The sequence below is a fragment of the Kitasatospora sp. NPDC051984 genome (assembly GCF_044593455.1).
In the GTDB taxonomy this organism is placed as follows: domain Bacteria; phylum Actinomycetota; class Actinomycetes; order Streptomycetales; family Streptomycetaceae; genus Kitasatospora.
The window spans coordinates 223,485-338,307 of the sequence record NZ_JBIUCB010000003.1 but is presented as its reverse complement, the minus strand read 5'-3'; the positions used below and the strand labels follow the sequence as shown (position 1 = coordinate 338,307).

Genomic DNA, 114,823 nt, shown 5'->3' with positions numbered 1-114,823 from the left:
CGCCCGGCGTTTCCTGGACCAGCAGAAGATGATGGGCCAGCGGGTGCACAACGTGTTCGCCGGCCACCTGCGGTCCATCGTCGGTGGGCTGACGGTCGAGGACATGATCCGCGACCGCGAGCGGCTCACCGGTGAGACCCGCTCCGCCTCGGGCATCGAGATGGAGAAGCTCGGTCTGATCATCGACTCGCTGCAGATCCAGGAGATCCTGGACCCGACCGGGTACATCACCAACCTGGCCGCGCCGCACGCCGCGGCCGTCCAGCGCGACGCCCGGATCGCCGCCGCCGAGGCGGACCGACGGGCCACCGAGGCCGAGCAGGAGGCGTTCGCCCGCAAGGCCGAGGCAACCCGCAACTCCGGCATCCAGCAGGCCGGTTACCAGGCCGAGATGGACACCGCCGCGGCTCGTGCGCTGCAGGCCGGCCCGCTCGCGCAGGCCGCCGCCCGGCAGGAGGTCGTGGTCCAGGAGACCAAGGTCGCCGAGCTGGAGGCGCACCGCAAGGAGCAGCAGCTGCAGGCGGACGTCCGCAAGCCGGCCGACGCCCGCGCGTACGAGACCCGCACCAAGGCCGAGGCCGACCGTGACGCCCGGATCTCCGCCGCCGAGGCACTGTCCCGGGAGACCGAGCTGAAGACCGCCGCCGAGGCGAACCGGGTCAAGGTCGCCGCCGCGGCCGAGGCCGAGGCCACCAAGGCCCGCGGTCTGGCCGCGGCCGAGGCCACCCGGGCCACCGGTGAGGCGCAGGCCGCCGCCGAGGCCGCCAAGGGTCTGGCCGAGGCGGAGGCGGCCCGGGCGAAGGGTCTCGCCGAGGCGGAGGCCACCCGGGCGCAGGGCCTGGCCGAGGCCGAGGGCATCAAGGCCCGCGCCGCGGCGCTGGCCGAGAACCAGGAGGCGGTGGTCGCCCAGCAGCTCGCCGAGAACTGGCCGGCCATCGTCCGGGCCGGCGCGGACGCGTTCGGCAACGTCGAGCACATGGTGCTGCTGAACGGCGCCGAGGGCATGTCCGAGATGTTCGCCAAGGCGCTCACCATGGGCGGGACCGGCCTCGGCCTGGCCCGCCAGCTGCTCACGGCGATGTCCCCGGCGGCTGAGAACGCGGAGGCTGCCAAGGCCGCTGCCCCGGCCGCCGCCGCTCCGGCGCAGGTCATCCCGATCGAGGCCGACAGCAAGTAACTCACCTCAGCGACAGCTGAGTTCCGCCCGGGCGAGGGAACAACCTCCCCGGGCGGCCCCATGCCCGCCCTCCACACATCTCAGCCCCGGGTGAGTACCCGTACTCACGCCCGCGCGCCGGGCCCGCGCCAGCATCGAGCCATGGACCTCCTGCCTCGTATCGGCATCACCGCGACCGGCTCGTACCTGCCCCAACAGGCCGTCACCTCACGGCAGTTGCAGGACGAGGTGGCCGCCGGCGCCGGGCTGCCGCTGCCCGACGGCATGTTCGAGAAGGCGACCGGCATCCGCACCCGGCACTTCGCGCGCGACGACGAGTACGCCTCCACGCTCGGGCTGGGCGCGGCCCGCCGGGCGCTCGCGGCGCGCGGGATCGGGCCCGGGGACATCGACCTGCTGCTGTTCGCGTCCGCCTCGCGGGACGTCTGCGAGCCCGCCACCGCGCACCTGGTGCAGGCCGAACTCGGCTCCCGCGCCCACGCGTTGGACGTCTCCAACGCCTGCAACAGCTTCCTGAACGGCATCGACACCGCCCGCGCGATGATCCTGGCCGGCCGGGCCAGCCGGGCGCTGGTGGTGACGGGGGAGACGCCGAGCCGGGCGATGCGCCGCGACCCGTCCGGTCTGGCGGAGTTCCGCGACGGCTTCGCGGGCTACACCTTCGGCGACGGCGGGGCGGCCGTGGTGGTGGAGCGGGTGGAGCGCGGCGGCATCCTCGACATCGAGACCGAGACGGCGTCCGAGCACTGGGAGGTCGGCGGCATCCCGGGCGGCGGCTCGCGGCACCCGCGCGGCGACGAGTGGAGCTACTTCCGGGGCGGCGGCAAGGAGTTGCGCGGGGTTTTCGAGCGGATCGGGGCGGACATCCTGACCCGGGTGGCGACCCGCACCGGCTTCGGCTGGGACGCCTACGCCCGGGTGCTGGTGCACCAGGTCACGCTGCCGTACCTGGAGCGGTTCGTGGAGCTGACGGGGGTGCCCGCCGACAAGCTGGTGGTCACCGTGCCCGAGCTCGGCAACCTGGCCTCGGCCACCATCGGCGTCCAACTCGACCGGACAATTGGCGAGTTGGAGCCTGGTGAGCGGGTCCTGATGGTCGGCCTGGGCGGCGGGGTCAGCCTGATGACGATGGTCTGGGAGAAGTCGTGACGGCACTCTGGGTGCTCGTCCCCGCCTACCAGGAGGCGGCCAGGATCGGCGGCACCCTGCGCGCCCTGGCCGGCCAGCGCGACCTGGACTTCACCCTGCTGGTGGTCGACAACGGCTCCACCGACGACACCTGCGCGCAGGTACGGGCGTTCGCCGATCAAGCCCCGTTCCCGGTAAGGCTGTTGGTCGAACCGGCCAAGGGCGTGGGCTGCGCCGTCGACACCGGCTTCCGGTACGCCATCGACCACGGCGCCACCCTGCTGGCCCGCACCGACGCCGACTGCCTGCCCGAACCGGGCTGGACGGCGGCCGCCCGGGCCGGGATGCTCGGCTGCGGCGGCCTGGTCTGCGGCAAGGTCACCGCCCGCCGCGACGAGCACGGCCCGGTGGGGCGCACCGTGTTCCGCGTCCTGGTCGCGCTCGGCGCGTTCTTCGGCCGGATCCGCCCCGCGCACCGCCGCCGACACGGGTACCTGACGCCGTACCGGATGCACGCCGGCAACAACATGGCCATCACCGCCGGGCTCTACCTCGAGTCCGGCGGCATGCCCCGGCGCCCGTCCCCCACCGACCGCGCCTTCATCAACCAGGTCCGCCGGGTCAGTACCGCGATCGTGCACCGCCCCGACATGGTGGTGCAGAACTCCACCCGCCGGATCCGCGCCTACGGCCTGCGCGGCACCGCCCGCTGGTACCTCGAACGCGGCGCCGGACACCGCTCGGTCGACGTCCGCTGACCCCCACCGCCGAAGGAGTTCCGATGCTCGACCAGCTCGACCGCACCCTGCGCGACGCCGGCTCCCGCCCGGTCCTGCTCGGCACGACCCGCGGCGGCGCCCCGCGCGTCCTCGCCCGCGGCGCCGAACTGGCCAACGCGACAGATCAGTTGGCCGCCGCCCTGCACCACCGGCACGGTCTGCGGCCGGGCGACACCCTCGGAGTCGCCGTCCGCCCGGGGCCGCGCGGGCTGGCCGTGCTGCTCGCCGCGCACCGCCTCGGACTGCGGGTCGCCGTCCTCGACCCGGGCGCCGGGCCGGACGTACTGCGCTCCCGGCTCGCGCTCGCCCCGCCCGCGCTGATCCTGGCCGACGCCGCCGCGCAGGCCGTCGCCGGCTGGGCCCGGCCGCTGGCCCGCCGCGCCCGGCTGGAACTGCCTCCGCTGCACGCCCTCGCCCCGGTGGCCACCGTCGGCCCCCGCCACCCGGGCTGCGCCCGCGCCCTCGGCGAACACCCAGGTCCGCCCCCGGCCCCGTACGACGGGGACGGCGACGCGGTGATCGTGTTCACCTCCGGCACCACCTCCGCCCCGCGCGCCGTCGTCCACACCCGAGCCTCGCTCGACGCCGGAATGCGCGCCGTGGACGCCCTGGTCCGACCCCGCCCCGGCCGCACCGTGCTCGGCGGCACCACCTTCGTCCTGATCCCCGCCCTCGCCGCGGGCGCCACCGTCGCCCTCCCCGCTCGCCGAAGTCGCGTTCTGCAACGCCAGATCGACCGCCTCGCCCCCGAAGAGACCTACCTGACGCCCCCGCAACTGCGACCCCTCACCCACCTCACCGGCCGCGTCTGGACCGGCTCCGCCCCCGCCGACGCCGCCCTGCTGCGCCGCGCCAAGAACGCGGGCGCCACCGAGGCCTGGGGCGTGTACGCGCTCACCGAACTCTTCCCCGCGGCAGCCGTCGAGGAGAGCGACAAGCGCGCCCACCAGGGCCCCGGCGACCTCCTCGGCCACCCCCTCCCGGGCGTCCGCACCCGGCTCGCCGACGACGGCGAACTGCTGCTCGCCGCCCCCGCCGCCCGCGACCGCTACCTCGGCGAGGACCCCGACCCGTGGGTGCGCACCGGCGACCGCGCGACGCTCGATCCGCGCGGCCGGATCGTGCTGGCCGGACGGCTCAAGGACATGGTGCTGCGCCGCGCCGAGAACATCTACCCCGGCCTGTACGAGCCCTCGCTGCACCTCCCGGACGTCGAACTCGCCGTGCTCGTCGGCATCCCCGACCCCGACGGCGACGAACGCCTGATCGCCCTCGTCCAGCCCCGCCCCGGCGCCGACCCGCACCGCCTGCGCACCGCCCTGCGCGACCCCCTGGCCCGGATGGGCTCCGCCCGCCCCGACGCCCTGCTGCTCGGCCCCGTCCCCCTCACCGGCCGCTCCCGCAAGCCCGACCGGGCGGCGGCCGCCCGCTACTGCGCCTCGCGGCTGGCCAACGGGCGGGCGGGGCGGGCACGTTGAGGCGACCACACCGACTGACCGCCCGCGCCGCCGACCGCACGGTCTACCTGCGCAGCCACCCCGTGCTGTTCGCGCTGCTCGCGGCCACCCGGCGCCGCCCCGTGCTGCGGCTGGGCCGGACGGTGCTGGTCCACCACCCGGAGGCCTACCGGGAGATCCTCACCCGGGTGCCGCTGGACCGCACCGCCGAACACACCACCGGCGGCACCGCGGCCCGGCTCACCGGCGGTGGCCTGCTGTTCGACCAGAGCGGCCCCGAACACCGGGGCTCCCGGCGCGAGTTGGCCAACCTGCTGGGCTCCGACGGGATCGCCGCGCTGCGCCCGCACTGGCAGCCCGTACTGGCCGGGCTCGAGGCCGAGCTGGCCGCCGGACCGGTCGACCTGGTCCCGGTGGTCCGCCGGCTGGCCGGCGCCACCGCCGTCGCCCTCACCGGCAGCACCGCCGACCCGCTCGCGCTGGCCGCCGCCGCCGAACGGGCCGCCGCCACCACCGCCCGCGCCCACCTGCCCACGCTGCTGCCCCGCCCGGGCGCCGAACGCCGGGCCCGCCGGGCCGCCGGGCAGCTGACCGCACTGCTGCCCGACCCCCGGGACGCGATGCTCGCGGTCGCCGCCGTCAACACCACACTGGCCGCACTGCCCCGCGCCGCCGCCTGGTGCGCCCGCGTCGACCGGTGGGAGCAGGCCGCCGCCGACGCCCCGGCGCTGGCCGCCGAACTGCTCCGGCTGACCGCCGCCTCCCCCGTCCTGCCCCGGGCGGCCGCCGCCAACGCCACCGTCCTCGGCCACCCCGTCCGCCGGGGCGACCGCCTGCTGCTGGTCGCCCGGCACGCCGCCGAAGCCCACCGCGACACCCCCACCGGCGACCCCGCGCTCGCCGCCCAGGCCCCGTTCGGCCTGGGCCGCCACGCCTGCCCGGGCGCTGCCTTGGCCCGCGCCCAACTCGCCGACCTGCTCGCGGCGTTGGCCCCGCACCGCCCCCGTGTCCTGCGCACCACCGCGAACCCCCGCAGCGCCCTGCCGTCCTACCGCAGCTGCCTGCTGGGAACGACCCCAGCCCGCCGACCCGGCTGACCCCGCCCGGAGCCGCCCCGTGCCCCCGATGACCCTCGCCCTGACCGGCGCCACCGGCTTCTGCGGCGCCCACCTGGCCGCCCTCGCCACCGCCCGCGGCCACCGGGTGCTGACCCTCGGCCGCCGTCCGGCCCGGCACGGCACCCACCTGCCCTGGGACGCCACCGCCGCCGACGTTCCCGACCTGTCCGGCGCCGACGCGGTGATCCACTGCGCGGCCGCCGTCGGCGACCACCCGCCGGGCTCCCCGCAGGAGCGGCTCCAGCGCACCGTCAACGTCGAGGCGACGGCCCGCCTGCTGGCGGCGGCCGGCGGCCGCCCGTTCGTGTTCGTCAGCAGCGCCAGCGTCTACGACCCGCGCCCGGACCGGACGTCGGTGACCGAGCAGCACCCGACCACCGGCGGCCACCTGAACGCGTACGGCCGGACGAAGGCCGAGGCGGACCAACTCGCCCTCGCCGCAGGCGCGGTGGTGCTGCGCCCGCGCGCGGTGTACGGGCCCGGGGACCCGCACCTGGTGCCCCGGCTGCTGGCGTCGGTGCGCGGCGGCGTGCTCGCGCTGCCCGGCAAGGACGTGCCGCTCAGCCTGACGGCGGTGGAGAACCTGGCCGCGGCCTGCCTGGCGGCGTCCGGCTGGCCGCCCGGCGCGTACAACATCACCGACGCCGCCCCGTACCGGCGGGACGAGGCGCTGCGCCGGGTGCTGGCGGCCCACGGCAGGAACGCCCGGCTGCTCCATGTCCCGTACCGCATCGCCCAGTTGGCGATCGGCCGGCGCGAAGGCGTGACCGGTTACGCACTGGACCAGCTGGCCCGGCCGGTGGTGCTGGACACCACGAAGTCCCGGCTCCAGGGGTTCACCCCGGACCGGGACCTCGGTCACCATCTCGCCCAACTACTGGGCGGACAGTGCTAGGCCGGACAGGCCCTAGTTCCTTGCGGCCTTCTTGATCAGGATCACCACTGCCGCGGCGATGCCGACCAGCACCAGGACGTTGACCGCGAAGCCGATGATTCCCAGCACGGTGCCCACGATGGTCCAGAAGACCTTCCAGGCGATCACCAGCAGGATGATCGGGACGACGACGTTGCGCACCCACGAGGGCAGCGACTTCCAGAACTCGGCCATGTCCGTACCTTCTCCCCTCGGGGTCGGTGCCGGTAGTTCCGGCTGCGTTCCCGCTCCCTCGATCTCGACACTTCGATCGTAGGCCGCCCGGAAGGCCGAAACGAGGCTTCCGGGCCCGGAGAGAACCCGGAGATCGACCCCTGACGCGGGCCCCGGGAGAACCCTCAGGGCCCGGAGACCGAGTGGGTCACACCGGCCAGGTCTCGCCCTGCCAGGCGGCGTCCCAGAACATCCACTCGTACCGCGAGGTGGTGGTGAAATGCTCGACCACGCGCCGCCGTTCGGCCGCGGAGAGGTCCTCGCCGATCCGGTCGGTGAGGTCCAGGACGCGGCGCACCACGGCCTGGAACTCCTCCCCGCCGTAGGCGGCGATCCACTTGGCGTACAGCGGTTCGGGGGAGGAGCGGCGCAGCAGTTCCTCGCCGACCCGGGCGTAGATCCAGTAGCAGGGCAGCACCGCGCCGAGCGCCTCCGCGAAGGAGCCGCCGTAGACGGTGGCGAGCAGGTAGCTGGTGTAGGCGCGGGTGGTGGGGAGCACGGGTTCGGCGGCAGCGGCGGCGCCGTCCTCGCCGAAGGCGTGCAGGAAGTCGGCGTGCATCTCCTGTTCGGCGGCGATGGCGCCGACCGCGTCGTTGGCGAAGGCCAGCACCTCGTCCTCGCCGGGGGCCTTGGCGGCGCACACCGCGAGTGCCCGGGCGTAGTCGCGCAGGTAGTGCGAGTCCTGGACGACGAAGTGGCGGAACGCGGCGCGCGGCAGGGTCCCGTCGGTCAGGCCGGCCAGGAACGGGTGGTCGAGGATGCGGCCGTAGATCGGCTCGATGGCCGTCCACAGTTCGTCGGTGAGTTTCACAGGCTGCTCCTCATGATGTGCGGGTGGCCACGGTCAGTCCTCCGGCGGGGAGAACACCACGAGCACCCGCAGTTCCTCGGTGATGTGGTGGAAGCGGTGTTCCGTCCCGGCGGGGACGAACACCACGCTGCCGCGGGCGACGGTGGCGGTCTCCCGGCCGACGGTCAACTCGGCCCGGCCGCTGACCACCAGGTAGATCTCGTCCTGGGCGTGCGGGGTCTGCGGGTCGGTGTCGCCGGGGGAGAGCGCGTACAGCCCGGCGGACATCGTGGGCTGCTTCAGGAAGCGCAGGTACGCGCCGTCATTGGCGGCGCGTTCGGCGTCGAGTTCGTCCAGCCGGAACAGTTTCATCGGGCCACGGCCCCCTCTCGGTCCGGGCCCATTCAACAACACTCCACATCACGGTTGTTCGGGAGAGCTTCCGCCCGGCCGGGCGGGCTGTCACCATCCGCAGCATGAAGAATTTCGTGATCAAAACGCTCATCAACGCGGTGGCGATCTGGATTGCCGCCTGGATCGTCAACGGGATCACGCTCGCGGGGGGCGACTGGCAGCACAAGACGGTCACCGTGCTCGCGGTGGCGCTGATCTTCGGTGTGGTGAACTTCGCGATCAAGCCGCTGGTGAAGCTGTTCTCGCTGCCGCTGTTCATCCTCACGCTGGGCCTGGTCACCTTCGTGATCAACGCCCTGATGCTCTGGCTGACGTCCTGGGCGTCGGACCAGCTGCACCTGGACTTCCACGTGAAGGGCTTCTGGGCGGCGCTGCTCGGCTCGCTGATCATCAGCCTGGTCTCCTGGGGCCTGCACCTGGCCTTCGGCGACGACGACTGAGCTCGCCGCGGAAGAGCGGCTGACCGGCCACCGGACAGCGCCCCGTTGCTGTCCGACGGCCGGTCATCTCAAAGCATGATCACAAACCGCGCTGCGGGCTCAACTCCCTTACTGCGCCGCGGTATCAGCTCCGCTGCGAGCACCGCGCCGCGGTCTCAGCTCCGCTGCGAGCACTCAGCCCGCGTTCTCGTGCCCGGTGGCGGACAGGATGCTGGTGAGCTCCTGGTCGAGGTCGCCGCCGGCCGTCTCCTGGCCGATCGGCACCACCAGGTCGGTGCGGGCGAGGAAGGCCAGCAGGGGCGCGGCATCGGCGCGCATCCGGGCGTCGCCTTCGGGGGAGCGCAGCACCACGGCGGCCTCGGCGAGGTCCTCGCCGACGGGGTGGATGTGGACGTCACCCTCGCCGCTGGCCCGGCTGAGCCCGTCGACCAGCAGTTCGCGCGCGAAGACCCAGGTAACCGGCTCGTCGCCGGGCAGGTGGAAGGTGCAGCGGACGGCGAACGGGTCGCCGCCGTCGTACTCCAGGTCGGCCAGGATCCGGAAGGAGAGCTCGCTCGACACCACGAGGCGCATCGCCATGTGGGCTTGGACCGTGCTGTGCATGCGCCAGTACCTCTCGTTCTGCCCGCCCGGTACGCCGAGGGTCGAGCGGTGGGGTCGGGCTTCTGTCGGTTCGCTGTCGGTTCTCTGTCCCCAATTCCCCGTTCGGACCTCATCGTCCAGGTTTGGCGGCGATGTGGACAAGGCGTGCTTTTTCAAATGGTGAACAACGCGGCGGCCCGTCAGCGTACGAACGCCGGGAACATCGCCCCCACCAGGCCGCGCGGCCGGGCGGCAGCCGGGGGGCGGCGGCCGGGCCGAGCGCGGCGGGCCGGTGCCGGGCGAGGTGGTCGAGCCGGGTGGAACGAAATCCACCGATTCGATCCCGTCTGCGAGTTTCGCGGCCACCGGTGTGCGGGAGACTCCCGCACAACGCTCGTGCCCCGGAGGTAACAGCCATGTCGGGCCCGGTCCGTCCTGTCGTCAAGCGCACCGCCCGCGCGATCCTGCTGGAGTTCGATCCGGCCGCCCCGCACGCGCCCGCCTCGCTGGTGCTGATCCGCCGGGTCCGCCCCGGCTCCCCGCACCCGTACTGGATCACCCCCGGCGGCGGCGTCGAGCCCGGCGACCCGACGGTGGTCGCCGCCCTGCACCGCGAGGTGGACGAGGAACTCGGCGGGAAGATCACCGACGTGGTGCCCGCCTTCGTCGACACCGTCGCGCACTCCCACCACGACGACGGCACCCCCGCCCACCCGCACGGCGTCAAGGTGCAGCACTTCTTCGTCTGCCGGCTCACCGACTCCGACCCGGCCCGCCGGCACGGCCCCGAGGTGGAGCAGCCCAACGGCGAGTACGAGATCGTCCGGGTGCCGTTCACCCGCGAGGGCGTCACCTCGGTCAACGTGGTCCCTCCCAGCCTGCGCGCCTACCTCGCCGCCAACATCGAGGGCGTCCGCGCCCTGCTCGCCGACGACCTCGGCTGACGCTCAGGCCGGCTCCCCCACCGGGTCGTGCCGGACGGCCCCGGCCGGCAGCCCGCAGCGCCGCAGTGCCGCCGCCCCGCCGCGCACCATCGCCGCCGGGCCGCTCAGGTACGCCGCGTAGCCGGGCCACGGGGCGTGCTGGGCCACCACCTCCGGCAGGGTCGGTCCGTCTCCCTCCGACAGCACCGGGCGGACCGTCAACCAACTGTGCTGCGAAGCGAGTTGACGCAGCTCGGCGAGCCGGTACAGCCCGGACTCCCGGCGCGCCCCGTAGAACACCTCCACCCGACGGCCCGCCGCCCCGTGCGCGGCGACCTCCTCCACCAGCGCGCCGATCGGCCCGATCCCGGTGCCGCCACCCACGCAGAGCAGGTTCTCCCCCGCCGCGTGGTCCACCGTCATGCCGCCCTCCGCCGGGCCCAGCCGCAGCACGTCGCCCGGCCGCGCCCGGTGCACCAGCGCGTTGCTCACCCAGCCCGCCGGCACCGCCCGCACGTGCAGCGTCAGCAGCCCGTCCGCCCGCGGCGCCGAACCGAACGAGTACGGCCGCCACACCCGCGGCCACCACGGCGTCTCCACCGGCGCGTACTGCCCGGCCCGGAACGGGTACGGCTGGTCCGGCCGGAGCGTCAGCACCGCGACGTCCTCCGCCGCCTGCCGCTGCCCCACCACCTCGGCCTGCCACCACGGCGGGGCGGACCGCGCCTGCTCCTCCAGCCCCTCGACCAGCAGCCGCGATACCAGCGCCAGCAGCCGCCGCCAGGCCGCCTCGGCCCGCTCGTCCCAGGCATCGCCGCCGTACCGGGCCAGCGCCTGCACCAGGCACTCCTCGGCCGCGGCGTAATGCCCGGGCAGCGCGCCGTACGTGCGGTGCCGGCGCCCCAGCGGGACGAGGTACCCGCGCAGCGCCGCCGGGTCGTCGGCGTCCCGGGCGCACTGCTGCAGCGCCCGGAACAGCAGGTCGCGCTGCTCGTCCATGGCGGCCGGGAACATCGCCCGCAGCTCCGGGTGGCGCAGGAACACCAGCGCGTGGAAGTGCGCCATCGCCCGGTCCGCGACCGGCTGCACCGCCGCCAGCACCGCCCGGACCAGGGCCAGCTCCGCCGGGTCCGGCGGACGGACCGCCCCGGCCGTCCGCTCCACCGCCACCACCGGCTGCGGCCGGGCCGCCGGCACGCCCCACGCCCGGGCCCAACGGTCGCCCGGGCCCACCCAGTTGAGCGGCGCGGCCGGCGCGAACAGCGACTCGACGGGCGCGGGCCGGGCCGGCGCCGGTGGCGCGGGCACGGCCGGCGCGGGCACCGTCGGCGGCCAGGTGGGCTTCGCCGGGACGGCCGGCACCGGGGTGAGCGGCCTACTGCCGAGTTCGAGCTGACGAGTAGCCAAGGGAATCGTTCCGCTTCCGGTCGACGGTCTGCTGACGCCGCCAGCACAGTGTCACCGTCCGCGCACCAGATCCGTCGAATCCGGCAAATTCCGGACATCCGACGGGTCCACCCGCTACCCTTCCCCCGGCCGGAGCGCCCCAGGTGCGGCCGGTACGAACCAGCCGCACCCAGGGCGGGCTCACAGGCCCCGCAGCAGCATCCCCGGGCGCTCCACACAGTCCGCGACGAACCGCAGGAACCCGCCCGCGGTGCCCCCGTCGCAGACCCGGTGGTCGAAGGTGAACGACAGCTGGGTGACCTGACGGACCGCCAACTGGCCTTCGTGCACCCAGGGTTTGGGCGTGATCCGGCCCACCCCGAGCATCGCCGCCTCCGGGTGGTTGAGGATCGGCGTGGAGCCGTCCACCCCGAACACGCCGTAGTTGTTCAGCGTGAACGTCCCGCCGGTCAGCTCGGCCGGGCCCAGCGACCCGTCCCGGGCCGCCTCGGTGAGCCGGGCGAGTTCGACCGACAGCCGTTCGGTGCCCAGCAGTTGGGCGTCCCGCACCACCGGCACCACCAGCCCGCGCTGCCCCTGCGCGGCGAAGCCCAGGTGGACGGCGCGGTGCCGGCGGACGGCCTCGCCCTCGACGCTGGAGTTGAGCTCCGGGAAGCGTTCCAGACCGGCCAGGCAGATCCGCGCCAGCAGCGCCAGCACGCTCACCTTCGGGCCCGGCACCTGGTTCAACTGGCTTCGCAGTGCCATCAGTTCGGTCGCGTCGGCGTCCACCCAGCAGGTCGCCGCCGGGATCTCCCGGTGGCTGCGGGTCAGCTTCTCGGCGACGGTGCGGCGCAGCCCGCGCAGCGGGACCAGCTCGTCCTCGTCCGTTCCCCGTGGAACCGCCACCGTCTCGGCAACCGGCGCCGTCCCGTCGATCGCCCGCTCGACGTCCCGCCGGGTGATCAGCCCGTCCGGTCCGCTGCCGGGCACCTTCGTCAGGTCGAGCCCGTGCTCGCGGGCGATCCGGCGCACCAGCGGCGAGATCACCGCCAGCACGGCGGGAGCCGCCGCCACGGCGGGGGCCTTCGCCTCGGGGGGCGCAGCCACGGCAACCGGCGCGACCGGCAGCGCGGGCGCCTCGACGGCGCCGCCGCCCGGCGCGACCCGGCGGCGGCCGGCCCGGCGGGTCTCGGCCACCCCGTAGCCCACCAGCGGGCGCTCCGCCTCGGGCGCGGGCTCCTCGTCCTCGGGCACGTGCCCGGGGGCGACGGCCACCGTGACCAGCGGCGCGCCTACCGGCACCTCCTGCCCGACCTCTCCGAACCGGGCGGTGACCACCCCGCCGTACGGGCAGGGCACCTCGACCACCGCCTTGGCGGTCTCCACCTCCACCACCGGCTGGTCGACGGCGATCACCTCGCCGACCTCGACCATCCAGCGCACCACCTCGGCCCCGGTGAGTCCCTCACCGAGGTCGGGCAGCGTGAACTCGCGGACCACCGGCATCGCCATCACTCCTCCCATTGGAGCCGGGCGACGGCGTCCAGGATCCGGTCCACCCCGGGCAGGTGGTGGTGCTCCAGCATCGGCGGAGGGTACGGGATGTCGAACCCAGTGACCCGCAGCACCGGCGCCGCCAGGTGGTGGAAGCACTTCTCGGTCAGCCGGGCGGCGATCTCCGCCCCGGCCCCGCCGAAGCCGCTCGCCTCGTGCACCACCACGGCCCGGCCGAGCGAACGCACCACCTCGCAGGCGGTGGCCTCGTCGAACGGCACCAGCGAGCGCAGGTCCAGCACCGCGAGGTCCCAGCCCTCGGCCTTCGCCGCCTCGGCGGCCTCCAGGCAGACCGGCAGCGACGGACCGTAGGTGACCAGCACAGCAGAGGTCCCGGGCCGGCGCAGCACGGCCTTGCCGATCGGCTCCACGCCGGCCGCCGGGTCCCACTCGGCCTTGCCCCAGTACAGCCGCTTGGGCTCCAGGAACACCACGGGGTCGTCGGAGGCGATCGCCTCCCGCAGCAGCCCGTACGCGTCGGCGACGGTGGCGGGAGTGACCACGTGCAGGCCGGGGGTGTGCGCGTAGTACGCCTCGGAGGCGTCGCTGTGGTGCTCGACGCCGCCGATTCCGCCGCCGTACGGGATGCGGACGGTGATCGGCAGCGGCAGCTTTCCGGCGGTGCGGTTGCGCATCTTGGCGACGTGCGAGACCAGTTGCTCCATCGCGGGGTACGCGAAGGCGTCGAACTGCATCTCCACCACGGGGCGCAGCCCGTACATGGCCATGCCGACGGCGGTACCGAGGATGCCGGCCTCGGCCAGCGGGGTGTCCAGGCAGCGGTCGGCGCCGAATTCGGCGGTCAGGCCGTCGGTGATCCGGAAGACGCCGCCGAGGGCGCCGACGTCCTCGCCGAGCACGTGCACCGACGCGTCGGCGCGCATCGCGTCGCGCAGTGCGGTGTTCAGGGCCTGCGCCATGGTGCCGGTGCGCAGTCCGGACTGTTCGCGGGTGGCAGTGGTCATCGGGTGTGCACCTCGGCCTCCGCGGCCAGCTCGGCGGCCAGTTGCGCGGCCTGTTCGCGCAGCTGCTGGGTGGGTTCGGCGTAGACGTGCGCGAACAGGGACATCGGGTCGAGGTCGGGGTCGGTATGGAACTCGGCGCGCATCCGGGCGGCCATCGCCTCGGACTCCTCGCCGGCCTCGGTGACCAGTTCCTCGTCCAGCAGGCCGCGCTCGCGCAGGGCGTCCTCCAGCATCCGGATCGGGTCGTGCGCCTGCCAGGCGGTGACCTCCTCGGACTGCCGGTAGCGGGTGGCGTCGTCGGCGTTGGTGTGCGCCTCGACGCGGTAGGTGAGCGCCTCGACCAGGGTCGGGCCGCCGCCGCTGCGGGCCCGGTCGACGGCCTCGGTGAGCACCTGGTGGACGGCGGCGGCGTCGTTGCCGTCCACCAGCCGGCCGGGCATGCCGTAGCCGACGGCCTTGTGGGCGAGGGTCGGCGCGGCGGACTGCCTGGTCAGCGGGACGGAGATGGCGTAGCCGTTGTTCTGCACCAGGAACACCACGGGGGCGTGCAGCACGGCGGCGAAGTTCAGGCCCTCGTGGAAGTCGCCCTCGCTGGTGCCGCCGTCGCCGAGCATGGCCAGCGCCACGGTGTCGTCGCCGGCCAGCCGGGCGGCGTGCGCGAGGCCGACCGCGTGCGGGACCTGGGTGGCCAGCGGGGTGCACAGCGGGGCGGTGCGGGTGGCGCGCGGGTCGTAGCCGGTGTGCGCGCTGCCGCGCAGCAGGGTGAGCGCCTGCAGCGGGTCGACGCCGCGGGCGACCACGGCGAGGGTGTCGCGGTAGGAGGGGAACAGCCAGTCGTCCTCGCGCAGGGCGAGCGCGGCGGCTATCTGGCAGGCCTCCTGGCCGGTGGACGCCGGGTAGACGGCGAGCCGGCCCTGCTTGGTGAGGGTGGTGGCCTGCTGGTTGTAGCGGCGGCCGGCGACCAGCCGGCGGTACAGCTCGCGCAGCAGGGCCGGGTCGGCCTTGTCGGCGGCGGGGGTGCCGAGAACGCGCAGCGGTTCGTCGTCGGGCAGCAGCGGGGCGGGGTCGGTGCGGGGCGCGGTGGCGCCGGGCAGCCAGCCGGGCACGACGCCCGGGTCGGCCTGATCCCTGTGGTCCAGAACGGTCATGTGGGGCACCTCCGGGGTGGTGGGGGCTCCCTACCGATTGTTCGGTCGTCTGTTCATCTTGACCATATCCCCGTCAAGACGGTGGACAGTCGGCCGAAAGGGCGGTCTGCTGGGGCCAGCACGTCCAATCGCGAGGGGTGGGGGGCCATGTCGGCTGAACAGGTGTCCAGACTCGACCGTGTCGACCGGTCGATCCTGCGGCTGCTGCGGCAGGACGGTCGCGCCTCGATCCGCTCGGTCGCCGAGCGGGTGCACGTGTCCCGGGCGAACGCCTATGCCCGGATCTCCAGGATGGTCGAGGACGGCGTGATTCGCGGCTTCACCGCCCGGGTCGACCACGAGCGGGCCGGGCAGACCGCGTCCGCGTACGTCACCCTGCGGATCGTCCAGAACTCCTGGCGCACCGTGCGCGAGCAGCTGCTGCAGCTGCCCGGGGTCGCGCACATCGCGCTGGTCGGCGGTGACTACGACGTGCTGATGCTGGTGCACACCGCCGACAACCGGGAGCTGCGCGAGCTCGTGTTGGGCAGCATCCAGTCGATCCCGCAGGTGCTCAGCACCCGCACCATGCTGATCTTCGAGGAGGCCGACCACATCCCCACCGACGGGCCCTGAGGCGGCTCAGCGGGCCCGCAGCCCGTCGAAGGCGAGCTGGACGACGGCGTCCGGCAGTCCCTCCGAGTCGCGCTGGCCGGGGCGGTACCACTCCACCACCGAGTTGATCATGCCGAACAGCAGCCGGGTCGCCAGCCGGGGCTCCACATCGGCCCGCAGCTCGCCCGCCTCGACGGCCTGCTGGACCAGCTCGGCCACCCGGTGGTCGAAGTCGCGCCGCCGCTCCAGCGCCCACTGCTCGGTCACGGTGTTCCCCCGGACCCTCAACAGCAGCGTCACGTACGGCAGTTCGGCCAGCAGCACCTCGGCGGTGCGGCGCACCACGTGCTCCAGCCGGCCGGCCGGCCGCCCCTCGACCGCCCGCGGCTCCTCCAGGATGCCGAACAGCGCGTCCAGCGCCCGCCCGACGGCCAGCCGCAGCAGCTCCTCCTTGCCGCGCACGTGGTGGTAGATCGAGGACTTGGAGATCCCCGCGGCCCGGGACAGGTCCTCCATCGAGGTGCCGTCGTAACCGCGCTCGTTGAAGACCCGCACCGTGACGGCGAGCAGCGACTCGACCGTGTAGGAGGCGCGCGTGAGGTTTTCGGCCATGGCAACGAGTATCGCGCCGCGCACACCGCCCCGTCAGCCGGGGTGCGGTTCCCGGCCGTCCGATATCGGCCCAAAAGATCAGGAATAGCGGGTCAAGTCGGTCGGATTTGCCAATACGTGCCGGGTTTCCCGCGGGAATTCTCCGCATTGATTCGCAGCCGTCGCCCACGCCGCGGATCGGCGCTGGTACGGCCCCCACCAGGGGTGGTTCGACCGCGGCCCGGGCGCCGCCGATCCGGGGGCGACGCACCCGTCCGCGAGGCCCTGTGGCCAGGTCTGACGCAGCCTTACACTATCCGCACCGCCGCCCCCGGCGGCCCGAAATGGCACAGGATGGAGGCGGCCCGTGGGTGTCGTCCGGCAAGGGATGGCGGGTCGTCCACCGACCTCCGCCGAGAGCGGGATCACGACCGAGGACGAGACCCCGGTCGAGGCCGACGGCCGGGCACCGGAGGAGACGCCGGACGAACCGGCGGCCGACCCCGGGGCGGGCTACGGATTCCGCCGCACCGCGCAGCGTTTCGGGCCCGCGCTCGCCCTGTTCGGCGCGGTGAAACTCGCCGGATTCGCCGCTTTCATGTGGCTGCTGGAAACCAGCGGCCACTACCGGACCACCGACCCGCGTTTCGGCGGCGGCACCCACCCGTGGGATGTGCTCGGCACCTGGGACGGCCTCTGGTACCAGAAGGTCGCGCAGCTCGGTTACGACCCGCAGCTGATTCCGGAGCAGGGTTTCTTCACCATCAAGCAGAATTCCGCCGCGTTCTTCCCGCTGTATCCGGGCCTGATCCGGCTGGTGTCGAACACCGGTCTCGGCCTGTACGGCGCCGGCATGCTGGTGTCGATCGTCGCCTCGTTCATCGCGGCGGCCGGCATCTTCGCCGTGGTGTCGCGGCTGTACGGCCACCGGGCGGGCGTGATCGCGGCGGGCCTGTGGGCGGCGTTCCCGGGCTCCGGCGTGGAGTGGGCGGTCTACTCGGAGTCGGTGTTCGTGGCGCTGGCCGCCTGGGCCTGCTACTTCGCCGTCGACCGCAACTGGGTGAGCGCCGCGGTGGTGACGTTCATGGCGGGCCTGGCCCGGCCGAGTTCCGTCCCGCTGATCGCCGGTGTGGCGCTGGCCGCCGCGATCGCCCTGTGGAAGCGCTCCGACGGCGTGGTGGGGCCGCTCACCGCGATCGTGCTGCCACCGATCGGCTGTCTGGGCTACCTGGGCTGGGTCGGCTACCGGATGGGTCACCTGGACGGCTACATCACCCTGCAGCGCGGCGGCTGGCTGCACTTCTTCGACTGGGGCCGCTACACCCTGCGGGCCGCCACCAACGTGCTGCGCGGCGAAACCAACTACCTGTTCGCCTACCCGACCGAGGACCTGATCGCGGTCGTGGTGCTGCTCGCCCTGCCGATCCTGCTGGTGTCGCTGCTGTCCAAGCGCCCGCCGCTGGTGCTGACGGTCTACACGCTGGGCACGCTCGTGATGGTGCTCGGCAGCCAGCAGATGTTCGGCACGCTGTCCCGCTTCGTGCTGCCGATCTTCCCGCTGCTGATCCCGCTCGCGGTGGCCCTGGCCCGGGTCCGGCTGCGCAACCTGGCCACCGTGCTCGGTGTCGCCGCGCTGTCCTCCGGCTGGTTCGCCGGCTACGTCATCTTCCAGCTCGGTATTCCGTAACCGACCGAGCCGCCGCCCGTACCGGACCGCTCCGGCGCGGGCGGCGGACCCGATCCGGCGCGGGCGGCGGACCCTGCCGAGAACCTCTTGCACCGACCGATCGTTCGGTTACGCTGAGCTGTGTCCCGCCCCGCCCCCGTGAGGAGCGCACCATGGCCGCTGCGACCCCCCTGCCGGTCGCCGAACTGATCGCCCGCCACCAGGACACCCTCGACCGCGCAGTCGCCGCGGCCGGGTCCCGCGACTACTGGTCGCCGTACCCGGAGTTCCCCAAGGCGTACGGCGAGAGCGCCGCCGCCGACGGCAAGGCCGCCTTCGACGCCCTGCTGGGACGGGAGTTCGAGCTGCCGGGCCACCCCGACGGCGGCGAGCCGGTGACCGGCGAGGCGAGCCCGTACGGCATCGAAATGGGCATCGCCTACCCGCACGCCGAGCCGGACGCGCTGCTGGCCGCGCTGGAGGCCGCCCGCCCCGCCTGGGCGAAGGCCGGCCCGGCCGCCCGCGCCGCGGTCTGCCTGGAGATCCTGGCCCGGATCAACGCCCGCTCGCACGAGTTCGCGCAGGCCGTGATGCACACCACCGGCCAGGCCTACGGCATGGCCTTCCAGGCCGGCGGCCCGCACGCCCAGGACCGCGGCGTCGAGGCGGTGGCGTACGCGTACGCCGAGCAGACCCGGCTGCCGCGCTCCGCGCAGTGGACCAAGCCGCAGGGCAAGCGCGACCCGCTGGTGATGACCAAGGAGTTCACCGCCGTCCCGCGCGGCACCGCGCTGCTGATCGGCTGCAACACCTTCCCCACCTGGAACGGCTACCCGGGCCTGTTCGCCTCGCTGGCCACCGGCAACGGCGTGCTGGTCAAGCCCCACCCGCGGGCCGTGCTGCCGCTGGCGCTGACCGTGCGGATCGCCCGCGAGGTGCTCGCCGAGGCCGGCTTCGACCCCAACCTGGTCTGCCTGGCCGCCGAGCACGAGGGCTCCGCGATCGCCCAGGTGCTGGCGGTGCGCCCCGAGGTGAAGCTGATCGACTACACCGGCTCCACCGGCTTCGGCGACTGGCTGGAGAACAACGCCCGGCAGGCGCAGGTGTACACCGAGAAGGCCGGCGTGAACACCGTCGTCGTCGACTCCACCGACGACTACCGCGGCATGCTGAACAACCTGGCGTTCTCCGTCAGCCTGTACAGCGGCCAGATGTGCACCACCCCGCAGAACCTGCTGATCCCGCGCACCGGCATCCGCACCGAGGACGGCGAGCGCAGCTACGAGCAGGTGGTGACCGACCTGGCCGCCGCCGTCGACGGCCTGCTCGGCGACGACGCCCGCGCCGCCGCCATCCTCGGCGCCGTGGTCAACCCCGGGGTGCTGCAGCGCAGCGCCGCCGCGGCCGGCGGCGAACTCGGCGAACTCGCCCTGGCGCCGCGGGTGGTGGCCTCGCCGGAGTTCCCCGGCGCGACCATCCGCACGCCCGCCCTGGTGAAGGCCGACGCCGACAAGCCGGACGACCTGTCGCGCTTCCTGACCGAGTGCTTCGGCCCGATCGCGTTCGCCGTCGCCGTGGAGTCCACCGCCGCCGCCGTCGAACTGCTGCACCGCACCACGGTCGAGCACGGCGCGATGACCGCCGGCGCGTACACCACCGACCCCGAGGTCGAGACCGCCCTGATCGACGCCTGCCTGGACGCCGGCGTCTCGCTCTCGCTCAACCTCACCGGCGGCGTGTACGTCAACCAGACCGCGGCCTTCTCCGACCTGCACGGCACCGGCGCCAACCCGGCCGCCAACTCGGCGTACTGCGACGCCGCGTTCGTCGCCAACCGGTTCCGCACAGTCGAGATCCGCAAGTAACCGTCACAAGAGGCAGCGGGCCCGGAAGCCGTCCCACCACGACGGCGTCCGGGCCCGTTCGCCGTCAGGAGGTTCACAGCCCCGGACGGGACCGCGATGATGGCAGTCTGAAAGCGCGCTGAGAACCCGAAAGCCGTGGGACTCCGGTCCGTTGAGCACCGGCAGACGGGGGATGACGACGGGAGAGACGGATGTCCGAGACGGAGTTCACCGCCGATGTTGTAGTGGTCGGGGCCGGCCCGACCGGCCTGCTGCTGGCGGGCGATCTGGCCGCGGCCGGGCTGCGGGTGACCGTGGTCGACAAGCGCGCCGAGGAGTCCAACCTGACCAGGGCGTTCGCGGTGCACGCCCGGACCCTGGAGATGCTGGACGCCCGCGGCCTGGCCGACGAACTGATCGCCACCGGCCGGACGCTGCCCTCGCTGCAGGCCTTCGGCAAGGTCCGGGTGGACTTCTCGACGCTGCCCACCCGGTTCCCGTTCACCCTGGTCACCCCGCAGTCCCGGACCGAGCGGGTGCTGCGCGAGCGGGCCGTCAAGGCGGGCGCGGAGCTGCGCCGCGGCGCCGAGCTGACCGGCCTGCGGCAGGACGCGCAGGGCGTCACGCTGACCGTCCGCACCGCCGAGGGCGAGCAGCGGCTGCGTTCCCGCTACGCGGTCGGCGCGGACGGCGTGCACTCGGCGGTGCGCGACCTGCTGGGCATCCCGTTCCCCGGCGAGTCGGTGGTGCGCTCGGTGATGCTGGCCGACGTCCAGTTGGAGCACGAGCCGGAGGAGCCGCTGACGGCCGGCGCCGACGAGCGCGGCTTCGTCTTCCTGGCCTCGTACGGCGACGGCTGGCACCGGGTGATCGGCTGGGACCGCGACCACCAGGTGCCCGACTCCGAGCCGGTGGTGGTCGCCGAACTCGCCGACCTGCTGCGCGAGGTGACGGGCCGTGACCTCGGCATGTCCGAGCCCCGCTGGACCTCCCGCTTCCACAGCGACGAGCGCCAGGCCACCAGCTACCGCTCCGGCCGGGTGTTCCTGGCGGGGGACGCCGCGCACTGCCACTCCCCGGCCGGCGGCCAGGGCATGAACACCGGCCTGCAGGACGCCGCCAACCTGAGCTGGAAGCTGGTCGCCGCCGTCCGCGGCTGGGCCCCCGACGCGCTGCTCGACACCTACCAGACCGAGCGGCACCCGATCGGCCGGGCGGTGCTGCGCAGCTCCGGCGCCCTGGTGCGGCTGGCGCTCGGCCGGCACGCCTCCACCCGGGCGCTGCGCTCGGCGATCGGCGCGGCCGCCGGGGCGCTGGGCCCGCTGGCCGAGCTGGGCGCCAAGCAGATCTCCGGCATCGGCTACAGCTACCCCGCCGAGAAGGGCTCCCACCCGCTGGCCGGCCGCCGCGTCCCGGACCTGCGCCTGGCGGTGGACGTGCCCGGCGGCCCGTCCCGGCTGCACGAGGCGCTGCGCGCCGGGAAGGCCGTGCTGATCAGCAACGACGAGCTGTCGGTGGCGGATTCGTGGTCCGACCGGGTGGTCACCGCCGCGCCCGCCGACCCGCACGGCAAGCTGCGCGACACGGTGCTGCTGGTCCGTCCGGACGGCTACGCGGCCTGGGCCTGTGTCGATCCGACCCGGGGCGAGCTGCGGGCCGCGCTCAGCCACTGGCTGGGCCGCCCCTGATTCTTATTCACTGAATTCCCCGGGCGGAAGTCTGTTCATTCACAAAAGCCTTCCGCAGTTCCACAGTTGACTGTTCTTTAGTAAGCAATTGCCCAGGCATGGGCCAGTTCCTGGGAGTTCTCTGAGAGATTCTGGCGAGCGTTTTCGAAAACCGGAACGCCCCCAGACTTCCGGAGGAACCCGTGCGACCCCGCTCGCTGGCCCTTGCCGCAGCCCTGGCTGTCCTGCCCCTCACCGCCGTCTGCCTGGGCGTCGGTACCGCCCAGGCGGCGCCGACGCCCAACGCCAGCGCCCGGGTGGCGCTGCCGCAGACCGTCACGCCGGCGGTGGCGCGCTCCCACAAGCAGGGAGACGTCCCGGCCGACCGGAAGATATCCGTGGCGGTCGCGCTGAAGCTGCGCAACACCGCCGAACTCGACCGGTTCCTCTCGGCGGTGGCCACTCCCGGCACCGCCGAGTTCGGGCACTATCTGACGCCCGCACAGTTCAACGAGCGCTTCGGCCCGACCCAGGCCGACGTGGACCAGGTGCGCACGTTCCTGACCGCGCAGGGCCTGAAGGTCGACTCGGTGAGCGCGAACCGCCAGGTGGTCAACGCCACCGGTTCGGCCTCGGCGGTCGCCGCCGCGTTCGGTACCCACGAGTCGACCTACAGCGACCCGCAGCAGGGCAACCGGAGCTTCTTCGCCAACGACGCCGCCGCCTCGGTGCCGGCCTCGCTGGCCGGCGTGGTCGAGGGCGTCAGCGGCCTCAACGACCACACCGTGCGCACCTCCCGGATCGCCAAGCCCGACGCGGCCACCCCGCACGCCACCCCCAACGGCTTCGGCCCGGCCGGCTACGACGGCGCGTACCACCTGAACCAGATGGGCGCGGACGGCACCGGCAGCACCGTGGCACTCTGGGAGTTCGACGGCTACAAGTCCTCCAACCTGACCACCTACGACAGCCAGTACGGCCTGTCGGGCCCGGCGGTCAGCACCGTCTCGGTGGACGGCGCGAACTACGACGCGGCCCCCGGCGGCGGCCAGGGCGAGGTCGAGCTGGACTCGGAGATCCTCCGCGGTGTCGCCCCCAAGGCCACCCAGCTGGTCTACGAGGCGCCCAACACCGACCAGGGCGAGATCGACATGGCCGCCAAGATCGTCTCGGACAACCGGGTCTCGGTCATCTCGATCTCCTGGGGCTCCTGCGAGCCGGACACCACCGCCTCCTCGATGACGGCGGTGAACAACTCCTTCAAGCAGGCCGCCGCCCAGGGCATCTCGATCTTCTCGGCCTCCGGCGACGACGGCTCCCGGGACTGCACCCGCTCCACCTCGGGCTCCACCGTGAAGGCCGTGGACTTCCCCGCCTCCAGCCCGTACAACACCGGCGTCGGCGGCACCAACCTGAAGGTCTCCGGCACCACCTACAGCTCGGAGAGCGCCTGGAGCACCGCCGGCGGCGGCGTCTCCACCCAGTTCGCCAAGCCGACCTGGCAGACCGGCACCAACGTCACCGGCACCATGCGCACCGTGCCCGACATCTCCTCCAACGCCGACCCGGCCAGCGGCTTCGCGATCTACACCCAGGGCACCAGCAGCCCCGGCTGGCAGGTCTACGGCGGCACCTCGGCGGCCGCCCCGCTGTGGTCCGGCTACGCCGCGCTGTACAACCAGAAGGCCAAGGCCGCCGCCAAGCCCGCCCTGGGCGAGGTCAACCCGAAGCTGTACGCGGTCGCCAACAGCAGCGCGTACGGCACCGCCCTGCACGACGTCACCAGCGGCTCCAACCAGGACTTCGCCGCCAAGGCCGGCTACGACCAGGTCACCGGCTGGGGCACCCCGATCGCCGACGGCCTGACGAACGCCCTGCTCGGCACCGGCGGCACCACCCCGCCGCCCACCGGCGGCTGCACCGCCGCCCAGCTGCTCGGCAACCCCGGCTTCGAGACCGGCACCGCCACCCCGTGGACCACCTCCACGGGCGTGGTCGACAACTCCGCCTCGCAGGCCGCGCACAGCGGTTCCTGGAAGGCCTGGCTGAACGGCTACGGCGCGGCCCACACCGACACCCTCGCCCAGACGGTGGCGATCCCGGCCGGCTGCCGGGCGAGCTTCAGCTTCTGGCTGCACGTCGACACCGCCGAGACCGGCAGCAGCGCCTACGACAAGCTCACCCTGTCGGCCAACGGCACCTCGGTGGCCACATACTCCAACCTCGACAGGAACACCGGGTACGTCCAGAAGACCGTCGACCTGTCCTCCTACGCCGGACAGACCGTCACCCTGAAGTTCACCGGCGTCGAGGACGCCTCGCTGCAGACCAGCTTCGTCATCGACGACACCGCACTGAACATTTCCTGACCTCGCCTCAACAGAGTTGCCGGGGGGGCCTGTCACGGACCCTCCCGGCACCTGTGTGTCAGGAGTGTTTCGTGTTCGCTCCGCCTGCGAAATACTTGTCGTGACCACTGTCATATGTCCTGATTGATGACGTAGCCTCTCAACCCTGGCTAGGGTTCCCCCACACTCGGCGGCGCACCTCCGACGCAACGCGGAGCCGGGGCAACCCACCGAACCCGCCGGGTGGGGAAGGTGTCGCATGGGCTCACAGCAACCACAGCACGCCGGCCGGCTCCGCCTGGTCGGCCAGCGCGAACACGGCGGTGACCGGCCACCGGCCGGACCGGCCGCGCCGGCCGGCCCGTCGGCCGCCGTCCGCAGCAGCACCGCACCCGTATCCGATCCCGTACAGACCGCCGCCCCCGCACCGGCCACTGCCGCCGTACCCGCCGCAGCCCCCACCACCCCCGTGCCCGCACCCGTCGCCGCCCAGGGCGGTTTCGCCGAAGTCCTCAACGCCGCCATCGAACACAGCGGCCTCAGCCTCGACCGGATCCGCGCCGCACTGGCCAAACAGGGCGTCAGGGTCAGCGTCACCACGCTCAGTTACTGGCGTCGCGGCCGCAGCCAGCCCGAACGGGCCACCTCGCTGCGCGCCGTCCACCTGCTGGAGGAGCTCCTCGGCCTGCGCCACACCGCGCTCACCGCGCTGCTCGGCCCGCCCCGCCCGCGCGGCCGCTGGGTCGCCCAGGGCCCGGCCCCCGACGGCCTGCGGGTCGAACAGGTCTGGCCCCGCCATCCCGAGCTCGCCGAGGTGTTCGCCGAACTCGACGCCCCGCCGACCGGCCAGCTGGAGCGGCAGTCCATCCACGACGCCTACTACGTCGACGCCTCCCGCCGCGGCTACCTGCTGCGGCTGCGTCAGGTGGTCCGCGCCACCGTGGACGGCATCACCCGGCACGTCGTGGTCCACAAGGCCGACGAGGGCACCGACACCCCCGAGATCACCAACGTCCGGCACGCCCGCCTCGGCCGGGTCCGCCGCCGCCCGCTCAGCGGCCTGCTGGTCGCCGAACTCCTCCTCGACCGGCCGCTCGCCCTCGGCGACTCCACGATCCTCGAGTACGAGGTGCGGATCCCCGACTCCGGCCCCACCACCGACTACGGGCGATACTTCGCCAACCCCGTGCGCGAGTACGTCCTGCAGGTCCACTTCGACCCCGCCGCCGTCCCCGTCCAGTGCGAACGCTTCGACCGCACCCCCGGCGCCGAGACCGACCGTCACCGCGAACCCCTCTGGATCGGCGCCTCCGCCAGTGCCCACGTCCTCACCGCCGACCAGCAACCCGGCCAGGTGGGCATCCGCTGGCAATGGGAGTGACCGCCCCGGCCTGATCGGCCATCAACCGCCGGTGCCACGCCGCGCCACCGCCCCGAAGTTCACCCCGTTCCGCCCCGCCCGACCGCACATCAGGTGGTCCCTGCCGCTGCCTCCGTGAAAGGTGAGTCCCACTCACCGAGGAAAGGCAGGTCCCTCCCGTGCTGATCGAGTTCAGCGAGGTCGAGCCGGACGAGCCCCGTGCCTGCGGCGACTGCGCCACCCGCCGCCCGGCCGGGCCGCGGCACTGGTGGCGCGCGGCGGGCGGCGGTGCGGCTCGCCGCCGTCGGCAGTGTGCTGGGCGGAGCGGCGGTGGTGTCGACGGCCGCCGCCGCTCCGCCCGGCGACAGCAGCCCGCAGACCGCCGGCTCGCCGCAGGGCGAGGTCGCGGGCCTGTTCGGCGAGCCGCTGAGGGACCGCCGGTCGGCGGCGGCGCAGCCGGCCACCACCCGGGCGGAGATCATGCGGCGGGCGCAGTCCGGACACCTGGGACTTCCTGGTCACCACAAGGGCAAGGACATACCGCCCGCCCAGAACGCCCCGAACACCCCGAACACCCCGTCGCCCCTGCCCCCGCCGCCGTTCCGCTGACTCAGGCCGGCCCGGCGTGCGCCCGCACCCAGGCGTGCATGGCGATCGCCGCGGCCGCCCCGGCGTTGATGGAGCGGGTGGAGCCGAACTGGGCGATCGAGCAGACCGCCGTCGAGTGCTCCCACGCCTCGGCGGTCAGCCCGGGGCCCTCCTGGCCGAACAGCAGCACGCAGCGCTCGGGCAGCGGGTAGGTCTCCAGCGGCACCGCGCCGGGCAGGTTGTCGATGCCGATGATCGGCAGTCCCCGTTCGGCGGCGTACGCGGCCAGCGAGGCCACCGAGTCGTGGTGCCGGACGTGCTGGTAGCGGTCGGTGACCATGGCCCCGCGCCGGTTCCAGCGCCGCCGGCCGACGATGTGCACCTCGCCCGCCAGGAAGGCGTTGGCGGTGCGCACCACGGAGCCGATGTTGAAGTCGTGCTGCCAGTTCTCGACGGCGACGTGGAAGCCGTGCCGCCGGGTGTCCAGGTCGGCGACGATCGCCTCGTGCCGCCAGTACCGGTACTGGTCGGTGACGTTGCGGCGGTCGCCGGCGGCGAGCAGTTCGGGGTCGAGCCGGGGGTCGTCGGGCCACGGTTCGGGGTGCGGTCCGACGCCGATCTCCCGGTCGTCGGGGAGGTGTCCGTCGTCGTACTGCTCGCCCAGCTGGGGCACCGAGGTGTCGCTCACGCCCTCGAGGGTACGGGCTCCTCCCGGGCGGGCCTCGGGCGCGTCCGCACCGACCGCTCCAGCTCGGTGAGCGCCTGCATGACCAGCCGGGACCCGGCCCGGGTGACGTCGATCCGGTCGTCGCGGGGCAGCTGGGCCAGCAGGTAGTCCCAGGTCCGGTGGGCCTCGCGCAGCGCGGCGAAGTCGACGGCCTCGCCGAGCAGGACGGCGGCGGAGGCGATCGCGGTGGCGTCCCGCAGCTCCTCGCCGAAGGCGCCGGCGCCGGGCAGCGGCGGGGCGTCCTCGGTGGGCAGGTGGGCCTCGAGCAGGACGATGGAGCGGTCCAGCATGCCGACCGCCGTGCGGGCCCGGTCGAACTGTTTGCGGCTCAGTTCCGGCGCCCGCGCGAAGTGCCGCACCGGTTCCACCTCGGCCCGGTCCAGCGCGGACAGCATCTCGCTGCGGGCCTCCCGGACGTCCAGCAGCGCGGGCCGCACGTCCTTCTCGGCGTGCCCGCCCGCCGGGTCGCCGTACGCGGTGAACACGGCGGCCGCGTACCGCCCGGCGGCGGCCAGCCACTCGGCCAGGCGTTCCGGCAGCCGGGCGGTCTGCCAGGTCGGGAACAGCGCGTACGCGCCGAGCGCGACGGCGCCGCCGAGCAGCGTCATCGCCACCCGGTCGACGGCCAGCTGCACCGGGTGGCCGGGCTGCAGGCCGAGCAGGAACACCACGTACGAGGAGATCGCGGCCGTCAGCAGCGCGTACCCGGTGCTCAGCATCATGTAGGAGAGCCCCATCGAGATCACGGCGAGCGTGGCCAGCACCCAGTCGTTGGGGTGGAACACCTGCACCACGATGGTGGACACCAGCACGCCGGCGACGGTGCCGGCGATCCGGGCGACGCCGCGGCTGAAGGTCTGCGCGAAGTCGGGGCGCATCACCATGGCGGAGGCCATCGGCGCCCAGTAGCCGTGCTCGATGCCCAGCAGCCGGGCCGCCAGGTAGGAGGAGGTGACCACCGCGGACATCCGGAGCGCGTGGTGGAGGAGCACCGAACGCTTGTGCAGCTGCCGGCCGATGGTGGCCAGCGCGCCGGGCACCACCTCGACCAGCGAAGGGCGGCGCAGGCCGGCCCGGCCGGGGCTGGGGACGGTGGCGCGGTCCTGCCGGTCGAGGCGGTCGGCGGCCCGGCCGAGCAGTCCGGACAGCCGGCGCGCCGAGCGGCGGGCGCCGCCGCGCAGCAGGTCCTCGCCGGTGCCGGGGCGGGCCAGCGCCAGGCCGGGGGTGTCCATCGGCAGCCGCACCGGGTCGCCGGTGCGGATCGCCCGGGCCAGCGCGTCCAGCACCCCGGCGGCGGCGGCCAGCACCTCGCGGGCCCGGTCCCGCTCGGGGCCCTCCGCGGCGGCGCCCACCCGCGGGTCGGCGAGCGCGGCCAGGGTGGGCCGGATCCGTTCCGCGATGGTGCGCAGGCCGCGCAGTTCGGCCGGACGGCGGCGGGCCTGCCGGGGGGACAGCCGGGCCGCCTGCCGGGCGACCATGAACGGCTCCGGGTCGACGTGCGCGACCGGGTCCTGCCGCAGGCTCCGGGCGTAGTCGCCGAGCCCGGCGTAGATGTCGGCGAGCGCGTCGCGCTGCGCCCGCCAGCTGTCGATCGGCCACAGCGTGACCACCAGCGCCTGCACGCCGCCGCCGACCGAACAGAGCACGGCGTGGCCGAGCGCGGCGGACGCCGACACCGGCAGTTGCACCACCACCAGCATCACGGACAGCGTGTTGGCGGCGACCACGCCGGCGGTCGGGCTGACCGCCCAGGCCATGCCCGCGCCGAACGCCCACAGCGCCAGCAGCACCGGGAACGCGCCGGGGATGCCGACCGCGAGGTAGCCGAGGAAGGTCGACGCGCCCAGCCCGGCGCCCGCCACCAGGGCCAGCGAGGCGCGCGGCCGGAACGAGCGCTGGAAGGTCGCGACGCCGGCGATGAACGCGCCCATCGCGGCGGAGGCGGCGTGCGAGGGCCCGTAGATCGCCATGGTCGGGAAGATCACCAGCGCGGCGGCGACCGCGGCGCGCAGCGACCGGCGCGGGTTGGTGAGCGAGAAGTCCACGGTCAGCCCGGTCCGCGCGGTGTCGCGCAGCGCCTTGAACCAGGACATAACGGGAGCTTAGCGACTTTTCCGCCACCGGCCCGTCAGCACGCGTCCCACGGTCAGCAGCGCCCCGGTGGGCCAGAACACGGCGTCGGCGGCCAGCATCTCCAGCGAGAAGAACGGCAGCCCCAGCAGCACCGCGATCGCCAGGTGTTCGGCGCCCATCAGCACCAGCAGCACGTTCTTCAACCGCCGGCTCGCCAACGCGAACGGGAAACCCACCTGCGCCACCACCGTGCCGTACGTCAGCAGGAAGGTCAGCAGCAGGCTGCCGCCGAGCAACGCCGACAGGCCCGGCCAGGGCGTGAACCAGCCCAGGTGCAGCGGGTAGTGGACGGCGGTGCCGTCCTGCCAGCGGGCGCCCTGCACCTTGTACCAGCCGGCCGTGGCGTACACCAGCACCACCTGCGCGGCGATCACCAGCATCGCGCAGTTGTGCAGCATCGCCGCCAGCGCGTCGGCCAGCGCCCGCGGCTCGCCCCAGGCCGCCCGGTCGGGGGCCGGCCGGCGGGCGCGGCGGCGGGCGTCCAGCGACCAGACGGTGCCGCAGCGGGTGAACACCAGGTAGATCGCCAGCAGGTGGACCAGGTTGTCGCCGCCGTCACCGACCAGCGCGTTGCGGTTCTGCAGCGACAGCACGGTCAGCGCGAAGGCCGCCGCGCTCGCCCGGGTGCGCCAGCCGAGCGCGAGGGCCGCCGCCGAGACCAGCGCCAGCAGGTACACCGCCTCGAACCACCAGCGGCCGCCGCTCCAGGACAGCACCGTGAAGGCGTGGGTGTCGGCGAGCAGCCGCTCGTTCAGCTCCGCCGACCAGGGCGAGCGGTCCCCGTACAGCAGCCGCCGGTTCGGCCACTCGCGCAGCAGGTAGGCGCCCCAGGTGCCGGCCACGCCGATCCGTACCGCCGCCGCCTGGTACGGGGCGAGGGTGGTCAGCAGGCGCGGCAGGGCGGCCCGGATCGCGCCGAGGAGGCTCACTCCAGGCCCCGCCAGTCCTCGGCCCGCACCGGCCACCAGGGCAGTTCGCGGGAGTGCACGGAGGTGTCGACCTGCTCGTGGCTCCAGGGCGGCGGGGCGATGGTGGCGGTGTCCGCCCGCAGCTGCACCTGCAGCACCCGTTCCCCGCCGGGGCCGATCCGCTGCAGGGCTATCCGTTTCAGGTACTGCTCGGCGAGCCGGCCGCGCGAGTCGGCGGCGGCCGGGCCGTCGCCGTCGGGGTGGGTGACGGTATAGAAGTCCCAGGCGCGGCGCAGCAGGTTCTGGTCGAGGTGGCTGGGCGCCGGGTCGTGCCGGACCGCCGCGAAGTCCCCGGCGGTCAGCGGGTGCCAGTCCTGGGTGGTGATCCGGCCGTCGTCGGCGATGGTCTGCACCCGGGCCGCCACGGTGACCTCGCGCTGCAGCGGGTCGGGCGCGAACAGCTGCCAGTTCTGCTCGAACTCCGGGTACGCCACGGCGTTCAGCTGCGCCCGGTACTCGCGGGACACCGAGTTCTCCGGCGCCACCTGCAGGAACAGCACGCCGAGGAACGCCAGGGTGCCGGCCCCCAGCCCCGCCCCGGCGAACGCCAGCACCGCCCGGGCGGGCTTGGACCAGACGCGCACGGCGGCCATCCTGCCGCACCGCGCACGCGTTCGAACAGGGGCGGGAGGGACTGCTGTTACAGAACGAAGGCGTCCTGGCCGTCGCTGCTCACCATCGGGCGGCCCGCGGCGTCCCAGGCGAACATGCCGCCGTCCACGTTCACCGCGTCCCGGCCGCCCTGGACCAGGTACTGCACGACCTGCGCGGACCGGCCGCCGACCCGGCACAGCACGTACAGCCGGCCCTCGGGCAGCTCGTCGAGGCGGGCCACCACCTGGCCGATCGGGATGTGCAGCGCGCCGTCCACGTGGCCGGCGTCCCACTCGTCCTGCTCGCGGACGTCGAGCAGCTGGGCGTCGGCGGGCACCGAGGCGACGTCGGTGGTGGGCAGCTGAGCGAACATCGGGGGGGTCTCCTGGGGTCGGTACGGATCGTTCGAGCCATTGTCGGGGAGCAGCGCGGCCAGCTTGGCCTGCCGGTCGGCGGCGGTGGCCAGCAGCTGTTCGGCGAGGTCCTCCAGCAGGCGCTCCGGCTCGTCGGGGCGCAGCAGCAGGAGTTCGCCCATCGGGGTGCGCTCCAGCCGGACCTGCTCGGTGGCCAGCGCGGTGATCCGGCCGGTCAGCCACTCCAGGCGCTGGCGCAGCCAGGCCAGCCGGTCGGGGGAGTCGACGGCGGGCGCGGACTCCGGGTCGGTGGACCACTCCTCGGCGAGCCGCTCCAGCCCTTCGGTGTCGGCCAGCGCGTACGCCTCGTTGACCCGGGCGATGAACGCCGAGCGGCGCTGCTGTTCGGCCGGGTCGGTGGACAGGTCGGGGTGGGCGCGGCGGGCCAGTTCGCGGTAGATCCGCTGGGCGTCCTTGTCGGGCCGCACCCGGCGGGCCTCCGGCTCGCCCTCGCGCGGGCCGCGTTCCTCGGCGGGCTCGACCCGCTCCCGGGCCTCGCGGGCCCGCCGCAGGTCCTCCGGGTCGCCGCTGAGCGCCGCCACCGACTCGGCGATCAGCGCGTCCAGCTCGTCCAGCTCGGCGTACAGCGGGCCGAGCAGCTGATGGTGGGCGAGCGCGAAGTTGTCGATCTCCACCCGTAGGGTGGCCACGTCGACGTCCAGGGTCAGCCAGGCCAGCTCGGCCGCCGCGACCCGCTCCTCCAGCTCCTGCCGCTCCGGATCCGCCCACACCTCGACGCTCGGTACGCTCACCCGGGCCACCCTACCGGGGTCGCCACACCGCCCGACCGGGTGACGGTGGAGCACGCCGGGGGCGCGCCGTCAACGACACGCAACTGATACGGACGAATCTGCCCGATTAACTACCTCCCATTGGCATCTCCGTGCTTCATTGGATGGCGCGTGCAAGGACGCGCGCACCGGCCAGGAGGAGCAGCAAGAACTCAAAGGGGCAGACCGATATCCATGGTGGACCAGCCCATTTCCGCACCCGACCGGGCGGACCTCCCGGGCGGCCGCCCCGCCGGGGTGGTGGCGCTGCTTCGCGCGGCCGCCGTGCTGGTCGACCCGGACGGCCGGATCGCCGTGTGGAACCGCACCGCGGAGGAGCTCTTCGGCCACCGCGCCGCCGTCGCCGCCGGCCGCACCGCGAACGGTCTGCTGCCCGCCGTCTGCCCCCGCCACGACCCGGGCTCCCCCGAGCACCGCTGCGACGCCTTCGACACCCTCGACGACCTCGCCACCGACGGCCCGTGGGCCGGCGCGATGACGGTGCACGACCGCGAGGAGCGGCGGCGCGACATCCTGTGGTGGGCCTACCCGCTGGACGAACCGGCCGGCCGCGCACTGCTGGTGCTGGCCGCCGACGCCCGTCCGCTGCGCGCCACCGGCCCCCGGATCGCCCTCGCCCTCGGCGAGCGCCTCGTCCCGTACGCCGCCGCGCCCGCCGCGGCCCGCCCCCAGCAGGTCGCGGCCGCGTTCGCACCGCCCACCGAGGCGGCCCCCGATTCGCTGGCCGCGCTGCTGCCGTCCTGCTCCGCGCAGCGCCGCGGCCGGCTGCTGGCCGCCCTGGCCGCGGCCGGCCCGCCCGCGCTGCGGGTGGACGGGGCGACGCTGCTGCCGGTGCTGCCCCACCAGTCCTCGCCGGGCGGGCCGTCCGGCACCGCCCGGGTCGCCACCGGCCTCGGCCGCCGCTACCCCACCCCGCAGCAGCGGGCCGCCCAGCAGCGCGAGCGCGCCGCCCGCCGCCCGGCGGAGCCGCAGCGCACGGGTGTCCGGGCCCCGCTCTGGGTACGGATACAGGCTGCCGGGCCCGCCGCCCAGGAGGACGCGCGGGTGACCGGCAGCACCGTCCCCGCCCCACGCGAAGCCGCCGCCCACGGCCCGACCCCGGGAGGCCCCGCCATCGACCCCGCCCCGCCCGCACCGGCTCCCACCCTGCCCGGCCCCGCCAAGGCCTCCGACGGCGTCGAGGTGGTCCGCGGCCTGCCCGACGACGGCGACCTCGCGCTGCTGGCCTCGGTCGGCAGCCAGGTCGGCACCACCCTCGACCTGGACACCACCGCCCGCGAACTGTGCCAGGTACTGGTCCCCCGGGTCGCCGACTTCGCCTGCGTCGACCTGCTCGACGGCCTGCTCTCGGACGGCGAACTGCCCGCCGACCCGCCCGACGACCGCACCGTGCTGCGCCGCGTCGCCCGCACCTTCAACGCCACCTCGCCGCGCTGGAACCACGTCCTGGACGAGGGCTCGCTGCGGACCATGCCGCGCTCCACCCCGCCCGGCCTGGCCCTGCAGGAGAACCAGCCGGTGCTGGTGCCGCTGATCTCCGCGGACGTCGCGGTCGACTACGCGGCCTCGCTGGGCGGCCCCGAACTGGAGCCGACCGTGGTCGGCCGCTCCATGCTGGTGCTGCCGCTGTCCGCCCGCGGCGCGGTGCTCGGCATCCTCAAGCTGCTGCGGCTGTCCGACCGGGCACCGTTCACCCGCGCCGACGCCGACACCCTCAAGGAGATCGCCGCCCGCGCCGCGCTGTCCCTGGACAACGCCCGCCTGCACCGCGCCGAGTCCAAGGTCGCCACCACCCTCCAGCGCTCGATGATCCCCACCCGCCCGCCGAAGATCCCCGGCGTGCAGATCGCCCACCGCTACATGCCGGGCGACCGCAAGGCCGAGGTCGGCGGCGACTGGTTCGACGCCATCCAGCTGCCCGGCAGCCGGGTCGCCCTGGTGGTCGGCGACGTGATGGGCCACGGCCTGCACTCGGCCGCCGCGATGGGCCGCTTCCGCACCGCCATGCAGACCCTCGCCGCCCTCGACCTGCCACCGGGCCAGCTGCTGCGCCACCTCGACAACCTGGCCCAGAAACTCGGCGACGACCATCTCGCGACCTGCCTGTACGCCGTCTACGACCCGATCAACCGCACCTGCGAACTCGCCTCCGCCGGCCACGTCCCACCCGTGCTGGTCCATCCCGACGGGCGCGGCGAACTGCTCGAGCTGCCCTCCGGCGCGCCGATCGGCGTCGGCGGCGTGCCGTTCGTCGCCACCCGCATCGACGTCTCGGACGGCTCGATGCTGGTGCTCTGCACCGACGGCCTGGTCGAGGTCCGCGGCGGCGACATAGGAGAGGGCCTGGCCGCGCTGTGCGGCAACCTGATCGACCCCAAGCAGACCCCCGACGAGGCCTGCGACACCGTGCTGAACACCCTGCACTCCGACGACCGCCAGGACGACATCGCGCTGCTGGTGGCCCGCTTTGACGGCGTCCCGCCGACCGAGGTCGCCACCTGGCAGCTGGGCGTCACCGAGGCGGAGGTCGGCCGGGCCCGCAGCCTGGTGCGCAACCAGCTCGCCGCCTGGCAGCTGACGGCGCTGACCGAGACCGTCGAGCTGCTGGTGTCCGAGCTGGTCACCAACGCGGTCCGGGTGGCCCGCTCCGAGGTGCAGCTCCAGCTGATCCGGGTCGACAAGCTGCTGGTCGAGGTCAGCGACGACAACCACAACCTGCCGTCGCTGGAGCCCGCCGACTCGCTCTCGGAGCACGGCCGCGGTCTGAACCTGGTCAGCAAGCTGTCCGAGAAGTGGGGCACCGCCCGCAAGGCGGTCGGCAAGGTCGTCTACTTCGAGATGCCACTGCCGCGCGGCTGACCGCCCCATGGGGTCAGGGTGTTACCGCCCTGGCCCCGCCCTGGGCCACCGAGGCGGCCGCGCCGACCCCGGACAGCACTCGCGGCCAGTAGTCGCCGAACACCTCGACCCACACCGCTATCAGCACGGCGGTGCTGATCGCCACCAGGTGCTCCAGGCCCGCCAGGTTCGGCAGCAGCACGGCCTCCACCGTCATCGCCAGCACCACGGCTCCGCCCGTCCACCAGGCCCGGCTGCGGAACGCCACCACCACGGCCAGCGCCACCACCGCCGCCGAAGGGCCGGTGTCGCGCACGTGCGCCACCCAGCGCGGGAAGCCCAGCAGGTGGTGCGGGCCGAGCGCCACCGCGATCCGGGCGAACAGCGTCCCCGCCAGGGTGCAGGCGTACGCCACCACCAGGGTCAGCCGCCGCCCCAGCACGACCTCCGCCACGCCGAACACCAGGAACACCTGCGCCAGTGCCCCCCACACCGGCAGGTCCAGCGCCGGCACGTACAGCGACAGCGGGGTGCGCAGCAGCGACACGTCCAGCGGCAGCGCCGCCTTCACCACCCCGATCTCCGCGACGAACCGGTCCCCGCCCGGCAGGTGCTGGACGATCGAGAACAGCAGCACCAGCGCGGTCGCCGCGGTCGCCAGCGGCACGGCGGCGAATTTCCGCCGCAGCACCCGTTCCTTCACGGCGCCGTACAGCGCCCCCCACTCGGCGATCGCGGCCCGGCGGAATACCGCCCCGAGCCCCGGCCGCACGCCCCCCGCGTGGGTGTTCAGCTTCACGAACCGGTTCTCCCGTCCCGACGACGTGCGGATTGTCCCGACGTCCGTCCTGTATCGCGTCTCTTCCTTCTACGCCTCGTGTTCGACACTACGCACCGGACCAACCAACGGCATCAGCTTCGAAGCCTGCTCGTGTCATACCGGGGTCTGATTTCTCCGGCCCACTCCGCCCCCCGGCGGAGGGACCACCGTCCCCGGCCCCAGCGGGCCGGGAAGCCCGTGAACTCAGCTCTGGCCGACGTGCCTGCGGCGGAACAGCGCCGGCAGGCTCGGCACCGTGATGAAACCCTCCGCACGGGCCGAGGCGAGGCCGATCCGGGGAATCTCGCCGCTCTTCTCGAAGAGCAGATAACGCGGCTCCCAGATCGGCCGGTATTTCGCATTCGCCCGGTAGAGAGACTCGATCTGCCACCAGCGGGAGAAGAATCCCAGCACCGAACGCCACAGCCGCAGCACCGGGCCGGCTCCCAACTTGGAACCGCGCTCGAAAACCGACCGGAACATGGCGAAGTTCAGCGACACCCGTTCCAGCTGGACTTCCTTCGCGCGCTGCAGGAGTTCGATCACCATGAACTCCATCAGGCCGTTCTCGCTGTCCCGGTCGCGCCGCATCAGGTCCAGCGAAAGGCCGTGCACGCCCCACGGCACGAAGCTCAGCAGCGCCCGCAGCTCGCCCTCCCCGTCGAAGCACTCCAGCATCACGCAGCGCCCGTCGCCCGGATCTCCGAGCCGGCCCAGCGCCATCGAGAAGCCGCGCTCGGTCGCGCCGTCCCGCCAGTGGTCGGCCTTCGCCACCAGCTCGGCCATCTCCGCCTCGGGAATGTCCTCGTGGCGGCGGATCCGGACCGTGTACCCGGCCCGCTTGACCCGGTTGTAGGCCTGCCGGACCACCCGCATCGCCCGGCCGTCCAGCGAGAACTCGTCCAGCTCGACGATCGCCTCGTCGCCCAGCTCCAGCGCATCCAGACCGTGCCGGGCGTAGATCACGCCGGCCTCCTCGGAGGCGCCCATCACGGCCGGCACCCAGGCGTGCTCGCGGGCCTCCGCCAGCCAGGCGTCGATCGCGCCCGGCCAGGCCTCCGGGTCGCCGATCGGGTCGCCGGACGCCAGCGTCACGCCGCCGACCACCCGGTAGGCGATCGCGGCCTTCCCGCTCGGCGAGAAGACCACCGCCTTGTCCCGGCGCAGCGCGAAGTACCCCAGCGAGTCCCGCTCGCCCTGCCGGTCCAGCAGCTCGCGCAGCTTCCGCTCGTCCTCGTCGCTCTGCAGCTCCTCGCCGCGCGGCGAGCGGAACATCACGTACACCACGGCCAGGAACAGCACCGCGCCCATCACGTTGATCGCAAAGTTCACCCAGGTCGGCACGGAGACCACGTCGGCCACCTTCGCCGAAGGCGTCACGGTGATCATCCGGTGCACGGAGTAGCTGAACCGGGTGCCGAAGCCCGCCCCGCTGATGTCGTTGGTCAGCTGCACCAGCACCGACCCGATCAGGCCGCCGAGCAGCACGCCGCCGACCCCCGCGGCCACCGCGGTCTTAGGGTTGGACCGGTCGCCCTTGGAAGGGAACTCCCGGCGCGAGACCAGCAGCGCCACCAGGAACAGGCCGGTCAGCACCATCGAGAACCAGTTCAACGGGTGGGACGTGAAGTGCTTCCCCCACACCATCGCCACCACGAAGACGGCGAACGTCAGCCCCGCCGCGACGGTGTTGAAGATCCACGCCGCCCGCTTGCGGCGGCGCATCGCCACCGCCAGGAACAGCGACAGCACCGCCGCGGTCAAGCCGGCGGTCACCAGGTACGGCGTGAAGAACTGCCCCTCGTTGTGCCGCTCCACCTGGTTCCGGAACGGCACCGACAGCACCGCCACCAGGTTCAGCAGCGCCACCAGCCGCAGGTACCAGACGGTCGAGGCGGCAGCCCGCCGGCGCCAGCGCGTCTGCGCCCCCGGCCCCTCGCCGCGGGCGGGGGACACGGCCGAGGCAGGCGTCTTCACAGTGGACACAGCAACCATTCCAGACGATCGAACTACGGGGCGCATCCGCGCGCGGTCTGCGCACTTCACCCCGATTTCCATGGTTGCCCAGCGAAGATGAGAATTGCGTGAATCCGGTAGCGGATTCCCACCCCCGCCGATCGGCGGGGGTGCAAGCCCGTCACCAGGGAGAGACATGCCGCCGACCCGGGTCCTGATCGTGGACGACGAGGTGCTGGTCCGCTCCGGGCTCGGCCTGATCGTCGGCTCCGCACCCGACCTCGAAGTGGTCGGCGGCTGCTCCGGCGGCCAGGCCGAGCAGCAGACCCGGGCACTCGCCCCGCAGGTGGTGCTGCTCGACGTCCGGATGCCCGACCTGGACGGCATCAGCGTGCTGCGCCGCCTGCGCGCGCTGCCCGACCCGCCCGTCGTCGCCATGCTCACCACCTTCGACACCGACGAGTACATCGGCACCGCGCTGCGGGCCGGCGCCGCCGGGTTCCTGCTCAAGGACACCGCCCCCGAACAGCTGGTGCACGCCGTCCGGGTGCTCGCGTCCGGCGGCAGCGTGCTCTCCCCGTCCGTCGCCCGCACCGTGATCAGCGGCTACGTCGACGGCGGCGGCCCCGACCTCACCGCCACCGCCCTCACCCACCGGCTCACCGGCCGCGAACTCGACGTGCTGGCGCTGCTCGGCGAAGGCCTCTCCAACGCCGAGATAGCCGACCGGCTGTTCCTCGGCACCGGCACCGTCAAGGACCACATCAGCGCCATCCTGGCCAAGCTCGGCGCCGCCAACCGGGTCCAGGCCGCCGTCATCGCGCACCGCGCCGGCCTGGTCCGCGAACCCCGGGACGGGGAGTGACCTCCGCCGACGCGACGGCCGTACCCGACGCCGACGCGGACACCGACGCTCCCGCCGAGGCCGAGGCCGAGGCCGAGGCCCCGCGCCGCTGGGCCTGGCTGCGTTCCCCCCGCACCACGCTGCTGATCCCGGTGGCGGCCGCCGCGGTGGACTCCGCACTGGTCGCCAAGGGCTCCGCACCCTGGCAGCTCGCGCTGTCCGCGCTGTCCGTGGTCGCCCTGCTCGGCCGCCGCCGCCACCCGCTGCCGGTGGCCCTGCTCACCCTGCCCGCGGCGTTCTTCAACGAAATCTGGCTGGCCCCGCTCACCGCCGTGTACGCGGTCGCCGCGGCCTACCCGAAGCCGCGGATCCCGGTCACCTGCGCCGTTTCCTTCGCCCTGGTCGAGTTCTTCCACTGGCCGTTCTCTCCCGACCTGCTCGCGCTCAGCCGGGACAACGCGCTGTACGCCATCCAGTCCGCGATGCTCGGCGCCGGACCGGCCGCGCTCGGCATGCTCACCCGCACCCGCCGCGAACTCGCCGAACGCGTCACCGAACTCACCAAGGGCCGCCGGCGCGAGAGCCGGCTGATCGCCGAGCGGGTGCTGACCGCGGAACGCGCCCGGCTGGCCCGCGAAATGCACGACGTGGTCTCCCACCAGGTCAGCCTGATCTCCATCCAGGCCGGGGCCATCCAGGTCGCCAGCACCGACCCGGCCTCCCGGGACGGCGCCCGGACCATCCGCGAGCTCTCCGTCCGCACCCTGGACGAACTGCGTCAGATGGTCGGCGTGCTGCGTGCCGCCGGCGTCGGCAACGGCACCCCGCTCGCCCCGCAGCCGACCCTCGCCGACCTGCCCCGGCTGATCGACGGCAGCGGCCTGCCCGTCACCCGCCGCCTCGACCCCGGCCGGCGCGACTGGCCCGAAGCGGTCGAACGGGCCGCCTACCGGACCGTCCAGGAGGGCCTCACCAACATCACCAAGCACGCCCCCGGCGCCCCGGTCACCGTCCGGGTCGCCGGGGGCGGCGAGAAACTCCACGTCGAGGTCCGCAACGGCCCGCCGGCCGGCCGGCCCACCGCCGCCCCACTGCCCGGCGGCGGCCACGGCCTGATCGGCCTGCGCGAGCGCGCCGCCCTGCTCGGCGGCACCTTCACCGCCGGCCCGACCCCCGACGGCGGCTTCAGCCTGCACGCCGTACTGCCCGCCTGAAATGCACCGGGAATTCCCCCGGGGGCACGGGAACAACAAAAAGCCCCGCAGATCCTGAGATCTGCGGGGCTTCGCTGTGCGCGAGGGGGGAGTTGAACCCCCACGCCCTTTCGGGCACTGGAACCTGAATCCAGCGCGTCTGCCTATTCCGCCACCCGCGCATGGGTGTTGTCTTCGGGAGCTTGTCGCTCTTTCGACTCTTCGAGAAGCTTAGCGCATCTCTCCGGGTCTTCCGTTCGGCTCCCTTGCGGGCGCCCCTTCCGACATGGAAAACATTAGCACGCTCCGAGCCCCACCTGCGAATCCATTCCGGAGGGCCCCCCGCACCGCTCCCACCGGACCGCAACCCGACCCGGTCCGAACGGGTGAGCGGAGCCCCCAGTGGGTACCCTCCGGGCGCGACCTGGCCGGGGAACCGTACGGAAGGGCCGGGCGTGGATACGATCAGTACGGAAGTACCGCTTTCCAGCCGACGAGCCGGCCCGACCGAGCCCTGAGAGGGGGTGCCCCGTGGGAGTCCTGAAAAAGTTCGAGCAGCGACTCGAAGGTCTCGTGAACGGCACCTTCGCGAAGGTGTTCAAGTCCGAGGTCCAGCCGGTGGAGATCGCCGGCGCCCTGCAGCGCGAGTGCGACAACAACGCCAGCATCTGGAACCGGGACCGCACGGTGGTCCCGAACGACTTCATCGTCGAACTCAGCCCGCACGACCACGAGCGGCTCAGCCCCTACGCCGGCCAGCTCGGCACCGAGCTGGCGGGCATGGTCCGCGAGTACGCCGAGGCGCAGCGGTACACCTTCATGGGCCCGCTCCAGGTCGCCCTGGAGAAGGCCGACGATCTGGACACCGGCCTGTACCGGGTGCGCAGCCGCACGCTGACGGCCGAGGAGCCGCAGCGGCCGCCCGCGCCGCCCGCCGCCCCGCCCGGCTACGGCCGCCCGCCGACGCCGCCGGCTCCCGGCGCGCCCTGGCAGCAGGGCACCGGCGCCCCGTACGGCGCTCCGCCGCCGCCCTCCGCCCCGCCCGCGATGCCGCCCGCCCCGCCGGCCCCCGGCAACAACGTGCGGCCGTTCCCCGGCGCGGGCCACGGCGGCGCCGGCACCCGGCGCTGGATCGAGGTGAACGGCGCCCGGCACCAGATCACCCAGAACGCGGTCGTACTGGGCCGCTCCACCGAGGCCGACATCAGGATCGACGACCCCGGAGTGTCCCGGAAGCACGCGGAGATCCGCCCCGGAACGCCCGCGATGGTGATGGACCTCGGCTCCACCAACGGCATCGTGGTGGACGGACAGCACACCCAGCGCGCTACGCTCCGCGACGGCTCCCGGATCGTCCTGGGGTCGACCACCATCGTCTACCGACAGGTCGAAGGGTAGAAGCGGGCCGGTATGTCTGATCTGACCCTGACGGTCATGCGGCTGGGCTTCCTCGCCGTGCTCTGGCTGTTCGTCATCGTCGCCGTGCAGGTGATCCGCAGCGACCTGTTCACCACCAAGGGCGCCGCGCGCTCCGGGCACCGGGCCGCGACGCCCAGTACCCCCGCCGCGCCCGGTGCGGGCCGCCCGCCCCAGGGGCAGCCGGCCGCCGCCCAGCAGCAGCAGGCCCGGCAGCGCCGCGGCCAGCCCACGCACCTGGTGGTCACCCAGGGCTCGCTGGCCGGCACCACCGTCGCGCTGCACGGCCAGACCGTCACGCTCGGCCGGGCGCACGACTCCACGATCGTCCTGGACGACGACTACGCGTCCTCCCGTCACGCCAGGATCTACCCGGATCAGGCTGGGCAGTGGACCGTCGAGGATCTAGGCTCCACAAACGGCACCTATCTGGACCGACAGCGGCTGACCACGCCGACGCCGCTCCAGATCGGGATGCCGATCCGAATCGGCAGGACCGTCATCGAGCTGCGGAAGTAGTCAGCGCATGAGGACCAGCTCCACCCGAAGGAGGGCCCGGACAGCATGAGTCTCGTGCTGCGCTTCGCCGCCGGCTCGCACAAGGGCCTGATCCGCGAGGGGAACGAGGACTCCGGCTATGCCGGGCCGCGGCTGCTCGCGGTGGCCGACGGCATGGGCGGGGCGGCGGCCGGTGAGGTCGCCTCCTCCGAGGTGCTGGGGTCGATCGTCCGTCTCGACGAGGAACACCCCGGCGCCGACCTGCTGACCCTGCTGGGCGACGCGGTGCAGACCGCCAACGACCGGCTGCGGCAGATGGTCGAGCAGGACCCGCAGCTGGAGGGCATGGGCTGCACCCTGACCGCGCTGCTGTGGGACGGCCACCGGATGGGCCAGGTGCACATCGGCGACTCCCGCGCCTACCTGCTGCGGGACGGTCGGCTCGACCAGATCACCCAGGACCACACCTGGGTGCAGCGACTGGTCGACGAGGGCCGGATCACCGCCGAGGAGGCCGAGACCCACCCGCAGCGCTCGCTGCTGATGCGCGCCCTGGACGGCCGCGGCCAGGTCGAGCCCGACCTGTCGATCCGCGAGGTCCGGGCCGGTGACCGCTACCTGATCTGCTCCGACGGCCTGTCCGGCCCGGTCAGCCACCAGACCCTGGAGGAGACGCTCGGCAGCTACTACGCGCCGCAGCAGACCGTCCAGGAGCTGATCCAGCTGGCGCTGCGCGGCGGCGGCCCGGACAACATCACCTGCATCGTGGCCGACGTGATCGACGTCGGCGCCACCGACACCCTCAGCGGCCAGGTCACCCAGGCCCCCGAGGTGGTCGGCGCGGTCGCCGACACCCAGCCGCACCCGATGCACGACCCGCACCTGCTGGACACCCCCGCCGGTCGCGCGGCCGGCCTCGGCCGCACTCCGCAGCCCCCGCAGGGCGCCTTCGGGCCCGCCGAGGGCTACCACGGCGGCTACGACCAGCAGCCCGGCTACGGCGCCCCGGCCGGCGATTTCGGCCCCGCCGAGGGCTACCAGGGCGGCTACGACCAGCCCGGCGGCTACGCCGACCCGGCGGGCTTCCCGTCCGGCGACGGCGGCGAGTACGGCGGCCACGACCCGTACGAGGGCGACGCCCCGCCGAGCCGGCGCAAGAAGAAGCGCGGCCTGAAGTTCACCCTGATCGGCGTGCTGGTGCTCGCGGTGCTCGGCGGCGGCGGTTTCTTCGCCTGGCGGTGGAACCAGAGCCAGTACTACGTCGGCGCCGAGAACGGTCGGCTCGCCGTCTACCGCGGCCTCGACCAGAACCTGGCCGGACTGAAGCTCAGCTCGGTCTACCAGCAGTACGACGTCGAACTGAAGTACCTGCCCGCGTTCCAGCGCGACCAGGTCTCCAAGAACATCCAGGCCGGCAGCCTCGACGACGCCCGGAAGCAGATCGAGACGTTGCGCACGCAGGCCGAGGTCTGCAAGAAGGTCGCCGAGTCCAAGGCCGCCCCGTCCACCGGGGACGCCACGCCGTCCGCCCCGCCGTTGACCGAGCAGGAGCAGCAGCTCGCGGTGTCCTGCGCCGGGCAGTAGGCCGCGGGCGAACCCGGGGGTTTTCACAGGCATGAGCACATTCGACGTGAGCAGCGGCAGCACGCCCGGCACCGGGCGGCGCCGTGCCGTCGGCCGGTCCTCGGCAGGCGACACCCCGAACCGGCGCAACACCGAACTCCTGATGCTGGGCTTCGCCCTGGCGATCCCGATGCTGGCGTACGCCAACGTCGGCCTGGCGATGGACGGCAGCCTGCCCGTCGGCATGCTGAAGTTCGGCCTCGGCATGGGCGTACTGGCGCTGGGCGCGCACCTGGCGGTGCGGCGGTTCGCGCCGTACGCCGACCCGCTGCTGCTGCCGCTGGCGACGCTGCTGAACGGGCTCGGCGTGGTGATGATCTGGCGGCTCGACAAGGCCGGCAAGCTGCTGCGCAACAACTTCCCGGCGGCCGGGAACCAGCTGATGTGGTCCGCGCTCGGCGTGGCGATGTTCATCGGCGTGGTGATCCTGCTGAAGGACCACCGGATCCTGCAGCGCTACACCTACATCTCGATGGTGGTGGCGCTGGTGCTACTGGCCGCGCCGGCCTTCTTCCCGTCCCGGCAGGAGGACTTCGGCGCGAAGATCTGGATCCGCATCGGCTCGTTCTCGATCCAGCCTGGCGAGTTCGCCAAGATCATCCTGACGGTGTTCTTCGCCGGCTTCCTGATGGTCAAGAAGGACGCCCTGGCGCTGGCCAGCCGCAAGTTCATGGGACTGTACCTGCCGCGCGGGCGCGACCTCGGCCCGATCGTGGTGGTCTGGCTGCTGTCGATCCTGATCCTGGTGTTCGAGACCGACCTGGGCAGCTCCTTCCTGTTCTTCGGCCTGTTCGTGGTGATGCTGTACGTCGCCACCGAGCGGACCAGCTGGATCGTCTTCGGTCTGACCATGTCGCTCGGCGGCGCGGCCCTGGTGGCCTCCACCGAGTCGCACGTGAAGACCCGCATCAACGCCTGGCTCGACCCGATGGCGGCGTTCGCACCGAAGCCGCCCGAGCATTCCTCCGAGCAGATCGGGCAGACCCTGATGTCGCTCGGCTCGGGCGGCATCGTCGGCACCGGGCTGGGGCAGGGCCGCAGCTGGCTGATCCAGTTCGCGGCGAAGAGCGACTTCATCCTCGGCTCGTTCGGCGAGGAACTGGGCCTGACCGGCCTGATGGCGCTGTTCATGATCTACGGTCTGGTGGTGCAGCGCGGCCTGCGCACCGCGCTGGCGGCCCGCGACCCGTTCGGCAAGCTGCTGGCGGTCGGCCTGAGCTCGGCGTTCGCGCTGCAGGTGTTCGTGGTCGCCGGCGGCGTCACCGGTCTGATCCCGCTGACCGGTATGACCATGCCGTTCCTCGCCCAGGGCGGATCCTCCGTGGTGGCGAACTGGGCCCTGATCGCCATCCTGCTGAAGATCAGCGACACCGCCCGCCGGCCGGCCGTCGAACCGGCCGCCGCCATCCCGGAACCGGCCGGACCGGAGCGGCTCGGGACCGCCGGCCCGGGCACACCGGACGAGAGCAGGGGAGCGACCTCGTGAACAAGCCGATCCGCCGGGTGTCGATCTTCTGCCTGGTCCTGATCCTCGCCCTGATGCTCCGGGTGAACTGGGTGCAGGGCGTGCAGGCGTCGGCGTGGGCCAGCAACCCGCACAACGACCGCACCAAGTACGACAAGTACGCCTACCCGCGCGGCAACATCATCGTCGGCGGTCAGGCCGTCACCAAGTCCGACTTCGTCAACGGCCTGCGCTACAAGTACAAGCGCTCCTGGAACGACGGACCGATGTACGCGCCGGTCACCGGCTACTCCTCGCAGACGTACGACGCCAGCCAGCTGGAGAAGCTGGAGGACGGCATCCTCTCCGGCACCGACTCCCGGCTGTTCTTCCGCAACACCCTGGACATGCTGACCGGCAAGCCCAAGCAGGGCGGCGACGTGGTCACCACCATCGACCCCAAGGTGCAGAAGGCGGGCTTCGAGGGGCTCGGCAACAAGAAGGGCGCCGCGGTCGCCATCGACCCGAAGACCGGGGCGATCCTCGGGCTGGTCTCCACCCCGTCGTACGACCCGGGCACCTTCGCGGGCGGCACCCAGCAGGACGCCGACGCCTGGACGGCGCTCAACAACGACCCGAACAAGCCACTGCTGAACCGGGCGCTGCGCGAGACCTACCCGCCCGGCTCGACCTTCAAGCTGATCACCGCGGCGACCGCGTTCGAGACCGGCAAGTACCAGAAGCCGACGGACCTCACCGACACCCCGGACAAGTACATCCTGCCCGGCACCAACACCGCGCTGATCAACGCCAGCCCGAGCGAGGTCTGCGCGAACGTCTCCGTGCAGGACGCGATGGACATCTCCTGCAACACCGTGTTCGGCAAGATGGGCGCCGAGCTGGGCGGCGACAAGCTGCGGGCGCAGGCCGAGAAGTTCGGCTTCAACAAAGAGGTGACCATCCCGGTCCGGGCCGACGCCAGCCACTTCCCGTCCGGCTCCAAGCCCGACGGCACCGCGATGGACGCGATCGGCCAGCACGACACCCGGGCCACCCCGCTGCAGATGGCCATGGTGGCGGCGGCGATCGCCAACAACGGCTCGCTGATGGAGCCCTACCTGGTCGCCCAGGAGGGCTCGGCCGGGAACGTGATCTCCACCCACACCGAGCGCCAGATGTCGCAGGCGGTCTCGCCGGCCACCGCGCAGAAGCTCCAGCAGCTGATGGAGTCGGTGGTGCAGAACGGCACCGGCAAGAACGCGAAGATCCCGGGCGTGACGGTCGGCGGCAAGACCGGCACCGCCCAGCACGGCCAGGACAACTCCGGCCTGCCGTTCGCCTGGTTCGTCTCCTACGCCAAGGGCCAGGACGGCAAGCAGGTCGCCGTCGCCGTGGTGGTCGAGGACGGCTCCAGCGAGGCGCAGCAGATCTCCGGCGGCTCACTGGCCGCGCCGATCGCCAAGTCGATGATGCAGGCGGCACTCGGCAAGTAGGTCGGTCGTATCCGTCACATTCCGGCCATCGATCCTCGATCGGTGGCCGGAATTGTCACAATGGGACGGTCCTGGTCGATACCGGTCTGGTCTCAGGTGGCCGCCTGTACGGGGCCGGTCAGGTTCGCCCGGTAGCGTATCCGCCAGCAGCGGGTGTACCCGCAGCCAGTCCGCGGCGATCGACTGCGGACGCCGGCACCGTGAAACCACCGCGGCGGCGGCCGCGTCAAGACAGAGCGTGCGGGGACACTACGTCATATCCTCACCGACCGGTGGGGGAGAGGGTCGGAGATATGGAAGAGCCTCGTCGCCTAGGCGGCAGGTACGAGCTCGGCGGCGTCCTCGGACGCGGTGGCATGGCCGAGGTGTACCTCGCCCACGACACCCGGCTCGGCCGCCAGGTCGCAGTGAAGACCCTCCGCACCGACATGGCCCGCGACCCCTCGTTCCAGGCCCGCTTCCGCCGCGAGGCACAGTCCGCCGCCTCGCTCAACCACCCCGCCATCGTGGCCGTCTACGACACCGGCGAGGACTACATCGACGGGATCTCCATCCCGTACATCGTCATGGAGTACGTCGAGGGCTCCACCCTGCGCGAGCTGCTGCACACCGGGCGGCGACTGCTGCCCGAGCGCGCGCTGGAGATGACCATCGGCATCCTGCAGGCGCTCGCGTACTCGCACCGCGCCGGCATCGTGCACCGCGACATCAAGCCCGCCAACGTCATGCTGACCCGGCAGGGCAACGTCAAGGTGATGGACTTCGGCATCGCCCGCGCGATGGGTGACGCCGGCATGACGATGACCCAGACCTCCGCGGTCATCGGCACCGCCCAGTACCTCTCCCCCGAGCAGGCCAAGGGCGAGACCGTCGACGCCCGCTCCGACCTGTACTCGACCGGCTGCCTGCTCTACGAACTGCTCACGGTTCGCCCGCCGTTCGTCGGCGACTCCCCCGTCGCGGTGGCCTACCAGCACGTCCGCGAGGAGCCCGCCCCGCCGTCCGCGTACGACCCCGAGGTGCGCCCGGAGATCGACGCGATCGTGCTGAAGGCGCTCGCCAAGGAGCGCGACTACCGCTACCAGTCCGCCGACGAGATGCGCGACGACATCGAGCGCTTCCTCGACGGCCTCCCGGTCGCCGCCGCCCAGCAGGCCGCCTACGGCACCGGCGCAGGCGGCTACGGATACGACCAGGGCGGGCAGTACGACCCGTACGGCCAGACCAACATGCTGCCCCAGCAGGGCGGCCCCACCACCATGCTGCCGCCGGTCGGCCACCAGCAGCCCGCGCAGTACGGCGGCTACCAGGACGGCAACGACGACGGCTACGAGGGCCGCAGCAGCCGGCGGCGCGAGGAGCAGCCGAAGAAGAGCAACACCTCCTGGATCATCCTCGCCGTCGCGGCGGTGCTGGTCCTGGTCGGCGCGTTCTTCGTGGTGCAGTCGCTGGTGAAGACCGGCGGAACGAACGCCAAGACCACCGTCCCGAACCTGGTCGGCAAGACGCTGTCCGACGCGGAGGCCGCGGCGAAGGCGCAGAACAGTTCGCTCACCGTGGTCGCGGGCGACGCGATCGCCTGCCCCGACACCAAGATCCAGAAGGACCAGGTCTGCACCCAGGAGCAGGCCTCGGGCACCGAGATCGCCACCAACGGCAAGATCACGGTGCACCTGTCCTCCGGCCCGGCGCAGGTCGACGTCCCCGACGTCGTCGGCCAGACCAAGGACGCCGCCAACGCCGCGCTGACCGGCAAGGGTTTCACGGTCACCGTCAACTACAGCACCGACGACAAGGTCGAGCAGGACAAGGTCGTCTCGCAGTCGGTGTCCGGCAAGGCCGCGACCGGAACCACCATCACCCTGGTGGTCTCCTCCGGCCAGCAGAAGGTCACCGTGCCGAACCTGGTCGGGCAGTCCCAGGACAACGCGACCCAGGCGCTCGCCGACCTCAGCCTGTCGGCGAACGTGGTCACCAAGGTCGTCGGCCCCACCGAGCAGGCCAAGGTCGGCCAGGTCATCAGCCAGGACCCGAAGAGCGGCCAGGTCGCCAAGGGCACCAAGGTCACCATCACGGTCGGCAAGCTGGCCGACAAGCTGACCGTGCCGCCGCTGCAGAACCTCAAGCTCTCCGACGCGATCAAGGCGCTGGCCGCGGCCGGGATCACGAAGTACCAGCCGGTGGGCCCGCAGGACCCGCAGGCCATCGTCATCAACTTCACCCCGTCCGCCGGGACGCAGATCACCCCGGACGACGTCGTGATGCTGTACCTCAAGCTGGCGGACAAGCCGGGCACGCCCTGACCTGCACCGCACGCTGAAAGGGGCCGCACCGTCCTCGGACGGTGCGGCCCCTTCGTGTTGACGGCGCGTCAGCGGAGCTCGGGCGGTGGGGTGCGGCGGGCGTCCATCGGGTCCACCCGGACCAGCTTCGCCCACACCGCCATCCGGTAGCGCGAGGTGTACACCGGCGTGCAGGTGGTGAGCGTGAGGTACCGGCCCGGGCCGGTGAACGGCGAGCCTTCGGGGACGGGCGCGACCACGCCCACGTTGTACTTGGACGTCTGTTGCAGCGTCCCGGCGACCTTGTACACGTACCAGTCGTCCCGGGTCTCCACCACCACCGGATCGCCGTCGGCGAGCCGGTCCAGGTCGTGGAACTTCGCGCCGTGCCCGTCCCGGTGCGCCGCCATCGTGAAGTTGCCCTCGGCGTCCCACGGCATCGCCGACCGGTACGGCTCCTCGTAGACCCCGGCCACGCCCTCGTTGAGCACGTCCGTGTTGGTGCCCATCCGGATCAGCGTGGTCCGGTCGTCCTTCTCGAACGCCGGCACGTGCAGGAAGCCCACGCCGTCACCCGCCTCGTACTCCGGCGCGGGGGCCGGGGCGGCGGACCCGGGCGCGGTGACCGCCGGGGCGCTCCAGCTCTGCCGCAGCTTGTCCCCCTGCCGGCTGGCGGCCCGGGCGGCCACCACGTCCGTCCACCACAGCGAGTACCCGACGAACAGCGCCATCACCAGCCCCAGGGTGATCAGCATCTCCCCCATCAGGCCAAGGGCCGCAGCCACCCGTCCGCGCCGTCGCCCGCCCAGATTGGCTGTGCCCATGGTGCCGTGCCTCGCTGCTCAGTGTTGCCCGGTCAGCGCCTCCGGCTGGCCCTGGCTCCTCGGCCGTTCGTCGACCATCTTGCCAAAGACGATGAGCCTTCCCCGGGCACTGAACTCCGGCGTGCATGTCGTCATCGTGAGATAACGACCCGGTCCGGTGAAAGGTGATCCCTTGGGCACCGGCTGAATCACCGTCACGTTGCTCGGCGGGGTCTCCGGGATGCCGCCCGCGACCTCGTACGTGTAGTAGGAGGTGGCCGTCTCCACCACGATCTTGTCGCCCGGGGCCAGCTTGCCGATCTCCCGGAACGGCTGGCCGTGCGTGGTGCGGTGCGCGGCGACCGAGAAGTTGCCGGACTGGTCGGAGGGCATCGCGGTGCCCGTGTAGTGGCCGACCAGGCCCTTGTCGAGCACCTGCTGCTTGTTGGTGCCCTCGGCGATCGGGTAGTTCAGGTCCAGCTTCGGGATGTGGATGATCGCGAAGCCCTTACCGGGCTCGAACTTGGCCGGCGCCGGCGGCGCGCCGTCGGCCGGCGGGGCGGCCGGCTGCCCCCACTGCTGTTCCAGCTTCTTGCCCGCTTCGTCGGCGGCGTTGTCGGCCACCACGTTGGTCCACCACAGCTGGTAGGAGACGAACAGCAGCATCACCACACCGAGGGTGATGAACAGCTCCCCCACCATCCGGGCCAGGACCACCCGCTTGCGTTCCTTGGGCCGCTTCGGACGCGGCCCTGCGGCCCGCCCGGACGCCCGCCGACGGCCGGTGCCCGCCCGCAGGCCCACCGGCCCCTGGGCGCGCCGCTGTCCGTCCTGGACGTCCGGCCCGGATATCGCGCCCCGGTCCGGTTCGTCGGGCGGCAGCCGCAGCTGCAGGGTCTGTTCCGGGGCCGGCTCGTAGACACCCCAGCCGTCCGGCTCGTCCATCTCCTCGGGAACGCCCCGCTCCGGGCGCACGGTGGTCACCGGATCAGCTCCGGCCGATCACCGGGGCGAGGCCGGACGAACGGCCCACCGCCTCCGGGAACCCGCACTCGGCCAGCCAGTTGGCGAGCATCCGGTGGCCGCCCTCGGTGAGCACCGACTCGGGGTGGAACTGGACGCCCTCGACCAGCAGTTCACGGTGCCGCAGGCCCATGATCACGCCGCTCTCGGTGCGCGAGGTGACCACCAGGTCGGCGGGCACGGTGTCCGGCTCGACCGCCAGCGAGTGGTAACGGGTGGCGGTCAGCGGCGAGGGCAGGCCCTCGAACACCCCGCCGTCCTCGTGCACCACCGAGGAGGTCTTGCCGTGCAGCAGCTCCGGCGCCCGGCCGACCACGGCGCCGTACGCCACCGCGATCGACTGCAGGCCCAGGCACACCCCGAACAGCGGCAGGCCGATCCGCGCGCAGTGGTGCACCATCTCCACGCACACCCCCGCCTCCTCCGGCGTCCCGGGCCCGGGGGAGAGCAGCACCCCGTCGTAGCCCTCCTCGCCGCTTCTGGGCCGGGCCTGAGTCACCGTCAGCTGGTCGTTGCGGACCACCTCGCAGACCGCACCCAGCTGGTACAGGTACTGGACGATGTTGAAGACGAAGCTGTCGTAGTTGTCGACCACGAGAATCCGGGGCGGGTGGCCGGCGGAGGTCATCGCTAACTCCTGGGGTGTGCGTGCGTCGAAGGGCGGACGAACCGGGAGCCGGTTCAGCCGCCGGCGCCCTGATCCACCGTCACGTTCCCGAAGGGGAGCAGCGGCTCGGCCCACGGGAACACGAACTGGAACAGGACGTAGACCACCCCGAGGACGAGCAGCAGCGCGATCAGCGCACGAACCGGCGCGGGGCCCGGAAGATGCCGCCAGATCCAGCCGTACATGGTGCTCCTCGATGGTCGGGTCGGCACAAGCGTAGACGCCCGTCCGCCCGCCCCAGGCGGGTATCGGCGCAACGGGCCGACGTGGCGACCTACTGGGCGGAGGCGGCCCGCAGATCGATCGATCCGGCGTACCCTGGCAGGCTGAGCTCGTTGGCCTCCTGGACCTTCCAGCCCAGCCCGTAGGCGGCCACGTAGCCCAGGTAGTTGCGGATCGTCGGGTCGGCGTCCACCGCGGCGCGCAGCGAATCGGTCTTGCCGACCGCGCGGATCACGTACGGCGGGGAGTAGACCCGGCCCTGCAGCAGCAGGGTGTTGCCGACGCAGCGCACCGCGCTGGTGGAGACCAGCCGCTGGTCCATCACCTGGATGCCCTCGGCGCCGCCGCGCCACAGCGCGTTCACCACGGCCTGGATGTCCTGCTGGTGGATCACCAGGTCGTTCACCCCGGGCTCGGGGACGCCGGGGATCCGGGCGGTGGCGTTCGGCGGGGCGTCGTCCAGCGTGACGGTCAGCCCCGGCCCGTGCAGCGCGTCCAGCCCGGCGGCCTGCTGCAGGGCGGTCAGCCGGGCCTCGTCGTCCGGGCTCTGCCCCTGCCCGCGGGCCAGCCCGTCGGCCCGGTCCTGGTCGGCGGCGACCTGCTCCTGGAGCTGCTGGTTCTGGGTGGAGCGCTGCTGTATGACGTCGCTGAGCCCCAGCAGCGAGTTGTCGGTGCGCAGATCGGTTCCGTGCGCGGTCTGTGCGCTCACGTAGAACAGCAACCCGGCCATCGCGAAGACGGTGCAGGTCAGGGCACGTCCGACAATTCGGCCCCGACGCGGGCGCGCGACCGGGCTCGGCGAAGAAATCGTGGAATCAGTCACCGTACCCTTATCTCCCTCAGACCCGGCGAGCCACTACGCTAACGGACGCCGGTGGCATGTGCGGAGCTCCGCGACCGTACGGACCGGTCCACACGTGCCACCCCGCCCCCACTGACCACCTGCGCGGTCACAGCGCATCGACAGGAGAGCTCCCTCGTGCCGAAGTCTCGACTCCGCAAGAAGGCCGATTACACGCCGCCGCCGTCCTCCGCGACCGCCGTGAAGATCAGTTCCGGCCGGAGCTGGGTGGCGCCGCTGATGCTGGTGCTGTTCCTGATCGGCCTGGCCTGGATCGTCAGCTACTACGTGACCAGCGGTACCTGGCCGATCCACAGCTGGGGCAACTGGAACATCCTGGCCGGCTTCGGCTTCATCGCGGCGGGCTTCGCCGTCTCCACGCAGTGGAAGTGAGGCCGGTGCCGCCCGCCGGGCGGTTCTCGGCCTGACGCCTGCCCCGCACCGCTTCGGACTCCGGGCCGAGGCGGTGTTCGGCATGCCCTGACGTCGGCCGGTCACGGAGCGTCCGAACGTTTATCCACAGGGTTGTCCACACTGGGGAAAACTTCGCCGATCCTGTGGATAACCCGAAACGCAGCAGGATAACGCGCGTAGACCTGGGAAATCCAATCGTCCACCACATCCCACCTGTGGAAAGACTGCGGCACCGCCGACCGGCCCGGTCAGCCCGGCAGACGGGCCATTCCGATCAGCACCAGGGCCAGGCTCGCGGCCAGCACCGCGGCCGTCGTCAACCCCTGCACCAGATTCCGGTGCGCCCGTGGGGCGTACATCATGCCCGCGCCGATGACGGTGCCCGCCACCAGACCGCCGACGTGCGCCCGCCAGTCGATCATGCTGCTCAGCGAGAAGGTGAGCACCAGGTTCACCACCAGCAGCGCGATCACCGGCTGCATCGGCACCCGGTTCACCTTGAACAGCACCGCGGTGGCGCCCAGCAGTCCGAAGATCGCCCCCGACGCGCCGACCGTGAACAGCTGCCCGTGCGCCGACGCCAGCAGGAACGACAGCGCGTTGCCCGCGATACCCGCCACCAGGTACAGGCCGAGGAACCGCACCCGGCCGAGCACCCGCTCCAGCTGAGGTCCGAGCACCCAGAGCGAGAACATGTTGGTCGCGATGTGCAGCAGCCCGCCGTGCACGAACATCGCCGTCACCAGCCGGTACCACTCCTGCGGCCCGGCGGCCATGCCGAACTCCAGCCCCGGCCGCGGCACCCAGCTGAACAGGCCCAGCTTGACCTGCCACTGCGTGGCCACGTACTCGGTCAGCAGGAACACCAGCAGGTTCAGGCCGATCAGCACCTTGGTGACCAGCGCGCCGTCGCCGAGCGCCAGCACCCCGCCGAACGTCGTCCGCTGCCGGGGCTGCCGCTCGGCCGCGCCGTGCACGCAGTCCGGGCACTGGAAGCCCACCGAGGCGGGCACCATGCACTCCGGACAGATCGGACGTCCGCAGCGCGCGCACGACACGCCGGTCTCCCGCTCGGGGTGCCGGTGGCACCGGGGCAGGCCGGACTCCTGGCTGTCCACGGGCGTCGGCCGCACGGGCTCCTCCGGAAGCATCGGCGCAGTCCCTCCATCAACGAAAACGGTCCCGGCGCCGCCGCCGTGCGAAACGGGGCACCACCGGGACCGTCCAGGCTACTGCGCGCCGGAACGCGCGGGGCCGCCCCGCAGGGCGGCAGGGGTCCGAATCAGCCGCGCGAGATGACGACCGACTCGATCACCACGTCCTGGACCGGGCGGTCGTAGGGCTTGGTGGTGGCGGTGGTGCCGATCGCGTCCACGACCTTCTGGCTGGCCGCGTCGACGACCTCGCCGAAGATGCTGTGCTTGCGGTTCAGCCAGGTGGTCGGGGCCACCGTGATGAAGAACTGCGAGCCGTTGGTGCCCGGGCCGGCGTTGGCCATGGCCAGCAGGTACGGGCGGTCGAACGACAGCTCCGGGTGGAACTCGTCGGCGAACTTGTAGCCCGGGCCGCCGGTGCCGTTGCCCAGCGGGTCGCCGCCCTGAATCATGAAGCCGTCGATCACGCGGTGGAAGACGGTGCCGTCGTACAGCGGCTTGGCGGCCACCTCGCCGGTCTCCGGGTTCTTCCACTCGCGGGTGCCCTCCGCCAGCTCGACGAAGTTGGCCACGGTCTTCGGGGCGTGGTTCGGGAAGAGCTTGACCACGATGTCGCCGCGGTTGGTCTTCAGGGTGGCGGTGAGTTCCTCGGCCACGGGAGTACCTTCCTGTCTTTCTAGCTGACTATCCGAGGAATCATCCCATGATCGCCGCAGACGGCTCAGCCGAAGGTGCTCGGCGAGGAAGCAGGATGCATGATCTCCTATCAGGTGGAAAGGTGCATACCGGACAAGAACGCCGGACACCCGCCGAGAAGGAGAAGCCCGTGAGCCGTACGGACACCGCGCGCGAGACCGCCGGACGGGCGAAGGACGCCGTCGCGCCCTACGCCGCCTCCGCGAAGGAGGCCTATCTGCACTACGCCGAGGAGGCCAGGCAGGTGCTCGGCCCCAAGCTGGAGGCGCTCGGCCCGAAGGCCGCGGCCGCCGGAGCACAGGCCCGCAGCGGGGCCGGCCAGGCCGCGCAGGCCGCCCGGGTGCAGTACGTCAAGCACCTCGCCCCGCACCTGGAGCAGGCCTTCTTCAGCCTCCCCCCGGACACCCAGAAGGCCGCTCTGAGGGCCATCCACCGGGCCCAGGAGGCCGCGCTCGCCGCCAAGCTGTCGGCCGGCCAGGCCGCCTGCCAGGCCCGGACGACGGTCGCCCCCAAGGTCGCCGAGACCTTCCAGGCCGCCCGGGAGAGCATCGTCCCGCTCGCCCAGGAGGCGCAGGCCCGCAGCGCCGCCGCGATCACCGCACTGCACGGCAACGTCAGCGCTGCCGAGATCAGCGAGCTGGCCGCCAAGAACGCCAAGAAGAAGCGCTGCAACGGCTGGGCGACCGGCCTCGCGGTGGCCGGCGCCGTCGCGATCGGTGTCGGCGTCGCCGCCTGGCAGTGGTACCGCAAGCAGAACAACCCCGAATGGCTGACCGAGCCCCCGGAGCCCGCCACCGCGCCGCCCGCCACGCCCCGGCCGGGCAGCGCCACCGGCGCCCCGGTCGGTGGGGCCACCATGAACGGCTCCGTCCCGCACGACACCCCCGAGGACGCGCAGGGAACGGGAACCACGCCCGGCCAGCCACCGGCCGGCACCCCGTCCGAGGACGACCGCCCCAAGCCGCACGACCCCCGCAAGCCGCACTGAACCGGGGCGGTGCTGACGCCCCCGGACCCGACAGCAGAAACGACTCCGCCCGACCGCAGAACTGCGGCCGGGCGGAGTCGTTTCGAAGTGGAGCCTAGGGGAGTCGAACCCCTGACATCTGCCATGCAAAGACAGCGCTCTACCAACTGAGCTAAGGCCCCGAGCAACGGGCACTAGCCTACCCGCTCCCGGGCAGCGCCCCACGCGGGTTTCGGACCGGCCCCGGCCTGTGCTCCGCAGGCCGGTCCGAGGAAGACTCGTGCGTCAGCTCAGCGGCCGGCCGGAACCGGGTCGGTCGCCTCGGTCCACAGGTCCTGCTCGGCGCGGTCCGCCTGGACCTGACGGTAGACAAAGAAGCCGCCGAGGGCGACCAGGGCGACCAGGAGAAGCTTCTTCACCGCGGGACCTCGTCCTTCTTGCTTACTTGGATGTAAGGGCACGAACCAGCGGTCAGGCTGAAGACCGCCCTGGGGCCGATGATACACACCGGTAACCGGTTCAGAAGCGGCCCCCGCCACCGTCAACCGGCCGATCTGCAAGCGCCTTTGACGCTTCCCTACCAGTACGGTCATCGGACTGCGAGCCCACCGCCTCCCCCGAATACCGACGAGTCGGACCCGCCGTCGGTTCCGCACCGCCGACGGGCCCTTCGAACACCCCGGCAACTATCCGCGGCGACGCCTGCGCAGCAGCGCGACATCCCGCCGGATCGCCCGGACGTCCTCGCTCAGCGCGTCCAGCCGGCCGCCGTGGGCGTCCAGCCGCGACTCCTGCCGGGCGATCCGCACACTGATCGCGGAGATCACCACGCCCTGCGCCTCCAACCGCCGGTCCACCGACCCGAGCGCCTCGGCCAGCTCGGCGACCACACCCGGCAGGTCCTCCGGCTCCTCCCCCGCCGGCGGCACGGCCGGCAGGCACGCCTCGAACGGCTCCAGCCCGTCGATCCGCCGCCGCCACGCCGCCACGGCCGGATCCCGCCGCACCGCCTCCTCCTCGTCCCACCGCAACTCGCTCCACCGCTTCCACGGCCGGGCCGGGAATGCGTACACCGCCGCCGGCCCCGCCGCCGGACGGGCGGCACCCTCGATCAGATCGAGCAGCCTGCTGCGGACGGCCCGGGCGACCTCGCTGTCCCGCAGCAGCATCGCCACGTTCAGCACGGCCCGCCGGGAGTACAGCGCGACGCCGTTTCCGCCGCCCTGGGGGCGCTGGGCGGCGCCCCTGACGGTGGGACGGTGGCCCGCGCCGGAGGGGTGGCCGTGGAGGCCTTCCGAGCCGCTGACCTGCCAGAGTGACGTCTTGTCACTCTGGCTCGCGGGGTTGTCCACAGGCCGCGCAGGCAGGCCACCCGCCTGCGTGTGCGGCTGACCGCTCTGCGGGCCGCCGACCTGCCAGAAGTTCACTTTGCACTTCTGGTTTCCCGGGTTGTCCACAGGCTGCGCAGCCGGGTCGCCCGCCTGCGCCTCCTGCTGACGGCTCTGCGGGCCGCTGACCTGCCAGCCATTCGTTTTGAATGTCTGGTCAGCGGGGTTTTCCACAGGCCTGAGAACGGTGAATCCGTTGCTCTCCAACTCCTCGCGGTGCCGTCGGAGCAAGCTGTAGATGGCGGGCTCACTGACCCCGAAGTAGTCGGCGACCATCCGCGTGGTGACGTGCAGCCCGTCGGCCAGCAGGACGAGGGCCTTGACCTCGTCAAGGACTTCGGTGCGCTCGCACAGGCCGCTTCGGAGCGTCCTGGATTCGAGCAGGGCGGCTTCCATGGACATGGGGATGCCTCACAGGGTGAAAGAAGACGTGACGGGGGAACCGCCCGGGTGCCCGGGGCGGGCGGGGCCGGTCATCCGCCGGCCGGAGCAGAGGTCGCGTTGTGTCCCACGTCACCCAATGACCGGGTCTGTCGCCCGGCTATCCCCGACTTCACATCAGTTTCGAGTCAGCTCACCCTGTGTTTCGCCTCTGCGCACCGGGCTCAACGAGCCGTCGAGGTCGGAGGTTACGGGGAAAATGTCGAAGGCCCCGATCACCAGGTGATCGGGGCCTTCGCGCCGGTGGGCCTAACAGGACTTGAACCTGTGGCCTCTTCCTTATCAGGGAAGCGCTCTAACCGTCTGAGCTATAGGCCCTTGCCGCACTCAAAGATTAGCGGACCGATGGCTGATCTCCCAAATCCGTATCCGCGGCCCCCGTCGGACGGTGCTGCTCAGCGGCCTCGGCGAGCCACTGGGCGCGGGTGGCGGGGAGGCGGGAGGCGCCCGCGGGGGTGGGGCGGACGGCGAGGACCTGGTTGATGCCGATGCGGTTCTGCTCGAAGGCGAGGGCGCAGGCGGACATGTAGAGACGCCAGACCCGCGCTCGGCCGCGGCCGGCGAGGGCGGCGGCGTCGGGCCAGTGGGACTCCAGGTTGGCGACCCATTCGCGGAGGGTGCGGCCGTAGTGCTCGCGGAGGGCCTCGACGTCGCGGACCTCGAAGCCGGCTTCCTCCAGGCGGGTGACGGTGGCGCCGACGGGGGAGAGCTCGCCGTCGGGGAAGACGTAGCGGTCGATGAAGGGGGAGAGCCGGTACTTCTCGCCCGGGTCCAGCGGGCGGCGGGCGATCTGGTGGTTGAGCAGGCGGCCGCCCGGGGCGAGCAGGTCGTACAGGTGGCGGGCGTAGACCAGGTATTGGGCCGAGCCGACGTGTTCGGCCATGCCGACGCTGGAGATGGCGTCGAAGGGCCCGTCGGGAATCTCCCGGTAGTCCTGGAGCCGGATCTCGATCCGGTCGGCCAGACCGGCCTCGGCGACCCGCTGACGGGCCAGCGCGACCTGTTCGGTGGAGATGGACACTCCGACCGCCTGGACGCCGTAGTGGCGGGCCGCGTGCAGCACCAGGGAGCCCCAGCCGCAGCCGACGTCCAGCAGGCGCATGCCGGGGCGCAGGCCGAGCTTGCGGCAGATCAGGTCGAGCTTGGCCTCCTGGGCGTCCTCCAGGCTCTTGGAGTCGGGGGTCCAGTAGGCGCACGAGTAGACCATGGTGGGGCCCAGCACGAGCCCGTAGAAGTCGTTGCCGACGTCGTAGTGGTGGCTGATCGCGGCGCGGTCGCGGCGGCGGCTGTGCAGGCTGCCGCGGCGGCTCCGGACCTCCTCGGGCGGGGGCGCGGGCACCGGGCCGAGCGCGCCGAGGCGCAGGGCGGCGGCGAGCAGGCGGCGGCCGGGGGCGCCGAGGAAGTGGCGGGGGCCGAGCCGCAGGGTGCGGATGTCCGGGTCCTCGGCGAACGCGGCGACGGCGTCCAGCACCTCGTAGAGGTCGGTGCCGGGGTCGAGTTCGAGGTCGCCGGCCACGTAGGCGCGGGCCAGGCCGAGCTCGCCGGGGGCGCAGATCAGGCGGCGCAGGGCGCGGCGGTTGCGCAGGACGATGGTGGGGGCGCCCGGCGGGCCGGCCTGGGAGCCGTCCCAGGTGCGTACTCGCAGTGGGAGCCGACGGCCGATCAGGCCTTCGAGTGCTCGGACCAGTTGCTGTGCGTTCTCCGCCATCACGGACCTCTCGACCGGCCGTACCCGTCCGGGCCGCCCGGTGTCCGCTGTCGCGGCCGGTGGGCCCCGTGCTCGTTCGTGTATGTCATTTGTCCACGCGGCTGCGGTGCGGCCGATCCCGGCGCGCCGCCCGGTCACCCGATTGCCGCCGGAGACGGCGACGGGCCCCGAAGGCTTCAACAGCCTTCGGGGCCCGGGGAATTCCGTGATCTGACGCCGGGTCAGTCCTCTTCGGCGAGGGTGAGTTCGACGCCGCCGGTGAAGCCGGCCGCGGTGTTGTAGATGAACGCGGCGAGAGTGGACAGCGCGGTCATCAGGACCACGTCGACCACCGCGATCAGGGTGGTGAACATCATGACCTTGCCGAACCCGATGTAGTCCATCAGGTTGAACGCGCCGGAGCTGTCGGTGCCGGTGACGTCCTTGAGGGTGCTGGTCAGGGAGTCGAAGACGCCGAGGCCGTCCAGGGTCATCCAGAGCACCGCGGAGGCGACGATGACGATGATGCCGACGGCCAGCGAGAGCACGAAGCTGACCTTCATGACCGACCACGGGTCGGCCTTGGTGATCCGCAGCCGGGCCTTGCGGACCCGGCCGGTGCCGCCGCCGCCACCGGTGCCCTGTGCGGGGCGCGGGGCGCCGGGGGCGCCGCCCTGCGGGCCCGGGCCGCCGGTGCGGGTGCCGCGCGCCGGCGTGTTCTGGCCCTTGGCGTACGTGGTGGGCTGGGAGAAGCCGGGCGGGCCGCTGGGGGCCGGCGGGTTCTGGCCGCTGTAGCCGGGCTGGCCGGCCTGGGGCATCACCGAGGTGGACGTGGCGGGGTTCTCGGGGCGCTGCGGCGCACCGTACGGTGTCCCGCCCGGTCCGCCCGACAGACCGCCCGTGGCACCTCCAGCACCCGTGGCTCCGCTCACCGTGGTCCTCCCGAACCGTCCGCCAGGCCGATCGAACCGCCTGGTCCGTGTTGTGCTCGCTCCGCCTGCCCGGTTGGCCTGCGGTCAACCCGCGATGCCCGCCCCGCCGGAAGCGGGACGGGCACCACGGTCGCGGTCGTGCGTCAGCCCTGGTCGGGCGTGCCGTCCGCCTCGTGCTCGGTGGCGGTCGCGGTCTCGGTCGCCTCGGCGTCGAGCTCCGCGCCCTCCTCCTCGTCGGCTTCCGCGTTGCGGGCCATGCCCACCACCGCGTCGCGCTTTCCGAGGTTGATCAGTTGGACGCCCATGGTGTCACGTCCGGTTTCACGAACCTCGGAAACCCTGGTCCGGATCACTCCTCCGGAGAGCGTGATGGCCATGATTTCGTCGGTCTCCTCGACCACCAGGGCGCCGACCAGCGAGCCCCGGCCTTCGACGATCTTCGCAGCCTTGATACCGAATCCGCCGCGACCCTGGACACGGTACTCGTCGACCGACGTCCGCTTGGCGTAACCGCCGTCGGTGGCGGTGAAGACGTACGTCCCCGGGCGGACCACGTTCATCGAGAGCAGTTCGTCGTCCTCGCGGAACGACATGCCCTTGACGCCGGAGGTGGCCCGGCTCATCGGGCGCAGTGCCTCGTCGGTGGCCTTGAAGCGGATCGACTGGGCCTTCTTGGAGATCAGCAGCAGGTCGTCGTCCGCGGAGACCAGCTCGGCGCCGATCAGCTCGTCGTCCCGGCCCTCCTCGTCCTGGCGCAGGTTGATCGCGATCAGGCCGCCGGAGCGCGGGGAGTCGTAGTCCTTGAGCGGGGACTTCTTGACCAGTCCGCCGCGGGTGGCGAGCACCAGGTACGGCTTGTCCTCGTAGGTACGCACCGCCATCACCTGGGTGATGTGCTCCTCCGGCTGGAAGGCCAGCAGGTTGGCGACGTGCTGGCCGCGGGCGTCGCGCCCGGCGTCGGGCAGCTCGTAGCCCTTGGCGCGGTAGACCCGGCCCTTGTTGGTGAAGAACAGGATCCAGTTGTGCGTGGTGGTGACGAAGAAGTGGTCGACGATGTCGTCCTGCTTCAGCTGCGCGCCGCGCACGCCCTTGCCGCCGCGCTTCTGCGAGCGGTAAAGGTCGGAGCGGGTGCGCTTGACGTAGCCGCCGCGGGTGATGGTGACCACGATGTCCTCTTCGGCGATGAGGTCCTCGATCGAGAGGTCACCGTCGGAGGGGATCAGGGTGGAGCGCCGCTCGTCGCCGTACTTCTCGACGATCGCGGTGAGCTCCTCGGAGACGATCTCGCGCTGCCGGGCGGGCGAGGCGAGGATCGCGTTGTACTCGTTGATCTTGGCCTGGAGCTCGTCGTGCTCGCTGAGGATGCGGGCGCTCTCCAGGGCGGCCAGGCGGCGCAGCTGCATCTCGAGGATGGCGTTGGCCTGGAGTTCGTCGATCTCCAGCAGCTGCATCAGGCCGGTGCGGGCGGCGTCGGCGCTCTCCGAGGCGCGGATCAGCGCGATCACCGCGTCGATCTGGTCGAGTGCCTTGAGCAGCGCGCGCAGGATGTGGGCGCGCTCCTCGGCCTTGCGCAGCCGGAAGGTGGTCCGGCGGACGATGACCTCGATCTGGTGGGCGACCCAGTGCCGGATGAAGGCGTCCAGCGAGAGGGTGCGCGGCACGCCGTCGACCAGGGCCAGCATGTTGGCGCCGAAGTTGGTCTGCAGGTCGGTGTGCTTGTACAGGTTGTTGAGCACGACCTTGGCGACCGCGTCCCGCTTGAGCACGATGACCAGGCGCTGGCCGGTGCGCGAGGAGGACTCGTCGCGGACGTCGGCGATGCCGGCGATCCGGCCGTCCTTGACCAGGTCGGCGATCTTCAGGGCGAGGTTGTCCGGGTTGACCTGGAACGGCAGCTCGGTGATCACCAGGCACTGGCGGCCCTGGATCTCCTCGACCTCGACCACCGCGCGCATGGTGATCGAGCCGCGGCCGGTGCGGTAGGCGTCCTCGATGCCGCGGCGGCCGACGATCAGCGCGCCGGTCGGGAAGTCGGGGGCCTTGATCCGCTCGATCAGGGCTTCCAGCAGCTCCTCGTTGGAGGCCTCGGGGTGCTCCAGCGCCCAGAGCGCGCCGGAGGCGACCTCGCGCAGGTTGTGCGGCGGGATGTTGGTGGCCATGCCGACCGCGATGCCGGTGGCGCCGTTGACCAGCAGGTTGGGGATGCGCGCGGGCAGGACGGTGGGTTCCTGCTGGCGGCCGTCGTAGTTGGCGGCGAAATCGACGGTCTCCTCGTCGATGTCGCGCATCATCTCCATCGCCAGCGGCATCATCTTGCACTCGGTGTAGCGCATCGCCGCGGCCGGGTCGTTGCCCGGGGAGCCGAAGTTGCCGTTGCCGTCGACCAGCGGCATCCGCATCGACCAGGTCTGCGCGAGGCGGACCAGGGTGTCGTAGATCGAGGTGTCGCCGTGCGGGTGGTAGTTACCCATCACGTCGCCGACCACGCGGGCGCACTTGTAGTAGCCCTTCTCGGGCCGGTAGCCGCCGTCGTACATCGCGTAGAGCACGCGGCGGTGCACCGGCTTGAGGCCGTCGCGGACCTCGGGCAGGGCGCGCGACACGATGACGCTCATCGCGTAGTCGAGGTAGGAGCGCTGCATCTCGGTCTCGAGCTCGATGAGCTCGACCCGGTGTCCGCTCTGGGCAAGGGTGGTGCTGTCCTCGGGCTGCTCGCCGCCGTCCGGACGGTTGTCGTCGACCACTGGTGGTCAGTTTCCTTTCAACGATCCTTGGCGGACGTCAGACGTCCAGGAAGCGGACGTCCTTCGCGTTGCGCTGGATGAAGGAGCGGCGGGCCTCGACGTCCTCGCCCATCAGGACGGAGAACAGGTCGTCGGCACGGGCGGCGTCCTCCAGGGTGACCTGGAGCAGCAGGCGGTGGGCGGCGTCCATGGTGGTGACGCGAAGCTCCTCGGCGTTCATCTCGCCGAGGCCCTTGAAGCGCTGGATGGCGTCGTCCTTGGGGAGCCGGCGGCCGGCCTCGACGCCGGCCGCGATCAGCGCGTCGCGCTCGCGGTCGGAGTAGGCGTACTCGAACTCGTCCCGGCCCCACTTGATCTTGTACAGCGGGGGCATCGCCAGGTAGACGTACCCGGCCTCGACCAGCGGGCGCATGAAGCGGAACAGCAGGGTCAGCAGCAGGGTGCGGATGTGCTGTCCGTCGACGTCGGCGTCGGCCATCAGCACGATCTTGTGATAGCGGAGCTTCTCGGCGTCGTAGTCCTCCTGGATGCCGCAGCCGAAGGCCGAGATCAGCGCCTGGACCTCGGTGTTCTGCAGCACCTTGTCGATCCGGGCCTTCTCGACGTTCAGGATCTTGCCGCGGATCGGGAGGATGGCCTGGGTGCGCGGGTCGCGGCCCTGCTTGGCGGAGCCGCCGGCCGAGTCACCCTCGACGATGAAGATCTCGCACTCGGCCGGGTCCTTGGACTGGCAGTCCGAGAGCTTGCCGGGCAGCGAGGCGGACTCCAGCAGGCCCTTGCGGCGGGTCAGGTCGCGGGCCTTGCGGGCGGCGACCCGGGCGCTGGCGGCCTGGATGGACTTGCGGACGATGTCCGCGGCCTCGTTGGGGTTGCGGTCCAGCCAGTCGGCGAGGTGCTCGTTGACGACCTTCTGCACGAAGGTCTTGGCCTCGGTGTTGCCGAGCTTGTCCTTGGTCTGGCCCTCGAACTGCGGCTCGCCGAGCTTGACCGAGATGATCGCGGTCAGGCCCTCGCGGATGTCCTCGCCGGAGAGGTTGTCGTCCTTGTCGCGGAGCAGCTTCTTGTCGCGCGCGTACCGGTTCATCAGACCGGTCAGCGCGGCACGGAAGCCCTCCTCGTGGGTGCCGCCGCCGTGGGTGTGGATGGTGTTCGCGAACGAGTACACGCCCTCGGTGTAGGACGAGTTCCACTGCATCGCGATCTCGGCGGAGATCCGCTTGTCCTTGTCCTCCGCCTCGAAGTCGATCACCGAGGGGTGGACCGCCTCGCCCTTGCGGGAGTTGAGGTGCGCGACGAAGTCGGCGATGCCGCCGTCGTACTTGTACGTGACGGCGAGCGGCTTGCCCTCCTCGTCGGCGTGCTCGGCGCGCTCGTCGGTCAGCGAGATGGTCAGGCCCTTGTTGAGGAAGGCCATCTCCTGGAAGCGGCGGGAGAGCGTCTCGAAGGAGTAGACGGTGGTCTCGAAGATGTCCGGGTCGGCCCAGAAGGTGACGGTGGTGCCGGTCTCCTCGGTGGCCTCGTGCTTGGCCAGCGGGGCGGTCGGGGCACCGGCCTTGTACTCCTGGGTCCAGCGGGCACCGTCGGTGAGGATGTCCACCGCGAGGCGGTTGGAGAGCGCGTTCACCACGGAGATGCCGACGCCGTGCAGACCGCCGGAGACCGCGTAGCCGCCGCCGCCGAACTTGCCGCCCGCGTGCAGCACGGTCAGGACGACCTCGACGGCCGGCTTGTCCTGGCCGGGCATGATGCCCACCGGGATGCCTCGGCCGTTGTCCACCACCCGCACGCCGCCGTCGGACAGGATCGTCACGTCGATGGTGTCGGCGTGGCCGGCCAGCGCCTCGTCGACCGAGTTGTCGACGATCTCGTAGACCAGGTGGTGCAGGCCGCGCTCACCGGTCGAGCCGATGTACATGCCGGGGCGCTTGCGGACGGCGTCGAGTCCCTCCAGCACCTGGATCGCGCTGGCGTCGTACGCCTTGTTGTCGGACGGGTCTGGGGTCTGGCTGGGGTTGCCGGAATCGGCCACGAAGCGCCCTCTCTGGCACAGCGGGGCCGCGCCCCTTCCCGCTTGTCTGGGCAGGTGTGCGACCACGGCGTTTCGACTCTGTTGCTCCACGCAACGGTGTTTGCGCTTCAGTCTACCGGTACGACTGACAGAGAGGGGCGTTTGGCAGCCCCTGAGGGCAGATGTGCCGCCCTGAATCCCCTCGGGACGAGTCCCGATACTCGGCAGGGGGGCTCAGAGCGCCTGGACGGGCCGTCAGCGATTCCGGAGGGCCCCGATCCGCTCCGCCGGGCTCAGCCCCAGGTGTCCCCGGGGCCCTTGCTGCCGGGCGCCCGCAACCGCCCGTAACCGCGGACCGGGGCGTCCGGGCCCAGCACCTTGATCACCCGGACCGTGCCGTGCCCCAGCTCGTGATTCAGCCGGGCCACCAACTGGCGTGCCAGCAGCCGGAGTTGAGTGGCCCACGCAGTGGAGTCGCACTGCACGGTGAGCACCGCCTCGGACTCCGCGTACGACTTGGGTTCACAGTGCGCAGCGATGTCCGGCCCCACGATCTGCGACCAGCGGCCCATCACGCCGCCCACCGCGGCCGGCGCCTCCCAGCCCCGTTCGGTGATCAGCCGGTTCAGCGCGGCACCCAGCGGCACCGGGTCGCGGCCGTCCGCGCGGGCGCCGCTGCGCAGTCCGGTCCGCTTGGCCTCCCGGCGCTCGCGGACCTGCTCGCCGCGCTGCCGGGCCTGCTCCTTGGCGGCGCGCAACGCCACCCGGGCCAGGTCCACACCCGAAAGCTCCGAACCCTCCGACATCACGCTCCATCCCCAGGCTGTGGACAACTGCACCGACGAGCGGTCCAGGGTACGGGCTCGCCGGGACTCACGCGGTGAGCCGGGTCACGGTGCCGTCCGCGACGGCGTACCGGGCGCCGCTGAGCGCCTTCGGGACGTCCTCCGCGACCGCCGCGGTGACCAGCACCTGCTCGCCGCCGGCCACCAGCTCGGCCAGCCGGTCGCGGCGGCGGGCGTCCAGCTCGGCGAAGACGTCGTCCAGGATCAGCACCGGCTCGCCGCCCTCGGAGCGCAGCAGCTCGTACGAGGCGAGCCGCAGGGCCAGCGCGTACGACCAGGATTCGCCGTGGCTGGCGTAGCCCTTGGCGGGCAGCGGGCCGAGCCGCAGCAGCAGTTCGTCGCGGTGCGGGCCGACCAGGGTCAGGCCGCGCGCGACCTCCTGCGACCGGGCCGCCTGCAGGGCGTCCAGCAGCTGCTGCTCGGCCTGTTCGCGGCTGGTCGGCAGCTCGCCCTCGAAGGAGGAGCGGTACTCCAGCACGGTCTCCCCGCCGCCCGGGGCGAGCTGGCGGTAGGCCTCGGCGACCAGCGGCTGCAGGGCGGCGACCAGCTGGATCCGGAAGGCGGTCAGTTCGGCCCCGGTGCGCGCCAGGTGGCCGTCCCAGACCTCCAGGGTGGCCAGGTCGGCGGCCTTGCCGCCGCCGTGCCGGCGGGCCGTCGCGGCGGTCTTCAGCAGGGCGTTGCGCTGCTTGAGCACCCGCTCGTAGTCGGAGCGCACCCCGGCCAGCCGGGGCGCGCGGGCGGTCAGCAGCTCGTCCAGGAAGCGACGGCGCTCGCCAGGGTCGCCCTTGACGAGGGTGAGGTCCTCGGGGGCGAACAGCACGGTGCGCAGCACGCCCAGCACGTCGCGCGGGCGGACGTTGTCGGAGCGGTTCAGCCGGGCCCGGTTGGCCTTGCCGGGGGTGATCTCCAGCTCCACCAGGGTGTTCCGGCCGCCCTGGGCGACCACGTTGGCCCGGATCACCGCCCGCTCGGTGCCGAGGCGCACCAGCGGGGCGTCGGTGGCGACCCGGTGGCTGCCCAGGGTGGCGATGTAGCCGATCGCCTCGACCAGGTTGGTCTTGCCCTGCCCGTTGGGCCCCACGAACGCGGTGACGCCCGGGTCGAGCGGAACCTCGACCCGGGCGTAGGAACGGAAGTCGGCGAGCGACAGGTGCGCGACGTGCATGACGGTGGACTGCGCTCGCCTTCTGGCCGTGGGTGGTTACTTCGACTCGACCGCGTGGCCGCCGAACTGGTTGCGCAGCGCGGCGATCATCTTCATCTGCGGCGAGTCGTCCTGGCGGGAGGCGAAGCGGGCGAACAGCGAGGCGGTGATCGCCGGCAGCGGCACCGCGTGGTCGATCGCGGCCTCGACCGTCCAGCGGCCCTCGCCGGAGTCCGCGGCCCAGCCCTTGAGCTTGGCCAGGTGCTCGTCGTCGTCCAGCGCCCGGACCGCCAGGTCGAGCAGCCAGGAGCGGATGACGGTGCCCTCCTGCCAGCTGCGGAACACCTCGCGCACGTCGGTGACCTCGGGGGCCGCCTCCAGCAGCTCCCAGCCCTCGGCGAAGGCCTGCATCATCGCGTACTCGATGCCGTTGTGGACCATCTTGGCGAAGTGGCCGGCGCCGACCTTGCCGGCGTGCACCGAGCCGAACTCGCCCTCGGGCTTGAGCGCGTCGAAGACCGGCTGGACCTTCGCGACGTGCTCGGCGTTGCCGCCGTACATCAGCGCGTAGCCGTTCTCCAGGCCCCAGACGCCGCCGGAGACGCCGCAGTCGACGAAGCCGATGCCCTTGGCGGCCAGCAGCTCGGCGTGCTGGATGTCGTCGGTCCAGCGGGAGTTGCCGCCGTCCACTACCACGTCGCCGGGGGAGAGCAGCTCGGCCAGGTGCTCGACGGTCTCCTGGGTCGGGCCGCCGGCCGGGACCATCACCCACACCACGCGGGGGCCCTCGAGCTTGGCGACCAGCTGCTCCACGCTGTCGACGTCGGCGAGGTCGGGGTTGCGGTCGTAGCCGATGACGGTGTGGCCGGCGCGGCGGATGCGCTCGCGCATGTTGCCGCCCATCTTGCCGAGACCGATGAGGCCGAGCTCCATGACAAGTCCTTCACTGTGGTGTCGTGCTTGACGGCGGCGCCGTTGCCGCGCTCCCCGAGCCTACGCCGCTGATCGGGAAGGTCCGGGCAGCCACAGGGGCGCGGAGGCCGGTGGCCCTCGCGCCCCTGGTGGTCCGGGCTCGGTCAGCCGGAGAGGCGGACCGGCATGATCAGGTACTGGTAGGCCTCGTCGGGCTCCGCGTCCACCGCGGGCTTGCCGGTGAGCAGGGCCGGCTTGGTCGGGGTGGTGAAGCTCAGCTGCGCGTAGGCGGCGTCGATCGCCTTGAGCCCCTCCTCCAGGTAGCCGGGGTTGAACGCGATCGAGATGTCGTCGCCCTCGAGGTCCGCCTCGACCCGCTCGGAGGCCTGGGCGTCGTCGCCCGAGCCGGCCTCCAGGGTCAGCACGCCCTGCTCGAAGTTCAGCCGGACCGGGGTGTTGCGTTCGGCCACCAGCGAGACGCGCTTGAGCGCCTCCAGGAACGGCTGGGTCTGCACCGCGGCGACCGCCGAGAACTCGGTCGGGAAGATCGACCGGAACTTCGGGAACTCGCCCTCCAGCAGGCGGGTGGTGGTCCGCCGGCCGGCGCCCTCGAAGCCGATCAGGCCCTCGCCGGCACCGCCGGTGGACAGCGCGATCGACACGTGGTCGCCGCTGCCCAGCGACTTGGCGATGTCCTGCAGGGTCTTGGCCGGGACGAGCGCGACGGCGTTGATGTCGTCCTGCTCGGGCTTCCACAGCAGCTCGCGGACGGCGAACCGGTACCGGTCGGTGGCGGCCAGGGTGATCCCGCTGCCGTTGATCTCGACCCGGACGCCGGTCAGCACCGGGAGGGTGTCGTCACGGCCGGCGGCGACCGCGGCCTGGCTGACCGCCGAGGCGAACACGTCGCCCGGGACGGTGCCGGTGGCGGTCGGCATCTGCGGCAGCGCCGGGTACTCGTCGACCGGCAGCGTCGGCAGGGTGAACCGCGAGCTTCCGCAGACCACGCTGACCCGCATACCGTCGGTGGAGATCTCCACCGGGCGGTTCGGCAGGTTGCGCGAGATGTCGTTGAGCAGGCGACCGGAGACCAGGACGGTGCCGGCCTCCTCGACGTCCGCCTCCAGCTCGACCCGGGCCGAGACCTCGTAGTCGAAGCCGGACAGCGCCAGCTTGCCCTCCTGCGCCGTCAGCAGCAGGCCGGCCAGCACCGGCACCGGCGGCCGCGCGGGGAGGCTGCGGGCGGCCCAGGCCACCGCCTCCGCGAGGACATCACGCTCCACCCGGAACTTCACCGGTAACCGCCTCCTGGCTGCTGTCGCCGCGCCGTCGGCCCGTATCGCCGACCGGCGCTGTTGATCGTCTTCCGGCTCCCCGCCGACCGGACTCGCTCCGCTCGGCTTCCAGGTGCCGAAGGACAGTCTGACGTACTCGGCCGACAGTCGGGGCAGATGGGCGGAAGCAAGCCGAACAGATGTCGGGGCGCGGTTGTCCACAGATTCGGGCCACCCCCACTGTTGATCAAGTCGCGAGGTCTCTAGGTGTAGCAGTAGTAGTAGGGCCTGTGGATACCGTGGATAACCACGTTTTCGCAGGTCAGAGCCGGTTTTTTGTCCACAGGTCTTGTGGACGGCCGATGTGGACAACCTAGGCCTGCTGTGGACAGCGGAGCGTAATCCACAGGGCACTGTCAGTATCCACAGGTTATCCCCAGGTTCATCCACAGAAATTGCCCGGGTTATCCACGGGCTTCGATCAACATCACGTGACGCCTTTCACACCCAGGCCTGACAAGGGAGTTGATGTTGTCGAACTGTGGACGCCGCTGTGGAAAACCTGGGGATAACTCCCCATCTCCTGTGGACGACCTGTGGACGATCCTGAGGACACCCTGACGGCTCCTCAGTTCTCCACAGGCTGTGGATAACTGTTGTGCACAAGTCCACAGGGGTCTGACCTGCGCCGAAGAGCGTAGCCGTGATCCGCCTGTGGAGGAACCTCTGGATAACTCGGGCCGGTGGAGCCTGTGGACGGGGAAATCCCACCCGTTCCTGTGGACAACTCCAGTACGCACCCGAACCGTTCGAATTGCTGCGCTGATGTTCGGGTGGGCGGCGGGTCGGCCGCCCGGGGCCACTGAGTCGATTCCTGCCCCGCTGCCGGCCGTTCCACACCCACGGATCGCCCGGATTCGCCCGGGCGGCCCGTCTCCGGCCCGTTCCCGGCCTGTCTCCGACCCGTCTGCGGCCTGTCTCCGGCCCGTCTGCGGCCCGCTGCGGGCACGCCGAAGGGGAGCCCGGCCGACTCGGCCCGACTCCCCTTCGGATGCGTCAACTGCCGCCCTGCGGCTAGCTCTTGATGCGGTTGGTCAGCTCGGTGACCTGGTTGTAGATGGACCGCCGCTCGGCCATCAGCGAGCGGATCTTCCGGTCCGCGTGCATCACCGTGGTGTGGTCCCGGCCGCCGAACTGCGCGCCGATCTTCGGCAGCGACAGGTCGGTCAGCTCCCGGCACAGGTACATGGCGATCTGACGGGCCGTCACCAGTACCCGGCTGCGCGAGGATCCGCACAGGTCTTCCACGCCCAGCCCGAAGTACGCGGCGGTCTGCTGCATGATCACCTGCGCGGTGATCTCCGGCCCGGCGTCCTCGGCGCCGCCCGGGATCAGGTCCTTCAGGACGATCCCGGCCAACTCCAGGTCCACCGGCGCCCGGTTCAGGTTGGCGAACGCGGTGACCCGGATCAGCGCGCCCTCCAACTCCCGGATGTTGCGGGTGATCCGGGACGCGATGAACTCCAACACGTCGGCGGGAGCGTTGAGTTGCTCCTGGATCGCCTTCTTGCGCAGGATCGCGATCCGGGTCTCCAGCTCCGGCGGCGTGACGTCGGTGATCAGGCCCCACTCGAACCGGTTGCGCAGCCGGTCCTCCAGCGTGATCAGCTGCTTGGGCGGCCGATCCGAGGAGAGCACGATCTGCTTGTTGGCGTTGTGCAGGGTGTTGAACGTGTGGAAGAACTCCTCCTGGGTCGACTCCTTGCTGGCCAGGAACTGGATGTCGTCGACCAGCAGGATGTCGATGTCCCGGTAGCGCTTGCGGAACGCGTCCGCCTTGCCGTCCCGGATCGAGTTGATGAACTCGTTGGTGAATTCCTCGGAGCTCACGTACCGCACCCGGGTGCCCGGGAACAGGCTGCGCGAGTAGTGCCCGATGGCGTGCAGCAGGTGGGTCTTGCCGAGACCGGACTCGCCGTAGATGAACAGCGGGTTGTACGCCTTGGCAGGGGCCTCGGCGACCGCCACCGCCGCGGCGTGCGCGAAGCGGTTGCTGGCGCCGATCACGAAAGTGTCGAACAGGTACTTGGGGTTCAGCCGGGCGTTCGGCTCGTCCTTGCGGGAGCCGCCGGCCGGGGGAGCGCCGGGCGGGGCCGGGACGCCGGGAGCGGGTCGCCGCTCCACCGGGGCCGGCCGGTCGGACGGGCGGGGCGCGCCCCGCCGGGAGCCGCCGTGCCGCGGCCGGTCCTCGTCCGGGGAACCCAGCGCGCCGCCGAACAGGTCGCCCTGCGCCGAGTCCGGGCCCGGACGGCTGGTCCGCCGCGGGGCCGGCTCCGGGCGCCGCTCGGGCGCCGCCTGCGGCTCCCAGCTCCCGCCGTTCGGGTCGGGCTGCTCCCGGTACGGGTCCTGCGGCGGGGCCCCGTAGGGCTCGGCCGGCGGGTAGCCCTGCGGGTAGGACGGGCGCTGGTAGTCGTCGCCGCCGGGGCGGCCCGGCCAGGCGCCCGGCTGCGGCTGGTAGCCCTGTTCGGCCTGCTGGTAGCCCTGCTCCGACGGGTAGCCCTGCTCGGACGGGTAGCCGTGTTCGGACCGCGGGTGCGGCCACTCCGCGCCGTCCTCGGGCTCCGGCTCGGGCTCCTGCTCGGCGGGCGGGGCGGCGTTGGCGTCCACCATGACGGCGATTCGCACCTGCCGGCCGAATTCGTGCGAGATGGCCTCGGTCAGCTGCGGCAGCAGCCGGCCCTCCAGCACCTGCTTGGCGAACTCGTTGGGCGCCGCGAGCAGGGCGGTGTCGTGCATCATCCACATCGGCTGGGTGCGACGGACCCAGTTCTTGTCCTTCTCCACGACATCGCTGTCGCTGACCAGTCGCTCGACGACCCTCGACCACATCAGGACGAGATCGCTGTTGACATCAGCCACTGGTACACGCTTTCTCGTTCCCCGGGCAGGGGCAGTCAGTCAAGGTCGGGAGTGGTTGGGGTGGGCGCGGCGCGAAGGCGGCCGCGAGCACAGAACAAAAGAGACAAGTCCTGCAACGGTAGTCAGCGCGCAGAGCTGATTCAAGTCGTTGTCCACAGGCTGTGGGCAACGGGCCGCCACCCACCTGGTTTGACCCTCGGACCCGCCGCCGCGTACCGTAACCAGGTCGAGTTGTCGATGGCCGCTGCCGCATGTCCGCGGGTCCACCCGCTTCCATGACGCGCGCAGCACGGGCGCCGTGGTGGTCCCGGTCCAGCAGATCTGGGCCCCGGGACCGGATTTCCCAGTGCAAGGGGAGATCGCGCGGACGCACGGTGACGGCCAAGCGACCTCCCGTCATCCTACGATTCACCCCAGGAGCCCCCGAGTGAGCAAGCGCACCTTCCAGCCGAACAACCGTCGTCGCGCCAAGACCCACGGCTTCCGGCTGCGTATGCGTACCCGCGCCGGCCGCGCCATCCTGGCCGCGCGTCGCAACAAGGGCCGCAGCGCCCTGTCCGCCTGATCCGCGCCAAGGGTCTGCAGTGCTGCCCACCGAGAATCGGCTGCGGCGGCGCCAGGACTTCGCGACCGCGGTGAAACGCGGTCGCCGCGCCGGTCGGCCCCTGCTGGTGGTCCACCTCCACAGAGAGGTGGCACCCGATGAGGGCGCCGACCGGAACAGCGACTCCCGCCCGCACGTCGCCGAGGGGCTTCCTTCGGCGCGTGCGGGTTTCGTCGTGAGCAAGGCCGTTGGTCCGGCCGTGGTCCGCAACGTGGTGAAGCGTCGGCTGCGTCACCTGGTCCGCGAGCGTCTGTCCCGGGTGCCCGAAGGTAGCCTGATAGTGGTACGGGCGCTGCCCGCTGCGGCGGCAGCCTCGTACGAAGAGCTCGGGCACGACCTGGACGCGGCACTGCGCCGCCTGTTCAGGTCGGATCCGGCCGGCAGTGCCCCGACGGGAACAGGGCGATGAAGTACCTGCTGATGGGCCTGATCAGGCTCTACCAGTGGACGATCAGTCCACTGCTCGGCCCGGTGTGCCGTTACTACCCCTCGTGCTCCCGCTACGGGTACGAGGCGGTGCGCGTCCATGGGGCGATCAAGGGAAGCGGGCTGACCGCTTGGCGCATCCTGCGCTGCAATCCCTGGTCTCCCGGTGGGGTCGACCATGTTCCGCCGCGAAAGCATCCGGTGTGGCACCGCCGGCTGCGCAATCTGATGACCCCCACGAGCGGGACCGCCGAGCCGGAGCCGGTGGCGAAGCCCGATGTCCAAGGAGTCTGACCGGTGACCTTCGGTTTTCTGAGTCCCCTCTACTACGCGGTGTCCTGGATCATCGTCCAGTTCCACTCGCTGTTCAGCCACGTCTTCGATCCTGACGGCGGCTGGGCCTGGGGCCTGTCCATCGTGATGATGGTGGTCGTCATCCGGATCTGCCTGATCCCGCTCTTCGTGAAGCAGATCAAGGCGACCCGGGCCATGCAGGCGATCCAGCCGAAGATGAAGGCCATCCAGGAGCGCTACAAGAACGACAAGCAGCGCCAGTCCGAAGAGATGATGAAGCTGTACAAGGAGGCGGGTACCAACCCGTTCTCCTCGTGCCTTCCGATCCTCGTGCAGGCGCCGTTCTTCACCGCCCTCTACGGTGTGCTGGCCTCGGTCGCCAACGACAAGCCGATCGGCGTCATCGACCAGAGCCTGCTGGAGAGCGCCAAGCACGCGCACATCTTCGGTGCCCCGCTGTCGGCGAAGTTCGTCGGCGCGGACAGCATCCAGGTGCAGATCGTCTGCGCGGTCATGATCGTGCTGATGTCGCTGTCGCAGTTCATCACGCAGCGCCAGCTGATGACGAAGAACGTGGACCTGTCGGTCAAGACGCCGTTCATGCAGCAGCAGAAGATGCTGATGTACGTCTTCCCGGTCATGTTCGCCGTGATGGGTATCAACTTCCCGGTCGGTGTGCTGGTCTACTGGCTCACCACCAACGTCTGGTCGATGGGCCAGCAGCTGGTCGTCATCCGCAACAACCCGACGCCGGGCAGCCGGGCGTGGGACGAGCGGCAGGCCCGCCTGAAGAAGCAGGGCCGGCTCAACCCGGACGGCTCGGTCAAGAAGGCCGGCGGTGTGCTGGCCACGCTGACCGGTTCCAAGAGCGCCGAGGCCCAGGCCCAGGCGGTGGCCGAGGAGAGCGTGCAGGTGCGCCGGCAGCAGCCGCGCAAGCAGAGCAAGGCCCAGCGCCAGGCGACGGCGGCCCACCAGGCGCACGCCGCGGAGGAGCAGGGCCCGGCGGGCGACGAGGCGAGCGCCGAGCCGACCGAGGCCGAGCAGCCCGGTACGAAGGCGGGCGGGGCGAAGCCGGCCGACCGGCAGGGTCAGCGCCAGCAGCCGAAGCGCGGCGGCCAGACCCCGCGGCCGAAGAAGAAGTAGTCCCGACCCTCGTTCCCGGCCCCATCCGAGGGCCTCATTGCTGAAGGAGTCCACCTGTGACCGATGGCACCACCTCCGCCGTCGAGACCGCGCCGGCCGGTGAGAGCGCCCTCACGCGTCTGGAACGCGAGGGTGACATCGCCGCCGACTACCTGGAGGGTCTGCTGGACATCGCGGACCTGGACGGCGACATCGACATGGACGTCGAGGGGGACCGGGCGCTGGTCTCCATCGTCGGCGAGGGCGACGACCGGACGCTGCAGCGGCTGGTGGGCCAGGACGGCGAGGTGCTGGAGGCGCTCCAGGAGCTGACCCGGCTGGCCGTGCACCGGGAGACCGGTGAGCGCAGCCGACTGATGCTGGATGTCGCGGGCTTCCGGGCGCGCAAGCGGGCCGAGCTCGCGGAGCTGGGCGCGGACGCGGCCGAGCGGGTCAAGCGCACCGGCGAGCAGGTCAAGCTGCAGCCGATGACCCCGTTCGAGCGCAAGGTGGTGCACGACGCGGTGGCAGCCGCGGGGCTGCGCAGCGAGTCGGAGGGCGAGGAGCCCCAGCGTTGTGTGGTCGTACTGCCGGCCTGATGCCGGTGGTGCCGTCGGAACGGCGTCCGACCCCGCCCGCCTCTCGCGGGCGGGGTCGTTGCCTTTGCGGTGGACTGATGTTTCACGTGGAACAGTGCAGGACGGGTGGGTGGATTCGACGGTGAGCGGAGAGGCAGAGATGGACAGGGACGGCACGGAGCCTGAGGCGCCGCTGGAGGGGCTGGCCGAAGCGCCGGCGGCAGCCGGACGGATCTTCGGCGATCGGCTGCCACTGGCCGTGCGCTACACCGAGCTGTTGGCGACCGCCGGCGTGCAGCGCGGCCTGATCGGTCCGCGTGAGGTGCCCCGGCTGTGGGACCGGCACGTGCTCAACTGCGCGGTGCTGGGCGAGTTGCTGCCCAACGAGGTCTCGCTGTGCGACGTCGGCTCGGGTGCCGGACTGCCCGGCATCCCGGTGGCGCTGGCCCGCCCGGACGTCTCGGTGACGCTGCTGGAGCCGCTGCTGCGGCGCACCACCTTCCTGGAGGAGGTGGTCCGTGAGCTCGGTCTGGAGAACGTCACCGTGTTGCGCGGCCGGGCCGAGGAGATGATCGGCAAGCTGGCCGTGGACGTGGTGACCGCCCGTGCGGTGGCTCCGCTGGACCGGCTGGCCGGGTGGGGTATGCCGCTGCTGCGGCCCTACGGGCAGATGCTGGCGCTGAAGGGCGACACCGCGGAGCAGGAGCTGACCGACTCGCGGGCGGCGCTGACCCGGCTCGGCGCGGTGAAGTGGTCGGTGATCGGCGTCGGCGAGGGCGTGCTGGAGACCCAGACCCGGGTGGTCCGGGTGGAGGCCGGCGAGAGCCCCGGCGGCGTCAAGGCGGCCACCCGGCGGGCCAAGGCGGCCCGGGCCGGTCGCGGCGGCAAGGGCGCCGAGGGCGCCGGCCGGCGTGGCGGCAGTGGCCGCGGGCGGCGCTGACCCGGTTGGACGCGGTGAAGTTGCGGGGCGGGTGGCGATCGGGTCACCCGCCCCGTCGGCTTGTCGGCACCCCGGAGTGTCGGGCCGCCGGATACCGACATTCCGGGCATCGTGTTCCACGTGAAACGTCGCTTCCTGCTGACCGGCGTACTTGATCAGGAGCTGAACCGGACCCGTGAACGGGACCCGGCAGTGACTGTCGCGGCTCCGGTTTCACGTGAAACACTGGCCCCCATGCAGGAGTCGGAGATCGTCGATCAGGTGGATGAAACCCCCGTCGCACGTGCCGCGCACGCCGTCGTCCCCGTCACCGGGTACGCCGGGGAGGGGCTTCCCCGACCCGCCGCCACCCGGGTCATGGTGGTCGCCAACCAGAAGGGTGGGGTCGGCAAGACCACCACCACCGTCAACCTGGCCGCCTCGCTCGCCATGCACGGCCTGCGGGTGCTGGTCATCGACCTCGATCCGCAGGGCAACGCCTCGACCGCCCTGGGCATCGACCACCACGCCGAAGTGCCGTCGATCTACGACGTGCTGGTGGAGGGCAAGCCGCTGGCCGACGTGGTGCAGCCGGTGGTGGACGTCGAGGGGCTGTTCTGCTGCCCGGCCACCATCGACCTGGCCGGCGCGGAGATCGAACTGGTCTCGCTGGTGGCCCGGGAGAGCCGGCTGCAGCGGGCCATCGCCGCCTACGAGCAGCCGCTGGACTACGTGCTGATCGACTGTCCGCCCTCGCTCGGGCTGCTGACCGTCAACGCCATGGTGGCCGGCCAGGAGGTGCTGATCCCGATCCAGTGCGAGTACTACGCGCTGGAGGGACTGGGCCAGCTACTGAAGAACGTGGAGCTGGTGCGGGCGCACCTGAACCCGATGCTGCACGTGTCGACCATCCTGCTGACCATGTACGACGCCCGGACCAGGCTGGCCGCGCAGGTCGCCGAGGAGGTACGGACGCACTTCGAGAAGGAGGTGCTGGCCACCGCCATCCCGCGATCGGTGCGCATCTCCGAGGCCCCGAGCTACGGGCAGACCGTGCTCACCTACGACCCCGGTTCCAGTGGCGCGCTCTCCTACCTGGAGGCGGGGCGCGAGCTGGCGCTGCGGGCCGAGGTCGCGAAGACGACGGTGGGGCGCCACCGGGCGGGTGCGGAGGTCGTTCCGCCTCGCAATGGCGCGGAGCCGTCCGCGTCGACGGCACAGCACAGTTCGATGGAGGGCAAGCGGTGAGTGGCACGCGCAGGGGTCTGGGCAGGGGTCTGGGGGCGCTGATTCCGGCGACCCCGGCGGCGGCCGGGGGAGCGGCCGCACCGGCCGCCCCGCCGGCGCCGGTGGTTCCCACCGATCGCGGCACGGTGGCGGCCAAGGCCGCCGCGGAGAGTCTGCGGGAGCTGGCCGGGGACCAGCGCCGCAGTGTGCTGGAGCAGGCGCTGGCGCCGGTGAACGGGGCCCGGTTCGCCGAGCTGCCGCTGGATTCGATCAGCCCCAACCCGCGCCAGCCGCGCGAGGTGTTCGACGAGGAGAAGCTCGCCGAACTGGTCGCCTCGATCAAGGAGGTCGGCCTGCTTCAGCCCGTGGTGGTCCGTCAGACCGGCCCGGAGCGCTATGAACTGATCATGGGTGAGCGCCGCTGGCGGGCCTCCCGTGAGGCCGGCCTGGAGGTGATCCCGGCGATCGTCCGGGCCACCGAGGACGACAAGCTGCTGCTGGACGCGCTGCTGGAGAACCTGCACCGGGCCGAGCTGAACGCGCTGGAGGAGGCTGCCGCGTACGACCAGCTGCTGCGCGACTTCGCCTGCACGCACGACCAGTTGGCCGGGCGGGTCGGCAAGTCCCGCTCGCACGTGTCCAACACGCTGCGGCTGATGAAGCTGCCGGTCGCGGTGCAGCTGAAGGTCGCGGCCGGGACGGTCACCGCCGGGCACGCCAAGGCGATCCTGATGGTGCCGGACGGGGCGGGCCAGGAGCTGTTGGCCGAGCGGGTGGTGGCCGAGCTGCTGACGGTGAGGGCCACCGAGGAGATCGCCGGGCTGATGGCCGGTGAGACCCCGAAGGCGAAGAAGGCCGGTCCGCGGGTGGGCCGGACGGTTTCGCCGGCCTTCACCGAGCTGTCGGACCGGCTCTCGGACCGCTTCGAGACCCGGGTCAAGGTCGAGGCCTCGCAGCGTGACGGCCGGATCGGCAAGGGCAAGGTGGTGCTGGAGTTCGCCTCGGTCGAGGACCTGAACCGGATCCTGGACAGCCTCGCGCCGGGCGAGCAGGGGCTGCAGCTCTCCTGACGGTGAGCCCGAACGGCGAACAACGGGTGCATGTTTCACGTGAAACGTGCACCCGTTTCGTCGCTCGGAGCAGACTGGACTCCAGGGCCGGTTTCCGCGTGGAGGAGGAGGTACGGGCGTGGGGCGAAGGGTCGTTCCGCTGACACTGGACAACCTCTCGGAGCTGCCGAACACCTGCCGCTCCTGCGTGTTCTGGGAGCTCGATCCGGTCAGCGGACGGGCCGCGCAGGACGGCGGCAAGGGCGAGTTGGAGAAGGAGGGCTGGATCTCCGCGGTACTGCTGGACTGGGGATCCTGCGGCAGAGTCGCCTACGTGGACGACCGACCGGCCGGGTTCGTGCTCTACGCCCCGCCCGCGTACGTGCCGCGCGGGCAGTCGTTCCCGACCAGCCCGATCTCCCCGGACGCGGTGCAGCTGATGGTCTCCCGGGTGCTGCCGGAGTTTCAGGGACAGGGCCTGGGACGGGTGTTGGTGCAGACGGTGGCCAAGGACCTGATCCGGCGCGGCTTCCGGGCGATCGAGGCGTTCGGCGCACAGGGCAGTGAGATCCCCAGCTGCGTGCTGCCCGCCGAGTACCTGCTGGCGGTCGGCTTCAAGACCGTCCGGCCGCACCACCGGTATCCGCGGCTGCGGTTGGAGGCGCGTTCCACGCTGTCCTGGAAGGGTGACATGGAGGGCGCGCTGGAGCGGCTGCTCGGCGGGCGGCGCAAGGAACCGGCGCTGCGGCCGTTCTGAGGGTGCCTGAGGGTGCCTGAGGGAGTTTGCGGGACGCGTTCTCCGCTCCGGGCGGTCGGCGCGGAGCGGGCCGCCGTGCTCTCAGGGCTTCCTGACGAAGCCTCGTGGAGCATTGCGGTGGCTTGCGACGGCTCGTGGGGCCACGGAAACGCCGAGGCGGCCCGTACGGGGGTTCCCCGCGCGGGCCGCCTCGGCGACGGCCGTCCGGAACGGACTACAGGTACTCGGCCAGCTCGCGCAGCAGCGCGGCCTTCGGGCGGGCACCGGTGATGGTCTTCACCAGCTCGCCGCCCTTGTAGACGTTCAGCGTCGGGATGGAGATCACGTTGTAGGCCGCGGCGGTCTCCTGGTTGGCATCCACGTCGAGCTTGACGACGGACAGCTTGTCGCCGTGCTCGGCCGCGATGTCCTCCAGGACCGGGGCGATCTGGCGGCACGGGCCGCACCAGGTGGCCCAGAAGTCGACCAGGACGGGCTTGTCGCTCTTGAGGACCTCGGCCGCGAAGGTGGCGTCGGTTACTTCCTTGGTGGCGCCGGCCACGGGAACTCCTTGGGGTCGGAGGAGAGATGCGAGAGGGATAACAACGGCGGGGGCGGTTCTGTTTCGGGGAGGAAACGGTCGCCGCCCCCGGCCGGAGGGCTGCTCGGCCCGGTGTGGCGTCAGACCGCGACGGCCGCGGTCTCGGCCTCGGCGTCGGTCAGCGCGGCGAGGTAGCGCTCGGCGTCCAGCGCGGCGGAGCAGCCGGTGCCGGCGGCGGTGATCGCCTGGCGGTAGGTGTGGTCGACCACGTCGCCGGCGGCGAAGACGCCGGGGATGTTGGTGCGGGTGGAGGGGGCCTCGACCTTGAGGTAGCCCTCGGCGTCGAGGTCGAGCTGGCCCTTGAACAGGTCGGTGCGCGGGTCGTGGCCGATCGCGATGAACAGGCCGGTGACGGGCAGCTCGCGCAGGTCACCGGTGTTGGTGTCCCGGAGGGTCAGGCCGGTCAGCTTCGGGTCGCCGTGGATCTCCTCGACGGCGCTGTCCCAGGCGAAGGTGATCTTCGGGTCGGCGAAGGCGCGTTCCTGCATGGCCTTGGAGGCGCGCAGGGTGTTGCGGCGGTGGACGATCGTGACGCTGCGGGCGAAGCGGGACAGGAAGGTGGCTTCCTCGAGGGCGGTGTCGCCGCCGCCGACGACCGCGATGTCCTGGTCGCGGAAGAAGAAGCCGTCGCAGGTCGCGCACCAGGAGACGCCGCGGCCGGAGAGCTTGTCCTCGTTCGGCAGGCCGAGCTTGCGGTGCTGCGAGCCGGTGGTGACGATCACGGCGCGGGCGCGGTGCACGGTGCCCTCGGAGTCGGTGACGGTCTTGATGTCGCCCGTGAGGTCGACGGCGATGACGTCGTCCGGGACCAGCTCGGCGCCGAAGCGCTCGGCCTGGGCGCGCATGTTGTCCATCAGCTCGGGGCCCATGATGCCGTCGCGGAAGCCCGGGAAGTTCTCCACCTCGGTGGTGTTCATCAGCGCGCCGCCGGCCGTGACCGCGCCCTCGAACACCAGCGGCTGGAGGGAGGCACGCGCGGTGTACAGCGCAGCGGTGTATCCGGACGGGCCGGAACCGATGATGATCACGTTACGGACGTCGCTCACTGCATCTCCTGGTTCGCATGGGCGTCCCGCTTGCGCGGGGGAGGGCGGTCGCTCCGCCGCCCCGGACAACGACTTACCAGTCTCCCGCATTCCCAGGCCCGACCGCACCAACCACCCACGGTCCGGGAGTGGGCGGCGTGGAACGGTGAGGAATCAGGGGGCCGGGACGGTGCTGTGCAGCAGGATCGTCGAACCGGGGCAGTCCGGGGTGGCCAGGTAGACGTCCAGCGGCCCGCTGCCGCCCGGCGGGCGGAACACCAGGGCCAGCACCGGCCGGCCCTGGTAGCTGCCCGTTCCGGCGGTCAGTGGCGGTTCGCCCGGGTGTCCGGCCGCGCTCAGGGCGCAGGCCGCGGGGCCGTTGCCGGCGTCGGCCGGGGAGAGGCCCGCGGCGGGTTTGGTGGCCAGCAGTGCGTGGATCTGGGCCGGGAGCTGGTCGGCGGTGAAGTCCGGGCCGCCGCTGCCTGCGGTGAGGTTCGGGCCGTCGCTGCCGGCGACGTTCGGCTTGGGGCGCGAGGCATCGGCGGTCGTCGGCTGCGGCACGGCCTTGCCGCCGGTGGCCGTGGCCACCGTGCTGCTCGGTGCGTTCCGGCTGAGCAGCACGCCGCCCACGGTGGCCACCACGGCCACGGCGGCGGTGGCGAGCAGCAGGCTCAGGGCGCGACGGCGGCGGCGCTCGCGGCGGCCGGGGCCGCTCGCGGCGCGCGGGGACCCGGCCGGCCCCCCGGTGCGGGGCGGGCCGGACGGGCCTGCGGCGGGGCGCTCCGGACGGTCGTCGGTGCGGGCCTCGGTCCGGTCCTCGGGGTGGGTCTCGGTGCGCGCGGCGGACTCGGCGGCCAGCGCCGCGGTCAGCCGGTCGGCGACGTCCTGCGGCATCGGCGGGGCGGGGGTGTCCGCCAGCAGCTCCGGGAGACCGCGGAGCGCGGCGTAGTCCTCGGCGCAGGACGGGCAGCCGGCCAGGTGGTGGTGGAGCGGCTCGGCCTGCTCGGGCGGGAGCAGCTCCTCGGCCAGGTCGGCCAGCACGTCCAGATCGGGGTGCTCGGAAGGCGGGTGCGGCGTCATCGCGGGGTCGCATCTCCTTCCAGCGCGGTGGCGGGATCCGTTGGTGGGACGGGGGCGGGCCGGTTCGGGTTCCCGGCTCGGGGCGCGGGCGGTGTTCCACGTGGAACACCGGGGGCCTCCCGGGGGCCTGGGGCGAGGCCTGTTCCACGTGGAACACGGGCCGGATCGGTCTCCTGCGGAACGCGGGCGGCGGCGGTTCCACGTGGAACCTGGGCAGCATCGGTTTCACGTGGAACACCGCCCGGGCCGAGGTGGCGCAGCAGCGGCAGCAGCCGGGCCCGGCCGCGGGCGCAGCGGCTCTTGACGGTGCCGACCGGGACGCCGAGCACCTCGGCGGCCTCGGCGACCGGGTAGCCCTGCATGTCGACCAGCACCAGGGCGGCCCGCTGGTCGGCGGGCAGCGCGGCCAGCGCGTCGGCCACCTCGCGCCGGGTCTCGGAGCGCACCGCGTGGCTCTCGGCGCCCTCGCTGGTGCCGAGCGCGGCCTCCGGCGGGCCGCCGGGGTGCTGGTCGAGCGACTCGGCCCGGCGGACGGCGCCGCGGCGGGCGCGGTCCAGGCAGGCGTTGACCACGATCCGGTGCAGCCAGGTGGTGACCGCCGAGCGGCCCTGGAAGCCGGCCGCGGCGCGGAACGCGGAGACCAGGGCGTCCTGGAGTGCGTCCGCGGCCTCCTCGCGGTCGCCGAGGGTGCGCACCGCGACGGCCCACAGCCGGTCGCGGTGGCGGTGTACCAGTACCCCGAAGGCGTCCGGATCGCCCGCCGTGTGCCGGGCGAGCAGTTCGGCGTCGGTGGGCTCCTCGGCCATCCGCCCCCTCCTCGCGGTCCGGCCGTCCGCTCCGGCGGCCGTGGGTCACCATCGTTGGGGATCCGGCGGGGCGGATCAAGAGGTGCCGGGGTTCCGGCTGCCGGTCGGGGCTATCCGTTGACCTGGATCTCGGCGATCTTGCCGCGGTAGCCGCCGTCGTCGCCGGTGGGCAGGTTGGTGAGCCAGACCAGCAGGTACCGGGTGTTGACCGGGGCGGTGGGCTTCAGGCTGACCTTGCTGCCGGAGCCGGTGGCGATCTGGCTGAGGGTCTTGAAGCCGTTGTCGTCGGCGGTCGGCGCGGTGGTGGCGCCGGTCGGGGCGGCCCGCAGTTCGACCTTGGTGGAGCCGATGAACTGGACGTCCACCGAGCTGACGGGGTGGGGCGAGCCGAGGTCGATCAGCAGGCCGGTGCCGGGCCGCCAGTCGCCGAGCTGGTCGTTGTAGCGCTGGGTGGTCCAGGCGGTCGACGGGTTGCCGTCGGTGGTGTTCGGGACCTCGCTGGTGTGCTCGTCCTTGTTGTCGCCGTACGCGTTGAACGGGACGATCGAGCTGATGGCGAGCTTCGCGCCGGTGGCGGCGGGGGCGCTGCCGCTCGGGGTGGGGGCGGGCGAACTGTGGCTGGTGGTGCCGTTGTCCTTCTTGTTGACGTACTCCACGGCCTGCCAGGAGCCGACCGTGACGGCGGACAGGGCCAGCAGCGAGGCGGTCCACTTGAGTACCCGGCGCAGGCCGCGACGGCGGCGCGGAGCGGGCCGGGGGGCGACCGGGGCCGGTGCGGGGGCCGGTGCGGGGGCGGGTGCGGTGGCGGGTGCGGTGGTGGGGATCGCCTGGGTGGGCGCGGCGGGGGAGTAGCGCGGCCGGGAGGTGGGCAGGGCGCGCAGCGCGGGCGGGGCGGGCTGCTCCGGCGGGCGGATCTTGGGCAGCTCGGCGATGGCCGCGGCCAGTTCGGCGGGGGTGGTGATCGGCGCCTTGTGCTGCGGCGGCTGCTCGCACAGGATCCGGGCGGCGAGCTCCGCCAGGCCCTTGTGGACGCCGGCCCGGACCTGGTCCGGGGGCACGCAGCCGAGGTCCTTGGGGAGCCCCTGGAGGTCGTAGCGGTCCTCCGGGTAGGGCCAGCGGTGGGTGAGCGCGGCGTACAGCAGTGCGCCGATCGCACGGACGTCGGTCAGTTCGGCGTCCTCGGTGGGCAGGCCGCGCAGGGCGGCGTCCACCGCGATGCCGTTGATCCGGTACTGGCCGCCGTCGGTGCGCAGCACGCACTTGGGGGTGAGCCGCAGGTGCGCCTGGCCGCGCTGGTGGGCGGCGGCGATGGCGTCGGTGACCTGGCGGACCATCTGGTAGGCGTCGTAGGGCTCGAGGGGGCCGTCGGCCAGCAGTTCGGCCAGGTCGCGGGCGCCGGGCAGCCACTCGCGGACCACGTACACCAGCTCGCCCTCCTGCACCGCGTCCAGCACCTGGACGAAGCGCGGGTCGCCGAGCAGGGCGGCGCTGCGGGCGGCGGTGAGCACCGATTTGGCGCGGCGGTGGCCGGCCGAGAGCAGGTGGACGCCGACGGCGCGGCGGAGCTTCTCGTCGACGGCGCGCCAGCTGGTGAAGGTGTCCGACTCGGAGATGCACTCCTCCAGCCGGTAGCGGCCGCCGATCTTGTCGCCGCTGTGTCGCTGCGGGGCGGGCAGCACGGTGGGCAGGGTGGCGGTGTCGGCGTCCAGGGTCTCGGTGCTGGTGGCCGGGGCGGGCTCGGACGGCTCGACCGGGGGCAGCGGGCGGCGCACGCCGCGGCTGCGGGAGGGGCGTTCGGTGCGGGCGGCGCCCTGGGCGGCCAGCTCGGCGTCGATCTCCTGCGCGGAGAGCGGGGCGGTGGCCTCGGCGAGCGGCTGCTGCGGTTCGTCGCTTCCGGCCTCGGCGGCGGGTGCGGCGGGGGCGGGCCGCAGGGGGGTGGCCGCGGTGTCCTTCACCCGGGACTTCGCCGAGCCGTTCGCCCCGTCCTTCGACGCGTCCTGGGGGGTGCTCTTCGCGGCGTCCTTCGGGGAGCCGTTCGCGGTGCTCTTCACCGCGCGGGCGGCGGAGCCTTTCGCGGTGGGGCCGCGGTCGGATCCGGTGTCGCGCTGCGAGGTTCCGGGCGCGGCCTCGGTCGCCGCCCCGTCCGTCTCGGACGTGTCGACGATCGCCTTGGTGCCGTCAGCCACCGTGGTCCTGCCTCCCCTTGTGTCGTCCCGGGCCAAGCCGGGACGGTCGACGAGCCGCTGCCGGAGTGGACGTCCGTGCTGCAAGGTCAATTGTGCCCACTCCCGGCCCCCCTGTACGACCGCTGAGAGTGCCTGGAGGTTGCCCACTCGCCCACTTCCGTGCGAACGGCAGACGAATGGGCCGGAATCGGGGGCGTGCCCCGACTCCGGCCCACCGTAGGCGGACTGGGTCGTCGACGGATCGTCAGCACTCCGGGTGACGTGCCGTCAACCTGTGACCGGTGTTCCGGGTCAGCGGCCGAGCCGCCGGCGGACCATTCCGGTGAGCGCGTTGAGCTCCTCGATGCGCATCCGGCGGGCCAGCAGCAGGAACACCGCGACCTGGACGACGGCCGCCGCCAGCAGCGTCAGCACGTTGCCGAGCCAGCCGTCCAGCACCCGCAGCGCGAACAGCTCGATCGCCAGGCCGACCACGGCGGCGGGCAGCGAGGCGATCGCCAGCCGGACGTAGGTCTTGGTGATCCGGGCGGTGTCCAGGCCGCCGATCCGCGCCTTCAGCTTCGGCACCGCGACGAACACGCCCACCGCGTAGGACAGGCCGTAGCCCAGCGCCATGCCGGTCACCGCCCACTGCGCGGGCAGCACCAGCCAGCACAGCACCGCGGTGCCGGCCTGGGTGAGCGCCACCCAGACGGTGTTGGAGAACGGGGTGCGGGTGTCCTCGTACGCGTAGAAGCCGCGCAGCAGTACGTACTGCACCGAGTACGGGATCAGGCCGAGGGCGAACGCGGAGAGCATGTAGCCGACCGCGGTGGTGCCCTGCGCGGCCGCGCCGCCGTTGCCCAGGCCGTAGATCGAGGAGCCGATCACCGGGCCCAGCGACAGGAACAGGAACGCCGCCGGGACGATCGCCACCGCCGAGGTGCGCAGGCCGTAGGAGAGGTCGTCGCGGACCGCCCCGGCGTCCTGGTCGGCGGCCGCCCGGGACAGCCGGGGGAGCACCGCGCTCATCACCGACACGGTGATCACGGCCATCGGCAGCTGCCAGATCAGCAGCGCGTTGGAGTACGCGGCCAGGCCGACGCCGAGGTGGCCGTCGTGCTCGGCGGCCTTGCCGGACGCGGTGGCCAGCTGCGTCACCACCAGGAAGCCCGCCTGGTTGGCCAGCACGAACAGGAAGGTCCACTTGGCCAGCCGGGCCGCCTTGCCCAGGCCGTGCCCGCGCCAGTCGAAGCGCGGCCGGAACGAGAAGCCCGCCGAGCGCAGGTACGGGATCATCGACAGCGCCTGCACGGCCAGGCCGAGCATGGTGCCGATGCCGAGCAGCCGGACGCCCTCGGGGGAGATGGCCTGCGGGGTGACCCCGGTGTGCTGGAAGGTGCCGTACACGCCGATGTACATCGCGAAGGTGAAGATCACCACGAGGTTGTTCAGGACCGGCGTCCACATCATCGCGCCGAACCGGCCGCGGGCGTTGAGGATCTGGCCCATCACCACGTGCACGCCCATGAAGAAGATGGTCGGCAGGCAGTACCGGGCCAGCGCGACCGTGGTGTCGGCGCTCTGCTGGTCGCGCATCAGCGCGTGCGAGATCAGCTGCACCAGCACCGGCGCGGCCAGCACCGCCACGAACACCACGCCCGCCAGGCCGGTCACCACCAGGGTGAGCAGCCGGTTCGCGTAGGCGGTGCCGCCGTCCTCGTCGTTCTTCATGCTGCGCACCAGCTGCGGGACGAACACCGCGTTCAGCGCGCCGCCGCCGATCAGGATGTACAGCAGGGTGGGCAGGGTGTTGGCGGCGTTGTACGAGTCGCCCATCGAGGCCACGCCGATCGCGGCGGCGATCACCATGGTGCGCAGGAAGCCGGTGCCGCGGGAGACCAGGGTGCCGGCCGCCATGATGGCGCTGGAGTTCAGCAGCCCGGCGACCTTGCTGCCGGCACCGTCGACGAGCGGCTCGGGCGGGGCGGTCGGGGCCGGCGGGGCGGCGGGCTCGGGCGGCGCGGCAGCGGCGGCGTTGGCCTCCAGCACGGCCGCGTCGGCCCGCATCACCGCCTCCTCCTCGGACAGCGGCGGGTCGAACTCGATCGGCGGCACGTACGGGTGGCGCTCGCCCCCCGCGGGGACCGGCTCGGGGGCCGCCGGGGCGGGCTCGGGGTCGTCCGGCGTGTCGACGTCCGTGGCCATCGTCACGGCCTGCGCGGGTTCCGGTGCCAGCGCCGGTGGCTCTTCGGGCGCCGACAGCAGGGTCTCCACGCCGACGTACTCGGCGGTCCCGGTGTCCCGGCGCGACCTGGCCGGTTCGGCGGCCTCCGCGGCCACCTCGGCGGCGATCGACGCCCAGCGCGGCGCCGGCGCGGTCAGCTGCAGGGTGGCCTCGGACTCGCGGCTCGGCTGGCCGGGCACCGCCGCCGTGGCCTCCGGGGCGTCCTGGGCGCCCGCGGCGTCCGGCAGGTCGACCTCGCCGTACGGGTCCGTGCCCCCGTACGCCTCGGCGGCGTACGGGTCACGGGCGTAGGTGTCGGCGACGTACCAGTCGGCGGTGGGGTCGGCGGGGGCGGCGGCGGACCGTGGACCGCCCGCGCGGTCCTCGGGCCCACCTCCGCCCTGGTCCTGGGTTGCTCGCTCGCTCCGCTCGTTCATGCCACCAATCCACGTCAGAGAGGGGGGACTGGCGCCCGGGGGTGAAGCGCCTAGTGATCCACCTTCTCATCACCGGAGACCCGATCGCTGTCATCCCGGTCGGACGAGGGCTCCGCGTCGGTCGGCTTCCCGCCGGCGTCGGCCTGCGCGTCGGTCGGCTTCCCGTCGGCGTCGGCCTGCGCGTCGGTCGGCTTCCTACCGGCGTCGGCCCGCGCGTCGGTCGGCTTCCCGTCGGCGTCGGCCTGCGCGTCGCCGTCGTCACCGCCCTCGGCGTCCGACAGCAGCCGCTCCGGGTCCTCGTCGATCTCGCCGGCCGCCTTGCGCTTCTTGCGCTGCAGGTAGAACCGCAGCCCGGCGAGGATCATCAGCGCGGTGCCGCTGGCGATCACGTACGTCACACCACTGGCCACCGAGGTGACGTCGACGACGAACTCCACCGGTTCGCCGTAGCGCCGCGGGTTGGGGCCGGTGGTCCACAGCTCGGCGTTCACCTTGACCTGGCCGTTGACCTGCGCCTCGGCGGGGAAGCGGAAGGTGCGGCTGGTGGTGGCGTCCAGCACCACGGGCTGGTTGTCGCCCACGAGAAGGCGGTTCTGCTGGCTCGAGTAGAGCCGCAGCTCCAGGTTGCCGACCGCCTGGGTGAGGTCGTTCTTCACGCTGATCAGCAGCGTCGCGTTGTCGCCAGGCAGCGTCACGGTGCTCTTCTTCGGCACCCGGACCGCGGACTTCAGGTTGTCCAGGTAGCGCTGCACGCCGGCCCGGTAGTCGACGCCGGCCTTCTGCTGGTCGCGCCAGCTGGTGGACATCGACCGCACCATGGCCGCGCTGAACGGGCCGCGGACCCGCTCCGGCTGGGTGAGGATCATCATCAGCTGGTCCACGCCGTCCTGGATGCCCATGGTGGCGGTCAGCTCGGCGGAGGACAGCTCGGCGCCGGTCGCGTCGCCCGGGTAGTCGTTCGGGACGTCGGTGTTGACGCCCGGGTCCGCGGGCATCTCGGAGACCTTCTGCAGGGTGGCCGGGGTCACCCAGCCGCCGCTGCCGGACGCCGCCTGCATCGAGTCGCGCAGCGCCAGCGCGGTGCCGACGGTCAGCGAGCGGGACGGCAGCACCAGGACGCCGCGCGGGTGCTCCGGCTCCTGGTGGGCGATCGCCAGGGTCTCGGCCAGGAACCGCTGCTGGGCCGCGGTGCGGTCGTGCACGGTGCCCAGGTCGCCCTGGAACAGCGAGGCCAGCACGGCGTCGGAGACCACCGCGGTCTGCCCGTTGCCGATCGGACGCGCCGCGCCCGGCGTGTACGTCAGCTTGTCGGACTCCGGCATCGACGCGCCGTTGACCAGCACCAGCCGGCCGCCCGCCGCGTTCGCCACCGCCGCCGTGCGCTGGTCCAGCAGACCCCGGTACGGCCAGGCCACGTCCGACTGGGCGTTCACCTGGAGGCGGCCCTCGGTGGTGACCTGCCCGGCCGTCATGGCCTTGCGCAGCGCGTTGTCCATGCCGTTCAGCTTGGCGCCGTTGTGCGCGATCGACGCCAGGTCCGGGTCGGCGTACGGCAGCGACACCACCTCGGAGCCCGACTTCGACACCGCCGTTTTCAGCTTCGCCAGCCAGGCCGTCGCCGCGTCGCGGCCGGTGCCCGGCACGGTGTTGTCGTCGCGTGCGGACTCGCCGGAGGTGCCGGGCTTCTGCACCCGGTACGTCTTGGTCATCGCGAGCACGGTGTCCAGCAGGTCCGGGTCGATCGCCCAGGTGAGGTTCGGCATATTGCCGCCGATCTCGACCAGCTGGTTCAGCCGCCCGTCACCGGTCAGCTCGCCCACCAGGCTGTCGTCCCGGAGCACCGGCGTCTGGTCCTGGTCCGGCATGGTCTGCGCGACCAGCACCGGGGCGTGGGTCAGCGGCCACACCACCGCGACCGGCGAGGGCTTGGCGGTGGTCCGGCCCTGGACCGGCAGGTAGGTGCGGGCGATGCCCAGCGAGTGCGCCTTGTCGTCGCCGGTCCGGCCCCAGAGGTCCACCGCCAGCTCGTAGCTGCCGGTCTCCTTGGCGCCCAGCGCGGACACCGGCACCGGCAGGGAGAAGTCCTTGCTCTGCCCCGGATCCAGGTCGCCGACGTCCTGCGCCGGGTTCTCCAGCGCGGTGCCGTCCTTGGCGCTCGGCGAGCCCCAGGAGCCCATCATGTCGATGTCGCTGCGGGTCGCCAGCATCGGCTTGCCCGGGTTCGGCACCCGGACCATGACCTTCGACGACTTCAGCTTCTCCGAACCGGAGTTGGTGACCTTGCCGGTGATCGTCACGGTGTCGTTCTCGTGCACGATCTGCGGCGCCCCGGTGCCGACCTGCACCGTGTCGATCTGCACCGCCGCCGGGTACTCGCCCGACGCCGTCACCAGGGTGCCCGGCCCGGCCGCCGCCGGGGCGGCCGCGAGGGCCCCGACCAGCCCGCCTGCCAGCAGGGCGGCGGTGCTCCTGGCCAGCCGGCCCGTCCACCGTCCGCGGCGCCCGGCCCCTGCCGCGCCCCGCCCGGTCCGCTCGTCCACGCGCGTCCTCGCCGTTCCTGATCGTCATCGTCTCGATCGACCCACGCACCGACGCGGCCCCGCCCGACCCCGGCGGTCTCCGACAAGGAGCGTTCACCCGGCATGGTAACGACGCTTTGCGGCACGCAGTGTTGCGGGCCGGAAGCTGGCCGGAGCGGTGGGGCGGAGGAAACAGGAGGGCGGCGGGGCAGGGCGGGCACGTACCCTTGTGAGCCGTGTCCACTGCCAATGCGTCCAGCACCAATCATTCCAGCTCCGCCGACCGGATCGCCCTGCCGGGCCTGACCGAGGCGCAGACCCTCGGCCTGCAGGAACTGCTTCGGGTCTCCCCGGTCGCCGACGAGATCGCCCGCCGCTTCGAGGAGGCCGGCCACCGGCTCTCGCTGGTCGGCGGCTCGGTCCGGGACGCCCTGCTCGGCCGGCTCGGCAACGACCTCGACTTCACCACCGACGCCCGCCCGCAGCAGATCCTCAAGCTGGTCAAGGGCTGGGCCGACGCGGTCTGGGACGTCGGCATCGCGTTCGGCACCGTCGGCGCGCGCAAGGACACCACGGACGGCTCGTTCCTGATCGAGATCACCACCTACCGCAGCGAGGCCTACGACCGCAGCTCCCGCAAGCCCGAGGTCAGCTACGGCGACTCGATCGAGCAGGACCTGGTCCGCCGCGACTTCACCGTCAACGCGATGGCCGTCGACCTGCCCGGCCGCGGCTTCGTCGACCCGCACCACGGACTGGACGACCTGGAGGCCCGGGTGCTCCGCACCCCCGCCACCCCCGAGGAGTCCTTCTCCGACGACCCGCTGCGGATGATGCGGGCCGCCCGCTTCGCCGCCCAGCTCGACTTCGAACCGGCGCCCGAGGTGGTCGCCGCGATGACCGCGATGGCCGAGCGGATCACTATCGTCTCCGCCGAACGCGTCCAGGCCGAGCTCAACAAGCTGCTGCTCGCCGAACACCCGGTCAAGGGCCTGCGCCTGCTGGTCGACACCGGCCTCGCCGAGTTCGTGCTGCCCGAGCTCCCGGCGCTGCGCCTGGAGAGCGACGAGCACCACCGCCACAAGGACGTCTACGAACACTCGCTGACCGTCCTCGAGCAGGCCATCGCACTGGAGATCGACGGCCCCGACCTGGTGCTGCGCCTCGCCGCGCTGCTGCACGACATCGGCAAGCCGCGCACCCGCCGCTTCGAGTCCGACGGCGGGGTCTCCTTCCACCACCACGAGGTGGTCGGCGCGAAGATGACCCGCAAGCGGATGCGCGAGCTCAAGTACTCGAACGAGCTGATCGCCGAGGTGTCCCGGCTGGTCGAGCTGCACCTGCGCTTCCACGGCTACGGCGGCGGCGAGTGGACCGACTCCGCGGTGCGCCGCTACGTCACCGACGCCGGCCCGCTGCTGGAGCGACTGCACAAGCTGACCCGCTCCGACTGCACCACCCGCAACAAGCGCAAGGCCGCCGCGCTGGCCCGCACCTACGACTCGCTGGAGGAGCGGATCACCGCCCTCAAGGAGCAGGAGGAGCTGGACGCGATCCGGCCCGCGCTGGACGGCAACGAGATCATGCAGCTGCTCGGCCTGCGCCCCGGCCCCGCGGTCGGCCGCGCCTACAAGCACCTGCTCGAACTGCGCCTGGAGCACGGCCCGATGGAGCACGAGGCGGCGGTCGCCGCGCTGCACGAGTGGTGGGCGGCGCAGCCGAAGGACTGACGCCGGCTCAGCCCAGGTGGCCGGGATTGCCGGGGGCCTGGCCGTTCATCGGGGACAGGCACAGCTTGTTCTTCACCGTGTGCCCGCTCCGGCGGTACCGGGCGTGGTACGTGTCGGTGGCCCCCGGCGTCTTGCTGCAGCTCGCGGTGACCACGCTGTCGGTGCTGTACTTCTGCAGCACGTGCCACCGGGCGTCCGCCGAGGTGCAGGCCACCACCTTGTGCTTGCTGTCCAGGCAGTCGCCGACCCGGGGCACCTTGTCCTGGGTGAACCAGATGGCGAGCACGCCGAGGACGGCCAGTGCCACGAGCACGATGGACCCGCGGAACAGGCAGTTGCCCCGGCGTTTGTCCTTCTCGGTGATGACCATTTCGGGCGCCTGCCCCCAGGCGGGCATCTGCCCCTCGCCGGTCGGCGGTTGCCCGTACGCGGGCTGCGGGCCCGGCGCGGGGGGCTGGCCGTACGCGGGTGGTTGTCCGTAGCCGGACTCGGGCTGCTGGTCGTACGCCGGCGGCTGACCGTAGCCGGAGGGCTGGCCGTACGCCGGCGGCTGTCCGTATGCGGGAGGCTGGCCGTACCCGGGCGGTTGCTGGCCGGGCTGCTGGCCGTACGGTCCGGGCTGGCCGTACGGGCCGGGTGGCGGTGGAGTGCTCATCTGTTCTTCCCCCTGGCGACGAGAGCGTGCCGTGCGCCCACGACCCTAGCGGCAGAGACCCCGTCAGGACCGGCGTGCGGCGCGGAAGTACAGCAGCGCGCCGAGCGCGTACAGCACCGCGAGGCCCAGCACCACCGGCACCGAGCGGCCGTCCAGCGGCAGGACCAGGGCGGTCACCCCGGCCGCCGCGACGAACGAGACGTTGACCAACACGTCGTAGATCGCGAACACCCGGCCGCGGTACTCGTCCTCCACCGACTCCTGTACCAGGGTGTCCGCGCAGATCTTGGTGCCCTGGGTGACCACGCCCAGCAGCAGCGCCGCGGCCATCGCCGGGACTTCGTCGAAGGTCAGTCCGAGCGCCGGGACGAACACCGCCGCGCTCGCCAGGCAGGTCGTCATCCACCCGACCAGGCCGAGTCGCCGGGTGCACCACGGGCTGATCAGCGCGGCCACGAAGAAGCCCACCGCGGAGAGGACCACCGCCCGGCCCAGGCTGGCCAGGCCGCCCTCGGTGTCCGCCGCGCTGTTGAAGGTGTACCGGGAGAGCATCAGCACGACCACGATCAGCACGCCGTAGCAGAACCGCGCCAGGGTGACCGCGCCCAGCGCCTGCACGGCCGGCCGGCAGTCCCGCACCAGGTGCCGCAGGCCCGCCAGCAGGTCGTGCCAGGAGGTGGACAACGCCTGGCGCAGGGACGGGAGTTCGTCGCTCACCTCGGGGCCCAGCGCGTCCGGGGCGATCCGCCGGGCGGCCAGCGCGGCCGACAGGTAGAGCAGCGCCGCCAGCGTCACCAGGACGGCGTCCGCGTGCCGGCCGGGCGGCATCACCTGGTGCACCAGGAAGCCGACGACGCCGCCGGAGGCCGCCGCCACCGTGCCCAGGGTGGGCGAGAGGGCGTTCGCCGTGACCAGCTCGGACGTGGCCACCACCCGGGGCAGCGAGGCGGACAAGCCCGCCAGGATGAACCGGTTGAGCGCCGTCACCAGCAGCGCAGCCGCGAAGAACATCCAGTCCGGGGCCCGCCCGAGCAGCAGCGCCGCCGTCACCAGCCCCAGACCGAAGCGGGCCAGATTGCCCATCAGCAGTACCTGCCGGCGCCGCCAGCGGTCCAGCAGAACCCCCGCGAACGGGCCGATCACCGAGAACGGCAGCAGCATCACCGCCAGCACCGCGGCGATGTCGGCGGGGGAGGACTGGTGCTCGGGGGAGAAGATCACGTACGCGGCCAGCGAGACCTGGAAGACGCCGTCCGACAGCTGCGAGAGCAGGCGCACCGTCAGCAGGCGCCGAAAACCGGTGCCGTGCAGCAGGCCGCGCAGGGTGGCCTCTCGCGGGATCTGTTCGACGATCACCCGCCAAGGGTGCCACGAGGCCGACGGTGTTTCACGTGAAACCTCCACCAACTTCGAGCGGCGCGCGCCCCCCGCACACCTCCGCACCACCGCTGGCGCCATCGCCCGGATGTCGTAGGGCACTTACCGGGGAAGAACTCTCTCGGAACGACGGGAGGCTCCCATGCGAGACGAGTTCACAACCCTGTTGCTCAGCCAGGTCGGCCACCACGAAGGCCGCGACCCCGACGGGACCTGGAACAACCGCCAGCGCTACAGCGAGGAAACCCCCGGCCTCGAATGGTCCGACGGTCAGCCCTGGTGCGCGACCTTCGAAGCCTGGGCCGCCCACCGCACCGGCATGGACAACCTCTGGCCCATGACGGCCTCCTGCTTGACCGCCGTCGCCTGGTGGCGCGACCACAACCGCTGGACCCCCTACCCCGTCCTCGGCGGCCCCTTCTACCTCGGCCCCGACGGCGGCGACCACACCGGAGTCGTCTACGCCTACGACGCCGACACCATTTACACGGTGGAGGGAAATACGAACGACTCCGGGTCCACCGAGGGCGACGGGGTCTACCGGAAGTCCCGGGCGCGGCGCGGGCCCGGGTCGCCGTACGGGTACGGGGTGCCGGCCTATCCGGAGGGCACGGTGTCGGCGGATCCGGCGCTCGGGGGGACGCCGGCGGCGCGGACGTCCGGGCAGGCGGGTGGGGCGCCGCCGTGGCCGGGGCGGTACCTGAAGCTCCAGTCGCCGATGATGCACGGGGACGACGTGCTGACGTGGCAGCGGCGGCTGGCCTGGCGGACCTGGGCGATCACGGCGGACGGCTGGTACGGGCCCGCCTCGGCCCAGATCTGCCGGGCCTTCCAGCAGCGCCACGGACTGACGGTGGACGGCATCGTCGGGCCGGTCACCTGGCACGAGGCCTGGAACTGAAACACGCCGGAGGGCCGCCCCGCGAGATGCGGGACGGCCCTCCGGTCGAGCCTGACGAAACGTCAATGCAAGGAGCTCAAAGCTCAGCGCTCACCTTTCACAGCGAGCAGGCTTCGCTTGCGCTCAGCGCTCACCCTTCACAGCGAGCAGGCTTCGCTAGCGCTCAGCGCTCGACCTCGCCGCGGATGAACTTCTCGACGTTCTCCTTGGCCTCGTCGTCGAAGTACTGAACCGGCGGGGACTTCATGAAGTAGGAGGACGCGGAGAGGATCGGGCCGCCGATGCCGCGGTCCTTGGCGATCTTCGCGGCGCGGACGGCGTCGATGATGACACCGGCCGAGTTCGGGGAGTCCCAGACCTCGAGCTTGTACTCGAGGTTCAGCGGGACGTCGCCGAACGCGCGGCCCTCGAGGCGGACGTACGCCCACTTGCGGTCGTCGAGCCACGCGACGTAGTCGGACGGGCCGATGTGGACGTTCTTGGCGCCCAGCTCACGGTCGCGGATCTGCGAGGTGACGGCCTGGGTCTTGGAGATCTTCTTGGACTCCAGGCGCTCGCGCTCGAGCATGTTCTTGAAGTCCATGTTGCCGCCGACGTTCAGCTGCATGGTGCGCTCGAGGATGACACCGCGGTCCTCGAACAGCTTCGCCATCACGCGGTGCGTGATGGTCGCGCCGACCTGGGACTTGATGTCGTCGCCGACGATCGGGACACCGGCCTCGGTGAACTTGTCGGCCCACTCCTTGGTGCCGGCGATGAACACCGGGAGGGCGTTCACGAAGGCGACCTTGGCGTCGATGGCGCACTGGGCGTAGAACTTGGCGGCGTTCTCGGAGCCCACCGGCAGGTAGCAGACGAGGACGTCGACCTGGCGGTCCTTGAGGATCTGGACGACGTCGACCGGGGTCTCGTCGGACTCCTCGATGGTCTCCCGGTAGTACTTGCCCAGGCCGTCGAGGGTGTGGCCGCGCTGGACGGTGACGCCGGTCGGCGGCACGTCGCAGATCTTGATGGTGTTGTTCTCGCTGTTGCCGATGGCGTCGGCCAGGTCGAAGCCGACCTTCTTGGCGTCCACGTCGAAGGCGGCGACGAAGTCGACGTCCTTCACGTGGTAGTCGCCGAACTGGACGTGCATCAGGCCGGGGACCTTACCGGCCGGGTCGGCGTCCTTGTAGTACTCGACACCCTGCACCAGCGAGGCGGCGCAGTTGCCCACGCCGACGATGGCTACGCGAACCGAACCCATTCCGGTTGCTCCCTGAATCTCATGAGGGTCGCCGTGGTGTGGCGGCACCTCGTTCCACATCTGTTCTGACTGTCTGACGGGCGCGCGGGGCGCCCACGCCTCGCCGCGAGCGGCGGCAAGGCCGGCGCGGTGCTGCTCAGCGCTCCGGTCAGGAGCGCCCCGGGCGGTCGTACGGTGGCCCGGGCGGGTCCGAGGACCCGGCGGCCGGACCATGGCCGTCCGAAGATTGCGGGGACGCGGAGTTGCGTCCGTTTCTGGTGGCGCGCTCGGTCTCGATCAGCTCGTTGAGCCAGCGGACCTCGCGCTCCACGGACTCCAGGCCGTGGCGCTGGAGTTCGAGGGTGTAGTCGTCGAACCGCTCGCGGGTGCGGGCGATCGAGCTGCGCATCCGTTCCAGCCGTTCCTCGAGCCGGCTGCGGCGGCCTTCCAGCACGCGCATCCGGACGGCCCGGTCGGTCTGGCCGAAGAAGGCGAAGCGCACGCCGAAGTGCTCGTCCTCCCAGGCGTCAGGTCCGGATTCGGCGAGCAGCTCCTCGAAGCGCTGCTTGCCCTCGGCGGAGAGCCGGTAGACGATCTTCGACCGCTTGCCGTTGAGCGCGGTGGCCGGGACGTACTCGACGTCCGGGTTGTCCTCGACCAGGAAGCCCTGGGCGACCAGGCTCTTCAGGCAGGGGTAGAGCGTTCCGTAGGAGAAGGCCCGGAACGAGCCCAGCAGGACGTTGAGCCGCTTGCGCAGTTCGTAGCCGTGCATCGGGGCGTCGTGGAGCAGGCCGAGGACGGCGAATTCGAGGACGCCGGAGCGTCGGCTCATACCGCCTTCCTCCTTCCGTAACGGGGTCCTGCTCTTCGGATGCCGGTCCGGCCCGCAAGGTATGCCGAGCCGATGTGTCGCGCCGATGTATCGGCTCGATATATCGGCAACAGTAACCCTGGGTCACGGAAGGAGCAAGAGGGGCACGCGTAACCGCGATCACAAGGCCTTTGGGCAACGGGCATGTAATGAATCGAGGCCGGTTCGTCCTGGTTGGCTGCCAATGCCCGATTGGCGACCTGTCAGGGACCCGTACTCTGTCGCCTGGTGCACCCTGACCGAGAGGCTGCGGAGAGAATGAGCGAACACCGGCGCAGGTCGGCCAACCCCGGGGGCGAGGAGCCGCCCTCCAGGCGGGCGTCCGCCGGGCGTCCGTATGCCTACGGCAGCCCCGTCGAGGGCGCACCCGACTACGCGGGCGAGCAGGGCGGGCCGGCGTCCGGCCCCGGCCGCCCCGGTCCTGGGGCCGGCCCCGGTGGCCGCCGCCCGGCGCGCGAGACTGCCCAGCAGCCCCGGATGACCCGGGCGGAGATGCGCAAGCAGGGCCGCAAGGGCGGCGGTGACGGCGGCTCGGAAGGCCCGCCGAACGGCCGGAACGCCGGCCGCAACGGCAAGCCGGGCAAGAAGCGGCTGATCGACTACCCGCGCTTCGGCAAGTCCGGCTTCAAGCGGTGGATGCCGTCCTGGAAGCAGGTGCTGAGCCTGTTCCTGATCTTCTTCGGTGGTGGCGTGGCCGCGATAGGCGTGGCGTACGCCGTGATCCCGGTGCCGAGCGCCAAGGACTCCATCAAGCTCCAGAACAACATCTACTACTGGGCCGACAACACCGAGATGGCCCGCAAGGGCGACACCAACAAGCAGTGGGTGGAACTCTCGGAGATCAGCCGCCCGGCCCAGGACGCGGTGATCGCGGCCGAGAACGAGACCTTCCGCACCGACAGCGGCATCGACCCCAAGGGCATCGCCCGCGCCGTCTACAAGATGGCGACCGGCGGCGAGACCCAGGGCGGTTCGACCATCACCCAGCAGTACGTGAAGAACGTCTACCTGTCCCAGGAGCAGACGCTCAGCCGCAAGGCAAAAGAATTCATCATCACGCTGAAGATCGCGGACGACAAGGACGGCATCCTCACCGGCTACCTGAACACCAGCTGGTACGGCCGCGGTGCGACCGGTATCCAGGCCGCTTCGCAGGCCTACTACGGCGTGGACGCCAACAAGGTGGACATCTGTCAGGGCGCGATGCTGGCCGGCCTGCTGAAGGGTGCGGCGCTGTACGACCCGACCCTGAACCAGGCCAACCGCGACCGCATGCAGGAGCGCTGGAACTACGTCCTGGACCGGATGCAGGCGACCAAGGCCATCACGGCCGAGGACCGCGCCAAGTGCGGGCAGAAGTTCCCCGAGCCGATCGCGGTGAAGGCCCCGGCCAGTTTGAACGGCGAGGTCTCCTACCTGGTGGACACCGCCAACCAGTTCATCATGGCCAAGGACAAGACCATCACCGAGGCCAAGCTGGCCCGCGGCGGCTACCAGATCTACACCACCTTCGAGAAGGACAAGGTGGACGCCCTGAAGACGGCCGTGGACCAGGTCAAGGGCGAGATCCTGGACGAGAGCAAGCGTGAGGCGGACAAGTTCGTCCAGGTCGGCGCCGCCTCGGTGCGGCCCAACGACGGTGCGATCGTGGCGATCTACGGCGGCGACGGCATCGAGAAGGGCCACTACAGCAACAACGCGGACTCCAGGGTCCCGGTCGGCTCGACCTTCAAGCCGTTCGTGCTGGCCGCCGCGATGCAGTACGGCGTGCAGACCAAGAGCGGTACGACCCAGCTCAACCCGGACTCGCTGTACCTGGCGGACAACCTCTCGCCGATCTACCGGGACGGCAAGCCGCTGACCGGCGACGACGGCAAGCCCTACAAGCAGCGCAACGACAGCCCGGTCACCCCCGGCTACGTCTCGCTGAAGAAGGCCATGCAGTACTCGTACAACGTCCCGTTCGTGCAGCTCGGCCAGGACGTGGGCGGCAAGACCGTGGAGAAGATGGTCACCGAGCTGGGGATTCTGCCCGGCAGCCTGGAGCCGTCCTCGACCCTCACCTTCCCGCTGGGCACCTCGCACCCGAGCTCGATCCGGATGGCCTCGGCCTACTCGGTGTTCGCGGCCCGCGGTCAGCAGACCGACCCGTACTCGGTGTCGAAGGTGATGCACGGCACCGAGGAGCTGCCGAACTTCGGCAAGCCCCAGCCGAAGAAGGTGCTGGAGCAGGCGGTCGCCGACAACATCACCGACGTGCTGGAGAACGTGGCCAAGAACGGCACCGGTAAGAAGGGGACCGAATCGATCGGACGGCCGGTGGCCGGCAAGACCGGTACCACCGACGCCGGTACCTCGGCCTGGTGGGCGGGGTACACCCCGGACCTGTCCACCGCGGTCGGCATGTGGCGCGAGGAGGCCGGCAATCCCAAGCTGCTGTCGCTGAACGGCACCGCCGGCCACGACTCCGTGCACGGTGGTGACTTCCCGACCGAGATCTTCGCCCGCTACATGAAGATCATCATGAAGGGCAAGCCGGTGCTGGACTTCCCGAACCCGGCGCCGTGGGGCCAGGAGGTCGACTCCTCGGGTGCCCCGATCAGCCCGTCCGCCCCGGCCTCGACCTCGGCCTCCGCTCCGGCAGAGCAGTCGACCGGGCCGACCGAGCCGAGCACGTCGAAGTCCCCGGAGGGGCCGCTCTCGCCGTCGCCGAGCAACAGCTCGACCTGCCAGGGCAACGGCAACAACTGCGGTCCTTCCCGCTCGCCGAAGCCGAGCAAGAGCCCGAGCGAGAGCGCCAGCGGCAGCCCGAGCGCGCCGCCCGGCGGCGGTGGCGGTGGAGGAGGAGCGGGCAACCTGCTGGGAATGATGGGCCAGTAGGGCGCACCACCCGATACCCGGACAGAGGGGCACCGGATCGCGAACGGCGATCCCGTGCCCCTCTTCGGTTGCGGGCGAGGGTGCGGCAGAATGCGCGCCATGACGTCCAGCCTGCGTGACGAGACCTCAGCGCCCGGACCGGCTCCGGCCGAGGGGCCGCTGCCGAACACCGTGGTGGTGCCCGCGGACGAGGACCCGGTGGCGGAGGCCGGCAGCGAGGTGCTGGGCGGTCCGCCCGGACGTCGGGCGCTGCTCGGGGTGTCCTGGTGGACGCCGGCGAGGTTCCTGGCGGTGGCCGTGATCGTGGTCTTCGTGCTGGGTCTGTTCCAGAAGGCGTCCTGCTTCCAGGACGGTTGGTTCTTCGGCGCCACCAGCCAGTACACGCACGCCTGTTACAGCGACATCCCACACCTGTTCTCGGCCCGCGGTTTCGCCGAGGGGTCCCGTCCGTACCTGGACCCGATCCCGCAGCCCTCGGCGGACATGCAGTACCTGGAGTACCCGGTGCTGACCGGTCTGTTCATGCAGATCGCGGCCTGGCTGACCACCCACAACGGCGACATGATGAGCCGCGAGCAGTGGTTCTGGCTGGTCAACGCCGGAATGCTGATGATCTGCGCGGTGATCGCCGTGGTCGCGGTCTCCCGCACCCACCGCCGTCGCCCGTGGGACGCGCTGCTGTTCGCCCTCGCGCCCTGCCTGGCGCTTGACTCCACCATCAACTGGGACCTGCTCGCGGTGGCGCTGGCCGCGGTGGCGATGGCGTACTGGGCGGGGGCCCGGCCGGTGCTGGCCGGTGTGTTCATCGGTCTGGCGACGGCCGCCAAGCTCTATCCGCTGCTGCTGCTCGGTCCGCTGCTGGTGCTGTGTCTGCGGACCGGAAAGTGGCGGGACTTCGGGTTGGTGTTCGGCGGTACGGCCGGCGCCTGGCTGGTCGTCAACGTGCCGATCATGCTGGCCAACTGGAAGGGCTGGCTGACCTTCTACAGCTTCAGCCAGGTCCGCACCGAGGACTACGGCTCGTTCTGGCTGATCCTGATGCAGGCCGTCCGGAACGGGCAGCACCTGGAGACCCTGAACACCTGGATCGCCGTCCTGCTGGTGCTCTGCTGCCTGGCGGTCGGCTGGCTGGCGATCAGCGCGCCGCGCCGCCCGCGCTTCGCCCAGCTGGCCTTCCTGGTGGTCGCCGCGTTCGTGCTGACCAACAAGGTGTACTCGCCGCAGTACGTGCTCTGGCTGATTCCGCTGGCGGTGCTGGCCCGGCCGCGCTGGCGGGATTTCCTGATCTGGCAGGCCTGCGAGGTGCTGTACTTCCTCGGCATCTGGTCGTACCTGGCCTACAACGGCGACAACAAGCACCACGGCATCGACCTGCAGTGGTACCACTTCGCGATCGCCCTGCACCTGATCGGCACCCTGTACATCTGCTACCTGGTGGTCCGCGACATCCTCTACCCGGACCGCGACCCGGTGCGCTGGGACGGGAGCGACGACCCGTCGGGCGGTGTGCTGGACGGCGCCCCGGACCGGTTCGTGCTCGGCAGTGCCCGCGGCCTGCGCGAGGAGGAGAGCTACTCCGACTACGCGCCGCAGCGCGAGGTCGACTGGCTGGTCGAGGCCGAGCCGGGCCCCAAGTAGCCCGTGAACGCAGGAAGCCCGTCCGCCGTGAAGGCGGGCGGGCTTCCGGCGTTCCGGCGGAGCCTCAGCGTTCGACCACCCGGTCGAAGTGGGTGGTGGTGTGCCGGACCGCCAGCGACAGTTCGTCGCCGACCGCCGGCGGCTTGAGCTCGCCGGGCAGGAACAGGATCGACACCTGCATGTGCGGCGGTTCGGCGAACCACAGCTGCTTGCCCTGCCAGCTGTACGGGGAGAGCGTCCGGTTCATGGTGGCCAGGCCGGCCCGGGCCAGGCCCTTGGCACGGGGCAGGATCCCGTTCACGTACTTGGGCGCCTCCAGGCCGACGCCGTGTGCGGTGCCGCCGCTGACCACCAGCAGGTGGCCGTCGGACGGGGCCTTGTGCTGCCGGTAGCCGTAGCGCTCGCCGCGGCCGATCGGGGTGACGTCCAGGACGGTGGCCCGGGAGGACATCGCCTGTACGTCGCCGAGCCACAGCCGGGTGCCGATCCGGGAGCGGAACTCGGTGTCGGGGTGGCGCTCGGCCAGCCGCAGCACGTCCTTGGCGGCCAGGTGGCTCAGGTAGACGGTGCGGTCGGGGAGCCCGGCCGCACCGATCGCCCTGACCCAGCCGGCGACCTCGTCCACCGGGTCGGAGCCGTCCGGCCGGTCCAGCGGCAGGTGCAGCGCGAAGCCCTCCAGCTCCAGGTGGGCGACCGGCAGTTCGGCCAGGTCGCGGAGCGAGATGCCGTGCCGCCGCATGCCGGTCATGCACTCGACCACCACGCGGGTGCAGGCGGGCAGTGCGGCCAGCGCCTCGGCGTGCGCGACCGTCCGCACCACCCGCTCGGCGGGCAGGTCCACCTCGGGCTCGCCGACCCGGTACGGGGTGAGCACCAGCAGGTCACCGGGGAAGGCGTCGGCCATCGCCGCCGCCTCGTCCGCGGTGCCGACGGCCAGCAGGGGGCTGCCCAGCCGGGCGGCCTCCTCGGCGAGCCGTCGGTTGCCGAAGCCGTAGCCGTTGCCCTTGGCGACCGGGACCAGCCCGGGGAACTCGGCCAGCAGCCCGCGCTGGTGCGCCCGCCAGCGGCCGCCGTCCACGTACATCGTCAAGGTCATCGCGTTTCCCTCGTAAAGGTCCGACGTTGTGCTCAGCGGCGCGACATGTAGAGGTCGAGCGCCTTGTGCAGCAGCTTGTTGAGCGGGTAGTCCCATTCCCCGAGGTACTCCGCGGCCTGTCCGCCGGTGCCGACCTTGAACTGGATCAGCCCGAACAGGTGGTCGTCCTCGTCCAGGGTGTCGCTGATGCCGCGCAGGTCGTAGACGCTCGCGCCGAGCGCGTACGAGTCGCGGATCATCCGCCACTGGATGGCGTTGGACGGCTTCACCTCGCGCTTGTGGTTCGCCGAGGCGCCGTAGGAGTACCAGACGTGCTCGCCGACGGTGAGCATGGTGGTGGCGGCCAGCGCCTCGCCCTCGTGGTAGGCGATGTAGAGCCGCATCCGGTTGGGGTCCTCGGCGGTGAGCGCCTTCCACATCCGCTGGAAGTAGGACAGCGGACGGGGGGTGAAGTGGTCGCGTTCGGCGGTGATCACGTACAGCTTGTGGAAGACCGCGAGGTCCTCGTAGCCGCCCTGGACCACCTCGACGCCGGTCTTCTCGGCCTTCTTGATGTTGCGCCGCCACAGCTGGTTGAAGCCGCGCTGGACGTCGTCCAGCGAGCGGCCGCCGAGCGGCACCTGGAACACGTAGCGGGGCTGGACGTCGCCGAAGCCGGCGCCGCCGTCCTCGCCCTGCAGCCAGCCGGAGCGGCGCAGGCGTTCGGCGGCCTCCAGGGCGCGCGGCTCGGACCAGTCCGGTTCGACGTCGCGCAGCCGCTTGGCCTCCTTGGAGGCGATCGCCTCCTTGATGGTGGCGGCCTCCCAGCGGCGGACCACCACCGGCGGGCCCATCTTCACCGTGAACGCGCCCTGGGCCTTCAGGTGCGCCAGCATCGGCTTCAGCCAGCGGTCCAGGTCCGGGTCGAACCAGTCGATGATCGGGCCCTCGGGCAGGTAGGCCAGGTAGCGCTTCACCTTGGGCAGCTGGCGGTAGAGCACCAGGCCGGCGCCGACCAGCTCGCCGGAGGTGTCGAACCAGCCGAGGCTCTCGGCGCGCCACTCCGCCTTGACGTCCGCCCAGGAGGGCACCTGCATGTGGCTGGCAGAGGACCGGCTCTGCACAAAAGCCAGGTGTTCCTCACGCGTGATCGTCCGCAGACGCAGGCTCATGCTCCGTGCTCCTCCTCGTCAGGCTTTCCGAAGGTGACCCTATCGCCCGAATGGTCCGATTCGGGTGGGACGCGGTCCGACATGGGGGTGCCCCCCCGTTCGCACCTGCTGGCACAGGTACTACTCCGGGAGGGCCTTGGGGGTTGCGCGCTTTTTGCCAGGTTCACCCCGCTCTGCCGCGCGCGGGCGTCACCACACGCCCCCGAAGAGTCCGCCGTGCGCGACACCCAGGAACAGGCCGAACGCGGCGGCGCCGGTGCCGATCACCACCACGAAGCGCTCGGCGGTGGTGACGGAGACGAACAGGCCGATCATTCCGGTGATGACGCCGACCAGTCCGGCCCACGAGCTGAGCAGGTGCAGGTTGTGGAAGAACGAGGTGACGAAGGCGACCGCGCCGAGCAGCAGCGTCACCCCTACCAGGGCGTTCTCCCGCGGATGCGGGTTCCCGTCGGTGTTCAGGGTGAACTGCGGCCGGTGGACGTTCTGCGCCATAGGACCCACCTCCTGTGGTGGAGGGAACGTTCGTTCTGTCCAGATTGATACCGATATGGTCGAAATGACAACTGCGGACACCAGGCGTTTTGTCCGTCGGTCGGCTCACCCGGTAGGCTTGCCCCTCTGCACTGGTGTAGGGCGTGCCTGCATGCCCAGCGGCAGTGCCGACGCGCACAACCCTCCTGCCACGGAGAGACCGTGGCCGTTGAGTCCAAAGGAGGTGGGTTACACATGCGTCACTACGAGGTGATGGTCATCCTCGACCCGTCGGTCGAGGAGCGCGCTGTCTCCCCCCTGATCGAGAACTTCCTCAACGTCGTCCGCACCGGCGGCGGCAAGGTTGAGAAGATCGACACCTGGGGCCGTCGTCGCCTGGCGTACGAGATCAACAAGCAGTCCGAGGGCATCTACTCGGTCATCGACCTCTCGGCCACGCCCGAGGTCGTCAAGGAGCTCGACCGCCAGCTCAGCCTGAGCGAGTCGGTTCTGCGGACCAAGGTCCTGCGCCCGGACACCCACTGAGCCCACTTCCGGCGTTCGCGCCGGAGGGCTCGCGTCCGGTGTTCCACGTGGAACACCGCTGACGAGCACCGCAGAACTTCTTTCCGAGAGGTCATCACCACATGGCAGGCGAGACCGTCATCACCCTCGTCGGCAACCTCGTCGACGACCCCGAGCTGCGTTTCACTCCTTCGGGCGCCGCGGTGGCCAAGTTCCGCATCGCGTCGACTCCGCGGACCTTCGACCGTCAGACGAACGAGTGGAAGGACGGCGAAAGCCTCTTCCTCACGTGCAACGTCTGGCGTCAGCCGGCGGAGAACGTGGCCGAGTCGCTGCAGCGCGGCATGCGCGTGATCGTGCAGGGCCGACTGCGCCAGCGGTCTTACGAGACCAAGGAAGGCGAGAAGCGGACGGTCTTCGAGGTCGAGGTCGATGAGGTCGGCCCGAGCCTGCGCTCGGCGACCGCCAAGGTCACCCGCGCCAACCGCTCCGGCGGTCCCGGCGGCGGCGGTGGCTTCGGTGGTGGCGGCGGCCAGCAGGGCGGCGGCGGGTACGGCGGCGGCAACCAGGGTGGCGGCAGCTGGGGTGGAAACCCCGGCGGCGGCAACCAGGGTCCGTCCGACGACCCGTGGGCGTCCAGCGCGCCCTCCTCGCCCAACCAGGGTGGCGGCAGCTGGGGTGGAAACTCCGGCGGCGGCTACTCGGAAGAGCCCCCGTTCTAAGCGGTGCGGGCCGGACCCCTCGCGGGTCCGCAAACGCTGACAGATCTCGTACTTAACGGAGCACACAATGGCGAAGCCGCCTGCTCGCAAGCCGAAGAAGAAGGTTTGCGTCTTCTGCAAGGACAAGGCCACTTACGTGGACTACAAGGACACGAACCTGCTGCGGAAGTTCATTTCCGACCGCGGCAAGATCCGTGCCCGCCGGGTCACCGGCAACTGCACCCAGCACCAGCGTGACGTCGCCACGGCCGTGAAGAACAGCCGTGAGATGGCCCTGCTGCCCTACACCTCCACCACGCGCTAAGAGAGGGTGACCGAACAATGAAGATCATCCTCACTCACGAGGTCCCCGGCCTCGGCAGCGCCGGCGAGGTCGTCGAGGTCAAGGACGGCTACGCCCGCAACTTCCTGGTCCCGCGTGGCTTTGCCATCCGCTGGACCAAGGGCGGTCAGAAGGACGTCGACGCCATCCGTCGCGCCCGGAAGATCCACGCCATCCAGACCCTTGAGGCCGCCAACGAGGTCAAGGCCAAGCTCGAGGGCCTGCAGGTCAAGCTGGCCGTTCGCTCCGGCGAGGCCGGCCGCCTGTTCGGCTCGGTGACCCAGGCTGACGTCGTGGAGGCCATCAAGGCCGCCAACGGCCCGGCCGTGGACAAGCGCGCCGTCGCGATCGGCTCGCCGATCAAGACCGTGGGCACCCACAAGGTCTCGGTCAAGCTGCACTCGGACGTTCAGGCCAACCTCGACGTCGCCGTCGTCGCTGCCTGATCTCGGCTGCACAGCTGACGAAGGGGCCGGACTCCACTCGGAGTCCGGCCCCTTCGCTGTGCGTGTGAAGGCCCGCGCCTTCGCCGTGCCTGCGTGGGTTCACGCCCGGACGGCGCCGGTCACCATCCAGCGGCCGGTGCGGAGCCGGCCGGTCAGGACGGCGGCCCGGCCCAGCATGAACAGGTTCATCGCCCACCACAGCCCGGCCAGGCCCAGGCCCAGCGCCGGTACCGCGAGGGCGGCGGGGGCGAACAGCAGCAGGGCGGCCAGCATCCCCCAGGCCAGGAAGCGGCCGTCGCCGGCGCCCATCAGCACGCCGTCGAGCACGAACACCACGCCGCCGATCGGCTGGGTCAGCGCCGCCAGCAGCAGCACGGTGGACAGCTGCGCCCGGACCGTCGGGTCGTCGGTGAACAGCGGGATGTACAGCGGCCGGGCCAGCACCATCAGCAGGCCCAGCACCAGGCCCGCGCCGACGCCCCACTCGATCATCCGGCGGGTCGCCGCCCGGGTGCCCGGCAGGTCGCCGGCGCCCAGGTAGCGGCCGATGATGGCCTGCCCGGCGATCGCCACGGCGTCCAGCGCGAAGGCCATGAACGACCAGATGGTCATGGTGATCTGGTGGGCCGCGATCTCGCCGTCGCCCAGGCGCGCGGCCACCGCGGTGGCCAGCAGCAGGGCGGCGCGCAGGCTCAGGGTGCGCACCATCAGCGGGCCGCCGGCCCGGGCGGAGGCCTTGATGCCGGCCAGGTCGGGCCGCAGCCCGGCACCCTCCCGGCGGGCGCCGCGGACCACCACGGCCACGTACACGGCGGCCATCGCGTTCTGCGCGATCACGGTGCCCCAGGCGGAGCCGGCCACCCCGAGGCCGGCGCCGTACACCAGGACCAGGTTGAGCAGCAGGTTGGCGCCGAACCCGCCGATCGCCACCAGCAGCGGGGTGCGGGTGTCCTGGAAGCCGCGCAGCACGCCGGTGGCGGCCAGCACCAGCAGCATCGCGGGCACGCCGAGGGCGCTGATCCGCAGGTAGGTGACGGCGTACGGGAGGGCGGTGGGGGAGGCCCCGAGCAGTTGGGCGGCCTGCGGGGCGAGGGCCAGCGTGAGCACGACCATGCCGGCGGAGAGGATCAGGGCCAGCCAGATCCCGTCGATGCCCTGCTGGACGGCGGCCCGGCGGTCGCCGGCGCCGATCCGGCGGGCGACCGCGGCGGTGGTGGCGTAGGCCAGGAAGACGAAGATTCCGGCGGCGGTGGTGAGCGCGGCGGAGGCGATGCCGAGGCCGGCCAGCTGGGCGGTGCCGAGGTGGCCGACGATCGCCGAGTCGGCCATCAGGAAGAGCGGTTCGGCGACCAGCGCGCCGAACGCCGGGACGGCGAGGGCGAGTATCTCGCGGTCGTGGCGGCGGGGTTCGGCCGCAGGAGCGGGACGGGTGGGCGTCGCTGGCATGGTGTCCACCCTACTCATCCACAGGTAATGATCGCTAGTGGGTTTTGTCTCTTACCGGGCCTGTGGACGGACGGCGGCTCGAACGGCAGATCGAACAGCTGGGCGGTCTCGTCCCGGGCTGTGTGAAGAATTTCTCATGCACAGGCAGTGGATGAGGTAATCGCAGGTCAGCGAGTTGACACCGGGGCGATCGTGTGGTTATCCACAGCGGTGTCCACAGGGTTGTGCACAGCTTTCCGGGGGTTCTCCACAGGCTGCGGAGAGTTGTCCACACGCCCTGTGGATAACCGTCTTGGAGGAACCGCCCGGCCCCCCGTACCGTGGCTCCGGACCAGACCCCGGTGGCCGCGCGACACCGCCCCGCACACAGCCGGAACTGTCGGCTCGGTGGCGTATGAAAGACGCTCGGTGGCGTATGAAGGACAGGGCGCCAGCACCGGACAGGCCCGCACCAACTCGCACCAACCGCTGATCGGGGAACACGCGTGACCGGCCCCCAGTACGACGACCACGACGCCCCTCCGCCCCCGGAGGACGACTGGCAGCCGTCCGACGACGCCTTCCCGCTCGACGCCTTCCCCGACATGCCGGGCGACCGCCTGCCCGCCACCCGCCGTTCGAACAACGCCGGCGGCGGCTCCGGCGGGCAGGGCGGCGGCGGGGGCTTCCAGCGCCGGGACGGCGGCGGCAAGGGCGACCGCTTCCCCGGCAAGGGCGAGCGGCGCGACCGCGACGGCGAGGCCGGCCTCGGCGGCGCCGAGGGCTTCGAGCGCGTCCCCCCGCAGGACCTGGCGGCGGAGCAGTCCGTGCTCGGCGGCATGCTGCTCTCCAAGGACGCCATCGCCGACGTCGTCGAGGTGCTCAAGCCCGCCGACTACTACCGGCCCGCCCACGAGCTGATCCACGGCGCGATCCTCGACCTGTACGCCCGCGGCGAGCCCGCCGACCCGATCACCGTGGCCGGCGAGCTCACCAAGCGCGGCGAGCTGGTCCGCGTCGGCGGCGCGTCCTACCTGCACACCCTGGTCAACTCCGTCCCGACCGCGGCCAACGCCGAGTACTACGCCGAGATCGTCCACGAACGCGCCGTGCTGCGTCGCCTGGTCGAGGCCGGCACCCGGATCGCCGGCATGGGCTACGCCGCCGAGGGCGACGTCGACGACATCGTCAACCAGGCCCAGGCCGAGATCTACGCCGTCACCGAACAGCGCACCAACGAGGACTACGCGCCGCTGGCCGACATCATGGAGGGCGCCCTCGACGAGATCGAGGCGATCGGCTCCCGGTCCGGCCAGATGTCCGGCGTCCCCACCGGCTTCGCCGACTTCGACCAGCTCACCAACGGCCTCCACCCCGGCCAGATGATCGTCATCGCGGCCCGCCCCGCCATGGGTAAGTCCACCCTCGCGCTGGACTTCGCCCGCGCCTGCTCGATCCACAACAACCTGCCGAGCGTGATCTTCTCGCTCGAAATGGGCCGCAACGAGATCGCCATGCGCCTGCTGTCGGCGGAGGCGCGGGTGGCCCTGCACCACATGCGGTCCGGCAACATGACCGACGACGACTGGACGCGGGTGGCGCGGCGGATGCCCGAGGTCAGCGCGGCGCCGCTGTACATCGACGACTCGCCGAACCTGTCGATGATGGAGATCCGGGCCAAGTGCCGCCGGTTGAAGCAGCGCAACGACCTGCGGCTGGTGGTCATCGACTACCTCCAGCTGATGCAGGCCGGCGGCTCGCGGCGGGCCGAGAGCCGCCAGCAGGAGGTCTCGGACATGTCCCGAAACCTGAAGCTGCTGGCGAAGGAGCTGGAGATCCCGGTGATCGCGCTGTCCCAGCTGAACCGTGGCCCCGAACAGCGCACCGACAAGAAGCCGATGGTCTCCGACCTGCGTGAGTCCGGCTCGATCGAGCAGGACGCCGACATGGTCATCCTGCTGCACCGCGAGGACGCCTACGAGAAGGAGTCCCCGCGGGCCGGCGAGGCGGACCTGATCGTCGCCAAGCACCGTAACGGCCCGACCGCCACCATCACCGTCGCCTTCCAGGGTCACTACTCGCGCTTCGTGGACATGACCCGCGACGTGACCTGACGGGCGGTCGGGGCCTGCCCGGGGCGGCGCGCCGTCAGAACCAGTGCAGGCAGTGCGGTTCGCGTTCGGCGCGGAACATGGCGTCGGCCTGGGTGGCGGCGGTCGGGTGGTGGGCGCGGATGTGGCCGGCTCGGACGAGGGTGGTCGGGGTGGTGCCGCCGAGGTAGATTGAGCCGAGGTCGCTGATGTCCATGGAGAGATCGGGCTCGCGGTCGGTGGGGGTGCATTCGGCGCGGCCGTCGCGGACGGTCAGCAGGTGGCGGGTGTGTTCGCCGAGGAACGGGTCGTCGACGTCGAGGACGAGTTCGCCGTCGGCGGACCATGCGCGGGCGGTGAGGGCGCGCGGGATGTCGAGCAGCCGGACCCAGAGCCAGTCGGTGTCGCCGCTGATGGTGCCGGCGTTGAAGTCGGTCAGCTGCCAGCGCAGCGGGTGGCCGGGCGGGAAGTGCCGGAAGGCGACGTCGGTGACCAGGTCGTGGCCGAGCAGGCAGCGGGCCAGCGCGGTGAACGCGGCGTCGTCGAGTGCGATGGTCTCGTCGACCAGCATGGCGAGCGAGTCGTCGAGGGAGTAGCTGGCGTACCCGTCCGGGGTGCCGTCGGCGTCCCGGTGCAGGGCGATCCAGCGCTGGTCCGGGCCGGTCGGGGCGTGGCCCGCCTTCCGGGCCCACCAGCGGGGCGGGCGGGAGATCGCGCCGGGCTGGGTGCGGCGGTAGCGGTCGTAGATCTGCTCCACCAGCTCGCGGCAGTCGCTGAGCCGGAGCAGTTCGACGGTGCCGGTGGGCTCCTGGCCGGCCCGCGGCGGGGTGAGCTCGGCGCGGTGCCGGGGCACGGTCAGCCGCCGGGTGTAGGTCGCGGGGCCGTAGCCGAACCGCCGGTAGATCACCGCCTCGGAGGCCAGCAGCACCGACATGATCTCGCCGCGTTCGCGCAGGTCGGCCAGCTGGCGGCGCTTCATCGCGGTGAGCACGCCCTGCCTCCGGTGCGTGGGCAGCACGCCGACGCAGCTGATGCCGGCCACCGGCACGGTCGCCCCGCCGGGCAGCGTCAGCTCGAAGGAGTACGCGCACGAGGTGCCGACCGGCCGCCCCTCCTCGGTGACGGCGAGCAGCCCGTGTTCGGGTTCGAGTGCCGACCACCAGACGCCGGTGCCGTCCTCGGCCGGCGTTGTCGGGTGCTTCCCGAACGCGGCGAAAACGGTGTCGACGAAGACGTCGAGGTCCTTCTCGGTGGTGGAACGTATCTCCATGGCTGCGCTGCCTCCCCGCACTTGTCGGCCAGATGCCCGCCCAAGTGCAAGCGGCGGCCTGCCGTTGGGTCAAGCGAATTTGCGACTGGTAGCCTCGCCCGCCGTGAGTGACGACGACGACCTGCGACTGTGCCCGCTGCCGGACGAAGTGTCGCTGCTGCTGGCCGAGTTGGCCGCGCCGCCGCGGCTGGTGGCGCACCTACGGCTGGTGCACGACGTGGCGGTGCGGCTGGTGGACTGGTCGGCGGAGCACTGCCCGGGGCTGGAGTTCGACCGGGCGGCGGTGCTGTTCGGCGCGGCCACCCACGACATCGGGAAGGCCGTGCACCGCGCGGAGCTGTCCGGCCCAGGATCGGCGCACGAGCCGGCCGGACGGGAGCTGCTGCTGGCGGCGGGTGTCGCCCCGGAGCTGGCCCGCTTCGCGGCCGGCCACGCAACGTGGGGCCCGGACACCGGAGTTGAGGACCTGCTGGTGTCCCTGGCCGACAAGGTGTGGAAGAACAGGCGCGTCCCGGACCTGGAGGACCTGCTGGTCGCCGCCCTGGTCCGGGCCGGCGGTGGCGAGCGGTGGGAGCAGTTCCTCGCACTGGACGAACTGCTCACCGCGATCGGCGACGGTGCGGAAGAGCGCCTGGCCCACCAGGCGCTCTTCCCGACGTCCTAAGCGAGCGTGACGGTGCTGCGGAAGACGCTCGCGCCCGGGCCGGTCAGCGTGGTCTCGGCGCCGTTCGCCGGCAGGAACGCCGACTCGCCCTGGTGGAGCGTCAACGTCTGTGCGCCGGAGGCGAGTTCGACGGTGCCGGCGGTGCAGAGCAGGATCTGCGGGGCGTCGCCGGGCAGCACGGCGGGCTGCTCGGCGAGGTCGTAGCGGGAGAGCCGGAACTCGTCGATCGGCACCGGGTAGAGCCGCTCGCCGTCCGCGCCGGGCTCGGGGCGGAGGATCTCGGGGCTGCCGCTCTCGAAGCCCACCACCTTCATCAGCTCGGGAACGTCCACGTGCTTCGGGGTGAACCCGCAGCGCAGCACGTTGTCGGAGTTGGCCATGATCTCCACGCCGGTACCGCGCAGGTACGCGTGCGGCAGGCCGGCGCCGAGGTAGAGCGCCTCGCCGGGCTGCAGGCGGACGTAGTTGAGCAGCAGGGCGGCGACCAGGCCGCGGTCGCCGGGGTACTCGGCGGCGGCGAAGGCGTAGCCGGCCATCGCGCCCGTCGGGTCGGACGGGGCGGCGGCGGTGACGGCGCGGGCCACGGCGTCCACGGTGGCCCGGCCCTGCTCGTCCGTCAGCGCGAGCGCCTCGGCGAGCGCGCCGGACAGCGCCTCGGCCTCCGGCTTGGTGCGCAGCAGGTCGATCAGCGGCTCCAGCCCGGGCACCTCCAGCGAGGCCATTAGGTCGGCCGCGTCGGCGGGCGCCCGGAAACCGCACAGGCCCTCGAACTCGCTGAGCGCGCAAATCAGTTCGGGCTTGTGGTTGTCGTCCTTGTAGTTGCGGTGCGGCGCGTTCACGGGGACGCCGCGCTGCTCCTCGTCGGCGTGGCCGGCCCGGGCCTCGGCGCGGGTGGGGTGGGCCTGGATGGACAGCGGGGTGGCGGCGGCCAGCACCTTCAGCAGGAACGGCAGCGTCGGCCCGAACTGCTCGACGGCGGCGGCGCCCAGCTCGGCCGCCGGGTCGGCGGCGATCACCCGGTCGAGCGGCACCGGGCCGTTGCCGCGGTCGATCACCGAGGGTGCGCCGGGGTGGGCGCCCATCCACAGTTCGGCCTGCGGCTCACCGGTGGCGGGTCGGCCGAGCAGTTCGGGGATGGCGGTGGCCGAACCCCAGGCGTAGTCGCGGACGGTGTTGTCGAGCCGGTCCATCAAGTACTCCAAGATGCGTGCGGACATGCGTGCGCTGCGGTGGCCGGTGCGCGAGGACCACCGACAATAGCTGACGCAGTTGGCCGTCCGATGGTGCCAGGTGATCACTCTGCTGGGCGTGCCTACCCGGCGTCGGAGGGGGGTTCCGGGAGAGGGTGGACGGTAACCGGGCCGATCGGTCCCGCCACCGAACACCGACCAGGGGAGCAACCGTGACCGCGTCACCGCCCGACGAGAACGCCGAGGGCCGTGGGGCGGGTGCCGCGCCGTCCTTCCGCCCGCTGGAGGTCGAGGTGTTCACCGGCCCGGAGAGCGCGTTCTTCGCCACCTCCAGCCTGATCATGGGCGAGCACACGGCGATCCTGGTGGACGCCCAGCTGACCCGCAGCGCGGGCCGGCAACTCGCGGAGTGGATCGCCGGCAAGGGTCGGCAGCTGCTGGCGATCGTCGTCACCCACCAGCACCCCGACCACTACTTCGGCGCGGACGAGGTGCTCCGGCTGTTCCCCGCCGCGCAGCTGCTGGCCGCGCCCTCGGTGGTGGACGGCATCGCGCGGACCGCCGCGGCGAAGGTCGCGCAGTGGAAGCCGGTCTACGGCGACGACATCCCCGACCAGCCGCTGCTGCCCGCCCCGTTGCTGCCGCAGCCGCTGATGATCGACGGTCAGCTGATCCGGGTGCTGCCGCTCGGTCAGGCCGACTGCGCCGGCTCCACGGCGGTCTACCTGCCGAGCATCCACACCGTCATCGCGGGCGACTTCGTCTACAACGGCACCCACGTGTGGACGGCCGACACCGACCCGGCGGCACGCGGCCAGTGGTCGCACAACCTCAACCGGATCGCCGACCTGGCCGTGGACCGGGTGATCGCCGGACACCGCGCCCCCGGCATGGACGACGCGGCACACCGGGTACTCGGCTTCACCGCCACCTACCTGCGCGACTTCGACGAGGCCCTGGCCGACCACCCCCGGGACGCGGAGGCACTGGCCAACGCGGTGAACGAGCGCTACGGCGGCCTGACCCTGCCGGCCATCCTGGAACTCGGCGCGGCGGCGAACGTCGGCCGCGTCGACGCGGCGGTGCCGGAGGTCGGGCAGGAGGAGAACGGCATCATCGACGCGGAGATCGTCGAGGAGAGCGACGAGGACGATGCGGGCGCCGCGGGCTCCGAGGGCGACGACGAGCGGTGACAGCGGCGATACTGCCCGGGTGACGCAGGACGACGCGGTGTACGACGCGGTGGTGGCGGCAGGCGGTGCGGGCCGGCGGCTCGGCGGCGTGGACAAGCCGGCCCTCACGGTCGGCGGCCGCCCGCTGCTGGACCGGGTGCTGACGGCCTGCGCGGGGGCCCGGCACGTTCTGGTGGTCGGCCCGTCGCGGCCCACCGAGCACCACGGCGTGCACTGGCTGCGCGAGGACCCGCCCGGCGGCGGCCCGCTGGCGGCGGTGGCCACCGCGCTGCCCGAGGTGACGTCGCCACTGGTGCTGCTGCTGGCCGCCGACCTGCCGTTCCTGGACACCACGACGGTGGAGCGGCTGCTGGCCGCCCTCGGTGACGCCGACGGGGCCCTGCTGGTGGACGCCGAGGGCCGCGATCAGCCGCTGGCCGCCGCCTACCGCACCGCCGCGCTGCGGCGCACGCTCGCCGCACTGCCCGACCCGGCCGGCCGCCCCCTGCGCGCCCTGACCGGCGGCCTTCGCCTGGTGCGGGTGCCCGACCCGGCGGGCGCGTCCTTCGACTGCGACACCCCGCAGGAGCTGGCGGCGGCCCGGCAGCGGGCGGCGGGGGAACGCTGAGGCCGGCGGGCGCTCGGCGCACCCGGGCATGTCCCGGGCGAGGTGCGGGTGCCCGCCGCAGCGCACCGGGTGTCGTCGGTGCGGCGGGAGGTGCGCTGCGTGGCGCTGCCGGGGGAAGCGGCCTGCGGCAGCCGGGATCGGGCAGCATGGGCGTCATGGAGCGCACATTGGACGAGTGGATGGCCGCGGCCGCGGCCGAGCTGGGGCTGGACCTTGCGGTGGACGTCCGGGGCCTGTTGGACATGACCCGGGTGGTGGCGCACGGGGTGGAGCGCCCGGCGGCGCCGTTGACGGCGTTCCTGGTGGGGTACGCGGCGGCGCTGAACGGTGGTGGGGCGGCGGCGGTGGCCGAGGCGTCGGCGAAGGCGACGGCCCTGGCGGAGCGCTGGGCCGCCGAGACGGACGGTCCGGCGGAGCGGTGAACGGCGGGGCGGGCAGCGGGACGGTGGATCCGGTCGGCGAACCGGTGCTGTCGCCGGGTGCGGCCACCTTGCGCGGGTGCCCGTGGCCGGTGGCCCGGCGTACCGCGTGGGCGGCGGCGCGTCCGCTGCCGGTGGAGCGGGTGCCGCTGGCGGTCGCGGCCGGGCGGACCCTCGCCGAGCCGCTGGCCGCGCTCACCGACCTGCCCGCGTTCGACACGTCGGCGATGGACGGCTGGGCGGTGGCCGGGCCGGGGCCGTGGCGGCTGTCCGGCCGGGTGCTGGCGGGCCAGGACTGCGCCCCACTGGCGGACGGCGCGGCGGTGGTGATCGCCACCGGCGCCCAGCTGCCGTCCGGCGCCACCGGGGTGCTCCGCCGCGAGCGCGGGCGGGTGGCCGAACTCCCGGACGGCACGGCCCAGTTGCGCGGCGAGGTCGGCCCGGGCCAGGACGTCCGGCCGCGCGGGCAGGAGTGCCGGCGGGGCGAGGAACTGCTGCCCGCCGGGCTGCCGGTGACGCCGGCGGTGCTCGGCCTGGCGGCCGCGTCCGGGCACGACCTGCTGGCAGTGCGCCGCCGTCCGACCGTCGAACTGCTGGTGCTGGGCGACGAGTTGCTGACGGCGGGGCTGCCCGCGCCGGGCCGGGTGCGGGACGCGTTGGGTCCGCTGCTGCCGCCCTGGCTGGCCGCCGCCGGGGCCGAACTGCTGGGAAGCCGCCACGTCCGCGACGACTTCGGGCTGCTGCGGGACGCGGTCCGGCACTCGCCGGCCGACCTGGTGCTCACCACCGGCGGGACGGCCGCCGGGCCGGTGGACTTCCTGCACGCCGCGCTCGAGGCCACCGGCGGCCACCTGCTGGTGGACGGGGTGGCGGTGCGGCCCGGGCACCCCATGCTGCTGGCGGCGCTGCCGGGCGGTCGGCACCTGGTGGGCCTGCCGGGCAATCCGCTGGCGGCCGTCGCGGGCACCGTCACGCTCGCGCTGCCGCTGCTGCACGCCCTGTCCGGACGAACTGCCGCCGTCCCGACCGGCCCGCTTGCCGCCGCGCTCCCCGGACACCCGACGGACACCCGCCTGCACCCCGTCCGGCACACCCCGTCCGGCCTCGCCCCACTGCCGCACGACGGCCCGGCGATGCTGCGCGGCCTGGCCCGGGCGGAAGCCCTGGCCGTGGTCCCGCCCGGCGGCCTGGCGGCGGGGGAGCACGCCGAGGTGCTGCCGCTGCCCTGACCGGCCGGGCGGATGTTTCACGTGGAACCGTGGAACCGGGTGGGTCAGGACGGGACGGGGGCGCCCGGCTTGATGACGATCAGGCGGTCGGTGAGCTGGAGGACGGCCGCCTCCGGTTCGGTGTA

Annotated in this window: 99 protein-coding genes, 3 tRNA genes and 2 pseudogenes (2 of these 104 only partly in view); 49 read left to right on the top strand and 55 right to left on the bottom strand. The window is 72.2% G+C overall.

Annotated features, from left to right (window positions below; translation table 11 throughout):
* The 6 genes from ACIHEI_RS08105 to ACIHEI_RS08080 all read left to right on the top strand — a co-directional run.
* A protein-coding gene (locus ACIHEI_RS08105) for a flotillin family protein (RefSeq protein ID WP_396606046.1) crosses the window boundary here: on the top strand, positions 1-1,177 show its 3' portion. It extends 320 nt beyond the left edge of the window; the window shows 1,177 of its 1,497 coding nt (coding positions 321-1,497); its start codon lies off the left edge, out of view; the stop codon is at positions 1,175-1,177.
* A gap of 141 nt (positions 1,178-1,318) precedes the next feature.
* Positions 1,319-2,326, top strand: coding sequence for a 3-oxoacyl-ACP synthase III family protein (locus ACIHEI_RS08100; protein WP_396606045.1), 1,008 nt, complete (start codon positions 1,319-1,321; stop codon positions 2,324-2,326).
* Entirely contained in the window at positions 2,323-3,063 is a 741-nt protein-coding gene (locus tag ACIHEI_RS08095) for a glycosyltransferase family A protein (RefSeq protein WP_396606044.1), read from the top strand. Before ACIHEI_RS08100 ends, ACIHEI_RS08095 begins: the two co-directional genes overlap by 4 nt.
* Positions 3,064-3,086: 23 nt before the next feature.
* Positions 3,087-4,562: a class I adenylate-forming enzyme family protein gene (locus ACIHEI_RS08090; protein ID WP_396606043.1), complete on the top strand. Its 1,476-nt coding sequence runs from the start codon at positions 3,087-3,089 to the stop codon at positions 4,560-4,562.
* Entirely contained in the window at positions 4,559-5,638 is a 1,080-nt protein-coding gene (locus ACIHEI_RS08085) for a cytochrome P450 (RefSeq protein ID WP_396606042.1), read from the top strand. The genes ACIHEI_RS08090 and ACIHEI_RS08085 overlap by 4 nt, the downstream gene beginning before the upstream one ends.
* 28 nt (positions 5,639-5,666) lie before the next feature.
* Positions 5,667-6,554 carry an NAD-dependent epimerase/dehydratase family protein gene (locus ACIHEI_RS08080; RefSeq protein WP_396606195.1) on the top strand — a complete coding sequence of 296 codons (888 nt, stop codon included), beginning with the start codon at positions 5,667-5,669 and terminating at the stop codon, positions 6,552-6,554.
* A gap of 12 nt (positions 6,555-6,566) precedes the next feature.
* On the opposite strand, the gene ACIHEI_RS08075 is transcribed toward ACIHEI_RS08080, so the two are convergent.
* From ACIHEI_RS08075 to ACIHEI_RS08065, 3 genes are all read right to left on the bottom strand, one after another.
* Positions 6,567-6,767, bottom strand: coding sequence for a hypothetical protein (locus ACIHEI_RS08075; protein ID WP_392953065.1), 201 nt, complete (start codon positions 6,765-6,767; stop codon positions 6,567-6,569).
* Between the two features lie 187 nt (positions 6,768-6,954).
* Positions 6,955-7,617, bottom strand: a complete 663-nt coding sequence (gene tenA / locus ACIHEI_RS08070) for a thiaminase II (protein WP_387640167.1) — start codon at positions 7,615-7,617, stop codon at positions 6,955-6,957.
* A 33-nt stretch (positions 7,618-7,650) separates the two neighbouring features.
* On the bottom strand, positions 7,651-7,968 hold the full coding sequence (locus ACIHEI_RS08065) for a cupin domain-containing protein (RefSeq protein ID WP_387640164.1): 318 nt from the start codon (positions 7,966-7,968) through the stop codon (positions 7,651-7,653).
* Between the two features lie 104 nt (positions 7,969-8,072).
* Between ACIHEI_RS08065 and ACIHEI_RS08060 the strand changes: the two genes are divergently transcribed.
* Positions 8,073-8,450: a phage holin family protein gene (locus ACIHEI_RS08060; RefSeq protein WP_387640162.1), complete on the top strand. Its 378-nt coding sequence runs from the start codon at positions 8,073-8,075 to the stop codon at positions 8,448-8,450.
* A 174-nt stretch (positions 8,451-8,624) separates the two neighbouring features.
* Here ACIHEI_RS08060 and ACIHEI_RS08055 read toward each other — a convergent pair whose 3' ends face one another.
* A complete protein-coding gene (locus tag ACIHEI_RS08055; protein ID WP_396606041.1) occupies positions 8,625-9,053 on the bottom strand; it encodes an SsgA family sporulation/cell division regulator in 429 nt (142 codons plus the stop codon).
* A 395-nt stretch (positions 9,054-9,448) separates the two neighbouring features.
* Here ACIHEI_RS08055 and ACIHEI_RS08050 point away from each other — a divergent pair, with 395 nt between their 5' ends.
* Positions 9,449-9,976 carry an NUDIX domain-containing protein gene (locus tag ACIHEI_RS08050; RefSeq protein ID WP_392953057.1) on the top strand — a complete coding sequence of 176 codons (528 nt, stop codon included), beginning with the start codon at positions 9,449-9,451 and terminating at the stop codon, positions 9,974-9,976.
* Positions 9,977-9,979: 3 nt separating this feature from the next.
* On the opposite strand, the gene ACIHEI_RS08045 is transcribed toward ACIHEI_RS08050, so the two are convergent.
* The 4 genes from ACIHEI_RS08045 to pdhA form a co-directional block, all read right to left on the bottom strand.
* Entirely contained in the window at positions 9,980-11,362 is a 1,383-nt protein-coding gene (locus ACIHEI_RS08045; protein WP_396606040.1) for a globin domain-containing protein, read from the bottom strand.
* Positions 11,363-11,542: 180 nt separating this feature from the next.
* Positions 11,543-12,850 carry a dihydrolipoamide acetyltransferase family protein gene (locus ACIHEI_RS08040; protein WP_387861093.1) on the bottom strand — a complete coding sequence of 436 codons (1,308 nt, stop codon included), beginning with the start codon at positions 12,848-12,850 and terminating at the stop codon, positions 11,543-11,545.
* 5 nt (positions 12,851-12,855) lie between these two features.
* Complete coding sequence (locus ACIHEI_RS08035; protein ID WP_387640150.1) at positions 12,856-13,863, bottom strand: alpha-ketoacid dehydrogenase subunit beta; 1,008 nt, start codon at positions 13,861-13,863, stop codon at positions 12,856-12,858.
* Positions 13,860-15,011 carry a pyruvate dehydrogenase (acetyl-transferring) E1 component subunit alpha gene (gene pdhA, locus ACIHEI_RS08030; RefSeq protein ID WP_396606039.1) on the bottom strand — a complete coding sequence of 384 codons (1,152 nt, stop codon included), beginning with the start codon at positions 15,009-15,011 and terminating at the stop codon, positions 13,860-13,862. The genes ACIHEI_RS08035 and pdhA overlap by 4 nt, the downstream gene beginning before the upstream one ends.
* A gap of 147 nt (positions 15,012-15,158) precedes the next feature.
* On the opposite strand from pdhA, the gene ACIHEI_RS08025 reads away from it, so the two are divergent.
* Positions 15,159-15,626, top strand: a complete 468-nt coding sequence (locus ACIHEI_RS08025) for an Lrp/AsnC family transcriptional regulator (RefSeq protein WP_387640144.1) — start codon at positions 15,159-15,161, stop codon at positions 15,624-15,626.
* Positions 15,627-15,632: 6 nt separating this feature from the next.
* Here ACIHEI_RS08025 and ACIHEI_RS08020 read toward each other — a convergent pair whose 3' ends face one another.
* Positions 15,633-16,217 (bottom strand): TetR/AcrR family transcriptional regulator, encoded by a 585-nt coding sequence (locus tag ACIHEI_RS08020; protein WP_387860243.1) that lies wholly within the window; start codon positions 16,215-16,217, stop codon positions 15,633-15,635.
* A gap of 346 nt (positions 16,218-16,563) precedes the next feature.
* Here ACIHEI_RS08020 and ACIHEI_RS08015 point away from each other — a divergent pair, with 346 nt between their 5' ends.
* The 6 genes from ACIHEI_RS08015 to ACIHEI_RS07990 all read left to right on the top strand — a co-directional run bounded on the left by ACIHEI_RS08015 (position 16,564) and on the right by ACIHEI_RS07990 (position 25,690).
* A complete protein-coding gene (locus ACIHEI_RS08015) occupies positions 16,564-17,883 on the top strand; it encodes a hypothetical protein (RefSeq protein ID WP_396606038.1) in 1,320 nt (439 codons plus the stop codon).
* A gap of 152 nt (positions 17,884-18,035) precedes the next feature.
* Positions 18,036-19,727 carry a phenylacetic acid degradation protein PaaN gene (gene paaN / locus ACIHEI_RS08010; RefSeq protein WP_387860247.1) on the top strand — a complete coding sequence of 564 codons (1,692 nt, stop codon included), beginning with the start codon at positions 18,036-18,038 and terminating at the stop codon, positions 19,725-19,727.
* Between the two features lie 191 nt (positions 19,728-19,918).
* A complete protein-coding gene (locus ACIHEI_RS08005) occupies positions 19,919-21,394 on the top strand; it encodes an FAD-dependent monooxygenase (protein WP_392953043.1) in 1,476 nt (491 codons plus the stop codon).
* Between the two features lie 182 nt (positions 21,395-21,576).
* Entirely contained in the window at positions 21,577-23,742 is a 2,166-nt protein-coding gene (locus ACIHEI_RS08000; protein ID WP_396606037.1) for a protease pro-enzyme activation domain-containing protein, read from the top strand.
* 238 nt (positions 23,743-23,980) lie between these two features.
* Entirely contained in the window at positions 23,981-25,102 is a 1,122-nt protein-coding gene (locus ACIHEI_RS07995) for an XRE family transcriptional regulator (protein WP_392953037.1), read from the top strand.
* Between the two features lie 198 nt (positions 25,103-25,300).
* Positions 25,301-25,690: a hypothetical protein gene (locus tag ACIHEI_RS07990; protein WP_396606036.1), complete on the top strand. Its 390-nt coding sequence runs from the start codon at positions 25,301-25,303 to the stop codon at positions 25,688-25,690.
* A gap of 1 nt (position 25,691) precedes the next feature.
* Here the strand turns inward: ACIHEI_RS07990 and ACIHEI_RS07985 are convergent, their stop codons facing one another.
* From ACIHEI_RS07985 to ACIHEI_RS07965, 5 genes are read right to left on the bottom strand one after another with little or no spacing between them, the layout of a single operon-like run.
* Positions 25,692-26,357 (bottom strand): TrmH family RNA methyltransferase, encoded by a 666-nt coding sequence (locus ACIHEI_RS07985; protein WP_392953032.1) that lies wholly within the window; start codon positions 26,355-26,357, stop codon positions 25,692-25,694.
* Entirely contained in the window at positions 26,354-28,489 is a 2,136-nt protein-coding gene (locus ACIHEI_RS07980; protein WP_396606035.1) for an FUSC family protein, read from the bottom strand. The genes ACIHEI_RS07985 and ACIHEI_RS07980 overlap by 4 nt, the downstream gene beginning before the upstream one ends.
* A 9-nt stretch (positions 28,490-28,498) precedes the next feature.
* Positions 28,499-29,458: an HTTM domain-containing protein gene (locus tag ACIHEI_RS07975; RefSeq protein WP_396606034.1), complete on the bottom strand. Its 960-nt coding sequence runs from the start codon at positions 29,456-29,458 to the stop codon at positions 28,499-28,501.
* The gene (locus tag ACIHEI_RS07970; RefSeq protein WP_396606033.1) at positions 29,455-30,081 is read right to left on the bottom strand and encodes a DUF5819 family protein; all 627 of its coding nucleotides are present in this window, start codon (positions 30,079-30,081) and stop codon (positions 29,455-29,457) included. Before ACIHEI_RS07970 ends, ACIHEI_RS07975 begins: the two co-directional genes overlap by 4 nt.
* Before the next feature lie 56 nt (positions 30,082-30,137).
* On the bottom strand, positions 30,138-31,256 hold the full coding sequence (locus ACIHEI_RS07965) for a rhodanese-like domain-containing protein (RefSeq protein WP_392953021.1): 1,119 nt from the start codon (positions 31,254-31,256) through the stop codon (positions 30,138-30,140).
* A 213-nt stretch (positions 31,257-31,469) separates the two neighbouring features.
* Here ACIHEI_RS07965 and ACIHEI_RS07960 point away from each other — a divergent pair, with 213 nt between their 5' ends.
* Positions 31,470-34,154 (top strand): SpoIIE family protein phosphatase, encoded by a 2,685-nt coding sequence (locus ACIHEI_RS07960; RefSeq protein WP_396606032.1) that lies wholly within the window; start codon positions 31,470-31,472, stop codon positions 34,152-34,154.
* Positions 34,155-34,167: 13 nt separating this feature from the next.
* Here ACIHEI_RS07960 and ACIHEI_RS07955 read toward each other — a convergent pair whose 3' ends face one another.
* A complete protein-coding gene (locus ACIHEI_RS07955) occupies positions 34,168-34,932 on the bottom strand; it encodes a hypothetical protein (RefSeq protein WP_392953016.1) in 765 nt (254 codons plus the stop codon).
* 225 nt (positions 34,933-35,157) lie between these two features.
* Positions 35,158-36,948 carry a phosphatidylglycerol lysyltransferase domain-containing protein gene (locus ACIHEI_RS07950; RefSeq protein WP_396606031.1) on the bottom strand — a complete coding sequence of 597 codons (1,791 nt, stop codon included), beginning with the start codon at positions 36,946-36,948 and terminating at the stop codon, positions 35,158-35,160.
* 157 nt (positions 36,949-37,105) lie between these two features.
* Between ACIHEI_RS07950 and ACIHEI_RS07945 the strand changes: the two genes are divergently transcribed.
* Positions 37,106-37,774 (top strand): response regulator, encoded by a 669-nt coding sequence (locus ACIHEI_RS07945; RefSeq protein ID WP_387640106.1) that lies wholly within the window; start codon positions 37,106-37,108, stop codon positions 37,772-37,774.
* A complete protein-coding gene (locus ACIHEI_RS07940; protein WP_396606030.1) occupies positions 37,771-38,967 on the top strand; it encodes a sensor histidine kinase in 1,197 nt (398 codons plus the stop codon). The genes ACIHEI_RS07945 and ACIHEI_RS07940 overlap by 4 nt, the downstream gene beginning before the upstream one ends.
* A 77-nt stretch (positions 38,968-39,044) precedes the next feature.
* Here ACIHEI_RS07940 and ACIHEI_RS07935 read toward each other — a convergent pair.
* Positions 39,045-39,128, bottom strand: a tRNA-Leu gene (locus ACIHEI_RS07935).
* Positions 39,129-39,477: 349 nt separating this feature from the next.
* On the opposite strand from ACIHEI_RS07935, the gene ACIHEI_RS07930 reads away from it, so the two are divergent.
* From ACIHEI_RS07930 to pknB, 6 genes are all read left to right on the top strand, one after another.
* On the top strand, positions 39,478-40,344 hold the full coding sequence (locus ACIHEI_RS07930; protein WP_387640101.1) for an FhaA domain-containing protein: 867 nt from the start codon (positions 39,478-39,480) through the stop codon (positions 40,342-40,344).
* A gap of 12 nt (positions 40,345-40,356) precedes the next feature.
* Positions 40,357-40,881, top strand: coding sequence for an FHA domain-containing protein (locus ACIHEI_RS07925; RefSeq protein WP_396606029.1), 525 nt, complete (start codon positions 40,357-40,359; stop codon positions 40,879-40,881).
* Positions 40,882-40,926: 45 nt separating this feature from the next.
* Entirely contained in the window at positions 40,927-42,444 is a 1,518-nt protein-coding gene (locus ACIHEI_RS07920; RefSeq protein WP_392953004.1) for a protein phosphatase 2C domain-containing protein, read from the top strand.
* 31 nt (positions 42,445-42,475) lie between these two features.
* Positions 42,476-43,969 (top strand): FtsW/RodA/SpoVE family cell cycle protein, encoded by a 1,494-nt coding sequence (locus ACIHEI_RS07915; protein WP_396606028.1) that lies wholly within the window; start codon positions 42,476-42,478, stop codon positions 43,967-43,969.
* Positions 43,966-45,420, top strand: coding sequence for a peptidoglycan D,D-transpeptidase FtsI family protein (locus tag ACIHEI_RS07910; RefSeq protein WP_396606027.1), 1,455 nt, complete (start codon positions 43,966-43,968; stop codon positions 45,418-45,420). Before ACIHEI_RS07915 ends, ACIHEI_RS07910 begins: the two co-directional genes overlap by 4 nt.
* 293 nt (positions 45,421-45,713) lie before the next feature.
* Positions 45,714-47,723: a Stk1 family PASTA domain-containing Ser/Thr kinase gene (gene pknB, locus ACIHEI_RS07905; protein ID WP_396606026.1), complete on the top strand. Its 2,010-nt coding sequence runs from the start codon at positions 45,714-45,716 to the stop codon at positions 47,721-47,723.
* Between the two features lie 68 nt (positions 47,724-47,791).
* On the opposite strand, the gene ACIHEI_RS07900 is transcribed toward pknB, so the two are convergent.
* The 5 genes from ACIHEI_RS07900 to ACIHEI_RS07880 form a co-directional block, all read right to left on the bottom strand.
* Entirely contained in the window at positions 47,792-48,487 is a 696-nt protein-coding gene (locus ACIHEI_RS07900) for a class E sortase (RefSeq protein ID WP_392952994.1), read from the bottom strand.
* 57 nt (positions 48,488-48,544) lie between these two features.
* Positions 48,545-49,489, bottom strand: a complete 945-nt coding sequence (locus ACIHEI_RS07895; RefSeq protein WP_387860286.1) for a class E sortase — start codon at positions 49,487-49,489, stop codon at positions 48,545-48,547.
* Between the two features lie 4 nt (positions 49,490-49,493).
* Positions 49,494-50,156: an aminodeoxychorismate/anthranilate synthase component II gene (locus ACIHEI_RS07890; protein ID WP_387640078.1), complete on the bottom strand. Its 663-nt coding sequence runs from the start codon at positions 50,154-50,156 to the stop codon at positions 49,494-49,496.
* A gap of 53 nt (positions 50,157-50,209) precedes the next feature.
* Positions 50,210-50,380 carry a hypothetical protein gene (locus ACIHEI_RS07885; RefSeq protein ID WP_387640076.1) on the bottom strand — a complete coding sequence of 57 codons (171 nt, stop codon included), beginning with the start codon at positions 50,378-50,380 and terminating at the stop codon, positions 50,210-50,212.
* A gap of 89 nt (positions 50,381-50,469) precedes the next feature.
* Positions 50,470-51,147, bottom strand: a complete 678-nt coding sequence (locus tag ACIHEI_RS07880) for a DUF881 domain-containing protein (RefSeq protein WP_396606025.1) — start codon at positions 51,145-51,147, stop codon at positions 50,470-50,472.
* A 249-nt stretch (positions 51,148-51,396) separates the two neighbouring features.
* Between ACIHEI_RS07880 and crgA the strand changes: the two genes are divergently transcribed.
* Positions 51,397-51,651, top strand: a complete 255-nt coding sequence (gene crgA, locus ACIHEI_RS07875; protein ID WP_387640071.1) for a cell division protein CrgA — start codon at positions 51,397-51,399, stop codon at positions 51,649-51,651.
* A gap of 269 nt (positions 51,652-51,920) precedes the next feature.
* Here crgA and ACIHEI_RS07870 read toward each other — a convergent pair whose 3' ends face one another.
* Together ACIHEI_RS07870 and ACIHEI_RS07865 are read right to left on the bottom strand one after the other, a co-directional pair.
* Positions 51,921-52,823, bottom strand: a complete 903-nt coding sequence (locus ACIHEI_RS07870; RefSeq protein ID WP_387860289.1) for a rhomboid family intramembrane serine protease — start codon at positions 52,821-52,823, stop codon at positions 51,921-51,923.
* Positions 52,824-52,954: 131 nt separating this feature from the next.
* Positions 52,955-53,482, bottom strand: a complete 528-nt coding sequence (locus ACIHEI_RS07865; RefSeq protein ID WP_387860291.1) for a peptidylprolyl isomerase — start codon at positions 53,480-53,482, stop codon at positions 52,955-52,957.
* A gap of 170 nt (positions 53,483-53,652) precedes the next feature.
* On the opposite strand from ACIHEI_RS07865, the gene ACIHEI_RS07860 reads away from it, so the two are divergent.
* Positions 53,653-54,510, top strand: coding sequence for a DUF5324 family protein (locus ACIHEI_RS07860; protein ID WP_396606024.1), 858 nt, complete (start codon positions 53,653-53,655; stop codon positions 54,508-54,510).
* A gap of 88 nt (positions 54,511-54,598) precedes the next feature.
* Here the strand turns inward: ACIHEI_RS07860 and ACIHEI_RS07855 are convergent.
* The 13 genes from ACIHEI_RS07855 to dnaA form a co-directional block, all read right to left on the bottom strand.
* A tRNA-Ala gene (locus ACIHEI_RS07855) sits at positions 54,599-54,671 on the bottom strand.
* A 108-nt stretch (positions 54,672-54,779) separates the two neighbouring features.
* Complete coding sequence (locus tag ACIHEI_RS07850; RefSeq protein ID WP_014137031.1) at positions 54,780-54,908, bottom strand: DLW-39 family protein; 129 nt, start codon at positions 54,906-54,908, stop codon at positions 54,780-54,782.
* Between the two features lie 267 nt (positions 54,909-55,175).
* Positions 55,176-56,279, bottom strand: coding sequence for a hypothetical protein (locus tag ACIHEI_RS07845; RefSeq protein ID WP_396606023.1), 1,104 nt, complete (start codon positions 56,277-56,279; stop codon positions 55,176-55,178).
* A 283-nt stretch (positions 56,280-56,562) separates the two neighbouring features.
* Positions 56,563-56,636, bottom strand: a tRNA-Ile gene (locus tag ACIHEI_RS07840).
* Positions 56,637-56,652: 16 nt separating this feature from the next.
* Positions 56,653-58,026 (bottom strand): class I SAM-dependent methyltransferase, encoded by a 1,374-nt coding sequence (locus tag ACIHEI_RS07835; protein WP_392952978.1) that lies wholly within the window; start codon positions 58,024-58,026, stop codon positions 56,653-56,655.
* A gap of 221 nt (positions 58,027-58,247) precedes the next feature.
* Entirely contained in the window at positions 58,248-58,937 is a 690-nt protein-coding gene (locus tag ACIHEI_RS07830; RefSeq protein ID WP_396606022.1) for a DUF3566 domain-containing protein, read from the bottom strand.
* A gap of 143 nt (positions 58,938-59,080) precedes the next feature.
* Positions 59,081-61,681 (bottom strand): DNA gyrase subunit A, encoded by a 2,601-nt coding sequence (gyrA, locus tag ACIHEI_RS07825; protein WP_396606021.1) that lies wholly within the window; start codon positions 61,679-61,681, stop codon positions 59,081-59,083.
* A gap of 37 nt (positions 61,682-61,718) precedes the next feature.
* Positions 61,719-63,710, bottom strand: coding sequence for a DNA topoisomerase (ATP-hydrolyzing) subunit B (gyrB, locus tag ACIHEI_RS07820; RefSeq protein WP_387639837.1), 1,992 nt, complete (start codon positions 63,708-63,710; stop codon positions 61,719-61,721).
* Positions 63,711-63,982: 272 nt separating this feature from the next.
* Complete coding sequence (locus ACIHEI_RS07815; protein ID WP_387639835.1) at positions 63,983-64,495, bottom strand: DUF721 domain-containing protein; 513 nt, start codon at positions 64,493-64,495, stop codon at positions 63,983-63,985.
* 67 nt (positions 64,496-64,562) lie between these two features.
* The gene (gene recF / locus ACIHEI_RS07810; RefSeq protein ID WP_396606020.1) at positions 64,563-65,699 is read right to left on the bottom strand and encodes a DNA replication/repair protein RecF; all 1,137 of its coding nucleotides are present in this window, start codon (positions 65,697-65,699) and stop codon (positions 64,563-64,565) included.
* A 36-nt stretch (positions 65,700-65,735) separates the two neighbouring features.
* On the bottom strand, positions 65,736-66,611 hold the full coding sequence (gene gnd / locus ACIHEI_RS07805) for a phosphogluconate dehydrogenase (NAD(+)-dependent, decarboxylating) (RefSeq protein ID WP_387639828.1): 876 nt from the start codon (positions 66,609-66,611) through the stop codon (positions 65,736-65,738).
* 143 nt (positions 66,612-66,754) lie between these two features.
* A complete protein-coding gene (dnaN, locus tag ACIHEI_RS07800) occupies positions 66,755-67,885 on the bottom strand; it encodes a DNA polymerase III subunit beta (RefSeq protein WP_387639826.1) in 1,131 nt (376 codons plus the stop codon).
* A 1,053-nt stretch (positions 67,886-68,938) separates the two neighbouring features.
* Complete coding sequence (gene dnaA, locus ACIHEI_RS07795; RefSeq protein WP_387639823.1) at positions 68,939-70,783, bottom strand: chromosomal replication initiator protein DnaA; 1,845 nt, start codon at positions 70,781-70,783, stop codon at positions 68,939-68,941.
* A 427-nt stretch (positions 70,784-71,210) separates the two neighbouring features.
* Here dnaA and rpmH point away from each other — a divergent pair, with 427 nt between their 5' ends.
* The 9 genes from rpmH (at position 71,211) to ACIHEI_RS07750 (ending at position 77,759) form a co-directional block, all read left to right on the top strand.
* Complete coding sequence (rpmH, locus tag ACIHEI_RS07790; protein ID WP_387639821.1) at positions 71,211-71,348, top strand: 50S ribosomal protein L34; 138 nt, start codon at positions 71,211-71,213, stop codon at positions 71,346-71,348.
* Positions 71,349-71,367: 19 nt separating this feature from the next.
* Positions 71,368-71,796: a ribonuclease P protein component gene (gene rnpA, locus ACIHEI_RS07785; RefSeq protein ID WP_392952967.1), complete on the top strand. Its 429-nt coding sequence runs from the start codon at positions 71,368-71,370 to the stop codon at positions 71,794-71,796.
* Positions 71,793-72,107 carry a membrane protein insertion efficiency factor YidD gene (gene yidD, locus ACIHEI_RS07780; protein WP_387639816.1) on the top strand — a complete coding sequence of 105 codons (315 nt, stop codon included), beginning with the start codon at positions 71,793-71,795 and terminating at the stop codon, positions 72,105-72,107. The genes rnpA and yidD overlap by 4 nt, the downstream gene beginning before the upstream one ends.
* A 3-nt stretch (positions 72,108-72,110) precedes the next feature.
* A complete protein-coding gene (yidC, locus tag ACIHEI_RS07775; protein WP_387860404.1) occupies positions 72,111-73,250 on the top strand; it encodes a membrane protein insertase YidC in 1,140 nt (379 codons plus the stop codon).
* Between the two features lie 56 nt (positions 73,251-73,306).
* A complete protein-coding gene (locus ACIHEI_RS07770) occupies positions 73,307-73,828 on the top strand; it encodes a protein jag (RefSeq protein WP_387639812.1) in 522 nt (173 codons plus the stop codon).
* Positions 73,829-73,967: 139 nt separating this feature from the next.
* Positions 73,968-74,747, top strand: a complete 780-nt coding sequence (gene rsmG, locus ACIHEI_RS07765; protein WP_387640716.1) for a 16S rRNA (guanine(527)-N(7))-methyltransferase RsmG — start codon at positions 73,968-73,970, stop codon at positions 74,745-74,747.
* Positions 74,748-75,008: 261 nt separating this feature from the next.
* Positions 75,009-75,974, top strand: a complete 966-nt coding sequence (locus ACIHEI_RS07760; RefSeq protein ID WP_392953304.1) for a ParA family protein — start codon at positions 75,009-75,011, stop codon at positions 75,972-75,974.
* A complete protein-coding gene (locus tag ACIHEI_RS07755) occupies positions 75,971-77,023 on the top strand; it encodes a ParB/RepB/Spo0J family partition protein (protein ID WP_396606019.1) in 1,053 nt (350 codons plus the stop codon). Before ACIHEI_RS07760 ends, ACIHEI_RS07755 begins: the two co-directional genes overlap by 4 nt.
* Before the next feature lie 118 nt (positions 77,024-77,141).
* Positions 77,142-77,759: a GNAT family N-acetyltransferase gene (locus ACIHEI_RS07750; RefSeq protein WP_392952959.1), complete on the top strand. Its 618-nt coding sequence runs from the start codon at positions 77,142-77,144 to the stop codon at positions 77,757-77,759.
* Between the two features lie 214 nt (positions 77,760-77,973).
* Here ACIHEI_RS07750 and trxA read toward each other — a convergent pair whose 3' ends face one another.
* The 7 genes from trxA to ACIHEI_RS07715 all read right to left on the bottom strand — a co-directional run bounded on the left by trxA (position 77,974) and on the right by ACIHEI_RS07715 (position 88,619).
* A complete protein-coding gene (gene trxA, locus ACIHEI_RS07745) occupies positions 77,974-78,300 on the bottom strand; it encodes a thioredoxin (protein WP_380480255.1) in 327 nt (108 codons plus the stop codon).
* 119 nt (positions 78,301-78,419) lie between these two features.
* Positions 78,420-79,385, bottom strand: coding sequence for a thioredoxin-disulfide reductase (gene trxB / locus ACIHEI_RS07740; RefSeq protein WP_396606018.1), 966 nt, complete (start codon positions 79,383-79,385; stop codon positions 78,420-78,422).
* Positions 79,386-79,538: 153 nt separating this feature from the next.
* On the bottom strand, positions 79,539-80,444 hold the full coding sequence (locus tag ACIHEI_RS07735; protein ID WP_396606017.1) for an anti-sigma factor family protein: 906 nt from the start codon (positions 80,442-80,444) through the stop codon (positions 79,539-79,541).
* On the bottom strand, positions 80,441-81,250 hold the full coding sequence (gene sigM / locus ACIHEI_RS07730) for an RNA polymerase sigma factor SigM (RefSeq protein WP_392948746.1): 810 nt from the start codon (positions 81,248-81,250) through the stop codon (positions 80,441-80,443). The genes ACIHEI_RS07735 and sigM overlap by 4 nt, the downstream gene beginning before the upstream one ends.
* Positions 81,251-81,360: 110 nt before the next feature.
* Positions 81,361-83,436, bottom strand: coding sequence for a serine/threonine protein kinase (locus ACIHEI_RS07725; RefSeq protein ID WP_396606016.1), 2,076 nt, complete (start codon positions 83,434-83,436; stop codon positions 81,361-81,363).
* A gap of 291 nt (positions 83,437-83,727) precedes the next feature.
* A complete protein-coding gene (murJ, locus tag ACIHEI_RS07720; RefSeq protein WP_396606015.1) occupies positions 83,728-86,079 on the bottom strand; it encodes a murein biosynthesis integral membrane protein MurJ in 2,352 nt (783 codons plus the stop codon).
* Positions 86,080-86,129: 50 nt separating this feature from the next.
* A complete protein-coding gene (locus ACIHEI_RS07715) occupies positions 86,130-88,619 on the bottom strand; it encodes a DUF6049 family protein (protein WP_396606014.1) in 2,490 nt (829 codons plus the stop codon).
* A 266-nt stretch (positions 88,620-88,885) separates the two neighbouring features.
* Here ACIHEI_RS07715 and ACIHEI_RS07710 point away from each other — a divergent pair, with 266 nt between their 5' ends.
* Entirely contained in the window at positions 88,886-90,328 is a 1,443-nt protein-coding gene (locus ACIHEI_RS07710; RefSeq protein ID WP_396606194.1) for a CCA tRNA nucleotidyltransferase, read from the top strand.
* Positions 90,329-90,335: 7 nt separating this feature from the next.
* On the opposite strand, the gene ACIHEI_RS07705 is transcribed toward ACIHEI_RS07710, so the two are convergent.
* Positions 90,336-90,983, bottom strand: coding sequence for a hypothetical protein (locus ACIHEI_RS07705; protein ID WP_396606013.1), 648 nt, complete (start codon positions 90,981-90,983; stop codon positions 90,336-90,338).
* Between the two features lie 63 nt (positions 90,984-91,046).
* The gene (locus ACIHEI_RS07700) at positions 91,047-92,339 is read right to left on the bottom strand and encodes an MFS transporter (RefSeq protein WP_396606012.1); all 1,293 of its coding nucleotides are present in this window, start codon (positions 92,337-92,339) and stop codon (positions 91,047-91,049) included.
* Between the two features lie 163 nt (positions 92,340-92,502).
* On the opposite strand from ACIHEI_RS07700, the gene ACIHEI_RS07695 reads away from it, so the two are divergent.
* On the top strand, positions 92,503-93,261 hold the full coding sequence (locus tag ACIHEI_RS07695) for a peptidoglycan-binding protein (RefSeq protein ID WP_387639783.1): 759 nt from the start codon (positions 92,503-92,505) through the stop codon (positions 93,259-93,261).
* 163 nt (positions 93,262-93,424) lie between these two features.
* Here ACIHEI_RS07695 and ACIHEI_RS07690 read toward each other — a convergent pair whose 3' ends face one another.
* Together ACIHEI_RS07690 and ACIHEI_RS07685 are read right to left on the bottom strand one after the other, a co-directional pair.
* The gene (locus tag ACIHEI_RS07690) at positions 93,425-94,507 is read right to left on the bottom strand and encodes an inositol-3-phosphate synthase (protein ID WP_396606011.1); all 1,083 of its coding nucleotides are present in this window, start codon (positions 94,505-94,507) and stop codon (positions 93,425-93,427) included.
* A gap of 148 nt (positions 94,508-94,655) precedes the next feature.
* Entirely contained in the window at positions 94,656-95,318 is a 663-nt protein-coding gene (locus ACIHEI_RS07685; protein ID WP_387639781.1) for a helix-turn-helix transcriptional regulator, read from the bottom strand.
* A gap of 297 nt (positions 95,319-95,615) precedes the next feature.
* Between ACIHEI_RS07685 and ACIHEI_RS07680 the strand changes: the two genes are divergently transcribed.
* The gene (locus tag ACIHEI_RS07680; RefSeq protein ID WP_396606010.1) at positions 95,616-98,237 is read left to right on the top strand and encodes a transglycosylase domain-containing protein; all 2,622 of its coding nucleotides are present in this window, start codon (positions 95,616-95,618) and stop codon (positions 98,235-98,237) included.
* A 99-nt stretch (positions 98,238-98,336) separates the two neighbouring features.
* On the top strand, positions 98,337-99,875 hold the full coding sequence (locus ACIHEI_RS07675) for a glycosyltransferase family 87 protein (protein WP_396606009.1): 1,539 nt from the start codon (positions 98,337-98,339) through the stop codon (positions 99,873-99,875).
* Positions 99,876-99,939: 64 nt separating this feature from the next.
* Here the strand turns inward: ACIHEI_RS07675 and ACIHEI_RS07670 are convergent, their stop codons facing one another.
* From ACIHEI_RS07670 to ACIHEI_RS07660, 3 genes are all read right to left on the bottom strand, one after another.
* Entirely contained in the window at positions 99,940-100,971 is a 1,032-nt protein-coding gene (locus ACIHEI_RS07670) for an alanine racemase (protein ID WP_396606008.1), read from the bottom strand.
* 32 nt (positions 100,972-101,003) lie between these two features.
* Positions 101,004-102,122 (bottom strand): lipid II:glycine glycyltransferase FemX, encoded by a 1,119-nt coding sequence (locus ACIHEI_RS07665; protein ID WP_392948775.1) that lies wholly within the window; start codon positions 102,120-102,122, stop codon positions 101,004-101,006.
* 189 nt (positions 102,123-102,311) lie between these two features.
* Positions 102,312-102,617 carry a hypothetical protein gene (locus tag ACIHEI_RS07660; protein ID WP_387639767.1) on the bottom strand — a complete coding sequence of 102 codons (306 nt, stop codon included), beginning with the start codon at positions 102,615-102,617 and terminating at the stop codon, positions 102,312-102,314.
* Positions 102,618-102,851: 234 nt separating this feature from the next.
* Between ACIHEI_RS07660 and rpsF the strand changes: the two genes are divergently transcribed.
* The 4 genes from rpsF to rplI all read left to right on the top strand — a co-directional run bounded on the left by rpsF (position 102,852) and on the right by rplI (position 104,611).
* Positions 102,852-103,142 (top strand): 30S ribosomal protein S6, encoded by a 291-nt coding sequence (gene rpsF, locus ACIHEI_RS07655; RefSeq protein ID WP_387639765.1) that lies wholly within the window; start codon positions 102,852-102,854, stop codon positions 103,140-103,142.
* Between the two features lie 101 nt (positions 103,143-103,243).
* A complete protein-coding gene (ssb, locus tag ACIHEI_RS07650; RefSeq protein WP_387860438.1) occupies positions 103,244-103,843 on the top strand; it encodes a single-stranded DNA-binding protein in 600 nt (199 codons plus the stop codon).
* 67 nt (positions 103,844-103,910) lie between these two features.
* Positions 103,911-104,147, top strand: a complete 237-nt coding sequence (rpsR, locus tag ACIHEI_RS07645; protein ID WP_030457605.1) for a 30S ribosomal protein S18 — start codon at positions 103,911-103,913, stop codon at positions 104,145-104,147.
* A 17-nt stretch (positions 104,148-104,164) separates the two neighbouring features.
* Positions 104,165-104,611, top strand: coding sequence for a 50S ribosomal protein L9 (gene rplI, locus ACIHEI_RS07640; RefSeq protein WP_387639760.1), 447 nt, complete (start codon positions 104,165-104,167; stop codon positions 104,609-104,611).
* Between the two features lie 99 nt (positions 104,612-104,710).
* On the opposite strand, the gene ACIHEI_RS07635 is transcribed toward rplI, so the two are convergent.
* Positions 104,711-106,057, bottom strand: a complete 1,347-nt coding sequence (locus ACIHEI_RS07635) for an MATE family efflux transporter (protein ID WP_387639758.1) — start codon at positions 106,055-106,057, stop codon at positions 104,711-104,713.
* Positions 106,058-106,641: 584 nt separating this feature from the next.
* On the opposite strand from ACIHEI_RS07635, the gene dnaB reads away from it, so the two are divergent.
* Positions 106,642-108,150, top strand: a complete 1,509-nt coding sequence (gene dnaB, locus ACIHEI_RS07630; RefSeq protein WP_387861096.1) for a replicative DNA helicase — start codon at positions 106,642-106,644, stop codon at positions 108,148-108,150.
* A 34-nt stretch (positions 108,151-108,184) separates the two neighbouring features.
* Here the strand turns inward: dnaB and ACIHEI_RS07625 are convergent, their stop codons facing one another.
* On the bottom strand, positions 108,185-109,396 hold the full coding sequence (locus ACIHEI_RS07625) for a GNAT family N-acetyltransferase (RefSeq protein WP_396606007.1): 1,212 nt from the start codon (positions 109,394-109,396) through the stop codon (positions 108,185-108,187).
* A 103-nt stretch (positions 109,397-109,499) separates the two neighbouring features.
* Between ACIHEI_RS07625 and ACIHEI_RS07620 the strand changes: the two genes are divergently transcribed.
* Positions 109,500-110,060, top strand: coding sequence for an HD domain-containing protein (locus ACIHEI_RS07620; protein ID WP_396606006.1), 561 nt, complete (start codon positions 109,500-109,502; stop codon positions 110,058-110,060).
* Here the strand turns inward: ACIHEI_RS07620 and manA are convergent.
* Positions 110,057-111,250, bottom strand: a complete 1,194-nt coding sequence (manA, locus tag ACIHEI_RS07615) for a mannose-6-phosphate isomerase, class I (RefSeq protein ID WP_396606193.1) — start codon at positions 111,248-111,250, stop codon at positions 110,057-110,059. The genes ACIHEI_RS07620 and manA overlap by 4 nt on opposite strands.
* Positions 111,251-111,462: 212 nt before the next feature.
* On the opposite strand from manA, the gene ACIHEI_RS07610 reads away from it, so the two are divergent.
* The 4 genes and pseudogenes from ACIHEI_RS07610 to ACIHEI_RS07595 all read left to right on the top strand — a co-directional run bounded on the left by ACIHEI_RS07610 (position 111,463) and on the right by ACIHEI_RS07595 (position 114,698).
* Positions 111,463-112,443 (top strand): MBL fold metallo-hydrolase, encoded by a 981-nt coding sequence (locus ACIHEI_RS07610; protein WP_392948789.1) that lies wholly within the window; start codon positions 111,463-111,465, stop codon positions 112,441-112,443.
* Positions 112,403-113,032, top strand: a pseudogene (locus ACIHEI_RS07605) (molybdenum cofactor guanylyltransferase); the annotation flags it as partial. The gene ACIHEI_RS07610 and the pseudogene ACIHEI_RS07605, both read left to right, overlap by 41 nt.
* Positions 113,033-113,214: 182 nt before the next feature.
* Positions 113,215-113,472: pseudogene (locus tag ACIHEI_RS07600) on the top strand (DUF6457 domain-containing protein); the annotation flags it as partial.
* A 23-nt stretch (positions 113,473-113,495) separates the two neighbouring features.
* Positions 113,496-114,698, top strand: coding sequence for a molybdopterin molybdotransferase MoeA (locus ACIHEI_RS07595; protein WP_396606192.1), 1,203 nt, complete (start codon positions 113,496-113,498; stop codon positions 114,696-114,698).
* A 44-nt stretch (positions 114,699-114,742) separates the two neighbouring features.
* Here ACIHEI_RS07595 and ACIHEI_RS07590 read toward each other — a convergent pair whose 3' ends face one another.
* Positions 114,743-114,823: the 3' portion of a potassium channel family protein gene (locus tag ACIHEI_RS07590; RefSeq protein ID WP_387639748.1), read on the bottom strand. It continues 1,026 nt past the right edge of the window; 81 of the gene's 1,107 nt are visible here — the last part of the coding sequence; the start codon falls outside the window, past its right edge — the gene reads right to left on this strand; it ends in the stop codon at positions 114,743-114,745.

Coding starts and splice junctions, on each gene's coding strand:
- ACIHEI_RS08100 (WP_396606045.1), top strand. CDS start 1,319: ATGGACCTCCTGCCTCGTATCGGCATCACCGCGACCGGCTCGTACCTG.
- ACIHEI_RS08090 (WP_396606043.1), top strand. CDS start 3,087: ATGCTCGACCAGCTCGACCGCACCCTGCGCGACGCCGGCTCCCGCCCG.
- ACIHEI_RS08080 (WP_396606195.1), top strand. CDS start 5,667: ATGACCCTCGCCCTGACCGGCGCCACCGGCTTCTGCGGCGCCCACCTG.
- ACIHEI_RS08075 (WP_392953065.1), bottom strand. CDS start 6,767: ATGGCCGAGTTCTGGAAGTCGCTGCCCTCGTGGGTGCGCAACGTCGTC.
- ACIHEI_RS08065 (WP_387640164.1), bottom strand. CDS start 7,968: ATGAAACTGTTCCGGCTGGACGAACTCGACGCCGAACGCGCCGCCAAT.
- ACIHEI_RS08060 (WP_387640162.1), top strand. CDS start 8,073: ATGAAGAATTTCGTGATCAAAACGCTCATCAACGCGGTGGCGATCTGG.
- ACIHEI_RS08055 (WP_396606041.1), bottom strand. CDS start 9,053: ATGCACAGCACGGTCCAAGCCCACATGGCGATGCGCCTCGTGGTGTCG.
- ACIHEI_RS08050 (WP_392953057.1), top strand. CDS start 9,449: ATGTCGGGCCCGGTCCGTCCTGTCGTCAAGCGCACCGCCCGCGCGATC.
- ACIHEI_RS08040 (WP_387861093.1), bottom strand. CDS start 12,850: ATGCCGGTGGTCCGCGAGTTCACGCTGCCCGACCTCGGTGAGGGACTC.
- ACIHEI_RS08035 (WP_387640150.1), bottom strand. CDS start 13,863: ATGACCACTGCCACCCGCGAACAGTCCGGACTGCGCACCGGCACCATG.
- pdhA (WP_396606039.1), bottom strand. CDS start 15,011: ATGACCGTTCTGGACCACAGGGATCAGGCCGACCCGGGCGTCGTGCCC.
- ACIHEI_RS08025 (WP_387640144.1), top strand. CDS start 15,159: ATGTCGGCTGAACAGGTGTCCAGACTCGACCGTGTCGACCGGTCGATC.
- ACIHEI_RS08020 (WP_387860243.1), bottom strand. CDS start 16,217: ATGGCCGAAAACCTCACGCGCGCCTCCTACACGGTCGAGTCGCTGCTC.
- paaN (WP_387860247.1), top strand. CDS start 18,036: ATGGCCGCTGCGACCCCCCTGCCGGTCGCCGAACTGATCGCCCGCCAC.
- ACIHEI_RS08005 (WP_392953043.1), top strand. CDS start 19,919: ATGTCCGAGACGGAGTTCACCGCCGATGTTGTAGTGGTCGGGGCCGGC.
- ACIHEI_RS07995 (WP_392953037.1), top strand. CDS start 23,981: ATGGGCTCACAGCAACCACAGCACGCCGGCCGGCTCCGCCTGGTCGGC.
- ACIHEI_RS07980 (WP_396606035.1), bottom strand. CDS start 28,489: ATGTCCTGGTTCAAGGCGCTGCGCGACACCGCGCGGACCGGGCTGACC.
- ACIHEI_RS07960 (WP_396606032.1), top strand. CDS start 31,470: ATGGTGGACCAGCCCATTTCCGCACCCGACCGGGCGGACCTCCCGGGC.
- ACIHEI_RS07950 (WP_396606031.1), bottom strand. CDS start 36,948: ATGGTTGCTGTGTCCACTGTGAAGACGCCTGCCTCGGCCGTGTCCCCC.
- ACIHEI_RS07945 (WP_387640106.1), top strand. CDS start 37,106: ATGCCGCCGACCCGGGTCCTGATCGTGGACGACGAGGTGCTGGTCCGC.
- ACIHEI_RS07925 (WP_396606029.1), top strand. CDS start 40,357: ATGTCTGATCTGACCCTGACGGTCATGCGGCTGGGCTTCCTCGCCGTG.
- ACIHEI_RS07920 (WP_392953004.1), top strand. CDS start 40,927: ATGAGTCTCGTGCTGCGCTTCGCCGCCGGCTCGCACAAGGGCCTGATC.
- ACIHEI_RS07915 (WP_396606028.1), top strand. CDS start 42,476: ATGAGCACATTCGACGTGAGCAGCGGCAGCACGCCCGGCACCGGGCGG.
- pknB (WP_396606026.1), top strand. CDS start 45,714: ATGGAAGAGCCTCGTCGCCTAGGCGGCAGGTACGAGCTCGGCGGCGTC.
- ACIHEI_RS07890 (WP_387640078.1), bottom strand. CDS start 50,156: ATGACCTCCGCCGGCCACCCGCCCCGGATTCTCGTGGTCGACAACTAC.
- ACIHEI_RS07885 (WP_387640076.1), bottom strand. CDS start 50,380: ATGTACGGCTGGATCTGGCGGCATCTTCCGGGCCCCGCGCCGGTTCGT.
- ACIHEI_RS07880 (WP_396606025.1), bottom strand. CDS start 51,147: ATGGCCGGGTTGCTGTTCTACGTGAGCGCACAGACCGCGCACGGAACC.
- ACIHEI_RS07870 (WP_387860289.1), bottom strand. CDS start 52,823: ATGCTTCCGGAGGAGCCCGTGCGGCCGACGCCCGTGGACAGCCAGGAG.
- ACIHEI_RS07845 (WP_396606023.1), bottom strand. CDS start 56,279: ATGTCCATGGAAGCCGCCCTGCTCGAATCCAGGACGCTCCGAAGCGGC.
- ACIHEI_RS07835 (WP_392952978.1), bottom strand. CDS start 58,026: ATGGCGGAGAACGCACAGCAACTGGTCCGAGCACTCGAAGGCCTGATC.
- ACIHEI_RS07815 (WP_387639835.1), bottom strand. CDS start 64,495: ATGTCGGAGGGTTCGGAGCTTTCGGGTGTGGACCTGGCCCGGGTGGCG.
- recF (WP_396606020.1), bottom strand. CDS start 65,699: ATGCACGTCGCGCACCTGTCGCTCGCCGACTTCCGTTCCTACGCCCGG.
- gnd (WP_387639828.1), bottom strand. CDS start 66,611: ATGGAGCTCGGCCTCATCGGTCTCGGCAAGATGGGCGGCAACATGCGC.
- yidD (WP_387639816.1), top strand. CDS start 71,793: ATGAAGTACCTGCTGATGGGCCTGATCAGGCTCTACCAGTGGACGATC.
- rsmG (WP_387640716.1), top strand. CDS start 73,968: ATGGACAGGGACGGCACGGAGCCTGAGGCGCCGCTGGAGGGGCTGGCC.
- ACIHEI_RS07735 (WP_396606017.1), bottom strand. CDS start 80,444: ATGACGCCGCACCCGCCTTCCGAGCACCCCGATCTGGACGTGCTGGCC.
- sigM (WP_392948746.1), bottom strand. CDS start 81,250: ATGGCCGAGGAGCCCACCGACGCCGAACTGCTCGCCCGGCACACGGCG.
- murJ (WP_396606015.1), bottom strand. CDS start 86,079: ATGAACGAGCGGAGCGAGCGAGCAACCCAGGACCAGGGCGGAGGTGGG.
- ACIHEI_RS07705 (WP_396606013.1), bottom strand. CDS start 90,983: ATGAGCACTCCACCGCCACCCGGCCCGTACGGCCAGCCCGGACCGTAC.
- ACIHEI_RS07695 (WP_387639783.1), top strand. CDS start 92,503: ATGCGAGACGAGTTCACAACCCTGTTGCTCAGCCAGGTCGGCCACCAC.
- ACIHEI_RS07690 (WP_396606011.1), bottom strand. CDS start 94,507: ATGGGTTCGGTTCGCGTAGCCATCGTCGGCGTGGGCAACTGCGCCGCC.
- ACIHEI_RS07685 (WP_387639781.1), bottom strand. CDS start 95,318: ATGAGCCGACGCTCCGGCGTCCTCGAATTCGCCGTCCTCGGCCTGCTC.
- ACIHEI_RS07680 (WP_396606010.1), top strand. CDS start 95,616: ATGAGCGAACACCGGCGCAGGTCGGCCAACCCCGGGGGCGAGGAGCCG.
- ACIHEI_RS07675 (WP_396606009.1), top strand. CDS start 98,337: ATGACGTCCAGCCTGCGTGACGAGACCTCAGCGCCCGGACCGGCTCCG.
- ACIHEI_RS07670 (WP_396606008.1), bottom strand. CDS start 100,971: ATGACCTTGACGATGTACGTGGACGGCGGCCGCTGGCGGGCGCACCAG.
- ACIHEI_RS07665 (WP_392948775.1), bottom strand. CDS start 102,122: ATGAGCCTGCGTCTGCGGACGATCACGCGTGAGGAACACCTGGCTTTT.
- ACIHEI_RS07660 (WP_387639767.1), bottom strand. CDS start 102,617: ATGGCGCAGAACGTCCACCGGCCGCAGTTCACCCTGAACACCGACGGG.
- rpsF (WP_387639765.1), top strand. CDS start 102,852: ATGCGTCACTACGAGGTGATGGTCATCCTCGACCCGTCGGTCGAGGAG.
- ssb (WP_387860438.1), top strand. CDS start 103,244: ATGGCAGGCGAGACCGTCATCACCCTCGTCGGCAACCTCGTCGACGAC.
- rpsR (WP_030457605.1), top strand. CDS start 103,911: ATGGCGAAGCCGCCTGCTCGCAAGCCGAAGAAGAAGGTTTGCGTCTTC.
- rplI (WP_387639760.1), top strand. CDS start 104,165: ATGAAGATCATCCTCACTCACGAGGTCCCCGGCCTCGGCAGCGCCGGC.
- ACIHEI_RS07635 (WP_387639758.1), bottom strand. CDS start 106,057: ATGCCAGCGACGCCCACCCGTCCCGCTCCTGCGGCCGAACCCCGCCGC.
- dnaB (WP_387861096.1), top strand. CDS start 106,642: ATGCCGGGCGACCGCCTGCCCGCCACCCGCCGTTCGAACAACGCCGGC.
- ACIHEI_RS07625 (WP_396606007.1), bottom strand. CDS start 109,396: ATGGAGATACGTTCCACCACCGAGAAGGACCTCGACGTCTTCGTCGAC.
- manA (WP_396606193.1), bottom strand. CDS start 111,250: ATGGACCGGCTCGACAACACCGTCCGCGACTACGCCTGGGGTTCGGCC.